Source organism: Janthinobacterium sp. 35, from assembly GCF_002754575.1.
Taxonomy (GTDB): domain Bacteria; phylum Pseudomonadota; class Gammaproteobacteria; order Burkholderiales; family Burkholderiaceae_D; genus Janthinobacterium; species Janthinobacterium tructae.
The window spans coordinates 3,384,408-3,499,750 of record NZ_PEFN01000001.1; the positions used below are offsets into that span (position 1 = coordinate 3,384,408).

A 115,343-nucleotide genomic window follows, 5' to 3' on the forward strand; every position below is an offset into this window, starting at 1 on the left:
CTACACCTTCACTTTGGCCATCTACGTGGCCGCCACGGCCAAGCCGGAAACCCTGCACATGGCCTCGATCGCCATCGTCGACGAGGATGGTTCGCCGCTGTCCGGGCGCATCGCCTCGGCCTTCTTTGCGCCGCAGTTCACGCCGCCGGCCATGATCAACCAGAGCCAGGTCGATGCGGGCCTGGACGCGGGCCAGTACACCTTCGTGCTGACGATCCCGCCCAAGCTGCAGGCGGACGTGCTCGGTGGGCGCCAGGCGGAGCTGCAGCTGAACGTGGACGCCACGCGCATGAGCCAGGCCTTCAGCGGCAGCGGCTACATCCAGCAGATCGTCGCCGGCGAAATATCCGAATTCGCCAAGCGCTATCGCGGCGCGACGGTCTCGCCGGTGGAGCTGGTGATGCGTGCGCGCTTCAATCCTTCGCTGAGCCAGGCGTGGTTTGGCTCGCTGATGGAACTCATCAACCAGGTGACGATGCTGTCGATCATTTTGACGGGTGCGGCGCTGATCCGCGAGCGCGAACACGGCACCATCGAGCACTTGCTGGTGATGCCCGTGACGCCGGCCGAAATCATGCTGGGCAAGGTCTGGTCGATGGGCCTGGTGGTGCTGCTGGCCGCCGCCCTGTCGCTGAACCTGGTGGTGCGCGGCATGCTGCATGTGCCCATCGAAGGCTCGATCGCGCTGTTCCTGTGCGGCGCAGCCCTGCACTTGTTTGCCACCACCTCGATGGGCATTTTCCTGGCCACCGTGGCGCGCAGCATGCCGCAGTTCGGCATGCTGCTGATCCTCGTGCTGCTGCCGCTGCAGATGCTTTCGGGCGGCAGCACGCCGCGCGAAAGCATGCCCGAACTGGTGCAGAACATCATGCTGATCGCTCCGACCACGCATTTCGTCGAACTGAGCCAGGCGATCCTGTACCGGGGCGCCGGCATCGACGTAGTGTGGAAACCGTTCCTGGCCTTGCTGGCCATCGGCACGGCCTTGTTTACCTTCGCGCTGGCGCGCTTTCGCAAGACCATCAGCCAGATGGCGTAGCCCCCGCGCCGGAATGTTCCGGCGTTTGTTTGCATGAAAAGGATAGCCATGAAGATCGAAACTGCTCCATTTTTCTCCACCGGCGGCTTGCCGCCGCTGGGCGTGCTGGGCGACTATGCGCGCGACTCGTGGCAGCGCATCGTGCTGTACGCGGACGTGATGCGCCGGCGCGGCAACCAGTACCAGGAGCATCTGGCCGAGGAAGTGCCGAACGTACTGGACTTCCCCGCCGAACTGGTGATGTCCGGCCTGGAGCTGGCGCGTCCCGTCAACTACGGCCTGGCGCGCATATTGACGCCCGATGCACCGGAGCCAGATCCGGGCAAGCGGCCGTTCGTCGTCGTCGATCCGCGCGCCGGCCACGGTCCCGGCATCGGCGGCTTCAAGGCCGAGAGTGAAATCGGCGTGGCCCTGCGCGCCGGCCATCCGTGCTACTTCGTCGGCTTCCTGCCCGATCCCGTGCCGGGACAGACGGTGGAAGACGTGATGCACGCCGAGGCGGCCTTCCTGGAAAAAGTCATCGCCCTGCATCCGCTCAGCGAAGGCAAGCCCGTCGTCATCGGCAATTGCCAGGCGGGCTGGCAAATCCTCATGACGGCGGCCATGCGTCCGGAGCTGTTCGGCCCCATCATCGTGGCTGGCGCGCCCGTGTCGTACTGGGCCGGCTGGCATGGCCGCAATCCGATGCGCTATGCGGGTGGCCTGATGGGCGGCAGCTGGGCCACGGCCCTGGCGGGCGACCTGGGCAAGGGCCGTTTCGACGGCGCCAGCCTGGTGCAGAATTTCGAGAAGCTGAACCCGGCCAATACCCTGTGGGGCAAGCAGTACAACCTGTACGCGAACATCGATACGGAAGCGCCCCGTTATCTGGAATTTGAAAAATACTGGGGCGGCCACGTGTTCCTCAACGACGTCGAGATGCAGTACATCGTTGACAATCTGTTCATCGGCAACCGCCTGGCCACTGCCGAGCTGATCACCTCCGACGGCGTGCGCCTGGACTTGCGCAATATCCGTTCGCCCATCGTCGTGTTCTGCTCGAACGGCGACAACATCACGCCGCCGCCGCAGGCGCTGGGCTGGATCACGGACCTGTACCGCGACGACAATGATGTGCTGCTGCACGACCAGACCATCGTGTATGCCGTACATGACAGCATCGGCCACCTGGGCATTTTCGTCTCGGCCAAGGTAGGCCACAAGGAACACCAGAAATTCGCCAGCAATATCGACCTGATCAACCTGCTGCCGGCCGGCATTTACGAAGCGCGGATCGTCGACAAGACGCCCGATACGCCGAACGCGGACCTGGCCAGCGGCGACTACGTGCTGCAGGTCGAACACCGCGGCATCGAGGATGTGCGCGCCATCGTGCAGCCAAGCGTGGAAAATGACCGCAAATTCGCCGCCGCCGCGCGCGTGTCCGAAGTGAACCTGGCGTTGTACCGCACGTTTGCGCAGCCGTGGGTGCGCGCCATGGTCACGCCGCAGTCGGCGCGCTTCCTGCAGCTCACGCATCCGCTGCGCGTCTCGTACGAGCGCTGGACGGACCACAATCCGCTGGCCAAACTGGTGGCCAAGGAGGCGGAAAAAGTGCGTGCCCAGCGCCAACCGGTGGCGCCGGACAACCCGCTGCTGGCCATGCAGGAAGCCTTCTCCGACGCCATCACGGCCGGCTTGAACAGCTGGCGCGACTGGCGCGATACGGTGCAGGAAACGACCTTCGACCTGGTGTACGGTTCACCCCTGGTGCAGGCGCTGACGGGACAAGCCATCGGCGACACCTCGCCGCCGCGCCCGCATCCCGGTATCTCGCCCGAGCATTGCGAATACGTGCGTTGCGAAACGCTCAAGATGGACGCGGACATGCAGCATGGCGGCCTGGTGGAAGCGGCCGTGCGCGCGCTGTTCTACATCTACCGCTTCCGCATGATCGCCGACGAGCGCCGCGTCAACCTGGCGCTCAAATTGGTCAAGCCGCAGTACACGCAGGGCTTCAGCATGGAAGAATTCCGCGGCATCGTGCGCCAGCAGGCGCGTTTGATGCTGCATGATTTCGATGCCGCCATCGCCGCCTTGCCGACTTTGCTGGCACGCGCCGAACCGGATGCCATCGGCGCGCTGGGCGAATGGATGCAGCAAGTGCTGCAAGTGCCCGAAGCGCCGACGCCGGACGAGGAAGCGAGCCTGCAGCAAATGCTGGAGGTATTCGAGCGTGCGATCAAGGCGCACGCGAAGGCGCTGCCACCGGCCGCGCATGCATCTCAAACTGCGTCCCAGCCTGCTGTCCAGGCCAAACCTGCCAAAAACACTACCTCTGCCTAGAAGACCATGATGACTACCACCCAAGACGATGATTTGCATATCGTGCGTAACCGCACCTTCGACCAGATCGCCATCGGCGACACCGCCAGCATCACGCGCACCCTGAGCATGGACGATATCGCCCTGTTCGCGGTGATGTCGGGCGATGACAACCCGCAGCACCTGGATGCCGAATTTGCCGCTTCCAGCCGCTACCAGGGCGTCATCGCGCACGGCATGTGGGGCGCCGCCCTCATTTCGGCCGTGCTGGGCACGCGCCTGCCCGGCGCCGGCACCGTCTACACGGGCCAGACCCTGCGTTTCCTGCAGCCCGTGCGCGTCGGCGATACGCTGGCCATCAGCGTCACCGTCACCGCGCGCGAGCCGCGCAACCGCCACGTGACTCTGGCCTGCCGCTGCGTCAACCAGCATGGCGCCGTGGTGCTCGACGGCGAAGCGCAGGTGATCGCGCCCGCTGAACAGATTGAAAGAGTGCGCGCCACCTTGCCCGAAGTACGCCTGCATAACGGCGACGGCACGCGGCGCCTGCTGGAACACGCGCGCACGCTGGGCCCGATCCGGGTAGCCGTGATCCACCCGTGCGATGAACTGAGCCTGGCGGGCGCGCTCGATGCGCATGCGGCCGGCCTGATCACGCCCGTGCTGGTGGCGCCGCGCGCGCGCCTGGAAGCGGTGGCCCTGGAAGCGGGCCTGAGTCTGGCCGGTATCGCCATCGAGGATGTCGAGCATAGCCATGCTGCCGCCGCGCGCGGCGCCGAAATGGCGGGCAAGGGCGAAGTCGAGGCGCTGATGAAGGGCAGTCTGCACACGGATGAACTGATGTCGGCCGTGCTGGCCGCCAGCGCCGGCCTGCGCACCAAGCGCCGCATCAGCCACTGCTTCCTGATGCAGACGCCTGCCTATCCGCGTCCTTTCATCATCACCGATGCAGCCATCAATATCGCGCCGAACCTGGCCATGAAGGCCGACATCGTGCGCAACGCCATCGACCTGGCGCACGTGATCGGCGTGGCCTGCCCGCGCGTGGCCATCCTGGCCGCCGTGGAAACGGTGAACGCGGACATGCCGGCCACCTTGGACGCGGCCGCCCTGTGCAAGATGGCCGACCGTGGCCAGATCACCGGGGCGATCCTCGATGGCCCGCTGGCCTTCGACAACGCCGTGTCGATTGCCGCCGCCACCGTCAAGGGCATCGTCTCGGAAGTGGCGGGCCGCGCCGATATTTTGCTGGTGCCCGACCTGGAAAGCGGCAACATGCTGGCCAAGCAGCTTGAATACATGGGCGACGCGGACAGCGCCGGCATCGTGCTGGGCGCGAAAATCCCCATCATCCTCACCAGCCGCGCCGATTCGCGCGCCAGCCGCATCGCCTCGTGCGCCATCGCCGTGATGCTGGCCAATCATTACCGGAGCACGCCGCCATGAACGCACCCGTCCAACATGCCGACGGCGCCCTGATCCTGGTGCTCAATTGCGGCTCGTCGAGCATCAAGTTCGCCCTGTTCGAGCAGGCCGACGGCGTGCTGCCGCAGCAGGCGCAATGGAGCGGCAAGGTGGAAGGCATCGGCCGTGAAAACGCCACTTACCGCGCTGGCGGCCTGCCGGCAGTCGCCTTGCAGCTCGATGCGCAGCAGCCGCACCACGCGGCCCTTGAATACATCCGCGCGCAAGTCGTGGCCCAGCTGGCCGGGCGCCCGCTGCGCGCCGTGGCGCATCGCGTGGTGCATGGCGGCAGCAAGTATTTCGCCCCCGTGCGCATCGATGCCAAGGTGCTGGCGGACCTGAAAAGTTATGTGCCGCTCGCACCGCTGCACCAGCCGTTCGCGCTGGAGGCGATCGAGGTGCTGCTCGAATCGCGGCCCGATATCGCCCAGGTGGCGTGCTTCGACACGGCCTTCCACCACACGGTGCCGCAGGTCGAGCAGATGCTGGCCCTGCCTTACGATGCGTGGGAGCGGGGCTTGCGCCGCTACGGCTTCCACGGCCTGTCGTACGAATACCAGTCGCTGGTGCTGGAGCAGCGCTTTGGTGCTGTCGCGCGCGGCAAGGTCATCGTCGCCCACCTGGGCAGCGGCGCCAGCCTGTGCGCCATGGAGAATTTGCACAGCGTGGCCACCACCATGGGCTTTTCCGCGCTCGATGGCCTGATGATGGGCACGCGCTGCGGTTCGCTCGATCCTGGCGCCGTGATCTACCTGATGGAAATCGAAAAACTGTCGCTGGAAAAAGTGGCGCATGTGCTGTATCACGAGTCGGGCTTGCTGGGCGTGTCGGGCGTGTCGGCCGATCCGCCGGTGCTGCTGGCGCAGCAGGACCGGCAAGATGCCACGGGCGAGCGCATCCGCGCCGCGCTGGCCCTGTATATCCGCCGCATCGTGCGTGAAATCGGCGCCCTGACGGCCGTGCTGGGTGGGCTGGACATGCTGGTATTTACGGCCGGTATCGGCGAGCATAGCGCCGAACTGCGCCAGCGCATCTGCGCCGAACTCGGTTTCATCGGCCCTGTGCTCGATGCGCAGGCCAATGCGCGCAACGCCAGCCGTATTTCCAGCGATGCCAGCCGCATCGTGGTGGGCGTGGAGCCAGCCAACGAGGAGTGGGTAGCTGCCCGCCATGCGGCGCTGGCCGTGGGCGCCTGAGGATCTGAAGCGTCAGGCCGCGCTCAATGGGAAATTTGCCGAATTGCACATATTTTCCGTTGAGTGCGCTAACGCACTGTGTGGTTTGCCAGTTATCTTTACTATGAAGTCATGCCATTGCGCTCTATCCAGAAACAGCGCGATGCCTGGCAAATTTTGAACATTTTGCCCGCCTTTAGTAAGAATAAAATTAAACCATATTGAAAGGTCTCATCATGAACAAATTACTCGCCGCACTGATCGCCACCCTGTTTGCTACCGCTGCCTTCGCTCAAACCGCACCGGCTACCGAAGCTGTCGTGAAAGCCCAGGCTTCCGCGCAAAAAGACGTCAACAAGGCTGTCGCTTCGGAAGCCAAAGTCGATGCCAAGGCTGACGCCAACGTCGCCAAGGCTGAAATGAAGGCCGACGACAAGAAAGCCGACGCCCATCACAAGGCCAACAAAACCAAAGCCAAGGCCCACGACAAAGTCGTCAGCGCCGATGCGGAAGACAAGCTGAAAGCGGAAGCCAAGGCCGATAAAACCGATGCCAAAGCCGATGCGAAAGCCACCAAAACGGCCGTGAAAGCCAACGCCAAGGTCGCCAAGGAAAAAGTGGAAGCGAACGCCGATAAAGCTCTCGCCGCCACCAAGACGGCAGAAGTCAAGGCCAAGGCCGACGCTGAAGTCAAGGCCGCCGCCGCCAAGTAATTCCCCGTTTTCGGGCCACGGCCTGCAAGCCCCAAAGACAGCTTCGGCTGTCTTTTTTTTCGTCCTCCACTTTTCTTGGCCACCGCTTGCCAGTCTTGATCTGGCGCAAATGCTCCTCTTTTCGCCGTGCCATAGTGAACTGGCAAACAGACGAAGGGAGACATCATGAGCACCGTTAAAACGAAAAAATCACCGGCCACCGGTTCGGCGGAAGACATGCCTGCCATGTCTTCCATGCAGGCGATGCCGGTCGAGGGCGACGTACGGGCCGACGCTGGCGCGGCAGGCAGCGACGATGCCATGTCCGGGACCCGCCTGGGCATGTCGTATGCGGACCAGGCGGCGCTCACCCAGGGCACGGCCGCCGCAGATGCCAGCGCCATGCCGGGTGGCGGCATGCAGCAGGCATCGCAGGGCATGGCGGGCGCCAGTTGCATGCACGTGGGCGATGGCGGTGGCATGGGAAGTGGCGGCGCTGCGGGTGGCGGCGGCATGGGCGGCGGTAGTGGTGGCAGCGGCGGTGATGGGGGGCAGGGCGGCGGTACGCCGCAGACGCGCACCTGCGCCACGATGGACGTGCATCGCCGCCTGCTGAGCGAAGATCCCTCGTATGCGAACGTGCGCGCCGATATCGAAAACCTGGCCGGACTCTACGAGGGTGACAGCAGCATTGCCGGCCGTTCCGGCGTGACGCAGATACCGGTGGTGGTGCACGTGGTGTGGAATACGGCCGCGCAGAATATTTCGGATGCGCAGATCGCCAGCCAGATCGATGTGTTGAACCGCGATTTCCGGCGCGTCAACCCGGATGTGAGCAGCACGCCGGCGCCGTTCCTGCCGCTGACGGCCGATGCGCGCGTGGAGTTCGTGCTGGCCACGATCGATCCGCATGGCGCGGCCACCAGCGGCATCGAGCGGCGCCAGACGACGGTGGCCTCGTTTGGCGCCGACGATGCCGTCAAGTCGCAGGCGACGGGCGGCATGGACGCCTGGCCGGCCGACAGTTACCTCAATATCTGGGCGTGCCAGCTCGGCGGCGGCTTGCTGGGCTACGCGCAGTTCCCCGGTGGCCCGGCCGCCACCGACGGCGTGGTGATCCTGCAATCGGCCTTCGGCACGACCGGCACGGCGGCGCCACCGTTCCACCTGGGACGCACGGCCACGCATGAAATCGGCCACTGGCTGAACCTGAACCATATCTGGGGTGATGACGGCACGGGCTGCTCGGGCACGGACAACGTGTCCGACACGCCGAACCAGGGCGGGCCGAACACGGGCCAGCCTTCGTTCCCGCATGTTTCCTGCAGCAACGGACCGAATGGCGACATGTTCATGAATTACATGGATTATGTCGACGATCCCGCCATGTTCATGTTCACGGCGGGCCAGGTGGCGCGCATGCAGGCCTGCCTCGATGGTCCGCGCGCCAGCATCGGCACGGGGACGGGCGGCACGGGCGCCACGCCGCGCCAGAGCTCATCGCCCGTCGTGGCCTGGGGCGCGAATCGCCTCGACGTCTTCGTGCTGGGCACGGACCGCGCGCTGTATCACAAGGCCTGGAATGGCTCGGCCTGGGTGCCATCCGTCACCGGCTACGAAGGCCAGGGCGGCATTTGTACCAGTGCGCCGCAAGTGGTCTCGTGGGCGCCGAACCGACTCGATGTGTTCGTCACGGGGACCGACAGTGGCTTGTTCCACAAATGGTGGAACGGCACGGCGTGGGGGCCGTCCCTGACCGGCTATGAAGCGATGGGTGGCTTGTGCGTGGGCGACCCGCGCGCCGTGGCGTGGGGGCCGAACCGTCTCGACGTGTTTGTCGTCGGCACGGACCGTGGCCTGTATCACAAGTGGTGGAACGGGTCCGTCTGGGGGCCATCCCTGACGGGTTATGAAGCCATGGGCGGCATCTGCCTGGGCCAGCCGGAAGCGGTGGCGTGGGGACCGAACCGCCTGGACGTGTTCGTCATCGGTTCCGACCATGCGCTGTACCACAAGTGGTGGAACGGCACGGCCTGGGGACCGTCGCTGACGGGCTACGAGCGCCTGGGGGGCATCTGCACCTCGTCGCCGAAGGCCGTGGCGTGGGGACCGAACCGGCTCGATGTGTTTGTCACGGGCACCGATGGCGCGCTGTACCACAAGTGGTGGGATGGCGCGAAATGGGGGCCGTCCATCGACGGCTTCGAACGCCTGGGCGGCATCTGCGTGGGCGAGGTGGAAGCCGTGTCGTGGGCAGCCAACCGGCTCGACCTGTTCGTCATCGGCACCGACAGCGCCCTGTACCACAAGGCCTGGAACGGCACTGCCTGGTCGCCATCCCTGACGGGATTTGAAAGCCTGGGCGGTGTGTGTACCTCGCGTCCGCGCGCCACGGCCTGGGCAGCCAACCGCCTCGACGTGTTTGTCACGGGCACGAATGGCGCCCTGTTCCACAAGGCGTGGAACGGTACGGCCTGGTCGCCTTCCGTGAGCGGCTATGAAAGCCTGGGCGGCGTGGTATCGTGCTTCTGACGTCAAAGTGATCAAGGGGAGGCGGCATGCACGGCATGACAACGGCACTGCCCAGCGGTAGCTGGACGCATTCCTTCGAGGAGGATGCAGACGGTATCGAGGTGTACCGGCCCACGGCCACCTTCGTCTTTCCGCCCAGCCGCAAGGGGCGCAAGGTGCTGGAGTTTGGCGCTGGAACAGGGAGCATGGAAGGAGGAGAGGCGACGTTGACCTCCATGGCGCCCGGCCCCGATGACCGTCCCCGCGCCGGTCCCGTGACCCGGCTGGTGCCCCTGGGCATGGGCCGCTATGCCCTGGGGGATGCCAGCGGGGCGCAGGACGTGATCGATATCGTCGAGGCGACGCCCGGCGTGTTGCGCCTGGCGCGGCATCAGGGGTGACCGCGCAGCTTGTGCGCAAGCGCCGTACGGTTGCCCACGCCGAGTTTCTGGTAAATCGCATGCAGCTGGTTGCGCACGGTGGCCGGCGACTTGCCCAGTTCTCTGGCGATGCTTTTATACGGCAAGCCTTCGGCCGCCCTGGCCGCTACCAGCCGCTCGGCCGGGGTCAGGCGCTGCATGGCAACCTTCCTGTATCGTTGTTTGTCATCCTGGTTCTCCTGTCCGTGGGCGGCATGCCGGTGGCGTGCCTGCAGGAGTAACGGGAACGGGGGACGTATTTGCAAAACTATTTTTCCCGCTGCGATGGGCGAAAAAAAAGACAGGCGAACCTGTCTTTTCGTGTGAACCGATGGCGCTTAGCCGATGGCCGCCATCGAGACCGGTTTCAGCTTGGCCGCCAGCGCTTTGCCCTTCTTCGCGCGCTTGCCGAAGTGCTCGGCCAGGGCCGTGGCACCGAGCGACGCATCTTGCGGTTTCGCGGCCCGGCCGATACCCGAGACCACCACGCCGCGCTGGGTGATCGGCTGCACGGCCAGCAGCTTGTCCTTGGCATCGAGGTCGATCAGCTTGACACCGGTGCCGCCCTTGGTCAGGGTTTTCATTTCATCGAGGCCGAACACCAGCAGGCGTGCGCCTTCCGTCAGGCAGGCCAGGGCGCTGGCCGCCTCAGGGATGACTTTCGGGGCCAGAGGCACGTCGCCATCGTCCAGGGTGATGAAGGCCTTGCCGCCTTTCAGGCGGCTGCTCATGTCGCCGGCCTTGGCGATGAAGCCGTAGCCGGCGCTCGACGCCAGCAGCAAGTTGGTCGCGCCATTGCCCGCAAAGTAGTGCAGGATGCGCACGGCGTTGCCCGGTGTGCCGCCGCTCAGGTCGCACAAGGTCGTGATCGGTACGCCGTCGCCGCGCGCGTTGGGCAGCGCCGAGACGGGAACCGAGTAAATCTTGCCGTTGTTACCAAAGCCCAGCAGCGTATCGACCGTGCGGCATTCGAAGGCGCCATGCAGGGTGTCGCCCGCCTTGAAGGTGAATTGCGCCGCGTCGTGGCCGATGCCGGTGCGTGCGCGCACCCAGCCTTTTTCCGAAATGATGACGGTGACCGGTTCATCGACCACCTTCTGTTCGGCCACGGCTTTTTGCGCTTCCTCGATCAGGGTGCGGCGCGCGTCGCCGAACTGCTTGGCGTCCGCTTCGATTTCTCGGATAATGGCGCGCTTCATCGAGCCCGGGTTGTCGAGCAGGTCTTGCAGTGACTTTTCTTCCTTGCGCAGCTCGGCCAGCTCCTGCTGGATCTTGATCGTTTCCAGGCGCGCCAGTTGGCGCAAGCGGATTTCCAGGATGTCGTCGGCCTGGCGTTCGGACAGTTTGAACGCTTCGATCAGGGCCGCCTTCGGTTCATCCGAATTGCGGATGATCTGGATCACCTTGTCGATATTGAGCAGGATCGCTTCGCGTCCTTCCAGGATATGGATGCGGTCCTTGACCTTGCCCAGTTTGTAGCCGGTGCGGCGCGTGACGGTCTCGAAGCGGAAATCGATCCACTCGCGCAGGATGTCGCCCAGTCCTTTCTGGCGCGGACGACCATCACCGCCGATCATCACCAGATTGATCGAGGTCGACGATTCCAGCGAGGTGTGCGCCAGCAGCATCAGCATGAATTCCGTCTGGTCCTGGTTCTTCGACTTCGGTTCGAACACCAGGCGCACGGGCGCGGCGCGGCCCGATTCGTCGCGGATGGTGTCGAGCGAATTGAGGATCAGCGCCTTCAGGGCCACCTGGTCCGGCGACAGCGCCTTCTTGCCCAGCTTGATCTTCGGATTGGTCAGTTCCTCGATTTCTTCCAGTACCTTTTGCGACGAGGTACCGGGCGGCAGTTCCGTCACCACGGCTTGCCATTGGCCGCGCGCCAGCTCTTCGATCTTCCAGCGCGCGCGCACCTTCATGCTGCCACGTCCGCTCGCATACATGTCGGCGATCTGCGATGGCGGCGTGATGATCTGGCCGCCGCCGGGGAAGTCCGGGCCGGGAATGAAGGCCATCAGCTCGGCGTGCGTCATCTTCGGATCGCGGATCATGGCGACGGCCGCTTTCGCCACTTCCGCCAGGTTGTGCGACGGGATTTCCGTCGCCAGGCCCACGGCGATGCCGGAGGCGCCGTTCAGCAGCACCATCGGCAGCCGTGCTGGCAGCAGCTTCGGTTCCTCCGTCGAACCGTCGTAGTTGGGCTGGAAGTCTACCGTGCCCATGCCGATTTCATCCATCAGCAGCTTGGCGATCGGCGTCAGGCGCGCTTCCGTGTAACGCATGGCCGCCGCGCCATCGCCATCGCGCGAGCCGAAGTTGCCCTGGCCATCGATCAGCGGGTAGCGCAGCGAGAAATCCTGCGCCATGCGCACCAGCGCGTCGTACACGGACTGGTCGCCGTGCGGATGCAATTTACCGAGCACGTCGCCGACCACGGCCGCCGATTTGCGTGGCTTCGCTGTGGAATTCAAACCCAGCTCATTCATCGCATACAGGATGCGGCGCTGCACGGGTTTCTGGCCGTCGCACACGTCGGGCAGGGCGCGGCCCTTGACGACGGAGATGGCGTAATCGAGATAGGCGCGCTCGGCAAAGGTGGACAGGGTCAGCGCTTCGCCGTCGAATACCGGTTCATCCGGCAGGGTCGGATCAGGCTGGGCATCGTCAAATAAATTGGTTTGTGTGGACATGGCGCTTGTTTCAGTATGAAGTAGTTGCGTTTGAATTCATGGGGCCGATTATGACAGCCCGGTTGCTTGTGCGGATCTGCGCTGCTGCAGATAAAGATGACGCACGGTGAAATACAGGACGGACAGCGCCAGTACGGCGCTCAGCTTGACGATGGCCTGGTCTGGCGGGCCACCGAGCTGACTGGCGAGCAAGAAGGTGGCGGCTGCGGGCGTGATGGCAATTGGCCAGGCTGCGCGCCAGTTCAGCTCGAAAGGAGCAAACAGCATGCCGATGCAGGACCAGACAAACAGCACGGCACCTAGCACATGCGCTGGCGCTGCATGCAGATGTATGGCCAGGAACGCGATGGTGCAACCGATCATCCAGACAGCGCGCAGGCGCGGCAGGAGATGCGCTGGTCCGCCGCTATCTACATACAGTCCCGTCATCGAGCGCAGTGCCAGTACCTGCACGCAGAAAAGCAGCATGATGCCGTCGCTCAGTGCCAGGCCGGTATCGGTCCTGTCCAGCGTGAAAACCATGGTTGCCGTAAAGGCGATCAGGATGCAAGCCAGCAGGCGTCCGCGCAGCAGTGCGTAGTTGGCTTTCGCGGCCAGCAGCGCCGTGATGCACAGTCCTAACGAGGTGGTAATGCGCAGTGGAGCAGCAGGCGCTGGTATGAATAGCAGCAGCGCCAGGCACAGGAACGGCACGATCCAGCCCAATTGCCCCAGGCCGGGGTGCCTGCGCAGCGCTGGCAGGCAGGCGTGCAGTTCCTCTCGCAAGGAGGCCATCCATGCATATGCCGGCGCCGGCTTTTGCCATGCGTTCATGGCCAACAGCAGGAATGCCAGCACCTGAAATCCGATCAGGCTGGCATAGCCGCCCGCGTTGCTCAGTTCCAAGCCTGCTACGCTGATCACGCCCGAAAGCATGAAATGCAGCACGAAACCCAGGCCGCACGAAGCCAGCGCCGTCTGCTTGAAGTAGCGCTTGGAAAAGACCGCCTGTTCCCATTGCTCGAACAGGTCGGCATCGAGTTTATAGGCCAGCATCTCGCCGTGCTGCCAGCGTATCGCCTGCAGCAGTTCGCGCAATTGCAGCGTGAATTTTTGGTCGAACAGCTGGCGCGCGTAGGCGCTTGGCGGCTGTTGCGACATGATGCAGTCCAGGCCGGGGTAGCTGTCCCGGTTGTCGCTGAAATGGGCGAACGAGCGGTCTGCCCGGTAGCGCTGCACGGCGCTGCGCACCAGATCCGCATGGCTGCGCGCCAGGTAGGAAAAGTCGTGGTCCCAGCCTAGCTGCTCGAACAGGGCCTGGCGCAGCGCCAGGTCATAGCCGGCGCCGGCGCAATAGCGCAGCGCGCACAGCTCGAATTCCTCGCGCACGTCGAGATTCAGCATGGCGTCGTCCTGCAGCATGCGGGCCAGCACGTCGCTGGCATTCGCTTGCCGCGTCAGCGCCAGGCAGCCTTGCCAAAGGCTGGCCGCTTCCTGCGCCGGGTCAATGGCAACCACGCCCCACAATTCGGGTGGCGGCATCTGTTCCTGTGCAATGACGCCCCACAGTTCTGCGGGCAGCTTCTGCGCTTCCTGCGCGGCGTCGTCGATGACACCCCACAGGTCGGCCGGTTCCATGGGCGGCGCTGCCATCGCTGCCGCTTCGGCCTCGGCCGCTTGCGCTTCCGGCCGCTCCTCGGCAAACAGGTGCGCATGGCGCAGCGCGTATTCATACGCTTCGCGCAGCTCCTGGAAGGCGGCAGGATCGTCTTCGGGACGCGTCACCTTCAGGCGCTTCGCATACGCGCGCTTGAGGGCGCGCTCGTCACCCGTCGGCTCCGTGCCCAGGATGGCCCACAGGCTGCGCTGTCCGTTGTGCATGCCGCCGTCCATTTACAGGAAGCTCTCGCTCTCGACCTGGCGCAACACTTCGTCGAGCGCCTGGCGCGCCTTGCGGATGGTGTTCGGGTCCTGCGTTTCCAGCGCGGCCTGGAAGTTCGCCGTGTGCGCCGCCAGGTACTGGCGCACGTCGCCCAGCGACTGTTCGTACAGACGGTCGGCGCGCGTGACCAGGGTGCGGTTTTCCATCTGCTCGCGCGGGTGGATCTTCAGGTCGGCCAGTTCCGCAAAGCGCTGCTCGATCTGTTCCGGCGTCATCACGCCCGCGTTGTCGCTGATGATCATCTTGTGGCGTTCCTGCGTGGCCAGCACCGTCACTTCCGCTTCCAGCACGCCGCTGACATCGTAGGTGAAGCGCACGTCGATGCCGATCTCGCCCGCTTTTTTGGCGGGGATCGGGAAGCTGATCTTGCCGAGGAAAACGTTGTCGGCTACCAGGCGCGACTCGCCCTGGAAGATCGCCACGTTGATTTCCTTCTGGTTGTCGTGGATGGTGGTGATGTTTTCCGTGCGCGAGACGGGCACCACGGAGTTGCGCTCGATGATGGGCAGGTAATGCCCGCCTTCATACTGGTTTGCGCCGACCTGGCGCGAAATCGAAATACCCAGCGAATACGGTGCCACGTCCGTCATGACCACTTCGTCGAGGGCCGCATCGCGCATCTTCAGGCCCGCCTGCACGGCGGCGCCCAGCGCCACGGCTTCGTCCGGGTCCAGGTGGATGGCGGGGAAGCGGCCGAACATGCGCGAGACCAGTTTGCGCACCAGCGGCATGCGCGTGGCGCCGCCGGCCAGTACCACTTCATTCAATTCCGCAGCGCGGATGGTGGCGTCGCGCAGCGCCCGTTCCACGGGCAGGCGCAGGCGCGCCAGCAGCGGTTCGCACAACTGCGCCAGTCTGTCTTCGCTGATCTCCCAGCTGTATTCCTTGTCCTGGTAGCGCGTGGCCATGCGCACCGATGGCTGCTCCGACAGCAGGCGCTTGACGCGTTCGGCTTCATCGCGCAGCAACTGCTGCTGGCGCGGATCGAACAAACGGCTGCCGGCCGCGTCGCGCAAGCCGCTGCCTTCCAGGAAGGCGTCGACCAGCACCGTGACGAAGTCTTCGCCGCCCAAAAAATTGTCGCCGGCCGAGGCGCGCACTTCCATCACGCCTTCGAACAGCTCCAGGATCGACACGTCGAACGTGCCGCCGCCCAGGTCGAAGACGAGAAATTTGCTTTCCTGATCCTTGTCGCGGATGCCGTAGGCCAGCGCGGCGGCCGTTGGCTCGTTCAGCAGGCGCTCCACGCGCAAGCCCGCCAGCTGGCCGGCGATGCGCGTGGCCTTGCGCTGCGCATCGCTGAAATACGCGGGCACGGTGATGATGGCTTCCTCGACCTTGTGGCCCAAAAAGGCTTCGGCATCTTCCTTCAGCGCGCGCAGCACCATCGACGACAGCTCTTCCGGACGGAATTGCTGCGTGCCGAGGGTGATCTTCTTTTCGCTGCCCATGTAGCGCTTGAAAACGGCCGCCGTCAGTTGCGGGTGCGTCTGCAGGCGCTCGCGCGCGGCGCGGCCCACCAGCACGCTGCCGTCGTCGTCGATGCTGACGCACGACGGCGTCAGGTGCTCTCCCAGTGCATTCGGGATGATGGCAGCCTTGCCGTCGCGCCAGATGGCGACCAGGCTGTTGGTGGTGCCCAGGTCGATGCCGATGATCATCAGATATCCGCCTCCGCCTCATTGCCGTGTTCTTCGATCCAGGCGCGCCGTCCTGCCGCTTCGCCCTTGCCCATCAACATATTGAAGCGCGCGGCGGAAGTCATGTGGTCGATTTCGCCCAGAGTCACGGGCAGCAAACGGCGCGTGTCCGGGTTCATCGTGGTTTCCCACAGCTGCTCGGCGTTCATCTCGCCCAGGCCCTTGAAGCGCGAGATCGACCAGGCGCCCTGTTTCACGCCTTCCTTGCGCAGCTTGTCCTCGATGGCGACCAGTTCGCCGTCGTCGAGCGCATAGATTTTCTGCATCGGCTTCTTGCCGCGCGCCGGCGCGTCGACGCGGTACAGGGGCGGTCGGGCGATGCAGATGTGGCCCTTGTTGATCAGGGCCGGGAAGTGCTTGAAGAACAGGGTCAGCAGCAGTACCTGGATGTGCGAGCCGTCCACGTCCGCATCCGAGAGGATGCAGATCTTGCCGTAGCGCAGGCCGGACAGGTCGGGCGAGTCGCCCACGCCGTGCGGATCGACGCCGATGGCCACCGCGATGTCGTGGATCTCGTTATTCGCAAACAGGCGGTCGCGGTCCGTCTCCCACGAGTTCAGGACCTTGCCGCGCAGGGGCAAAATCGCCTGGAATTCCTTGTCGCGGCCCATCTTGGCCGAACCGCCCGCCGAATCGCCCTCGACTAGGAACAGTTCATTGCGCGTGATGTCCGACGATTCGCAGTCGGTCAGCTTGCCCGGCAGGACGGCCACGCCCGAGGATTTTTTCTTTTCCACTTTTTGCAGCGAGCGCTGACGCGACTGCGCCTGCTTGATCACCAGGTCGGCCAGCTTCTTGCCGTAGTCGACGTGCTGGTTCAGCCACAGTTCCAGCGGCGGCTTGGTGAAGGTCGAGACCAGGCGCACGGCGTCGCGCGAGTTCAGGCGTTCCTTGATCTGGCCCTGGAATTGCGGGTCCAGCACCTTGGCCGACAGCACGAAAGAGGCGCGCGCAAACACGTCTTCGGGCAGCAATTTGACGCCTTTCGGCAGCAGCGAGTGCATTTCGACGAAGTTTTTCACGGCGCCGAACAGGCCGTCGCGCAAGCCCGATTCGTGCGTGCCGCCATTCGAGGTGGGAATCAGGTTGACATACGATTCGCGCACGATGGCGCCTTCTTCCGTCCACGCCACCACCCAGGCCGCGCCTTCGCCTTCGGCAAAACCTTCCGAATCCGGGCCCGCGTACTGCGCGCCTTCGAACAGGGGAATCAGGGTTTCGCCATTCGATACCTGCGCCAGCGATTCGGTCAGGTAGCCGCGCAAGCCTTCCGCGTACTGCCAGGTTTGCGTATCGCCCGTCTTGGCGTTGGTCAAGGTGACGATCACGCCGGGCAGCAGCACGGCTTTCGAGCGCAGCAGGCGCTGCAGTTCGGTTTGCGAGATGTTCGGCGAATCAAAATACTTCACATCGGGCCAGGCGGTGACGCGCGTGCCCGACTTCTTGCCGTCGCGCGGGGCGGGGCGGGAACTCAGGGGCTCGATCACGTCGCCATTCGCAAACACCATGTGATGCAAGCCATTGCCGTCGCTTTCCTTGCGCCAGACGGTGATTTCCAGGCGCGTCGACAGCGCATTGGTGACGGACACGCCGACGCCGTGCAAGCCGCCCGAGAACGCGTAGGCGCCGCCCGAACCCTTGTCGAACTTGCCGCCCGCGTGCAGCCGTGTAAACACGATTTCCACCGTCGGCACGCCTTCTTCAGGGTGGATACCGACGGGAATACCGCGGCCATTGTCTTCGACGGTGATGCTGCCATCCGTATTTTGCGTGACGGCGATATGCGTGCAATGACCGCCCAGCGCCTCGTCGGAGGCATTGTCGATCACTTCCTGAATGATGTGCAGCGGATTTTCAGTGCGGGTGTACATCCCCGGGCGCTGCTTGACGGGTTCCAGTCCTTTCAGGACACGGATGGATGATTCGCTGTAGTCGGATGCTGGTTTTTTAGTGGCCATACGTGTTCAAGCTAAGTAAAGACAGTGGTTGGAACGCCAGGCCGGGGCACTGCAGGGCGCAGTGACAACGGCGGCGATAACTGTATGAATATACAGTATATTCCGTCCAGCGTCACTGGCAGAGGGCAGCGCGGCAGGCTTGGCGTCCTTGTGCGGACGCTCGCGCATTCTATCTTGTCCAGCGAGCAATAGCGCTACTCCAGAGCAACAACAGTGCACCGTGCGCGTGGTTTGGCGCCCATTGTGAAGGATTTTATGCGGCAAAGCCGCCGTTTTTACATCTTGTTTACAAGCACCTCTCCAGTCTTTACGAAATTTTTAGACCCTTTTGGCTAATCTGCTCACTATCAAAACAAACCTGAATGAGGGTGGGAATGGATATCGTGTATCTCGGCTTGATTGCCGTTTTTTTCGTCGTGGTGGCCGGCTTTGCCGTCGCCTGCGACAAACTAGGGAGCGTCAAATGAACGCGTTTTATGTGCTGGGCGCCGTGGTCTCGGCTGGCCTGCTCGTGTACCTGCTGGTGGCGCTGCTGAAAGCGGAGGAACTGTGATGACGACGCAATCGATATTGCTGCTGGTGGCCTTCCTGGCCGTACTGCTGGCCGCCGGCTATCCGCTGGGCCTGTACATGTCCAAGGTGGCCGGCGATGGCCCCGTGCGCGGCCTGGGCTGGCTGCAAAAGCTGGAAAACCTGCTGTACCGCTGGTCCGGCCTGCCCGCCGACAAGGCCATGGGCTGGAAAAGCTATGCCATCGCCCTGATCGTATTCAACGCGCTCGGCGCCGTCTTCGTGTACGGCCTGCAGCGCCTGCAAGGCGTCTTGCCTTTGAATCCACAGGGCATGGGCGCCGTCAGCCCTGATTCTTCGTTCAATACCACCGTCAGCTTTGTCACCAATACCAACTGGCAGGGCTACGGCGGCGAACAGACCATGAGTTACCTGACCCAGATGCTGGGCATGACGTGCCAGAACTTCTTTTCGGCGGCCACCGGCATTACCGTGATCTTCGCGCTGGTGCGCGGCTTCGCCTCGCGCTCGGGCAAATCGATCGGCAATTTCTGGGTCGACCTGGTGCGCTCCACGCTGTACATCCTGCTGCCGCTGTCGCTGGCCCTGTCCGTCGCTTTCATGGGCGAAGGCATGATCCAGAATTTTTCCGCCTACAAGGAAGTGACCCTGCTCGACCACGTGGCGTATGAAACGCCGAAAGTGACGGCCGACGGCCAGCCCGTGCTCGATACGGCCGGTAAGCCCGTAATGGAAGCGCAAGTGGCAACCACGCAGACGATCGCCATGGGCCCCGTCGCTTCGCAGGAATCGATCAAGCTGCTGGGCACGAATGGCGGCGGTTTCTTCAATGCCAATTCCTCGCATCCGTACGAAAACCCGACCGTGCTGTCGAACTTCCTGCAGATGCTGGCTATTTTCATCATTCCCGCCGGCCTGTGCTTCACCTTTGGCCGCATGGTGGGCGACCTGCGCCAGGGCTGGGCAGTGCTGGCCGCGATGACCATGATCTTCGTCGTCATGACGGTCGGCGTGATGAGCGCCGAGCAGCAAGCCAATCCCGCCTTGCAAGCCTTGGGCGTGGACCAGCAGGCCAGCAGCCTGCAATCGGGCGGCAATATGGAAGGCAAGGAAACGCGCTTCGGCATCAGCTCCTCGACCCTGTTCGCGGCGGTGACGACGGGGGCATCGTGCGGTGCAGTCAATTCCATGCACGACTCCTACATGCCCCTGGGCGGCATGGTGCCGCTGCTGCTGATGCAATTCGGCGAAGTGATTTTCGGCGGCGTGGGCACGGGCCTGTACGGCATGCTGATGTTTGCCATCCTGGCTGTCTTCATCGCCGGCCTGATGATAGGCCGCACGCCTGAATACCTGGGCAAGAAAATTCAGGCCTATGAAATGAAGATGGTGTCGCTGGCCATCCTGGTCACGCCAGCCCTGGTATTGACGGGTACGGCGATCGCCGTAATGGTCGAACCAGGCAAGATCGGCGTCGCCAATCCGGGCGCACACGGTTTCTCGGAGATCCTGTACGCCTTCACGTCGGCGGCCAACAACAACGGCAGCGCGTTTGCCGGCCTGTCCGCCAACACGCCGTTCTACAACGTGATGCTGGCGATCGCCATGTGGTTCGGCCGCTTCGGCGTGATTGTGCCCGTGCTGGCAGTGGCCGGTTCGCTGGCGGCCAAGCAGCGCCTGTCGGCCAATGCCGGCACCATGCCCACGCACGGCCCCATGTTCATCGGCCTGCTGATCGGCGTGGTGGTGCTGGTCGGTGTGCTCAATTACGTTCCCGCGCTGGCCCTGGGCCCGATCGTCGAACACCTGCAACTTTTTACAAAATAAGAGGCTACCATGTCACGCACAAGCCTGACCTTGTTCGATTCCGCATTGATTGGCCCTGCCATCGTCGATGCGTTCAAAAAGCTTGACCCCCGCACGCAGTGGCGCAGCCCCGTGATGTTCGTCGTGTATGTCGGCAGCATCATCACGACCCTGCTGGCCATCCAGGCCCTGAATGGCCAGGGTGAAGCGCCGTTCGGCTTCATTGCCGCCGTCGCCGTGTGGCTGTGGTTTACCGTGCTGTTTGCGAACTTCGCCGAAGCGCTGGCCGAAGGCCGCAGCAAGGCCCAGGCGGCCTCGCTGCGCGCCCTGAAGCAGACGGTGATGGCAAAGAAAATGCAAACGCCGAAATACGGCACCTCCTGGCTGCCTACGCCGGCGACCGACCTGCGCAAGGGCATGACGGTGCTGGTCGAGGCGGGTGACGTGATTCCCGCCGACGGCGAAGTGACGGCCGGCGTGGCCTCCGTCGACGAGAGCGCCATCACGGGCGAATCGGCGCCCGTCATCCGCGAATCGGGCGGCGACTTTTCGGCCGTGACGGGCGGCACCCGCGTGCTGTCGGACTGGCTGCTGGTGCGCGTTTCCGTCAATCCCGGCGAAGCCTTCATCGACCGCATGATCGCCATGGTTGAGGGCGCCAAGCGCCAGAAGACGCCGAATGAAATCGCCCTGACGATTTTATTGGTGGCCCTGTCGATCGTGTTCCTGATCGTCACCGTGACCTTGCTGCCGTATTCGCTGTTTTCCGTGGCGGCGGCCGGCACTGGCACGCCCGTCACCATCACCGTGCTGATCGCACTGCTGGTGTGTTTGATTCCGACCACCATCGGCGGTTTGTTGTCCGCCATCGGCGTGGCCGGCATGAGCCGCATGATGCGGGCTAATGTGATCGCCACCTCGGGCCGCGCCGTGGAAGCGGCCGGCGACGTGGACGTGCTGCTGCTCGATAAAACGGGCACCATCACCCTGGGCAATCGCCAGGCCTCGACCTTTGTGCCGGCCCCCGGCGTGACGGAGCAGCAGCTGGCCGACGCGGCGCAACTGGCCTCGCTGGCCGATGAAACGCCGGAAGGTCGCAGCATCGTCGTGCTAGCCAAGCAGAAGTTCAACATCCGCGAACGCGAGATGGCCAGCCTGCACGCTACCTTCGTGCCCTTCACGGCGCAAACGCGCATGAGCGGCGTGGATATTCCGGGCGAGCAGCAGTTGCGCCAGTTGCGCAAGGGCGCGGCCGATTCCATGAAAAAGTACGTGGAAGCGCTGGGCCAGCCGTATCCGCTCGAGGTGTCGCGCGCCGTCGACGATATCGCGCGCCGTGGCAGCACGCCGCTGGTAGTGGTCGACGACGGCCGCGTCATGGGGGTCGTGGAACTGAAGGATATCGTCAAGGGCGGCATCAAGGAGCGTTTTGCGGAACTGCGCCGCATGGGCATCAAGACCGTCATGATCACGGGCGACAACAAGCTGACGGCGGCGGCGATTGCCGCCGAGGCGGGCGTGGATGATTTTCTTGCCGAAGCGACGCCGGAAGACAAGCTCAAGCTGATTCGCAGCTACCAGTCCGAAGGCCGCCTGGTGGCGATGACGGGCGACGGCACCAACGATGCCCCGGCGCTGGCGCAGGCCGACGTGGCCGTGGCCATGAACTCGGGCACGCAGGCGGCAAAAGAGGCGGGCAATATGGTCGACCTCGATTCGAATCCGACCAAGCTGCTGGAAATCGTTGAAATCGGAAAGCAGATGCTGATGACGCGCGGTTCGCTGACGACGTTCTCGATTTCGAACGATATCGCCAAGTACTTCGCCATCATCCCGGCGGCGTTCGTGGGTACCTATCCGCAGTTGAAGGCGCTCGACATCATGCACTTGTCCAGTCCGGCGTCGGCCATCATGTCGGCCGTGATCTTCAATGCCTTGATCATCGTCGTGCTGATTCCCCTGGCGCTGAAAGGCGTGCAATACCGGGCCATCGGCGCGGCCAGCCTGTTGCGCCGCAATCTGCTGATCTACGGCCTGGGCGGCATCATCCTGCCCTTCATCGGGATCAAGCTGATCGACATGCTGCTGTCCGCACTCAATTTAGTCTAAAGGAACCATCATGAGCACTATCGTACGTCCCGCCCTGGTCCTGTTTGCCGCGCTGACCGTGATCTGCGGCGTGGTCTATCCGTTTGCCACGGCCGGCATCGGGCAGCTGGCTTTCAACGATGAAGTCAACGGCAGCATCGTCGAGCGTGGTGGCAAGCCCATCGGCTCGATGCTGATCGGCCAGTCCTTCACCTCGCCCAAGTATTTCTGGGGCCGGCCATCGGCCACCGCGCCGATGGCCAATAACGGCGCCGGTTCGAGCGGCTCGAACCAGGGACCGAGCAATCCGGCGCTGGTGGACGCCGTCAAGGCGCGCATCGCCGCCCTGAAGGAAGCTGACCCCGGCAATACGCGCGCCATTCCCGTCGACCTGGTGACGGCGTCGAGCAGTGGCCTGGATCCGGAAATCAGCCTGGCGGCAGCCTTGTACCAGGCGCCGCGCGTGGCCCGCGTGCGCGCCGTGCCGCTGGCGCAGGTGGAAAACGCCATCGCCAAGGTGCAGAAAACCGCGTATATCGGCTTTTTCGGCGAACCACGCGTGAATGTGCTGGAACTGAATCTGGCGCTTGATGCCATGGCAAAGTAAGCTGGCAACGGTGCGTAGGTCGGCGTAGGTCGGCTTAGCGCAGCGTAAGCCGACACCACCACCAGCCAGGCCAACAATGTTGTCGGATTACGCGCGCCCTTCGGACGCGCTAATCCGACCTACAATGCCCAAGAAGATTAAAATACAACATGCTCCCCAACGACAGCCAACGCCCCGACCCTGATGCCCTGCTGGCGCAAGTGCAGGCGCAGGAAAAGAAAGCCGCGCGCGGCCGGCTGCGCATTTATTTCGGCGCCTCGGCCGGCGTCGGCAAGACCTATGCGATGCTGGCCGCCGCCCGCAAACTGCTGGCCGATGGCCAGGACTTGCTGGTGGGCGTGGTGGAGACGCATGGGCGCCTGGATACGGCGGCCCAGCTTGACGGCTTGCCTGTGCTTCCCCTGAAGGCCATCGAGTACCGGGGCAAGACCTTGTTCGAGTTCGACCTGGACGAGGCCCTGCGGCGCGCGCCGTCGCTGATACTGATGGATGAACTGGCCCATTCGAACGTGGCCGGATCGCGCCATCCGAAGCGCTGGCAGGACGTTGAGGAATTGCTGGCGGCCGGCATCGACGTGCTGTCGACCGTGAATGTGCAGCACCTGGAAAGCCTCAATGATGTGGTGGGGGGGATTACCGGCGTGCGCGTGGCAGAAACCCTGCCCGACACGGTGTTCGACCGCGCCGATGAAGTGGTGCTGGTCGATATCCCCGCCGACGAACTGCTGCGCCGCCTGAAGCAGGGCAAGGTATACCAGCCGCAGCAGGCCGAGCGGGCATCGCAGCATTTTTTCCGCAAGGGTAACCTGATCGCCTTGCGCGAACTGGCCTTGCGCCGCACGGCGGACCGGGTGCAGGACGACGTGCAGGCATACCGCGTCGAGAAATCCATCAATCCCGTGTGGAAGACGGGCGCTGCGCTGCTGGCCTGCGTGGGACCGCACGCGGGGGGCGAACACGTGATCCGCAGCACGGCGCGCCTGGCCAGCCAGCTGAATGCGGAATGGCACGCACTGTACGTGGAAACGCCACGCCTGCAGCGCCTGCCGGCAGGCGAGCGCGAACGCATCCTGAAAACGCTGAAACTGGCGCAGGACCTGGGCGCGCGCACGGCCATTGTGCCGTCCGCCGACATCGCCGGCGCCGTGGTCGAGTATGCGCGCAATGCGAATATCTCGAAAGTCATCGTGGGCCGTCGCCGCGCTGGCGAATTGGCTGGCGCATTGGCGCGCCTGTGGCATGCGCCGCCGGCCGTGCGCATGGCCAGCCTGGCGCCCGATATCGATTTGATCGAGGTCGGCTTGCCGCCTGCCGATGCGGCGCTGCGGCGCGCGGCGGGCGACGATGCGCCGGCGCCGCGCAGGCCATCGCGCCATTTGCGCTACCTGCTGGCCGCCGGTACCAGCCTGGGTACGGCCCTCGCCTCGGTGCCCCTGCAACCCTACCTGGACCTGGCCAATATCGCCATGCTGTCGTTGTTGACGGTGGTGCTGGTGGCCGTGCGGCTGGGGCGCGGACCGGCGGCGCTGGCCAGCCTGCTGGGCGTGGCCAGCTTCGATTTCATCTTCGTGCCGCCGCGTTTTTCGTTTGCCGTGGGTGATTTTCAGTACGTAATCACCTTTGGCGTGATGCTGGCCGTGGGCCTGATCACGGGCCACCTGACGGCCGGCCTGCGCTTCCAGGCGCGCGTGGCATCGCACCGTGAAGCGCGTGCCCGCGCCCTGTACGAGTTTTCGCGTGAATTGTCCGGGGTGCTGCAGACGGAGCAGATTTTCGATATCACGAAAAGCGCCATCGAGCGGGCTTTCCGCGCGCGTGCCACCTTGCTTTTACCTGATGACGAGGGCAGCTTGCAGACGCCGAACGGCGGCGAGCCGCTGGACATGGGCATTGCGCAGTGGGCCTTCGACCATGCGCAGGCGGCGGGGACGGGCACGGATACCTTGCCGGCTTCGCCCATTTTCTACCTGCCGCTGATTGCGCCGATGCGCACGCGGGGCGTGCTGGCGCTGTTGCCGCTGGAGGCTGCCCAGCACGGGCGCTGGCTGCTGGTGCCGGAACAGCGCCAGCACCTCGATACCTTTGCCGCCCTGGCGGCCATCGCCCTCGAACGCGTGCACTACATCGACGTGGCCCAGGGCGCGCTGCTGCAGATGGAGTCCGAGCGGCTGCGCAATTCGCTGCTGGCGGCCCTGTCGCACGATTTGCGCACGCCATTGACGTCACTGGTGGGCCTGGCCGAATCGCTGGCGCTGTCCAGGCCTGCGTTGTCACCCGCGCAGCTGGACATGGCGCGCTCGCTGCAGTCCGAAACCGTGCGCATGAGCGCCCTGGTGGCGAACTTGCTGGACATGGCGCGCATCGAAAGCGGGCAGGTGCGCCTGAACCTGCAATGGCAGGCGCTGGAAGAAGTGGTGGGCAGCGCGCTGCGCGCCAGCGGCCCGCAATTGCTGCAGCATGCCGTGCAGACGCAGCTGGCGCCGGATTTGCCGCTGGTGCGCTACGACGCCGTGCTGATCGAACGCGTGCTGTGTAACCTGCTGGAAAACGCGGCCAAGTACACGCCGCCCGGCAGCACCATCACGGTCGCGGCCGGGGTGCACGGCCAGTTCCTGCAGGTGAGGGTGTTTGACGATGGCCCGGGCCTGCCGCCCGGCCGCGAAGAGGCCATCTTTGAAAAATTCACGCGCGGCGAACGCGAATCGAACAAGCCGGGCGTCGGACTGGGGCTGGCCATTTGCCGCGCCATCGTCGAAGCCCACGGCGGCACCATCCACGCGCAGCCGCACACGCCGGGACAGGGCGCTGCCATCGTCTTCAGCCTGCCGCTGGGCACGCCGCCTGCGCCGCCAGAGATCGAACTCGATGACGCCAACGATTATGAAACAGGAAAACCATCATGAACGAACCTTCCGCCACCGCCTTGCTGGTCGAGGATGAACCGCAAATCCGCCGCTTCGTGCGCGCCGCGCTGGAAGACGAGGGCTGGCAGATTTTCGAGTCCGCCACCATGCAGCGGGGCCTGATCGATGCCGGCACGCGCCGGCCCGACCTGATCGTGCTGGACCTGGGCCTGCCTGACGGCGACGGCATCGACTTCATCGCCGACATCCGCAAATGGTCGGCCGTGCCCATCATCGTGCTGTCGGCGCGGGTCGACGAAGAGGACAAGATACGCGCGCTGGACGCGGGCGCCGACGATTACCTGACCAAGCCGTTTGGCGTGGGCGAGCTGCTGGCCCGCGTACGGGCCACCCTGCGCCGCCAGCGCCAGCCCGCCGCCAGCGACGATGGCGTGGTGCAGTTCGGCGACGTGCGGGTCGACCTGAAAGACCGCCTGGTGACGCGCAACAAGCAACTGGTGCACATGACGCCGACGGAATTTCGCTTGCTCTCGGTGCTGGTGAAGAACGCCGGCAGGGTGGTCACCAATCCGCAGCTGCTGCGCGAAGTGTGGGGGCCGTCGAATAGCGAAAACGGCCATTACCTGCGCATCTACATGGGGCATCTGCGCCAGAAGCTGGAAGCCGATCCGGCCCAGCCGCAGTATCTGCTGACGGAGACGGCCGTCGGCTACCGGCTGCTGCTGCCGCTCTAACACCTGTGAATCCCCTGTTTGAAAACGGGCGCCGCGCGCGCCGGGGGGACGCTTTACTTTAAATTTTTGCAGCGAATTTTTGCAGCGGCGGGCCAGCTGCGCCATGTTGGCAAAGGCCCATACCACCCATGAAGAAGAAGAAACCATGAATAAAATGATACTTGCACTTGCCGTCGCCACCGCCTTTACGGGCAGCCTGGCCCACGCGGAAGAGGCCAAGCCCGACAACGAAGTCAGCTTCAACGTGGCCGGCGTGTCCGACTACCGTTATCGCGGCATTTCGCAGACGCGCTTGAAACCTGCGCTGCAGGGCGGCGTCGACTACGTCAACAATCCGACCGGCCTGTATGCGGGCGCCTGGGCTTCCACCATCAAGTGGACCAAGGATGCGGGCGGCAGCGGCGACGTGGAATTGGATCTGTATGCAGGCAAGCGCGGCCAGCTGACCAGCGATATCGGCTACGACGTGGGCGTACTGGCGTATGTGTATGCGGACAACGGCTTGAACCATATCGACGGCCTGGCCAACGCGGACACCCAGGAAGTCTACGGCCAGCTGTCGTACGGACCTGCCTATATCAAGTATTCGCACGCCGTCTCCAATCTGTTCGGCATCGTCAACAGCAAGAACAGCGGCTACCTGGACATCGGCGCGAATATCGATCTGACGAACGGCTGGACCGGTAACCTGCACGCGGGCCACCAGAAGGTCAAAAACAATGATGCGGCTAGCTACACGGACTGGAAAGTGGGCGTCACGCGCGATTTCGGTATCGTGACGGGCGCGCTGGCCGTGATCGGCACGAACGCGGGCAAGTCGGCCTATGCCTCGCCAGTGAATGGCAAATTCATGGGCAAGACGGCGCTGCTGCTGACGGTCAGCAAAACGTTTTAATTAACGGAGATGAAAGAAGAGGCGGCGCATGCGCCGCCTTTTTTTGCGTGTCCAGCCAGGCTAGGCAGTCAGATTGAAAACGGCGCAATACAGCTGTCCCAGGCTGACCACGCGGGCGGCCGGAATCTGTGCGGCCAGTGCATGGGCGGGGGCCGCTTGTGTATCCGTTGCCAGCAGGACGCGCAGGTCCGGATTGACGCTGCGCGCGTGCGCGATGCGGCGCGCCAGGCCAGCCTGCGCGTCGCCGTCCACGACGCCGTCGAGCGGCACCACCAGTACGCGCGCGGCGATCAGGGCCGAACGGCTGCCCATGGAGTCGCGGCCTTCGCTGTCGATGACGATGTCGTGGTAGCAGTTCACCAGGTGTTCCAGCTCCGGCTGCAAGCCCTTGGCGCTGATGGCGCGCGCCATCAGGCGCGGCTGCGTCAGGCTACCATGCCTGGCCCCATCTTGCATATTCCTGGCCTGCTCCATGGCGCCCTGGCGCGGATCGGCATCGAGCAGCAATACCTTGCGTCCGGCCAGTGCACGCGAGGCGGCCAGGCGCCCGGCCAGGATGGATTTCTCCATCCCCCCGCGTTCATCCGTGATGGCGATGATCATCTTGGCGCACGGCTGGCATGATGTTGGAAGCGGAGACCAGCTGCAGCAAACAGCCTTCGCGCGGCGCGTCCCTGTCGCTGGCGGTCCATACGGGCAGTTCCATCAGGGGCTCGAGTGCTTCGGCCAGCTTGTGCTGGCCGGCGGACGACATCGGCGTCATCGGCAGGCGCAGCTCGTCGCGCACCTTGCCCTGCATGGCCAGTGCCGCCTTCACGGGGCCAGGATTGGGTTCGGCAAACAGCAGGCGGATGACGGGCAGCATGACCTTGAACAGGGCGCCGGCGGCGCCGTGGCGGCCTTGCCTGACCAGGTGGTACAGCTGCGCATACAGGTCGGGGCGTACCTGGGCGGCGGCCGACATGGCGCCGTGGCCGCCCATGGACAGGCTGGCCAGCAGCAGCGCATCGTCGCCGCACAGCACATCGAGGCGCGTGTCGAGCAGCAGTTCGCCCAGTTGTTGCAGTTTGCCGCCCGCTTCCTTGATGGCGACGAAGTGCGAGTCGCGCGCCAGCAGCGCCGCTGTCTGCGGTTCGAGATTGACGCCCGTGCGTGCCGGCACGTTGTACAGCACGATGGACTGGTCGGTGGCGGCGGCGATGGCCTCGAAGTGGCGCACGATGCCGTCCTGCGAAGGGCGTACATAGGACGGTGCCGAGATCAGCAGGCCGGCCAGCGGATGGTCGTGATAGCGCTGTACCGTGGCGACGACGCTGCGCGTATCGCTGCCGCCGATCCCCATCACGACGGGGAAGCGGGGACCGATGGCTTCGAGCACGCTATCGAGCAGCATGGTGTGTTCCGCGGCGCTCAGCATGGCCGCTTCGCCCGTGGTGCCGCACACCACCAGGCCATCGACGCCGCTGGTGGCCAGCTCGCTGGCCAGCTGCTGGGCGGCGTCGAAGTCGATCTCGCCGTCACGGAATGGCGTGACCATCGGCACCCAGATACCCTGGAAGTGCGCGGTGATGCGCGATGAAGACATCGCCTGCTCGCAGGCATACTGGTTCATAGCGATTTCCCCTGGCTGATGCGGCCAAATTCCGCCGCCGGCAGCAGGCGCATGACGGCATCCATGGTCAGGCGCAGGGCCGGCTCCGTCACGCACAGCCAGACCTTCATGCGTTCGGCGTGGTCGACCGCCTCGACGCGCATGAACGACAGCATGCCGCCGCACGTCCTGACGACCAGCTGGCGCAGCTCGGCCAGGCAGGACTTGTCGACCGTGATATGCATGAGGAAAGTGGGCAGGCGGGGATGGCGGTGGGGCAGTGCTTGATGCGCTTGATGCGTTTGCAGGCGTGAATGGGGTTCCATGGTGGCTTTGCAGCGGTGGTTGAGGTACGTTCAAGATTAGCAGCGGGAGCGTAAAGATTCTCTAAAAAGCGGGGCCGCCAGCGTAAACGGACTGTATGCAGTTTTATTGCCGGCGTGTTGCGTGGATGCGCCGCACATGTGCTTTTGTTACAAAATTGAATCGTGCTTTGGGAGGCAGGGGTTTATATTGAAAGTGTCCCCGCTTTCAGTCAGCCTTGCCATGTCAGACGAAAAAGATCCCCAGCATCCCCCTTCCACCGATCCCGCAGCACCAGCGCCGTCAAGGCCTGACCGCGTGGGCCGCCGGGCGCCCGATGATGAGCACCGCGCGCGCGATGCGGCCCCCCGCTACCTGAAGGATAACGATACGCCGCTGGCGCTGGCCTGGCGCGTGATCTCGTCGCGCTACCGCTCCATGCGCGACAAGGCCAGCCGCGATTTCATGCGGCGCACCCTGCGCATCGGCATCTCGGCGCGCATTTTCCACCCGGAGCCGGGCGCCACTGGCCTGCGCAGCAAGAATCTGCAATACCTGGAAGAGTCGATCGCGCAGTGGGTCATGTCGCGCGATGTGCTGGTGTTCATGATCCCGACCGTCAATACCAGCGGCCAGCTACACCCGAGCAATATCACCTTGCGCCACTATGCGCGCCACCTGGACGGCCTGGTGCTGCAGGGCGGCGCCGACGTCTCGCCGCAGACGTATTCCGAGGCGGCCACGCGGCCGGAATGGAACGGCGACCGGGCGCGCGATCTGTACGAACTGGAACTGCTGCACGAATTCGTCGATGCGGGCAAACCCGTGCTGGGCATATGCCGCGGCTGCCAACTGATCAATGTGGGCTTTGGCGGCACCCTGTACCAGGACATCGCTTCGGACGTGGAAGGTGCGACTTCCCACGTCAACGACCTGTATGACCGTCACCGCCACACCATCGTCTTCCCGAAAGGCTCGTCGCTGGCGGGCATGTTCCCGAAGGCAGGCGAGGCGCTCGTCAATTCCATCCACCACCAGTCGGTCAAGGACCTGGGGCGCGACGTCACCGTGGAAGCGTATTCGCAGGGCGACAATATCGTCGAAGCCATCCGCTACCAGCGGGCGCGCTTCGTCATGGGCTTGCAATGGCACCCGGAATTCCATTCGGCGGGCGGCGTCGAACTGCTCGATTGCACGCCCATCCTCGATAACTTTTTGCGCGCAGCGCGGGAGACGCGGTTTTGAACACGCATCTGATGCGCCGGCGCATTGTGCTGGCCGGCCTGCTGGCGCTGCCCCTGACAGGCTTGCGCGCCGCGCCGCGCCCGCATGAGGGGGCGCTGCCGTTTGCGCTGACGTCCGCCGCGCGCGCCCGCACGCTCAAGGCGCGGGTGGCGCCGGCCATTGCCGAGCAGGTGGTCAAGGCGGCGCGCAAGGATGCGGCGCGGCCCGTGCACCTGATGGCCGAAGTGCGCACGGGCGGCTTGCTGAAGGGAGAAGGCGGACGCGAGACCAGCCAGCAGGCGCAGGAAGACTGGCGCCAGGTGCGCCTGCAGGCGCTGGCCTGGCGGCTGTCGGGAGAGATGGCGCATTTCGAGGCGGCGCGCCAGTTGCTGCTGGCCTGGAGCGGTACTTATCAGCCATCGTTCAGTCCCGTCGACGAGACGGAGCTGGCCAGCCTGCTGATGGGCTTTGACCTGGTACAGGAGCGCTTGAACGGTGTTGAGCGCGAGCAGGTGCAGGCGTTTTGCCGCACCCTGGCGCAAGGGTATCTGAGTGATCCCATCAAGGTGGGCGGCCCGTCCACGGCGCGCAACAACTGGCATAGCCACCGCATCAAGATCGGCACGGCCGCCGCGTATGTCACGGGCGACGCCTTGCTGATCGCGCGCGCGAAGGAGCGCTTCCTGGCGCACGTGCCGCGCAATATCGGTGCCGGCGGCGTGCCCTTCGACTTCGAGCAGCGCGACGCCCTGCATTACACCACCTACAGCCTGGAGCCGCTGCTGACGACAGCGCTGATGGCGCAGGCGCATGGCGACGACTGGTATGGCGCGCCGGAAGCGCGGCGCCTGGCCGAGGCGCTGGCCTGGCTGGCGCCGTATGCGCAGGGCCGAAAGACGCACGAGGAGTTCGCGAAAAGCGCCGTGCCTTTCGACCGCAAGCGCGTGGCGGCCGGTGAAAAGGGTTTTACGGGGAATTGGGAGCCCAGGGGCGCCGCCAATGTGTACCTGCTGGCGGCGCGCTTCGACCCTGCTTACCTGTCGCTGGCGCTGGAACTGCGTCCGCCAGCCTGGGCGCTGGCGCTGTATGGAACTTAGTTAGAACTTCGCGTTAAAATTTCGTCCGTACGGTGAACATCACATTGCGCGGTTCGCCGTAGAAGCCCGTCTGGAACAGACCCAGTCCCGTGAAGTACTTCTTGTCGAGCAGGTTGTTCACGTTGAGGCTGGCCGTGACGTTCTTGCTGATCTCGTAGCGCGCCATCAGGTTGACCAGCGCATAGCCGCCCTGCTTGATGCGGGAATAGTCCACGATGGCGGGGTTCCAGATATTGCCGTCGTAGCTGCTTTGCCAGTTGATGCCGCCACCGACGGTCAGCTTGTCCAGGCTGGCTGGCAGGCGCCACGTGCCCTGTACGCGCACCAGGTGGGCAGGCTGCGTGGTTTGCATCATGGTGGAAAACACGTCCTTGCCATCCGCGTCGCGCACATGCGCATAGGTATAGCCGGCGCTCAGCTTCACGTCCTTCATCACTTCGCCCGTCACTTCCATTTCCACGCCGCGGCTGGTGACGCCATCGATGGCCTTGAACACGGCCTCACCGTTGACTTCGCCCGCAGGACCGGCCACGTTGCTTTGACGGATCTGGAACAGGGCGGCGCTGGCATTGACCTTGCCATCCAAATATCCTGCCTTCACGCCTGCTTCAAAACCCTTGCCGCGCACGGGCGACAGAAAATTACGGTTCACGTCGCGGTTGCTCTGCGGCGCAAAGATGCTGGTGTAGCTGCCGAACACGGAGTACGTTTTGTCGAGGTCATACACGACGCCCGCATACGGCGTGATGACGTTGTTTTCTTCGATGCGCGAGGTGATGCGCGCGGTCTTGGGGTCGAAGAAGTACGGTGAGCATCGCAGGCCGCCTATACCGACGCGCAGCAGGTTTGGCCAGGCATCCTCAGTAATTCATCGGTTCGCCACGGAAGCAGCGGATCGCCGAATCGACCATGCCCTCGGCGCTGCCCTGCAAGTTGTGCTGCTTGCGCAGGTATTGCGCATCGCTCCACTGCTTGGCCACGTCCGACAGGTGTTTCAGGGCTGGCGTGCTGCCCAGCGCTTCGGCGTGCGGTTCCATCTTGCGCAGGGTGGTCATGATGTCTTCGCGCAGCGACATCGTCTCGTAGGTTTTCGGATGCGTGATGGCGCCATCGAGGCCGAAGCGGCAAGCCTGGAAGCGGTTGTAGTTATACACGAGGTAATCGTCTTCCACCGGCGGCACCTCCTTGCGTTCGAGCAGGTAGCGGCACAGTGCCTGCAGGTAGGCGGCCAGCGCGGCGGCCCGTTCCACCGTCAGCGGCGTATCGCACACGCGCAGTTCGATGGTGCCGAATTCCGGCTTGGGACGGATGTCCCAGTAAAAATCCTTCATGCTCTTGATGATGCCCGTGTTCTCCATCTTGGCAAAATACTCGTTGGAGAACTGCTCCCAGCTCAGCGTAAACGGCGCGCGCCCGCTCATGGGAAAGGCGAACACGGAGTTCAGACGGGCCGAATCGAACAGGGTGTCGCGTCCCTGCACATAGGGCGAGGAAGCCGACAGGGCGATGAAGTGGGGGATGTAGCGGTTCAGCGAATGCAGCAGGAACATGGCGTCGTCGCCCGAGGCGCAGCCGATGTGCACGTGCTGGCCGAAGATGGTGAATTGCTTGGCCAGGTAGCCGTACAGTTCCGAAATCTCCTGGAAGCGGGGCTTGGAAAAGATCTTTTGCGACGACCATTGCTGGAACGGGTGCGTGCCGCCACCGGCGATGCCGATATTGAGCTTGTCGCCGGCCGTGATCAAGGTGTCGCGGATTTCCTGCAACTGTTCCAGCAGGGGGCCGTGATGCGTGTGCACGCTCGAGTTAATCTCGATCATGCTTTCGGTGATTTCCGGCGTGACGTTGCCGGGGAACGGTTTTTTGTTCAGCAGATGCAGCAGGTCTGGGCTGGCAGCCGTCAAGTCGTAGTCCGACAGGTTCACCAGTTGCAGTTCGAGTTCGACGCCGAAGGTCAGCGCGGCCGATTGGCCAAAGGGTTCCAGCGGCATTTAGCGCTCCTTGATTTCGTGGGTTTCTTTGGCCAGCATCAGCACGCGCTGCACCAGCACGGGGCCGACCAGTTCCAGGCCCAGGGTGATGGCGGCCAGGGCGTTCAATTCGTCGCCGAAGTTCACGCCATGCTGGCGCGCGTGCTCGAGCAGCAGGATGATGAAGACGGAGACGGGCGTCAGCGCCACGCCCGTCAGCACGCCCTTGCGCCAGGAAATGCCGCTGACATGCGAGAACGCGGCCACGCCGGCGACTTTCGTCAGCAATCGCCCGCCGACGACGGCCAGGGCCAGGCCCGCGCCGGCCGTCACGCTGGCCCATTCCAGGGTCGAGGCGGCATACACGAACAGCAGCACCGTCAGCAGCTCGCCCAACGCGCCGAAATTGCGCTGCGCCTGGCTGAAGGCCACGCGGCGGTGGCGTGCCACCAGGCCGAAGGTGAGCGTGGCCAGCAGCGGCGACAGGCTGGTGGTGTAGGTCAGGGCGACGAGCAGCATCACCGACAGCGCGAACGCCACGGTGGCGTCCTGCGCCATATTGCCCAGGCGGCGCAGCATGGCCGGCACGACGATGCCGAAGACGGTGCCGGCGGCCACCGAGGCGGCCAGCACGGCGGCGCTGCTGCTGCTCGCCTCGATCAAGTCGGTGGAGCTCTGGAACATCCAGAAGCCGACGATGATGTTGAACGTGAAGACGGCCAGCACGCAATTCAAGGCAGTGAGGTGGACGATGCGTTCCGTCACCTGGCCCGAGCTGCGTTCCTCGTTGATGACGCGCATGATGGTGGCCGGCGAGGTGGACATGGCCAAGGACGCCAGCAGCAGCGCCGTCATCGAGGTGCTGCCGAATTCGATGCCGATGAAGTAGACGACGGCAAAGGTCAGCAGGGATTCGACCAGGCCCGTGACGGCGATCCATGGGTTGTTCTTCAGCCAGCGCAGGTTGATGCGGTAGCCCACCTCGAACAGGATCAGGCCGAAGGCCACGTCGGCCAGCACCAGCATGGGGCCGGCGTCCGTCTGCGGCAGCACGCCTACCTGCGTCTGCGCGAGGACGAAACCGATCACGCCGTAAAAACTGATGCGCGGCAGGCCCGTCCAGCGGTGACCGAATTCGCCCACCACCCAGGCCAGGGTAATGGCGAATGGCCAGGACAGGTCGGCGGCGATCGAGATCAGACTTTGCATGCTCATTCCTTTGAAAATGGCGCTGGCACCGGCCGGCAGCACGGAGGCTGGCGCGGCAAGGTCGTGGTGCAGCGATGGTGCATGGTTTGCGCAGAGCGATACGCCGATTCTACCGGAGCAGAAGGCGCGCACGATGTGCGCAATCGAACAGTGTCGCGGCCATGGCGGCCGCGCACAGGATGCAGCAGGATGGGGCAGGGCTGGTGTCAGCGTATGGTACCCGCCCGCAGCGGAGATGCTCCGCACGGTAGTTTTGTACCGCAGTGTACGGCATGGCGGCGGCATGCCGCCATGGACTTTTTGTTGCGAGCTTTTATTTACTGAGCAGACGCATGCCCCGTTCCAGCCCGTCGATCGACAGGGGGAACATGCGGTTGTTCATCAATTGCCGCATCACGCCGATCGACTGGCGGTACTGCCACAATCCCTCCGCCTCGGGATTGAGCCAGATGAATTTCGGGAACGCCTGGGTAAAGCGCGCCAGCCACGTCGATCCCGCTTCCTCGTTGTTGTATTCGACGCTGCCGCCCGGCTGCAGGATTTCATAGGGACTCATGGTGGCGTCGCCGACGAAAATCAGCTTGGTGTCGGGCGGGTATTTGCGCAGCACGTCCCAGGTGGAAAAACGTTCGGCATTGCGGCGTCGGTTGTTCTTCCACAAGGTGTCGTAGACGCAGTTATGGAAGTAAAAGAACTCCATGTTCTTGAATTCCGTCTTCGCCGCCGAAAACAACTCCTCGGTGCGCTCGATATGGTCGTCCATGCTGCCGCCCACGTCGAACAGCATCAGCACCTTGATGCGGTTCTTGCGTTCGGGCCGCATCCGGATGTCCAGATAACCGGCGTTATTGGCCGTAGCGGCGATGGTGGCGTCGAGCGCCAGTTCGTCTTCCGCGCCTTCGCGCGCGAACTTGCGCAGGCGGCGCAGGGCCACCTTGATGTTGCGCGTGCCCAGTTCGCGCTCGGTGTCGTAATCCTTGTAGCTGCGCGCTTCCCAGACCTTGACGGCCGTGCGGTTGCCGCCCTTGCCGCCGATGCGGATGCCTTCCGGATTCGTGCCGCCATTGCCGAATGGCGAGGTGCCGCCCGTGCCGATCCACTTGCTGCCGCCCTCGTGGCGCTCCTTCTGCTCCTTCAGCAGCTCATTGAGGCGGTCCATCAGCTTGTCGTAGCCGAATTTTTCCAGCTGCGCCTTCTGCTCTTCGGACAGCTCGCGCTGCATGCGTTTCAGCAGCCAGTCGAGCGGAATCGCCGCGTTCGTCTCGAAGGCCGCATTGACCCCTTTGAAGTACTGCGCAAACGCGCGGTCGAACTTGTCGAAATGGGCTTCATCCTTGACCAGGGTCAGGCGCGCCAGATAGTAGAAATCGTCCATCGAGGCGCCGATGACGTTCTTTTGCAGCGCCTCAAGCAGCGTCAGAAATTCCTTGATCGAGACGGGAATCTTCGCATCCTTGAGCGTGAAGAAGAAATCGATCAGCATGGCACTTCCTGTCGCGCGGGAGGCAGTGCGGCGATGGGGCGCTGCGCCAGCTTGTAGCGCAGATGGGCGGCTATTTCCGGCCACTCGCCGCGCGTGATGCTGTACATGACCGTGTCGCGCACGGTGCCGTCGCGGCGCAGCGCATGGTGGCGCAGCACGCCATCCTTTTTCGCGCCCAGGCGTTCGATGGCCGCCTGCGAGGCGTGGTTGAAATTATCGGTGCGAAAACCCACCAGCGCGCAGCCGAGCGTGTCGAAGGCGTGCGCCAGCAGCAGCAATTTGCAGGTGGTGTTGACGTGGCTGCGCTGGCAGCGCTGCGCATACCAGGTGTAGCCGATTTCCAGGCGGCCAATGGCTGGCAGAACGTCGTGGTAGCTGGTGGTGCCGAGCACCTCGCCGCTGGCCACGTCGATGACGGCAAAGGCGAAGCGCGCCGGGCGCATTTCGATGCCCTTGAAAATATACTGGTCCACCTGCTCCGGCTCGGGCACGGAGGTGACGCGCAGATTCCATAGCTCGCCATCCGTGGCTGCCGCACGCAGGCCTTGCGCGTGGTGCGGCGCCAGCGCTTCGAGGCGGATGCCGTGCAGTTCCAGGGGCACGAAGACCTTGTCCGGGCTGATGTCGTTCACCGGCGCTCCTTAGCGGTTGGTGCGCGACATGAACATCAGGCGCTCGAACAGGTGCACGTCCTGCTCGTTTTTCAGCAGCGCGCCGTGCAGCGGCGGCACCACGGCTTTATTATCCTTGCTGCGCAGTGCCTCGGCCGGGATGTCTTCGGCCAGCAGGAGCTTGAGCCAGTCGAGAAATTCCGAGGTCGACGGTTTTTTCTTCAGTCCCGGCACGTCGCGCACTTCGTAGAAGGTTTGCAGCGCCTGGGCCAGCAATTCCTGTTTCAGGTGCGGGTAGTGGACGGCGACGATCTGCTCCATCGTGTCCTTGTCCGGGAATTTGATGTAATGGAAGAAGCAGCGGCGCAGGAAGGCGTCCGGCAATTCCTTCTCGTTGTTCGAGGTGATGATGACCAGCGGACGATGGCGCGCCGTGACCATTTCGCGCGTTTCGTACACATAGAATTCCATGCGATCGAGTTCGCGCAGCAGGTCGTTCGGGAATTCGATGTCGGCCTTGTCGATCTCGTCGATCAGCAGTACCACCGGTTCGGGCGCCGTGAACGCCTGCCACAGCACGCCCTTGACGATGTAGTTCTGGATGTCGCGCACGCGCTCGTCGCCCAGCTGCGAATCGCGCAAGCGCGACACGGCGTCGTACTCGTACAAGCCCTGCTGGGCTTTGGTGGTCGATTTGATATGCCATTGCATCAGCGGCATGTTCAGCGCGGCCGCCACTTCCTCGGCCAGCATGGTCTTGCCCGTGCCCGGTTCGCCCTTGATCAGCAGCGGGCGCTGCAGGGTCAGCGCCGCGTTCACGGCCAGTTTCAGGTCGGCGGTGGCGACATAGCTGTCGGAACCTTCGAAGCGTTGGCCTTGCTGGGAGTGCTGTGCTTGCATGAGCGGTCTGCCAAAGTAGGGAAATGGAGAGTATAAACAGAACTGTGGCGCACCGCCACGCGGACGGGCTGTGCCCGCCCGCCTACAATGCGGGTTTTATAGGTGGACTTGCAAGAATATCTTGGCTAGAATCGGCAAGCAGCAGATTAATTGTCAACCTTAATTGTCAACACATAAGATCAAAAAAAACCAGCTCTGGCGTTTCTCCGATTACCTTTGTTCACATTGCCACTATGAAAAAAATATTTGCACTTCTCGTGCTTGCCGGCATAGCAAATGCCGTCACAGCGGCTGACATTGTAGGAAACGCCAAGGCAGCGACTGCCAAGGTGGAAATGTGTATCGGTTGCCACGGCATCCCCGGTTACAAGGCGACCTTCCCCGAAGTGTTCCAGGTGCCGATGATCGGCGGCCAGCCGGCCAAATATATCGAAAATGCGCTGCAAGCCTACAAGAAGGGCGATCGCAAGCACCCCAGCATGAAGGGCATCGCCAGCAGCCTGTCGGACCAGGATATCGCCGATGTCGCCGCGTATTATGCGCAACAAGCCAAGCCGAACTGAGGATCAGCCAGATGAAAACACTACTCGCCGCCCTCGTTTGCGCCACCGTCTCGTTCGGCGCCAGCGCCGCCGGCAATATCAATACGGGCAAGGCCCTGGCCGAAAAATACAGCTGCGCCACCTGCCACGGCAAGGATTATGGTTCGCCCATCGACCCGTCGTACCCGAAACTGGCGGGCCAGCACAAGGATTACCTGGAACACGCCTTGACGGCGTATAAACGGGGCGACAAGGCCAATGGCCGCAACAACGCCATCATGACGGGCCAGGTGAAACCGCTGAGCAACCAGGACATCAAGGACCTGGCCGCCTACCTGCACAGCCTGCCGACCACCCTGGTCATTCGCCGCTGAGCGGCACCGCCGCGTCAGGCTTTCAGTCCGACGCGGCGCGCCAGTTTATGTAGATTGCTGGCGTCCAGTCCCAGCTGACGCGCCGCAGCGGCCCAGTTATCCTGATGCAGGACCAGCGCTTGCCGGATGGCCTGGCGCTGGCTCGCTTCGACGATCTGATGCATCGACAGCAGCGGCGCCGCCGGCGTGCCGCACGCGCCTGGCACTGGCGGCAGCGCATCCGTGCCGGCCGGCGCTTCCAGCGCATCGAGGTCGAGCATATCCGTTTCCAGGGTCACGATGTCCTTGCGGTTCACGCCGCGGATCACCGCTTTCAGCGCGGCCCGGCTGATCACATGTTCGAGTTCGCGCACGTTGCCCGGCCAGCGGTAGTGGCAGAGCGCGTTTTCCGCCGCGGCGGACAGGCGCAGGCTGCGCAGGCCCAGGCGCGCGCGGTTCAGTTCCAGGAAACCACCGGCCAGCAGCAGCACGTCATTGCCCCGTTCGCGCAGCGGCGGAATCGGCACGGGATACACGGATAAACGGTGATACAGGTCGGCGCGGAACGTGCCGTCGCGCACATGCTCGCGCAAGCTGCGGTTGGTGGCGGCGATCACGCGCACGTTGACCCGGCGCGGCCGGTCCGCGCCCAGGCGCTGGATTTCGCCATTTTGCAGGGTGCGCAGCAGCTTGGCCTGGATGGACAATGGCAATTCCCCCACTTCATCGAGAAACAAGGTGCCCCCTTCGGCCGCTTCGAAGCGGCCAGGCCGGTCGCTGACGGCGCCGGAAAACGCGCCGCGCACATGGCCGAACAATTCGCTTTCGGCCAGGGATTCGGGCAAGGCCGCGCAATTGACGTGAATCAGCGGCTTGCCCGCGCGGCGCGACAGCCGGTGCAGGCGGTGCGCGCACAGTTCCTTGCCCACGCCCGTCTCTCCCAGCAACAGCACGGGCAGGTCCGATTCGGCCACCACCTGCAGCTCGTGCAGCAGCTGCATGATGGCGCTGCTCTGGCCGACGAAGTCGTGTTCCTCGCGCGGCGCCTGCGCATCGGCCAGCATGGCGCCGCCCGACAGGCGCAGGGCGCGGATTTCCGTTTCCAGGCGGGTCACGCGCACGGCCGCCTCGATGGCGCAGGCCAGTTCGCCCAGGTCGCGCTGCGCGCGCGCGTCGAAGGTACCCACCTGCAGCGCATCGAGCGTGATCACGCCCCAGCGTTCGCCTTCCAGGTCCAGCGCCATGCCCATGCAGTCGTGCACGGGCAGCGGCTCGCCGGCACGCTCGGCGATCAGGCCATCGTAGGGATCGGGCAGGGAGCTGTCGTGATGGAAGCACAGCACACCGCGCCGCTGCAGGATGGCGGCCAGGCGCGGGTGGTCGGCGATGGCGAAGCGGCGTCCCAGCGCATCGCTGGCCAGGCCGGCCATCGCCACGGGGCGCAGGTGTTCGCCATCGATTTTCAGCAAGGCCACGGCCTCGCAGCCGAAGTGCGCGCGCAGGCTGCCCACCAGGCGCTGCAGGCGCACGGCCACGGGCAGGTCGGCGACCAGGTCGGTAAGTAACAGCAGGTGGATGGCGGTGGTGGTCATAAGTACCATGCAGGGTACAACGGACCACGCCTAAACAGGGTCATGCCGACCCTGCATTTTTCAAATCGTTGATTTAAAACAAGTTTTTCCTGGCACACGGTTTGCCTAGGTAAGGGTGCCGAACCGGCATACAAGACCAAGGAAAGCTTGATGAAAACGACTCCCTCCCTCCGCGCCATTGCCGCCGCCGTCTGTGTCCTGGCCATGCCCCTGTCCGTGCAAGCCCAGGCGAGCCTGCCGGCCAGCGCCGCCGCCACTGCCGTCAAACCCGCCGCTGCGACGCTCAAGCGCTATGAACTGCAAACCAATATCGTCGACGGCAAGATGGTGTTCATCGACGCCAAGGGCCAGGTCAACCCGGTGCTGGCGGCCAAGGTGGGCGATACGGTGGAACTGGTGCTGAAAAGCGGCGAAGGCGCCGAGCACGATCTGTTGATCCCGGAACTCAACGTCGCATCCGCCAAGTTCAGCGCCAACAGTGGCAGCACCAGCGTGCGCTTCAAGGTCACGCGCGCCGGCACGTTCACCTATTACTGCTCGATCCCCGGCCACCGCCAGATCGGCATGGAAGGCAAGCTGGAAGTGACCGGCACGTCGCTGGCCGAAGCCGGGGCACCGAAGGCTGCCGCCGCCGGCAGCGCAGCGGGCGAATCGAGCCAGGCCGCCGCGCTGGCCCTGTACACACCCGCGCCGTCGCCGATGCGCGGCCCCGATCCGTCCGCCGTCAGCGTGGCGGCCAACCCGGCGCAGGTGCCGGCCGCCATCGGCGCGCGCGCGCCGCAGTTGCTCAAGTACCGCATGGAGACGGTGGAATTGCCGGGCAAGCTCGATGACGGCACCACTTTTACCTACTGGACCTTCAACCGGCAAGTGCCCGGCCCGATGCTGCGCGCGAAGGTGGGCGACACGGTGGAACTGACCCTGTTCAATGCGAAAGACAGCAAGATGATCCACTCGATCGATTTGCACGCCGTGACGGGCGGCCATGGCGGCGGACAGCACACGCAGGTCGCGCCGGGGCAGGAAAAAACCGTCACCTTCAAGGCGCTCAATCCGGGCCTGTTCGTCTACCACTGTGCCACGCCGCTGGTGCCGCAGCATATCGCGGCCGGCATGTACGGCATGATCCTGGTCGAACCGGAAGGCGGCTTGTCGAAGGTGGACCGCGAGTATTACGTGATGCAGGGCGAGATGTATACGGGCCGTCCGCACGGCGCACCCGTGCACCAGGAACCGAACCTGGAAAAAATGGCCAATGAGCTGCCCGACTACTACGTCTTCAACGGCGAAGTGGGCGCCCTGAGCAAGACGCATAAATTGCAGGCGAAAGTCGGCGAGACGGTGCGCATCTATTTCGGCGTCGGTGGCCCGAACAAGATTTCGTCGTTCCACATCATCGGCGAGATCTTCGACAAGGTGTATAGCGAAGGCTCGATCAGCAGCCCGAAACACGACGTGCAAACCACCCTGGTGGCGCCGGGCGGCGCGACCATCGTCGAACTCAAGGTGCAGCACCCTGGCAGCTATCTGCTGGTCGACCATGCGCTGTCGCGCGCCGGCAAGGGCGCCGTGGGCGTGCTGGAAGTGACGGGCGAAGCCGTGCCCGGCGTCTACCACGCGGGCGCCGTGCATTAAATCTACCTATTCATCCTCAAGGAACTGTTATGGAAATGATCGAGTTATCCCTGGGCCAGCTGGCCCGCCGCATCCCTGGCGCCACGCGCCTGTTCGATGCGCACCGCCTGGATTTCTGCTGCGGCGGCAACAAGACCCTGCGCGCGGCGGCCGCAGCGGCCGGCGTGGACACGGCGCCCATCGTCGAGGAACTGCGGCTGCTGGCAGAGCGTGCGGATACCAGCGGCGAGCGTGACTGGCAGGACGCCCCGGCCACCGAGCTGGTGGAACACATCCTGGCGCGCTACCACGCCGTGCACCGCGAGCAGCTGCCCGAGCTGATACGCCTGGCGCGCAAGGTCGAGCAGGTACATGGCGACCGCGCCGACTGTCCGCACGGGCTGGCGGAACACCTGTCGGCCATGGCGCAGGAGCTGGAAAGCCATATGCGCAAGGAAGAAGACGTGCTGTTCCCGATGATCGTGCGCGGCCAGGGCCCCCGGGCCGGCGCACCCATCAACGTGATGCGCATGGAGCACGACGACCATGGCGTGGCCCTGCGCGCGATGGAGGCGATGACGAACGATATCACCGCGCCGGCCGGCGCCTGCACCACCTGGCGCGCGCTGTACACGGGCTTGCGCACCTTCCGTGCCGACCTGATGGCGCACATCCATACTGAAAACAATATCCTGTTCGAGCGCTTTGCGCCGGCCGTGGTGCACTGACAAAGGAAAGACCCATGGGTCCCTATAAAAAACTCTGGTTCACCCTGATCGGTGTGCTGATCGTGACGTTTTCGCTGCTCGGCTACTACGGCACGGAAGTCTACCGGCAGGCGCCGCCCATTCCCGCGCAAGTGCTGGCGCAAGATGGCCGGCAACTGTTCGACCGCGAGGGCATCCTTGACGGTCAGACGGCCTGGCAATCGGTGGGCGGCATGCAGCTGGGCTCCATCTGGGGCCACGGCGCCTACCAGGCGCCCGACTGGACGGCCGACTGGCTGCACCGCGAACTGACGGCCTGGCTGGAACTGGCCGCGCAAGAGCAGCATGGCAAGGCGTACGCAGCGCTCGACGGCCCCGCGCAGGCGGCGCTGCGCGAAGCGCTCAAGATGGAATACCGCGCCAACCGGGTCGATGAAGAACAAGTACTGCACCTGTCGGCGCGCCGCGTGCAAGCGATTGCCAACACGGCGCACTATTACGATCAGCTGTTCTCCGACGCGCCTGCGCTGCACGCCAGCCGCGAGCATTTCGCCATGAAGGAAAACACCCTGCCCAGTGCCGAGCGGCGCGCGCAGATGACGCAGTTCTTCTTCTGGACGGCGTGGGCCGCCGCCACCGAACGTCCGGGCCAGAAAGTGACCTATACGAACAACTGGCCGCATGAACCGCTGATCGGCAACCAGCCCAGCGGCGAAAACCTCGTCTGGTCGGTCGCCAGCGTGGTGGTGCTGCTGGCCGGCGTGGGCTTCCTCGTCTGGGGCTGGGCCTTTTTGCGCGACCACGATGAAGCGCTGCCGACGCCCGGCGCGCGCGATCCTTTGACGACGTTTGCGCTCACGCCTTCGCAGCGGGGACTGGGAAAATATCTGTTCCTGGTGGTGGCGCTGTTCATCTTCCAGGTCTTCATCGGCGGCTTCACGGCGCACTACACGGTGGAAGGGCAGCAGTTCTACGGCATCGACGTGTCGCGCTGGTTCCCGTATGCGCTCACGCGCACCTGGCATATCCAGGCCGCGCTGTTCTGGATCGCCACGGGCTTCCTGGCCGCAGGCCTGTTCCTGGCGCCCCTGATCAATGGCGGCAAGGATCCGAAGTGGCAGCGCCTGGGCGTCGACGTGCTGTTCTGGGCCCTGGTCGCTGTCGTCGTCGGCTCGTTTATCGGCAATTACCTGGCGATTGCGCAAGTGATGCCGCCCGAGTGGAATTTCTGGCTCGGCCACCAGGGCTATGAATATGTGGACCTGGGACGCTTGTGGCAGATCGGCAAGTTTGTCGGTATCTTGCTGTGGCTCGTGCTGATGCTGCGCGGCGTCGTACCAGCCCTGCGCCAGCCGGGCGGCGACAGGAACCTGCTGGCGCTGCTGACCGCGTCCGTGGGTGCCATCGGCCTGTTCTATGGCGCCGGCCTGTTCTACGGCGAACGCACGCACCTGTCGGTGATGGAATACTGGCGCTGGTGGGTGGTGCACCTGTGGGTGGAAGGCTTCTTTGAAGTGTTCGCCACCACGGCGCTGGCCTTCATCTTCTCGACCCTGGGCCTGGTGTCGGTGCGCATGGCCACGACGGCCAGCCTGGCGTCGGCCTCGCTGTTCATGCTGGGCGGCATACCCGGCACCTTCCACCATCTGTACTTTTCCGGCACCACCACGCCCGTGATGGCCATCGGCGCGAGCTTCAGCGCGCTGGAAGTGGTGCCGCTGATCGTGCTGGGCCACGAAGCCTGGGAGAACTGGCGCCTGAAAGCGCGCGCGCCGTGGATGGAGCAGTTGCGCTGGCCGATGATGTGCTTTGTCGCCGTCGCCTTCTGGAACATGCTGGGCGCCGGTGTCTTCGGCTTCATGATCAACCCGCCCGTGGCGCTGTATTACATCCAGGGACTCAACACCACCGCGACGCATGCGCATGCCGCGCTGTTCGGCGTGTACGGTTTCCTGGCGCTGGGCTTTACCTTGCTGGTGCTGCGCTACTTGCGGCCCGACTACCGTTTCAGCCCTGCCTTGATGAAGACGGCGTTCTGGGGCTTGAACGGGGGCCTGGTGCTGATGCTCTTTACCAGCCTGCTGCCGATTGGCATCATCCAGTTTCACGCCAGCGTGACGGAAGGCCTGTGGTATGCGCGCAGCGAGGCATTCATGCAGCAGCCGCTGTTGCAGAATCTGCGCTGGATACGCACCTTCGGCGACGTGGTGTTCATCGTCGGCGCGGTGGCCATGGCGCTGCAGGTGGTGCTGGGGTTGATGGGAAGAGGGCCTGCACAGGCCTTGCCTCAGCGCATGAAGGAGGCAGTAAAACCGATGTGAGGTAGTACTGGCACAACACCTGGCAAAACCGTAGCGAGCGGCAGCGATTTGTGGCTAAGAAGCGCAACCGTACTCTAGTACGGTGAGCATCGCAGGCCGCAAAGCGCGACGCGCAGTAGGTTTTGACAGGTGTTCCTACCGGCGCCGCACGCAGTCGATATACGCGTCCGTATCGGGCGGCAAGCCCGAGCGCTGCGAAGCCCAGATCATCTGGCCCAGGCATTCCATCACTTCGTGCTGGGCTGCATGGGCCGAATCGAGGCGCTGCGTGAGTTGCTGCACGGCCGGGCGGATGCCGCGCGGCTGGTCCACCTGCACCTGTTCCGTGATCGACAGATGCATGGACAGGTGCAGGAAAGGATTGGCTTGTCCCCCTTCGACGGAATAGTCGCGCGCCAGCGCCGCTTCGACGTCGGAGAGCTCGTTTTCATACTCGGGATGTTCGAGGATCCAGTCGAGCGCGATGGCTTCCATCGGCGTGAGGATCTCATGGGCGCGGTGCTTGCGCAAAGTGTCGCAAAAGAAGCGGCGCACATCGTCGGAAGAGGGGTTGAACATGGCTGAAGGACTATGGCTAAAGGGCAGCCGGCATTGTACCGCGTAGATACGCAAAGGGCATCGAGGATGCCCTTTTTTGCCGTCTGGCACCCGCTGGCATGACCCGATAGTCACCGCAATTTAATACCCTGCAGTAAGTATTATCCACTACCGCCGCAGGCTGGCGGTGCCAAATAACGGTGATAAAATCGCCGCTCTTGATATTTGCTCTGGACATGACGGCGATTTTGTTGCCACTCCGTGCTTCCATTGCCCGCACCTTTGCCACCAGATCTCGCTCCTGGCGTATCCCGGAGCGCGGCAGCATGCCTATCACCATCGACCTTGACCTGTCCGGCCGCCCTGGCGTTCCGGCTGGCTGGCTGTTTGCATTCCATGCAGCGATGGTGCCGCCACGGTGGCGCGCAAGAATCATCCTTCAGAATCCAAAAATGGAGTTACGAATGCGTAAATCGCTATTACTTTTGATGTCGTGCCTGATCCTGGCGGCATGTGACAAGACCCCTCCGGCCTCGTCCGAAAAACCGGTCGACGTGCTGTTGATCGGCGCCGGCACCATGAGCGCCACCCTGGGCAGCATGCTCAAGGAACTCGATCCCTCGCTGACGATGGAAATGGTCGAGCGCCTCGATTCCGTGGCCGCCGAAAGCTCGGATGCGATGAACAACGCAGGCACGGGCCACTCGGCGTTTGCCGAACTGAACTACACGCCGGAAGCGGCCGATGGCAGCATCGAGACCAAGAAAGCCGTTGCGATCAACGAGCAATTCGAAATTTCCAAGCAATTCTGGGCTTATCAGGTAGCTAACAAGCACCTGGGCGCGCCGCAAACCTTCATCAACAATGTGCCGCACATGGCCTTTGTCTGGGGTGACGACAATATTGCCTTTTTGAAGAAGCGCTACGCCGCGCTGCAAAAGGAAAACCTGTTCAAGGGCATGCTGTTCTCGGAAGACCCGGCGCAGATCGCGCAATGGGCGCCGCTGGTCATGCAAGGGCGCGACCAGGGCCAGAAAGTGGCGGCGACGCGCATGGACATCGGTACCGACGTCAATTTCGGCAACCTCACGCGCGGCCTCGTGAAATACCTGACGGATAGCCACGGCATGGTCCTGCACCTGCGCCACCAGGTGGAAGACATCCAGCGCGGCGCCGATGGCGTGTGGAACGTGACGGTGAAAGACTTGAACGCCGGCAAGGAAAAAATCGTGCGCGCCAAGTTTGTCTTCATCGGCGCCGGTGGTGGTTCGCTGCCGCTGCTGGAGAAATCGGGCATTCCTGAAGCCAAGGGCTATGGCGGCGTGCCGGTGGGCGGCCAATGGCTGGTCACGACCAACCAGGAACTGGTGGCGGCGCATGCGGCCAAGGTCTACGGTAAGGCATCCGTCGGTTCGCCGCCGATGTCCGTGCCGCATCTCGATACGCGCATCATCGATGGCAAGAAAGCCCTGCTGTTTGGCCCGTTTGCCACCTTCTCGACCAAGTTCCTGAAAAACGGTTCATGGATCGACTTGCCTGCCTCGATCGGCACGGGCAATGTGAAACCGATGCTGCAGGCCGGCTACGACAATATTCCGCTGACCAAATACCTGGTCGAGCAAGTCATGAACACGCCGGAAGACCGCTTGAAGACCCTGCGCGAATACTTGCCGAACGCCAAGATGGAAGACTGGACCTTGCAAAACGCGGGCCAGCGCGTGCAGATCGTCAAGGATGACCCGGTCAAGGGCGGCTTGCTGCAGTTCGGCACGGAAGTCGTCGGCGCCGCCGATGGCAGCATCGTTGCCCTGCTGGGCGCCTCGCCTGGCGCCTCGACCGCGCCGCCGATCATGATCAAGGTGCTGCAAACGGCATTCAAGAGCCGTCTGGCCACGCCGGAATGGCAAGCGAAAATGGTGGAAATGGTGCCGTCGTATGGTCAAAAGCTGAACAATGACCCGGCCCTGGCCAACAAGATTCGCCACTACAGCAGCAATATCCTCGGTCTCAAAGCGATTACCCTGGACGTTTCCGCCGCTGCGCCAGCGCCGGCAGCAAACTAAGTCAGCCTGACCGGCAGGGGAGTTTCCTGCCGGCATGAAAAAAGGGGCAGCCTGGTCAGGCTGCCCCTTTTGCGTGGGAAGTGCGTGCATTGCGGCGGACTACCCCTTGCCCGGCAAGATCAGCTCCGGTGTACACCCTTCGGCGGCAATGCCGTCGCAAGGCTTGCCCAGTACCGCACCGTCCTGCGGGCGTGGCGCATGCGGTTGGCGCAGGTAGCGCGAGGTGTGGCGCTGCGCTTGCTGTGCGTTGCCATGCACGGGCCAGGTCAGGAAGCGGGACAGCTCCTGCAAGGCACGCTGGTACACATCGCGTTTAAATTCAATGACGACATCGAGCGGGACCCAATATTCATGCCAGCGCCAGGCGTCGAACTCGGGATGGTCGGTCAGGCGCAGATTGACGTCGTTATCGCGCGCGCACATTCTCAGCAGAAACCAAATCTGCTTCTGGCCACGGTAATGGCCGCGAATCTCGCGCTTGATGAAGTGGTCTGGCACTTCATAGCGCAGCCAGTCGCGGGTGCGGCCGACAATTTTGACGTGTTCCTGTCTGAGTCCGATTTCCTCTTCAAGTTCGCGAAACATGGCTTGTTCCGGTGTTTCGCCATATTTGATACCGCCTTGTGGAAACTGCCATGAGTGCTCGCGCACCCGCTTGCCCCACCACACCTCGTTCTGGGCGTTTAGCAGGATGATGCCGACGTTGGGCCGAAACCCTTCACGGTCGAGCATAATGCACCTCAAACTTTCTGCGACCGAGCGTCCTTTTTTACATAATTACCCACAACTTCGCAAGCCGGTGACCTTTTCGGGGTGCGAAAAGCGCCGGAATCGCACCAATTGAGCGCATTTGTGTAAAGTATGGACGCATCAGCCAGCTAATCCTTTAAAATTAGGTTGATTATAACCCTCTCTTTTTAAAAAGAATTCACCGTTATGCGCGCCTCCCGTTTTTTTATTTCCACACTTAAAGATGCACCTTCTGACGCGGAAATCGTCAGCCACCAATTGATGATGCGTGCAGGCATGATCAAACGCCTCGGTTCCGGCATCTATACCTACATGCCGATGGGCTTGCGCGTGATCCGCAAGGTGGAAGCCATCATCCGTGACGAGATGAACAAAGCCGCCGGTATCGAACTGCTGATGCCGCTCGTGCAGCCGGCCGAACTGTGGCAGGAGACGGGCCGCTGGACCAAGATGGGCGATGAACTGATGCGCGTGAAAGACCGCCACGGCCGCGAATACGCGATCCAGCCGACATCGGAAGAAGTCATCACCGACGTCGTGCGCACGGAAATCAAGTCCTACCGCCAGTTGCCGCTGAACTTCTATCATATCCAGACCAAGTTCCGCGACGAGCGCCGTCCCCGCTTCGGCCTGATGCGCGGCCGCGAATTCACCATGAAGGACGCGTACTCGTTCGACCGCGACCTGGCCGGCATGCAAGCGTCGTACAAGGTCATGTTTGACGCCTACACGCGCATCTTTACCCGTTTCGGCCTGAAATTCCGCGCCGTGGCAGCCGACAACGGCGCCATCGGCGGTTCCGGTTCGCATGAATTCCACGTCATCGCCCACACGGGTGAAGATGCGCTCGTGTACTGCCCGACGTCCGACTACGCGGCCAACATGGAAGCGGCCGAAGCGCTGCCGCCAGCGGGCGAGCGCCCGGCCGCAGCCCAGGCGCTGACGAAAACGGCCACGCCGGACACCGTCAAGTGCGAAACCGTGGCCGCCTTGCTGGGCCTGGAGCTGTCGCAAACCGTGAAAACCATCGCCCTGACGGTCGATACGACGGGCAAGGATGACAAAGTCACGCAACAGCATTTCATGCTGCTGCTGCGCGGCGACCATGAATTGAACGAGATCAAGGTGGGCAAGGTTGCCGGCCTGGCCGGTCACCGTTTCTCGACGGAAGCGGAAATCCTGGAAGTCTACGGCACCATTCCTGGCTACCTGGGCCCGATCGGTACCAAAGCACCGGTCACCGTGGTGGCGGACCGCACGGTCGCCCACATGAGCGACTTCGTCTGCGGCGCGAATGACGCCGGTTTCCACTACACGGGCGCCAACTGGGGCCGTGACGTGGCCGAGCCAGCCATCGTGGCCGACTTGCGCAATGTCGTCGCCGGCGATGCTTCGCCGGATGGCCAGGGTGCGTTGGCGATTGAGCGCGGCATCGAAGTGGGCCACGTGTTCCAGTTGGGTACGGCGTACTCGGAAAGCATGAAAGCCACCTTCCTCGACGAAAACGGCAAGCCTGCGCCGCTGCAGATGGGGTGCTACGGTATCGGCGTGACGCGCATCCTGGGCGCCGCCATCGAACAGAACTTCGATGACAAGGGCATCATCTGGCCCGCCTCGATCGCGCCGTTTGAAGTCGTGCTGTGCCCGATGGGCATGGACCGCAGCGAACTGGTCAAGGAAGAGACTGAGAAGCTGTACGCGGCCCTGCAAGGCGCTGGCGTGGACGTCATCGTCGACGACCGTGGCTTGCGCCCTGGCGCCATGTTTGCTGACTGGGAACTGATTGGCGTGCCGCACCGCATCGTCATCGGCGAGCGTGGCCTGAAAGAAGGCAAGCTGGAATACCAGGGCCGCCGCGACGCGGAAGCCACTGGTGTGGCGCCGGACGAGATCGTCGCCTTCATCCAGGGCAAAATGGCGCAGTGAAGCGTCCATCCGTAAGCAAGGTGGCTGGCGCGCTCGCGCTGGCCGCCGGCCTGGCCTGCGCTTTCCCGGCGCAGGCCGGCAACCAGAAAGAGGAGGCGCTGGCCGACTCCGTCCGCCTGGCCCTGTCGCACGCGATCCGCGACGAACGCCCGCCGCAACCCAAATTTGCCACCCCCATCGAACTGCAGCGCTACCAGCAATGGCTGGCGCAGATGTCGCAACGCCTGCAACGCAAGCTGCCGGACGCGCAGCTGCGCACGGAATTTCTGGAGACGGTCTGGTACGAAGCGCGCCGCGCGGGCCTGGAGCCGGCCCTGGTGCTGGGCCTGATCCAGGTGGAGTCGGCCTACCGAAAATATGCCGTCTCGCTGGCCGGTGCACGCGGCTACATGCAGGTGATGCCGTTCTGGACGGGCGTCATCGGCGACCATGACCGCAGCAAGCTATTCCACATGCAAACGAATTTGCGCTATGGCTGCGCGATCTTGCGCATGTACCTGGATATGGAACGCGGGGATTTGTACCTGGCGCTGGGGCGGTATAACGGCAGCCGGGGGCGGGCCGAGTATCCGAATGCGGTAAGGGCGGCTTGGAAGCAGTGGGAGTTCAAGCCAGCAGGGTAGGTCGGACGTAGGTCGGATTAGGTCTGCAAGACCGTAATCCGATAACATTGTTGGCGCTTACAGCCAAAAAAATGCCCCGCTCGCTGAATCAGCTGCGGGGCACTCGCTCGGTGTTGGGCCGGCGCGTATCTGATTATTTCAAATGATCGGAGATCAGTTTCGTCATTTCAAACATGGAGACTTGGGCTTTGCCGCCGAAAACAGCTTTCAGCTTGTCGTCCGCATTGATCATGCGGCGGTTGGCCGGATCTTGCAGATCGAGTTTCTTGATGTAATCCCATACCTTCTTGGTCACTTCCGTGCGCGGCAGTGGTGCTGCGCCAACAACGGCAGCCAGATCTTTCGATGGCGTCATTGCTTTCATGAATGCTGCGTTTGGCTTGCGTGGTGTTGCCGGTGCTGCCGCTTTCTTCACCGCTGCTGGTTTAGCTGCTGCTTTGGCTGCGGGTGCTGCTTTTTTGGCGGCTGCAGGCTTGGCTGCTGCTGCTTTGGCTGGCGCTGCTACTGGGGTTTTTTTGGCTGTTGCCATCTTCGAGCCTCCTTAACAAACACATGGGAAATTGCGCAATTAATCGCACGGCTAATATTGGTGTGGATTTACCTTGTATGCAAGTGTTTTTCACGTTTTCACGAGGAAAAGGCAGGGAAATGGCGATGCTGTCGCCCGGGCGCACCGCTTGGGAGTGCGGAAGCGTGTTTTTGCCCGTAAATGGCATGCTTGCTGGCTATGCGGGGAGGAGCACTGCGGGGGGAGGGAAGAGTGATGCCGGACACATGAAAATGCAATCCAGCATTATTTGGAACGGTGTTTTTTGACTTTCAAACGGAAATCCCGCAGCGTCATGAAGGCCTTCAAAATCACAGCGAGCGGGGATGATTTGTGGCCGAGAAGCGCAACCGTACTTTAGTACGGTGAGCATCGCCGGCCGCAAAGCGCCCCGCGCAGCGGATTTTGAAGCCTTACCTCATTCCCGGCATCATGCCCTTCATGGAACGCATCATCTTCATCATGCCGCCGCCCGACAATTTCTTCATCATCGTCTGCATTTGCTCGAATTGCGTCAGCATGCGGTTCACTTCCTGCACCTGCACGCCGGCACCGGCGGCGATGCGGCGCTTGCGCGTGGCCTTGATCAGTTCAGGCTTGGCGCGCTCCTGCGGCGTCATCGAGTCGATGATGCCGCACATGCGGCGCACCTGTTTATCGGCTTGATCCATGTTCTTGCCGCCCGCCGCCTGCTGGAACTGGGCCGGCAGCTTGTCCATCAGGTTGGCCATGCCGCCCATTTTCTTCATTTGCCCCAGTTGCGCCTTGAAGTCGTTCATGTCGAACTTGCCGCCGACCTTGATCTTTTGCGCCAGGTCGGCCGCCGCCTTGCTGTCGACGCCCTTGCGCGCTTCTTCCACCAGCGCGAGGATGTCGCCCATGCCGAGGATGCGGTTGGCCATGCGGGTCGGGTCGAATGCTTCCAGGCCGTCGAGTTTTTCCGAGACACCGGCAAACTTGATCGGCTTGCCCGTGATGTGGCGCACCGACAGGGCTGCACCACCGCGCGCATCGCCATCGAGCTTGGTCAGCACGATACCGGTCAGCGGCAGCGCATCGTTGAAGGCTTTCGCCGTATTGATGGCGTCCTGGCCCAGCATGGCGTCGACGACAAACAGGGTTTCGATCGGTTTCACGGCGCCGTGGATGGCGGCGATTTCGCGCATCATCTCTTCGTCGATACCGAGGCGACCTGCCGTATCGATGATCAGCACGTCGTGGTAATGCTTTTTCGCCCAGTCCAGCGCGGCCAGCGCGATATCGACCGGCTTGTCGGTGCTGGCGGACGGGAAGAAGTCGGCGCCCACCTGGGCGGTGACCGATTGCAGCTGGGCGATCGCGGCAGGGCGGTACACGTCGGCCGAAACGGTCAGTACTTTCTTCTTCTTTTCTTCTTTCAGGTACTTTGCCAGCTTGCCGACGGTGGTGGTCTTGCCCACACCCTGCAGACCGGCCATCAGGATGATGGCGGGCGGTTGCTGCGCAAAGCTGATCTGCGACGCTTCCGGTCCCAGGTCGGCGCCCATCAGGGCGGCCAGCTCGCGCTGCACCACGCCGACCAGGGCCTGGCCTGGCGTGAGCGAGGAAATGACATCCTCGCCCATGGCTTTTTCTTTGACTTTGGCGATGAATTCGCGCACGGCGGGCAGGGCGACGTCGGCTTCGAGCAGCGCCAGGCGCACTTCGCGCAGCATGTCGGCGGTGTTCGCTTCGGTCAGGCGCGCCTCGCCGCGCATGGTCTTGACGACTTTGGCAAGCCGTTGGGTGAGATTATCTAGCATGATGAACCTGCAATGAAAAGCTTGGGAGTGGGCGGCGCAAGCCGGACGATGGGCGCCATTTTACCCCATCGCGGGTGGCGGGCGGTCCTGCGCTGCAGCGCCTGGCGGTTGGCCGGCTTTTGAATTAGTTGGTATTTCTGCCAACGCCACGATTGCATGAAAGCCAAAAACACGGTTAAAATGAGAATAATTCTTATTTACATTCTCGGGTGACGCACGCCTGAGCGGAAAGGGATGCCATGTCGGCCGCCGATTTTGCCCAGCAACAAGACCTGCACGCGCTCTACAGCAGCCATCACGGCTGGCTGCAGGGCTGGCTGCGGCATAAGCTGGGCAATGCGGGCGAAGCGGCGGACCTGGCGCAAGACACCTTTGTCAGCGTGCTGACCAATGGCACGGCGCCGCAGATCCGCGAAGCGCGACCTTTTCTCGCCACCATCGCGCGGCGCCTGGTGGCGCACCGCTACCGCCGGCAAGTGCTGGAAGACGCGTATCTGCAGGCGCTGGCTTGCCTGCCGCCCGAGGTGGCGCCCGCGCCGGAAGAACGGCTGCTGGCGCTGGAAGCCTTGCAGGAAATCGATGCCGCCCTCGATGGCTTGCCGGGTCCCGTACGCACGGCGTTTTTGCTGGCGCAGCTCGAAGGCCTCAGCTATGCCGAGATCGCCGTGCGCCTGAACGTGTCGGCCAGCTCGGTCAAGCAGTACCTGACGCGTGCCAACCGCCAGGTGTTTTTCTCCCTGCCGGGATGAGCGCGGTGGCAGAATCCGCGGCCCCGGCGGCCATAGCCGAGGAAGTGCAGCAGCAGGCGGCCGAGTGGCTGACCGTGCTGATGTCGGACGAGGCCAGCGAAGCGGAGTACGCCGCCTGGCAACGCTGGCGCGGGGCCGACCCGGAACATGAACGGGCCTGGCAGCATATCGACGCGGTGTCGCGGCGCTTCAATGGCTTGCACCGCAGTGCGGCCGCGCAGGCGCTGGCCGGCACGCAACAGCAAGCCGTCAATGGCAAGCGGCGCCAGCTGCTGGCATGGCTGGGCGTGGCCGCTGGCGGCGGCATGCTGGCTGCGCAGACGGGCGCCTGGGATGGCGTGCGTGCCCTGCGCGCCGACTACCGCACGGCCACGGGCGAGCGGCGCGAGGTGGTGCTGGACGATGGCAGTGTGCTCAGCCTGAATACGGGATCGGCCGTGAACGTGCGTTTCGATGGCAACCGCCGCCTGATCGAGCTGCTGGCCGGCGAGATCCTCGTCAGCAGCGGCCACGGTGCCGGCAGCGCCGCGCCGCTGGTGGTGGCCACGCGCGAAGGCCTGGTGCGTGCGCTGGGCACACGCTTCGTCGTGCGCCAGCAGGATGGCGTCAGCACCGTGGAGGTGTTTGAAAGCGCCGTTGAAATCCGCCCGCGCGACAGCGCTGGCGCGCCCCTGCTGCTGGCGGCCGGGCGCGGCGTGGCGTTTTCCCGCCATGCGCCGGACGCGCCGCACGCCATCGACGCGTATGCGGATGCCTGGTCGCGCGGGCAACTGATCGTCGACGATGTGACCCTGGGTGACTTCCTGGCCGACCTGGCCCGCTACCGCCCCGGCGTGATCGACTGCGCGCCGGCAGTGGCCCAGCTGCGCCTGTCGGGGGTATTCCCGCTGGCCGATACCCAGCGCATCCTGAACATGCTGCCCAACTCGCTGCCGGTGCAGGTGCGCAGCCGCACGCGTTACTGGGTGACGGTGGAGCCGGCCGCGTAGCCCGCCTCGATAAAAATATTTTTCAATCGGACTGCCCGTTTTCGATTCTCGCGGCACCTGTATTTGAGAGACGTAATTTCAAGTACCCATTCAAGGCGCCACGTTGCGCGGTTTCATGCCGCTGCGTGCCGCCGCCATAATCAATTTTGATGGAAGGACGCAGTGTGATGCATCTGATGTATATGGTCTGCCACCCGGCGCAACAGCCGTTGTCTGGGGTGCCGCAACGATGAAATCCGCCAATATGCTGTTGTTCTCGCGCGTGCTCGCCGCCGTCTTTGGCGGCTATGCCCTCACGTCCGGCGTGGCCGTGCTGTTGTCGGCCGTGCTGCCGCTGTCGCGCGCCGAAGCCGTGCTGACGGCCACTCTGAGCGCCTTCGTCGTCTACACCTGCGCCGTGGTCTGGGTCTTTGCCGTGCAAGACCTGCGCCGCGCCTGGCTCGGCATGCTGCTGCCGGCGATTCTGTGCGGCGGCCTTGGCCTGCTGCTGTCGCGAGGTGCCGCATGAACGCCGTCAAGGTAGACAAAGTGGTGAAAACGCCGCAACAGGGCGGCTTGCGCCAGGCCATGGCCTGGCTGCATACGTGGAGCGGGCTGTGGATTTCCTGGCTGCTGTTCGCCATTTTCCTGACCGGCACCCTGGCCGTCTTCGACGACCCGATCGGCCACTGGATGACGCCCGAACACGCTCTGGAAGAGGCGGCGCATGCGAACGATCCGCCGCTGCCGAAGGTCACGGACCGCGCGCACCGCCTGGAACTGGCGCTCGACTTCATGGCCAAAGAACACCCGAAGGCGGACATGTGGGAAATCTGGCCGGTGCAGCGTCCCGACCACGGCTTGTCCGCCTACTGGTTCCAGCCCAGCGGCGGCTACGGCTCGGCGGACCTCGATCCGCTGACGGGCGCCGTCATTGAGCATGCGCGCGAGGAAAATGCGCGCGAGACCATCGGCGGCCACCATTTCGTCGATTTCCATTACGAGCTGCACGCGGGACGCATCGGCGTCTGGATCGTCGCCATCACCACCATGATCATGCTGGTGGCGCTGGTGAGCGGCGTCATCACGCACAAGCGCATCTTCAAGGATTTCTTTACCTTCCGCCCGGCCAAGGGCCAGCGTTCGTGGCTCGACGCGCACAACGCGGTGGCCGTGCTGACCTTGCCGTTCCAGTTCATGATCGCCTACACGGGCCTGGCATTTTTCAGCGATGACTATGTGCAGGCCCCCGTGGTGGCGCAATACGGCATGGACAATCCCAAGAAAGCCTTCCTGGCCGACTGGAACGATGCGGGCAAGCCTGCGCGCTCGGGCCAGCCGCTGGCCATTCCCGCGCTGGAATCGTTTGCGCTGCGCGCTGAGCAGGCCATCGGCCAGGAAATCCGCGCCGTGGTGCTGGACAATCCGAACGACGCCTCCATGCGCGTGTGCATGTATGGCTGGAACGAGGATACGGAACTGCTCACGCGCATCAGCGCCAATACGGGCAGGGCCTGCTATGCGCTGGCCACGGGCGAGCAGGTTGCCGTGCGGCTGCCGGGCGAGTCGGACACGGGCGGCGCGGGCCTGACGCGCTCCGTCATGTCGAACCTGCACATGGTGGGTTTCGGCGGCACGCCGATGCGCTGGCTGTACTTCTTTTGCGGCCTGGCCGGCACGGCCATGATGGGCACGGGCGCGATCATGTTCATGGTCAAGCGGCGCCAGAAGTCGGGCGGCGAGTTCGGCGCCTATACGCAGCGCGTGTACCGCGTCATCGCCTGCCTGAACGTGGCGGCGATTGCCGGCCTGTCGATCGCTTGCGTGGGCTTCCTGTGGGCCAACCGTTTGATCCCCGTCGGCATCGAGCACCGGGCAGGTTGGGAAGTGCGTGCCTTCTTCGGCGTGTGGTTTTTGATGCTGGTGCACGCCTGCCTGCGCGCGGAAAAGCGCGCGTGGATCGAACAACTGGGCTTGCTGGCCGCCATGTGCCTGCTGCTGCCCGTCCTGAATGTCCTGAGCACGGGCGACAATCTGGTGGCGCAGGTGGCACGTGGCGACTGGGAAAGCGCGGGCGTGGAACTGTGCAGCATGGCCTTCGGCCTGCTGGCCGCCTGGGGCGCGTGGAAAGTCCGGAAGCGCAAGGAAAAGCCGCTTGAAAAAGCCGCCGCCAGAGAAAACGCTGCGCCCGCAGCCAGCCTGCAAGTTAATCCGGAAGGACAGTCATGATCAACACCATCCTGTGCGCGCTGGGCCTGTCGTATGCGGGCATGGCCAGCCTGTCGCTGGCGATGGACCGCCACCATGGCCAGGTCTGGGGCAGGGACGTGGCGCCGAACGTGCGGCGCGCGCTGCAACTGGCGGGCGCCATCCTGCTGGCGCTGGCCATCTGGCCTTGCGTGGCCGGCTGGAGCGCTACCGTCGGCGTGGTCGCCTGGCTGGGATTCATCGGCGCGGGAGCGCTGCTGGTGGCCCTGCTGCTGCCGTATGCCCCCCGCTTGCTGTTTCGTAGTTCCCTGCTGGCAGCCGTCGCCGCGCTGGCAGGGCTTGTGACGTTCCTGCGGTGATGACCACCGCCATTTTCAAGGATAGACCGATGTATTTTTCACGCCTGGCGACACCGATTGATGTTTTGAATGTACTGAAGGCGGCTTCCTGATGGCGGCCCGCCTGCCTTCCCGCCGCGCCCGCATCCTCGGTGGCGCGGTCTTGCTGGCGCTGTTTGGCGCCGGTGCCCTGTGGGCCACGCGTGGCCCGGCCACCGTGTTCGACACGGCGCCCGTCAAGCGCGGCAATATCGAGGCCAGCGTCACGGCCATCGGCACCTTGCAGCCGCAAACCTATGTCGACGTGGGCGCGCAGGTGTCGGGCCAGATCACGCGCCTGCACGTGCAGCCCGGCAGCGCCGTGGAAAAGGGCCAGTTGCTGGCCGAGATCGACCCCAGCGTGCAGCAAGCCACGGTCGACGCGGGCCGCGCCGCCCTGGCGGGCTTGCGCGCGCAGCTGGCCGACCAGCAGGCGCAGCACCGGCTGGCCGGCCAGCAGCATGGCCGCCAGAAGCAGATGGCCAAGTTCGACTCGACGCCTTTGGCCGACCTGGAAACGGCCGAAGCCACGCTGGCCTCGGCCGGCGCCAAGATCGACCACCTGAAGGCGCAGATAGCCCAGACCCAGGCCAGCCTGAAGGCGGACGAAGCGCGCCTCGGCTATACGCGCATCTACGCGCCCATGGCTGGCAAGGTGGTGGGCCTGGACGCCAAGGAAGGGCAGACCCTGAACGCCACGTACCAGACACCGAACATCCTGCGCATCGCCGACCTGTCGGCCATGACGGTATGGACGGAAGTGTCGGAAGCGGACGTGCGCCGCGTGCGCCCGGACATGCCCGTGTACTTCACCACCCTCGGCGGCGACCAGCGGCGCTGGAGCGGCAAGGTGCGCCAAGTGCTGCCGGCCCCGCCGGTGCCCGGTGGTTCCGCTGCCGGCACGGCCCTGGCGCCATCGACCAGCAAGGTGATTTTATATACCGTGCTGTTCGACGTGGATAACGCCGATGGTGAACTGATGCCGCAGATGACGGCGCAGGTGGTGTTTGTCACGGCAGCGGCAAACAATGTGCTGGCCGTGCCCTTGCCGGCCCTGAAACCGTCGACGGAAGAAGGCGCCAAGCCGGGGCAGTTCACGGCCCGCGTGATGGATGCGGACGGCAAGGTCGATACGCGCGCCGTCACCGTGGGCGTGCGCAACCGCCTCAGCGCGGAAGTGCTGCAAGGCTTGCGCGAAGGTGAATTGCTGGTCACGGGCGAGCAGCCGGCCAGCAGCGGCGCCAGCAGGTTCCAGTTATGAGTGCCATGAGCGAGGCCGCGTCACTGGGGCAACCTGGAGAACCTGGCCAGCCGGCGCCACTGATTGAACTTGCCGGCATCCGCAAGCGCTACGGCGGCCACGACGGCGCGCCGGCCGTGGAAGTGCTGCGCGGCCTGACCTTGTCCATTGGCGCCGGTGAATTCGTCGCCATCGTGGGCGCGTCCGGTTCCGGCAAATCGACTCTGATGCATTTGCTCGGCTGCCTTGACCGCCCCAGCGACGGCACCTACCGCTTCGCCGGCCAGGACGTGGCCAGCCTGAATCCCGATGAACTGGCGTGGCTGCGGCGCGAAGCGTTCGGCTTCGTCTTCCAGGGCTATCACCTGATCGCCACCGAATCGGCGCGCGAGAACGTGGAAGTTCCGGCCCTGTACGCGGGCATGCCGGCCGCGGCCCGCCACGCCCGCTCGGAAGCGCTGCTCAAGCGCCTGGGCCTGGGTGACCGGCTCGACCACCGGCCGAATCAATTATCGGGCGGGCAGCAGCAGCGCGTGTCGATCGCGCGCGCGCTGATGAATGGCGGGCGCATCATCCTTGCCGATGAACCGACGGGGGCGCTAGATAGCAGCAGCGGCGCCGAAGTCATGGCCCTGCTGGGCGAACTGGCCGACGCGGGCCACACCATCATCCTCATTACGCATGACCGCAAGGTGGCGGCCCAGGCGCGCCGCGTGATCGAGATCAGCGATGGCGAAATCATCGCAGATTCGGGCGCCATTGCCATCCCCGCTACGTCGACGGCCCTGCCGCCGCTGGACATGTCGCGCGCCGCCCACGATACAGGCGCGTCGCTGGGCACGGAATTGCTCGACGCGGCGCGCGCCGCCTGGCGCGTGCTGTGGATCAACCGCTTCCGCACGGGATTGACCCTGCTGGGCATCGTCATCGGCGTCGCTTCCGTGATCGTCATGCTGGCCATCGGCCTGGGCACGCGCCAGCAAGTGATGGCCCAATTGGGCGCGTTCGGCTCGAACCTGCTGTACATGGCGTCGCGCGGCGAAAGTTCGCGCATCCCCGGGCGCAGCATCACCCTGGCCGACCTCGATGCGCTCAAGGATGTACCGGGCATCACCCACGTGCTGCCGAATGTCACGGGCAACAAGGTGATACGCCACGGCAACCTCGACGTGCAGACGTATGTGCGCGGTACGGGCCCGGCCCTGCCGCAGATCCAGACCTGGCCGGTGGCCAAGGGCGGCTTCTTTACCGAAGAAGACGAGCGCGAGATGGCCACCGTGGCCGTGCTGGGCGCGCACCTGGCCGAAAAGCTGATGCCCGACGTGGCCAATCCCGTGGGGCAGAGCATCCTGATCGGCAATGTGCCTTTCCAGGTGATCGGCGTGATGAGCGCGAAGGGCGCGCTGACGGGCGAGAAGGATGAAGACGACGTGCTGCTGCTGCCGTTTTCCACGGCCGGCATCCGCGTCTTCGGCCAGCGCGAGCCGACCTACACCGTCATGGCGGTGGCCGACGTCAAGCGCGTGACGGAAGTGGAGGCGGCGGTCGACGCCACGATGTTCGAACGCCACCGCATCCGCGACTATGGCATCAGCAACGCGGCCGCGTCGATCGCCGCCGAAGCCAAGACGCAGGACAACATGACCATGATGCTCAGCCTGATCGCTGCCGTGTCGCTGGTGGTGGGCGGCATCGGCGTCATGAACGTGATGCTGATGACGGTGCGTGAGCGCACGCGCGAAATCGGCATCCGCATGGCGACGGGCGCGCGCCGGCGCGACATCCTGCGCCAGTTCCTCACCGAAGCCGTGCTGGTGTCGGTGGTGGGCGGCGTGGCCGGCATCGTGGTCGGCGTGACGGTGGCCGGCCTGCTGCTGGTATGGGACGTGCCGGTGATCTTTTCGCTGAGCGCCATCGCCGGCGCGTTTGCCTGCGCCGTGGTGACGGGGCTGGTGTTTGGCTTCATGCCGGCGCGCAAGGCGTCGGGACTCGATCCGGTGGTGGCGCTGGCCGGACAGTAGGTGTTGTAAAAACGGTTGTAAAAACGCCGGCGCCATGCCTGCCATCGCGGCCAGGCATTGCGCCGGCGTTGTTGTTTCGGCTAAAATGAGAATAATTCTTATTTGCATTGGTGCCAGGCGCCTGACAGGAAAGGATGCCCATGTCGGCCGCCGACTTCGCCCTACAGCAAGACCACTCTTCTCCCACGCATGCCGCCCAGGCGCTGTACCAGCAGCACCACGGCTGGCTGCATGGCTGGTTGCGCTACAAGCTGGGCAATGCCTTTGACGCGGCCGATCTGGCGCACGATACCTTCGTGCGCATCCTGGCCGGGCGCGACATCGTCGCTATCAGCCAGCCGCGCGCCTACCTGACGACGGTGGCGCGGGGCATCCTGATCAACTGGTATCAGCGCCAGGCGCTCGAACGCGCCTATCTCGACGCCATCGCCCTGTTGCCCGAACTGCAAGCGCCATCGTGTGAAGAGCAATTGCTGATCCTGGAAACCCTGCACCAGGTCGACGCCATGCTCGATTCCCTGCCGGCTGTCGTGCGGCGTGCCTTTTTGCTGTCGCAGCTGGAAGGGCTCACGTATGACGCCATCGCCGTGCGGCTGGACGTGTCGCTGGCCAGCGTTAAGCGCTATATGAAGCAGGCGTTCCTGGCATGCCTGCAGCTCGATGGCGACTAGCGTGGGCGCCCGTGTTCCGATTGATCCACGCGTGCTCGAGCAGGCGGCCGACTGGCTGATGCAGCTGCACTCGGGCGCGGCCAGCGCGCAGCAGCGGCTTGCCTGTGAGCGCTGGCGCGCCAGCGACCCGGAACATGCGCGTGCCTGGCAGCGTGCCGAAGCGTTGCTGGGAAAACTGGGCGGCCTGCCGCCGGAGCTGGCCATGCCGGCGCTGGACCGCTCGCGCGAATTGGACCGCAGCTCGGCGCGCCGCGCCGCGCTGCTGAAACTGGCCGCCTTGCTGGCGGTGGTGCCCGGCGCCTGGCTGCTGATGGAGCAGCAGGGCTGGCGCCACGATTACCGCACGGCCACCGGCGAGCGGCGCGACATCGTGCTGGCCGATGGCAGCCGCATCAGCCTCAATACGGCTACCACCCTGGACGTGCAATTCGATGGCGCGCAGCGCCTGCTGACCCTGCGGCGCGGCGAAATCGCCGTGCAGACTGCCGCCGATGCGCAGCGCCGTCCCTTCCTTGTCGTCACGGCCGAAGGCCGGCTCGAAGCGCTGGGCACGCAGTTTTCCGTGCGCCAGGATGATGGCCGGACGCGGCTGGCGGTGCGGGAAAGCCGAGTGCGCGTGCAGGCGCGCAGCGGTGCGCAGCACATCATTCCAGCGGGACGGCAGGTGGCCTTCACGGCGGCGGCCATCGGCGAACCGGCTGCGCTGGACGGCGGCGCGCTGGCGTGGCAGCGCGGCATGCTGCTGGCCGACGACATGCGCCTGCACGATTTTACGCTGGAACTGGGCCGCTACCGGCCCGGCATCGTGCGCTGCGATCCCCGCGTGGCCGGCGTGCGCGTCTCGGGCGCCTTTCCCATCACGGACACGGATGCGGCGCTGGTGATGCTGGTATCGACCTATCCTGTGGCGGCGCGCACGCGCCTTGGCGGCTATTGGGTGACCCTGGATGCGGCCGAATAAATAGGTGGAAAAACCTGACACTTTTTTCGCGCCGGGCTGGCAAGGGAAAGAAGATCCCATTGCCATGTAAAGGAAACGTCATGCCTGCAACTCCCCTCCGTTCCATCGTTTTTCTCGCCGTCCACCTGGCCGTGCTGGCCATGGCGGCGCCCGCCCATGCCGCATCGCCGGACGCGCCCGCCGCGCGCAGCATCGCGCTGCCGTCAGGACCCCTGGGCCGCAACCTGTCCACCCTGGCCGTCGAGACGGGCATCGCCCTGTCGTTCGATCCGGCCCTGACGGCGGGCCTGAGCAGCCCGGCCCTGAGCGGCAGCTATACGCCGCGCGAGGCGCTGGCGCGCCTGCTGGCCGGCAGCGGCCTGGAACTCGTCGGCCGCAGCGACGGCAGTTATACCTTGCAAAAAGCGGCGCCCGCAGCCGCCGCCGCTGCCAGCGCCGCTGATGAGCAAACCCTGGCCGCGATCCGCGTGCGCGCGCGCCGCGCCGCCGACGGCAGCACGGAAGGCACGGGTTCGTACACCAGCCGCGTCACCAGCATCGCGTCGAAGACGGACCAGTCGTTTCGCGAAATTCCCCAGTCAGTATCGGTGGTGACGCGCCAGCAGCTCGATGACCAGGACGTCAAGGATATCGGTGGCGCCATGGCGCTGACGCCGGGCATCACCTTGCAGCGCGTAAACGGCCATGCCTACAATTTCTATTCGCGGGGCTTCCAGATCGACAGCATGCAGATCGATGGCGGCGCGCCCTTCAATATCGGCAGCTACACCGCGACGGCGATCCAGGACATGGCGATGTACGACCGGGTCGAGGTGATGCGCGGCGCGTCCGGTCTGCTGTCCGGCGCCGGTGATCCGGGCGGCATCATCAATCTGGCGCGCAAGAAACCGCTGGAGCAGCGGCAACTGGCGGCCGCGCTGTCGGCGGGTAGCTGGAGCAATTATCGCGCCGATATCGACGCCACGGGCCCGCTCACTGACGATGGACGGCTGCGCGGGCGGGTGGTGGCCATGTATGAAAATGATGGCTCCTTCATGCGCCACTTCCGTACGGAAAAGGCACTCGTGTACGCGGTGCTGGAAGCGGACCTGCCCACGGGATCGCTGTTGACAGTGGGTGGTTCGCACAGCAAGCGCGATACGAATGGCAGTGGTTCCGGTCTGCCCCGTTATGCCGATGGCACGGATTTGCAGCTGCCGCGCTCGACCAATCTGAGCCAGCCCTGGGGGTATGTCGACAATGCGGTCACGGAACTGTTTGCCCAGCTTGAACACCGCTTTGCCACTGGCTGGAAACTGAAATTGAATGCCAGCCACGTCGAGCAGAGCGCCAAGGGACGCGGCACGTTTACCACCGGCGCCGTGCAGCCTGGCGGCAGCGATGGCGTGGTGTGGGCCGGTACGCGCAACAATGCCTGGAATCACCAGAATGTGCTGGACCTGAATCTGACGGGCAATTTCAAGTTGCTGGGACGCACGCACGAGTTGCTGCTGGGAGCCGACCGGCAGAAGGTCACGAGCTACTGGGATTCGGCCCGGCAGACGGGGGCCGGCAGTACGCCGGCCAATCCTTTCAATCCCGATGCCACGCCATGGGCCGGTGGCGACAATGGCCCTGTCTGGTACCGTTTTCATCCATGGGAGCAGGAACAGTATGGCGCGTATGGCACCGTGCGCCTGCATCCCAGCGACCAGCTGCACGTGGTGCTGGGCGCGCGCCTGGCCCGTTACAAATTCAAGCAATACGTGGCATCCCTCGATGGCGACACGGGCGTGTGGGCGCCCGACTCGGACAGCCGCTTCAGCGAGCCGACCAAGCTGACGCCGTATGGCGGCATCATTTACGACCTCAATGCACAGTGGTCGGCATATGCCAGCTATTCCGCCATCTTCAAGCCGCAGGCGCTGTACAAGGCGGGGCCGATGCCGGGCACCTCGCTCAAGCCAATCACGGGCAAGAGCTATGAAGGCGGCTTCAAGGGTGAACTGCTCGACGGGCGCTTGAATGCCACCTTCAGCCTGTTCCATGTCGAACGCAATGGCGAGGCTGTGCTCGACCCCAGTTATCCGGAAGAAACCGATCTGTATGCGGGCAATTGCTGCTATCTGCCGCAAGGCAAGGTGACCAGCCGTGGCGTGGATATGGAAGTGGGCGGCGAACTCTTGCCTGGCTTGCAGGCCGCCGCCGGCTATACTTTTAACCACAGCAAGAATGACAGCACGGGCTTGCCTTTCAGCAGCATCACGCCCAAGCATCTGTTCAAGCTGTCGACGGCGTATACCTTGCCTGGCGCCTGGTCTGCCTGGAAAGTGGGCGGCAACGTCGCCATCCAGAGCGCCAGCTACACGAGTGGCACGGTGCTCACGCGCGCCGGCGCCGTGCAGGACTTCCAGTTTACGCAGGGCGGCTATGCCGTCTGGAGCGCGCTGGCGCAATACCGCATCGATCCCCGCTGGTCGCTGGCCCTGAACGTCAATAATCTCTTTGACAAGCGCTACTATGAAAAGACGGGCTACTCAGGCGGCGGCAACTGGTATGGCGCGCCACGCAATGCGAGCGTGACCCTGCGCGCCACGTTTTAAACAGGGCGGGCTGGCCAGGGCAAAAAAATGTTGCCCTGCCCCCAACACGCGGTACTATCTCCCATAATAAAAAAAGCTGTGTTTAATGCCCTTGCGGGCACACACCAACCACCACAGGAGAACCCGATGCAGAAGAAATCAACCTTGAAGACCGGTATCGCCGCCGCCCTCATGCTGGCGTTCGGCATGGGCGCCGTGCAGGCCCAGGCACAGGAAGTCGTGCGCCTGGGTAATTTGAAATTCGCCCACTACGGCGCCGTGTCGTACATCAAGGAAATTGCGCCCAAGTGCGGCATCAAGGTCGAAGAGCATATCTTCGCCAAGGGCCTCGATGTGATGCAGGCGATTATCGCCGGCGAGCTGGACGTGGGTGCGACGGCGTCCGAAGCGGCCATTTCCGGCCGTGCCGGCGGCGCGCCCATCTATGTGGTGGCCGGCTTTGCCAAAGGCGGAGCGCGGCTGGTGGGGGGCGCCGGGCAAAAGATTGCCAGCGTCAAGGATTTGAAGGGCAAGCGCGTGGGCGTGACGCGCGGCGGCATCCAGGAAGTGCTGCTGCTGGCCGAGCTGGCGCAAGCGGGCCTGACGTATGCCGACACCAAGGGCAAGGATGTGCAACTGGTGTTCCTGGCCTACGCCGACTTGAACCAGGCGCTGATGGGCAAGAATATCGACGCCATGATGCAGTCGGAACCGCAATCGTCGCAGGCGATCAACAAAGGTTTTGGTACGGAAATCCTGAAACCGTACGACACGCCGATCGGCGAACCCGTGCGGACCATGGTGATGACGGAAAAGTTCTACAAAGAACGCCGTCCGGTGGCGGAAAAATTCATGCGCTGCTTCGTCGAAGCGACCAAGACCTTTATCGACAACAAGGCGACGGCGGAAAAGTATGTGCGCGAAGTCGTGTTCCGCGGCCAGATCACGAAGGATGACTTCGACGATGCGATCAGCAATTCGCCGTATTCGTACGACATCTCGCCCGAGCATATCCAGGTGACCACCGATGTGATGGTGAAAACGGGCGTGGGCCGCATGACGAAGCCGCCCGTGGCCAAGGAGTGGGTCAAGACGGACTTGCTGGAGCAGGCGAAAAAGAGCTTGAATGTAAAGTAAGCCGGAGATTGGCAGTGCCCGATGGCCCGCTTGAGCGGGCCATCATTTTTTGCGGCACACTGATATATAGGCAGGTGGTGCGAAAGATTGCCAAAATCTTGAGGGTGCGCTACCCCGTTGCGCCTCAGGCGCGATATCATGGCAGGCTTGCAGCATTGGCTGGCGGCGGAATGCCTGTCACCCTGGCTGTCGCTTGAATCGCGCTTGTCGGCTATGGTGTAAACTTAAACTATGCAGATCTATTTCTTTCTTATCGCCGCCCTGTTGTACGCGGCGTGCGCGGTGCTTCCCTCGTCCCGTGCCCGGCTCATTGCCGGCCTGACCGGCGTCGCCTGGCTGGCGCACGCCGCCACCCTGTGGTTCGACCTGATGGCGCCGGGCACCTTGCGCTTCGGCTTTTCCGCCATGCTGTCGGCCGCGCTGTGGGTATCGGTGGGCGCCTACTGGATAGAGAACCGCAATTTCAGTCTGGATGGACTGCGCCGCATGGTCATGCCCAGCGCCGTCATCGCCATCGGCCTGGCCTGGGCCTTTCCTGGCAGTCAGGTCAGCATGGAAGGCAAGTCGGCCGTCTTCGGCTGGCATATTGCCGTGGCCGTGCTCGCCTATAGCACCCTGACGATTGCCGCCTTTCACGCCGTGCTGATGGCGCTGCAGGAATCGCGTTTGCATACGCGCAGCGAAAGCCGCGGCTTCATCGGCAGCGCGCTGGACCAGTTGCCAGCCCTGCTGACGATGGAAAAGTTGCTGTTTCGCATGATCGGTCTGGGCTTCATTCTGCTGAGCCTGACCGTGCTGTCGGGCATCGTGTTTTCCGAACAATTATTTGGCAAGGCCTTGACCTGGGATCACAAGTCGGTGTTTACCATGTTGTCGTGGCTGTTGTTTGCCTCGCTGCTGGCAGGCCGGCGCTTCCGCGGTTGGCGCGGCAAGACGGCCCTGAGCTTTACCCTGGCCGGTTTCGCCACCTTGCTGCTGGCCTATGTCGGCAGCCGTTTTGTACTGGAAGTGGTTTTACACCGAGGATTCGCATGACACGTGTTTTATTCTGGCTGGCGCTGGTGTTCCTGGTGCTGTTTGCTATCCGCAGCAAGATCCGGGGCATGCAGCAACGCGCCCGCGCGCAGCAGCAGCAACAGCAGCCGAACCCGTTTGCGCCGCCTGGCCGGCCGCAGGAATTGCCTGATGCCGAACTGATGCTGTGCTGCGCCCACTGCGGCGTGTACTACCCGGCCTCGGAAAACGTGCAGGCCAAGGGCCACGATTACTGCAGCCACGCGCACGCCACCTTGTAAGGGCGGGCCCGCGCGCGTTGCTCATCCGTATCGTAACGTCCTCCGGCATCCATCCGGCGTAGCATCTGCAGCAGGCGCTTCGTTGCCGCCATTGCAGAAAGGCGCGTCCCATGTCCATTCCCCGCCCCAGCCCGCATAGCGTGACCGCCGCCGGCATGCCACCGGCGCCGCAACTGAGCGGCAATTCGCTGCCCATGCAGGCGCTGCGCGCGCAGATCGGCCGCATCGCCCGCTGTGGCGCGCCGGTGGCCATCCGCGGCGAATCGGGCACAGGCAAGGAATTGGCGGCGCGCGCCATCCATGCGCAGGGTGCGCGCGCCAGCTTCCCTTTTATTGCCGTCAACTGCGGCGCGATTCCCGAAGCGTTGATGGAGGCCGAATTCTTCGGCTGCCGCCAGGGCGCCTATACGGGGGCGCATGAGCGCCAGGGATTGTTCCAGGCGGCCCATGGCGGCAGTTTGCTGCTCGATGAAGTCGACGATCTGCCGCTGGCCATGCAGGTCAAGCTGTTGCGCGTGCTGCAGGAGCGGCGCGTGCGCAAGCTGGGCGGTAGTACTGACGAGGCCGTCGACGTGCGCATCCTGTGCGCCAGTCAGCATGGCCTGGCGCGCGGTGTGGCCGCCGGCACGTTTCGCCAGGATCTGTTTTACCGCCTCCATGTGATCGAGCTGGCGCTGCCGCCATTGCGCGAGCGGCGCGGCGATCTGCAGGTATTATGTGAGGTGATCCTGGCGCGTCTGGCACCACGCCAGGCCGTGAGCCTGGCGCCGCCGGTGCTGGCGGCTTTGGCCGCGTATGCGTTTCCCGGCAATGTGCGCGAACTGGAAAATATACTGGAGCGGGCGCTGGCCTTTGCCGACGGCGGCGTGATCGCGCTCGACGCGCTGGCCTTGCCGTCAGTGGCGGGCAGCATGCCGCTGCAGGCGCCGGCGGCATTGCCGGACTTGCCGGAGCGGCAACTGTGCCTGCCCGGCATGGCGGCATATGGCGTGCCGCCCGCCTTGCCGCTGGACATGTATTTACGCCAGGCCGAGCGCGACATGATCATGCAGGCGCTGGTGCAGGCGCGCTATCACCGCGCACGGGCGGCGCGCCAGCTGGGCCTGAGCGTGCGCCAGTTGCGGTACCGCATGCAGAAATTGACGATACAGGAAGCGTTATCTTGATGACAGCATGGACGATAGATGAAGACGGCTGGTGCGACGGCGCGCTGCGCTATGACTCCCAATACCACGATGCGCGCCCGGACGGTGCGCAAGTCGATTTGCTGGTGATCCATAACATCAGCTTGCCGGGCGGCCACTTTGGCGGACCGCATGTGTCGGACTTGTTTACCGGCCGGGTAGACTATAATGCCGATCCTTCTTTCGCCGACCTGCGTGGCTTGCAGGTGTCGGCGCACTTTTTTGTGCGGCGCGATGGTGCTCTGTTGCAATATGTTTCTACTGATCAACGTGCCTGGCATGCCGGTGCGTCCACGTTCGAAGGGCGCCCGCAGTGCAATGGCTATTCCATCGGTGTCGAAATGGAGGGCACGGACTTTGTCCCCTTCCAGCCGCAGCAATACCGCGTGCTGGCGGCGCTGACGGCGGCGCTGGTGGCGCGCTATGACTTGTCCCAGGTGCGCGGCCACGCGCATATTGCGCCGGGGCGGAAGACGGATCCGGGGCCGTTTTTTGACTGGCATTTTTATCAAGTATGCTGGCTGGAAACTATGCGCGGGCAGCCTGCGTTAGCGCTTACTACGCGGGGATTGGGCTTTCCATCCGTGCCCTGAAAAGTCAACCGAAATCGTATATGAAAATACAAAAAATTACGCTGGCGGATGCCGGAAAACTATTGCATCGCCTTTCGATGGGCACTACAATTAGTGCATAACTTGGATTTAAAGACTATATGTAGTGCCATCACAGACATTTTCAGAATTATTACCAAAGCTACCCTGTTTGTTGATATGGCAACGGGAACTGGCGTTTCATCACCCTTGATCGTGTTTCGCGCCAGCCGGGCTGTACAGGTTGGCCGTCTGATTTTCGGCTGTATATTATTTATTATCTAGCAACAAATACCTGAAGAAACCCTGACCATCGGGCGTTCTATTCAACAACACACGCGGCAGCAAAACTGCAGGCTGACTTTAGCTGACAACGGGAGCTTCAATGCAATCACCACAAGATATTTCCATCCATCCAACGCCAGTATCGCCAGCGCCAGGCGCGGCCAATAGTGTGGCGAGCACCGGCGCGGCATTGGGCGACTATCGCATCATCCGCCGCAACGGCGCGGTGGTGGCATTTGAGCCTTCGAAGATCGCCATCGCCATGACCAAGGCGTTTTTGGCCGTTAACGGCGGCCAGGGCGCCGCTTCGGCACGCGTCCGCGAACTGGTGGAGCAACTGACCGACGGCGTCGTCGCCGCGCTGGTGCGCCGCCATCCGGGTGGCGGCACCTTCCATATCGAAGACGTGCAAGACCAGGTGGAACTGTCGCTGATGCGTTCGGGCGAGCACGATGTGGCGCGTGCCTACGTGCTGTACCGCGCCAAGCACATGGAAGAGCGCCGCTTGCAGAAGGAGGCGCTGGGCGCTTCCGCGCAAGTGACCGCACCCCAGCTGAACGTCACTGACAACGGCGTGCGCCGCCTGCTGAACATGCAGGAAGTGCGCGACCTGATCAACGCCGCCTGCGCCGGCCTGGAAAAGCACGTCGATGCCGACGCCATCCTGGCGGAAACGGTGAAGAACCTGTACGACGGCGTGCCCGTCGAAGAGCTGCACAAGTCGGCCATCCTGGCGGCGCGCGCGCTGATGGAAAAAGATCCGGCATACAGCCAGGTCACGGCCCGCATCCTGCTGCACACGGTGCGCAAGGAAGTGTTCGGCAAGGAAGTGCCGCAAGCGGCCGCTGCCGCCGAGTACCTGACGTATTTCCCGCAATATATCGCCAAGGGCATCGCCAATGACCTGCTGAACCCGGTACTTGCCAGTTTCGACCTGGAACGCCTGGCCAAGGCCATCGTTGCCGACCGCGACTTGCAATTCGGCTACATCGGCCTGCAAACGCTGTATGACCGCTACTTCCTGCACATCCATGACGTGCGCATCGAAATGCCGCAGGCGTTCTACATGCGCGTGGCCATGGGCCTGTCGCTGAACGAAGCGGACCGCGAAGCGCGCACCATCGAGTTCTACAATCTGCTGTCCTCGTTCGACTTCATGAGCTCGACGCCGACCCTGTTCAACTCGGGCACCCTGCGCTCGCAGCTGTCGTCGTGCTACCTGAGCACCGTCTCGGACGACCTGGAAGGCATCTACGACGCCATCAAGGACAACGCGCTGCTGGCCAAGTACGCCGGCGGCCTGGGTAACGACTGGACGCCAGTGCGCGCCCTGGGCGCCCACATCAAGGGCACCAACGGCAAGTCGCAAGGCGTGGTGCCGTTCCTGAAAGTGGTCAACGACACGGCCGTGGCAGTCAACCAGGGCGGCAAGCGCAAGGGCGCCGTCTGCGCCTACCTGGAAACCTGGCACATGGACATCGAGGAATTCCTCGACCTGCGCAAGAACACGGGCGACGACCGCCGCCGCACGCACGACATGAACACGGCGAACTGGATTCCCGACATGTTCATGAAGCGCGTCATGGAAAAAGGCGAGTGGACCCTGTTCTCGCCATCCGAAACGCCAGATTTGCACGACCTGGTCGGCAAGGCCTTTGAAAAGGCTTACCTGGGCTACGAAGCCAAGGCAGCCGCCGGCGAAATCCGCTCGTTCAAGAAGATCGCCGCGCTGGACCTGTGGCGCAAGATGCTGTCGATGCTGTTTGAAACGGGCCACCCATGGATCACGTTCAAGGATCCTTGCAACATCCGCAGCCCGCAGTCGCACGTCGGCGTCGTCCACAGCTCGAACCTGTGCACGGAAATCACGCTGAATACGGGCCCTGACGAAATCGCCGTCTGCAACCTCGGTTCCGTGAACATGCCGGCGCACATGAAGGAAGGCAAGCTCGATCACGTCAAGCTGGCCAAGACCGTGCGCACCGCCATGCGCATGCTCGACAACGTCATCGACATCAATTACTACGCGGTCGAGAAGGCGCGCAATTCGAACATGCGCCACCGTCCGGTCGGCATGGGCGTGATGGGCTTCCAGGACTGCCTGCACATGATGCGCATCCCGTTCGCTTCGGACGCCGCCGTCAGCTTCGCCGACACCTCGATGGAAGCGGTGTGCTACTACGCCTACCTGGCGTCGACGGAACTGGCCGAAGAACGCGGCCGCTATGAATCGTATGCCGGTTCGCTGTGGGATCGTGGCATCTTGCCGCAGGACTCGGTCAAACTGTTGGCCGAAGAGCGCGGCGGCTACCTGGAAGTCGACTCCTCGTCGGCCATGGACTGGACCCCGGTGCGCGAACGCATCGCCAAGTTCGGCATGCGCAACTCGAACTGCGTGGCGATCGCCCCGACGGCGACGATTTCGAACATCATCGGCGTATCGGCCTGTATCGAGCCGACGTTCCAGAACCTGTATGTGAAATCGAACCTGTCGGGTGAATTCACCGAGATCAACGGCTACCTGGTACGCGACCTGAAGGCGCGCGACCTGTGGGATGAAGTCATGATCTCCGACCTGAAGTATTTCGACGGCTCGCTGGTGAAGATCGACCGCATCCCGCAAGACTTGCGCGACATCTACGCCACCGCCTTTGAAGTGTCGCCAAGCTGGCTGGTGGAAGCGGCTTCGCGTCGCCAGAAGTGGATCGACCAGGCCCAGTCGCTGAACATCTATATGGCTGGCGCATCGGGCAAGAAGCTCGACGAGACCTACAAGCTGGCATGGCTGCGTGGCCTGAAAACCACCTACTACCTGCGTACCATCGCCGCTACCCACATGGAGAAATCGACCTCCAAGACGGGTGCCCTGAACGCCGTGGCAGTCGATGGCGGCATGTCGGCCAGCGCCCAGAGCGCACAGGCAGCGATCGTGGCGGCAGCCGCTGCCGCCGTGGTGGTACCCGTGGTGGCAGCTGCAGCGGACGACGCCGATGGCGAAGCCTGCTACCTGCGTCCGGGGGATGACGGCTTTGAAGAATGCGAAGCCTGCCAGTAAAATTTTAGTTGTCAGCCCAGCGCTGCTGGGCTGATTCAATGTTGTTAATGTCCGCATTGTCCGATTCAACGGGCCTGTTGCGGATCGCCGGCTCGCCGGCATGGAAAGGAAGAAGATTATGTCGTTGTCCTGGGATGATGAAACCACGTCGGCAGCTGTGCCGCGTCCGGCGCAGCAAGCGCCATTGGGAAATACCGAATTGAACCTGCCGGCCGGTGCCGAACCGTCCGAAGCGAACGCCGAGCAAGTGGCGCGCCGCGTGAATGCCGACGACAAGCGCATCATCAACGGCAAGACGGACGTCAACCAGCTGGTGCCGTTCAAGTACAAGTGGGCGTGGGACAAATACCTGGCCGGCTGCGCCAACCACTGGATGCCGCAGGAAGTGAACATGCAGCGTGATATCGAGCTGTGGAAAAACCCGAACGGCCTGACGGACGACGAGCGCCGCCTGGTCAAGCGCAACCTGGGCTTCTTCGTGACGGCCGACTCGCTGGCCGCCAACAACATCGTGCTGGGCACCTACCGCCACATCACGGCGCCGGAATGCCGCCAGTACCTGCTGCGTCAGGCGTTCGAGGAAGCGATCCACACGCACGCCTACCAGTACATCGTGGAATCCCTGGGCCTGGACGAAGGCGAGATCTTCAACGCCTACAACGAAGTCAAGTCGATCCGCGACAAGGATGAATTCCTGATCCCGTTCATCAACACCCTGACCGACCCGGCATTTACCACCGGCACAGTGGAAAACGACCAGAAGCTGCTGAAATCCCTGATCGTGTTTGCCTGCCTGATGGAAGGCCTGTTCTTCTACGTCGGCTTCACGCAGATCCTGGCGCTGGGCCGCCAGAACAAGATGATGGGCGCTGCCGAGCAGTACCAGTACATCCTGCGCGATGAATCGATGCACTGCAACTTCGGCATCGACTTGATCAACACGATCAAGATGGAAAACCCGCAGCTGTGGACGGCCGAATTCCGCGAAGAGATCAAAGTGCTGTTCATGCAAGCCGTGGAGCTGGAATACGCGTACGCGGAAGACACCATGCCACGCGGCGTGCTGGGTCTGAACGCACCGATGTTCAAGGGCTATCTGCGCTTCATCGCCAACCGCCGCGCGCAGCAGATCGGCCTCGAGCCGCTGTTCGCGCAAGAGGAAAATCCATTCCCGTGGATGAGCGAAATGATCGACATGAAGAAGGAACGCAACTTCTTCGAGACGCGCGTGACGGAATACCAGACCGGCGGCGCGCTGAACTGGGAATAAGCCATAATTTAAATATATATTAACCCCGCAATTAGCGGGGTTTTTTTGTTGGTTAGATGAAAATTTAAATTTATCTGATAAAATAAAAATGCAAAATTAATCATAATTAATTTTATTTCAATAAAATTTAAGCTTTTTAATGTATTTATATTAGATTGCACAGAGAGTAAGTTAAATGGTTATTTATATTGGATTTTATATTTAAAATGGCGAATTCGACCCCATTACGGTACCCTGGTGGAAAAGCAAGGCTAAGACCTTATGTAGAGCAGTTGCTATTAAGTAATGATATTGCTGACGCTCACTATGTCGAACCTTTTTGCGGAGGTGCGGGACTTGCTTTGGAGTTATTGTTCAGATCCATTGTGAATACAATTCATTTAAATGATTTCGATCGTGCCATTTATGCATTTTGGAAAACGGCTGTATATGATACAGAGAATTTATGTCGATTGATCAGGGATACTGAGTGCAGTATGAAAACTTGGTATGCTATGAGAGAAATATGGCGTAATAAAAATAATGAAGATATTCTAAATCTTGGTTTTGCAACTTTTTTTCTGAACCGTACTAATCGATCTGGTATTCTTGCTGCTGGAGTTATTGGCGGGAAAGAACAAGACGGAAAATGGAAGATTGATGCTAGGTATAATCGAGAGGATCTCATCAAGCGTATCGAATTATTGGGTATGAACCGTGAAAAAATAAAGATATATAATTTGGATGCAAAAGATTTTCTATTGTATATGAAGCCGCTATTGCCAAATAATTCTCTTATTTATTTGGACCCGCCATATGTTGAAAAAGGGCCAGGTTTATATTTAAATCATTACAGTGAGAACGATCATCGAGATTTGGCAAATTTAGTTAAAAATAAGTTAAATTTCTCTTGGATGGTATCTTATGATGATCACCCACTAGTGCGAGAATGTTATGGGGAGAGTGCTGAGGTGGAAATGAATTTTCCATATAGTGCTTATGGAAATGCTCGTCGTGGAAATGAGTTGGTATATTTTTCGAAAAACTTAAAATCTCCCGAAATGATGCAGAAGAACAGAAGATATCAGCAACCGTGGGATGGAAATTAATAATATTGCGGAATTATTTTATAAATATCTGGAGACTATATGGCACGCAAGGCAGAGGTTGCAAATACTGAACTTAAGATAATAAAAATTAATAGTTTTCGTGGTTTGAAAAATATAAATATTGAATTTGGGAAAAGAATTTCTGTAATTTGTGGGAAAAACGGAACATCTAAATCTACTATACTTGGTGTGGTTGCACAAATGTTTAGTTTCCGTAAAGATTATACTAAAATTCCAAATGTTGATCTTCATTCAAAATATAGAACCCTATCAGGTGATAATTTCGAATCTGTTTTTTCAGATCACTTTCGCTTTTCCCCGGCTCATGATCATTCTGGATCAATGGACGTAGATATAAAAATATTTGATGCTGCTGAAAATAAAGATTTGTCCCTAAAGTTGGCGCTTTATAAATCCAAGGATCGCGTTAATCCTAGACCTATTGTCCGTGGTAATACTGAAACAAACGGTGCGAGTTCTAGCCGTAATGTCACGCATCCAGTCATTTATCTTAGTTTAAAAAGACTAATGCCGATTGCAGATCGTCTTGAATATAAACAGCACGATATTGATTTTTTGACGAAAAATTTAACCGAATTTAAAGGGATGAGTAATCAACTTTTGAATCGCGCAAACAGAGGTGAAGTAACAGCTACAAGAGGAACAATAAATTCTGTCGTGGTTCACGGATCAACATATGATCAAGACTCTGTTTCTGCCGGAGAGGATAATGTAGGGCAGATTTTGCAAGCTATATTTTCCTTCAGGAAATTAAAGTCTGAATATTCTCAATATCGTGGAGGAATTCTTCTCATTGATGAAGCGGATGCTGGTCTCTTCCCAGCTGCACAAACTGCATTTATTGAAATGTTGGCAAGGGAATGTAAGAATTTAAATTTGCAGGTTATCATGACGTCACATTCTCCGACTATGATAGAAAAAATATATTCTTTAAGTGAAAAAGATCCATCGTTATATAAAACTTTATATTTGACTGATACATATGGTGAAATTACTCTATGTGAAAATTATTCTTGGCCTGATATTTTTGCTGATTTGCATGTTCAAACTATTGCAATAGATGACGAAGTATCATTTCCAAAAATAAATGTATATTTTGAAGATCGTGAAGGTGTTGATTTTTATGACGCTTTAATAACTAATAGAAAATTAAAGAAAATAGTAAATTGCTTGCGGGATGTGACTTTGGGTTGTAAGAATTACGTTCAATTAGTTCAGAAGAAAATACCTGAATTTTCAAAAAAGAGTTTAATAATTTTGGACGCTGATGTGGAGGGTGTCGAGAATTATAGTAATATTGTATTGTTGCCTGGCGTGCTTCCTCCTGATCAATTGTTGTATGAATTTCTTTTTAATTTGCCTGCTAATCATTCATTTTGGAAGAACGATAAAAAATTCACTAAGCCAGTGTTTTCTAGAATATCTGCGGATTTAACTAATCGCCTTGAGATAGAGTTGGCGGATGGTGAAAGTTTAGATCTTTTGCCAATTATTATTGAGCTTCGAAAGACGCCGAATGAAGATGGTGCAATCCGTACTAAGTTTAAAGATTTTTATAAAACTAAAGAAATTCAAGCAATGATAAAAGGTAGTGTAAAAAATAATCCTTTTCGATTATGGATTGCGATGAATGAGGAAATTGCGAATGAGTTCCAAACGCTATATATATCAGCGATAAAAAATGTTGCAATATTTGGGCATGGGATTGAATCTGCATTAATACATTCGTATATTGAATCATGAAAAATATTCGGAATCTAATATGTTTTTTGAAATGCATGGCCGGGTAGAATTTATTGATTCAAAGAGAGCTTGAGAATTTCTTGAGAAATTTTTCCTATTCTGCTGTTTATTTTTTGTATTTGGAAAATTTAGTTGTTATGCGCCGTCATAGTCGCGGCGTATCTTTGTGCACTTTCCATTTTCTATAACTGGAAAATTGCTGGCCTTCAACAACATCGCGCTGGGCAGTCTCCCTTTACGACGCCACATCACGGCGCCGGAATGCCGCCAGTACCTGCTGCGCCAGGCGTTCGAGGAAGCGATCCACACGCACGCCTACCAGTACATCGTGGAATCCCTGGGCCTGGATGAAGGCGAGATCTTCAACGCCTACAACGAAGTCAAGTCGATCCGCGACAAGGATGAATTCCTGATCCCGTTCATCAACACCCTGACCGACCCGGCATTTACCACCGGCACAGTGGAAAACGACCAGAAGCTGCTGAAATCGCTGATCGTGTTTGCCTGCCTGATGGAAGGCCTGTTCTTCTACGTCGGCTTCACGCAGATCCTGGCGCTGGGCCGCCAGAACAAGATGATGGGCGCTGCCGAGCAGTACCAGTACATCCTGCGCGATGAATCGATGCACTGCAACTTCGGCATCGACTTGATCAACACGATCAAGATGGAAAATCCGCTGCTGTGGACGGCCGAATTCCGCGAAGAGATCAAAGTGCTGTTCATGCAAGCCGTGGAGCTGGAATACGCGTACGCGGAAGACACCATGCCACGCGGCGTGCTGGGTCTGAACGCACCGATGTTCAAGGGCTATCTGCGCTTCATCGCCAACCGCCGCGCGCAGCAGATCGGCCTCGAGCCGCTGTTCGCCCAGGAAGAAAATCCATTCCCGTGGATGAGCGAAATGATCGACATGAAGAAGGAACGCAACTTCTTCGAGACGCGCGTGACCGAGTACCAAACGGGTGGTGCGCTGAACTGGGAATAGTCCTTTTTCAGGCTACACCAAGAAGCGCCGTCCTCGTGACGGCGCTTTTTTTTTCGCGTGCATGGCGGTGGAAAAATGCATGCTTTATTCAGCGCTGCGACGAGGCTTGCGCGAGGAATTTCGCCTGCCGCGAAGGGGCGCATGGCGGGTCCCAAAAATCATTTCAGGAGACGCTGGCGGCGGCATTTGCCGCGCGATTGTGCGATAGCACGCGTAACGTGCAAAAAAGCGGGTGAAAACGTGTCGTGCCGGTTGCGCATTGACAAGGTTTTCGTGTACTTTATGAGATTGCAAATGCGAGCGTTAGAATGCGGGGTTTTTTAACCAGCGCGGTAGCAAAAAAAGCTCGCAAAACAGGGATACAGATTTACACGGATATGCACAAAACCACACCGTTTTCGTCTGCCGCCGTGCCCGAATTTTTTCAGGCATGGCGGTTTTTTATTTGACGCATGGGTGTTGTGGCGAGCGCGATGCGAGGAGCGAAAAAACGCACGGCATCGAAAACGAATGACCGAATTCAGACTTTGCCACCAGCTGCGAGATAAAGCAGGGTGGCACCGACGATGGCTGAAGTGCTGCAAACGTGAGGAGTTGCAGCAGTTCAGCTGGTGCCGAATTCATTAGCGCAAACGACCGTTTGTGCCGATGAATAATTCGCCTGGCCTATCCCTGTGGTGGGTCGGACGGGTTTAAATCTTGTAGCTTAAATTTCTCATCTCAGATGAAGGAGAGACAAATGGCAACAGCCGCTAAGAAATCAGAAGTAAAGAAACCAGCCGTCAAGGCTGCTCCTGCCGCGAAGAAGCCGGCAGCCGCAGCCAAGACGGTTGCCGCTAAACCAGCTGCCAAAGCCGCAGCGAAACCAGCCGCCAAACCAGTCGCCAAAGCCGCAGCCAAGCCTGCAGCAAAAGTGGCTGCCAAGCCGGTAGCAAAAGTGGCAGCCAAGCCAGTAGCAAAAGCCGCAGCGAAACCAGCGGCCAAGGCAGCAGCAAAGCCGGCAACCAAGCCGGCAGCCAAGCCAGCCGCGAAAGTGGCAGCGAAACCTGCCGCCAAGGCAGCAGCCAAGCCAGTGGCGAAAAAAGCCGTTGCCAAGCCAGCAGCAAAAGCTGCAGCAAAACCAGCAGCCAAGCCAGCAGTGAAAAAAGCCGCAGCGAAACCTGCCGCCAAACCGGTCGCCAAGGCAGCAGCCAAGCCTGCAGCGAAAAAAGTCGTCGCCAAGGCAGCAGCCAAGCCGGCCGCCAAAGCAGCAGCGAAGCCAGCAGCAAAAGCGGCAGCCAAGCCAGCGGCCAAGGTAGCAGCCAAGCCCGCAGCAAAAGCGGCAGCCAAGCCAGCTGCCAAGGCAGCAGCGAAAAAAGCCGTTGCCAAGCCGGTAGCCAAAGCAGCAGCTAAGCCAGCAGCTAAGCCAGCAGCGAAAGCCGCAGCGAAACCTGCCGCCAAAGCAGCAGCCAAGCCTGCAGCGAAAAAAGTCGTCGCCAAGGCGGCAGCCAAGCCAGCCGCCAAAGCAGCAGCGAAGCCGGCAGCCAAAGCGGCCGCCAAGCCAGCGGCCAAGGTAGCAGCCAAGCCGGTAGCGAAAGTTGCCGCCAAGCCAGCAGCTAAAGTAGCCGCCAAAGTAGCCGCCAAACCGGTCGCCAAAGCAGCAGCGAAACCTGCCGCCAAGGTCGCAGCGAAACCTGCAGCCAAGCCAGCGGCCAAGGTAGCAGCGAAGCCAGCAGCGAAAGCCGCAGCGAAACCTGCCGCCAAGCCAGCCGCAGCGCCAGTCGTGGCAGCAGCAGCTCCAGCGGCACCAGCCGCCGTGGTCGCCAAGCCAGCCGCCAAGAAGGCCGCGCCTAAAAAGGCCGCACCGAAGAAGGCAGCGCCTGTCGCCAAGCCATCGGCGCCTATCGCACCTGTAGCAAAAACCGTGTTGGCACCGGCTGCAGCCTGGCCATTCCCAACCAGCACCCGCCCATCGTAATTCTTGCGATACGGGTGCCTGGATGAGGCAACACGCCGCTGTGTGACTCAATCACACAGCGGTTTTTTTTTGGAGAATTAGTCGTGCTGATCGTTATCCTTACATTGATCGTTGATACCATTGCCACCTTGCTGGGCGGCGTATTGCTGCTGCGCTTCTGGATGCAGGCGGTACGCGTGCGGCCCCCTTCATCGGTGGCGCAATTCACGTTTCAATTGTCCGACTGGCTGGTGCGCCCCCTGCGCCGCGTGGTGCCGGGCGTGGGCGGGTATGACTGGGCCAGCCTGATCGGCGCCTTCCTGATCGTGCTGCTGGCCAGCTCGGTGCTGTTTATTGACCGCGCTCCCGTCGAGGTGGTGCTGCTCAAGTCGCTGCAACGCTTCCTGCAATGGATACTCTACGGTTTCATGGCCTTGCTGATCATCGAAGCCATCTTCAGCTGGGTCAACCCGCATGCGCCGCTGGCGCCGTTTATACGGGCCCTGAACGAGCCGCTGCTGCGTCCGCTCCGCAAGGTCGTGCCGCTGGTCGGCAGCCTGGACCTGTCGCTGCTGGTGGCGCTGATCCTGTTGCAGATCGCGCAAGTGCTGGTGGGGATGATTATTGTGCTGCGATGACGGTGATGGTGGTGTAGGTCGGGTTAGCCTGGCGTAACCCGACATCACCCGCGATGCCAATGATGTTGTCGGATTACGCGTGGCTGCGCCCCGCTAATCCGACCTACGACCTACATATTAATAGCGGTAACCAAATGCCGCTTCGAACTGCTCGGCGATGCTTTCTGGCGTAAACACATGGTTTTGCGCGCCCTGCGTGGCGATTTTAATCGCACCCAGCAGGCTGGCCAGGCGGCCGCTGGTTTCCCAGCCCAGGTCGTTGGTGATGCCGAACAGCAAGCCAGCACGGTAGGCGTCGCCGCAACCGGTCGGGTCCAGCACTTCCTTGGCGGCCACGACAGGAATGTCGATGCGCTTGCCGTCCGTATAGATCTCCGACCCTTTTTCGCCACGCGTGACGATCAGCGCGTCCAGGCGGCTGGCGATGTCCGGCAGGGTCAAGCCCGTACGTTCCATCAACATTTCCATTTCATAGTCGTTGGCCGACACATACGTGGCTTTGTTGATGAAGTCGATCAATTGTTCGCCATTGAAGCGTGGCAACTGTTGGCCCGGATCGAACATGAAGGGGATGCCCAGCTCGGCCAGGTCGGCGGCGTGCTTGAGCATGCCCTGGTCGCCGTCGGGCGAAATGATGGCAACCTTGGCCGGGCCCGCATTGGCGATCGGGTTTTCATGTGCAAACGACATGGCACCCGGGTGGAAGGCATTGATCTGGTTATTGTCCGCATCGGCCGTGACGAAGCACTGCGCGTTGTAGCTGTCGGCCTTGATCAGGATGTTGGCGGTGGAAATGTCCAGCTTTTGCAGGCGTTCCAGGTAGGCGGCGCTGTCCTGGCCCATGACGCCGACGATGCGCGGGTCGCCGCCCAGCATCTTCAGGCTGTAGGCGATGTTGCCCGAGCAACCGCCGAACTCCGTGCGCATGGTGGGCACGAGGAAGGACACGTTCACCTTGTGCAACTGGTCGGCCAGCAGCGATTCGCCGAAGCGGCCGGGGAATTGCATGATGGTGTCGGTGGCGAGCGAGCCGCAGATCAGCGATGTTTTGGTCATGATAGTGTCGGTTAAGGGTAAAAGATGGCGATATGGTAACCAGACGCCGTGAGCTGGTCTAATGCAAAGTACAGTTTGATGGTTTGTTCCGAGCGCGGCGCAAAGCCCTGGCTCACATCGATCGTGGCCGGCAGGTAGTCGCGCGGCGCGATGACACGGCGCAAGAGCGGCTTGTCGTTGGCATCGTTGAGTATCAGTTCGATGCTGGGCCAGGCTTGCACGCTGCGGCTCTGGTTGCGCAGCAGCGAGACGTAGGAAAAGGTTTGTTCCTTGATGGTTTGCAATTCACCCTGTTCGATCGACAGCGCCTCGATCTGCGCCGGCAAGTCGACCTGGCAGCCACTGAGCTTGCACAGCGCGACCAGGGTCGGCTTCCACTGCGGAAACTGCGCCGCCAGCGGATTGCGGAAGGTGGTCATTACTTGCAGCAATAACAAAAGCAACAGCACTACCGAGCCGATGGCCATGGCCGCGCGCAAGGCCTTGCCGCTCTGTTCGCGGCGCCGGCCCTGGATCACAAAGGCCGGCTCGTCGTCGGCTGGCGGCAGGACGGGTTCGTCCTGCTCTTCGGCTGGCTCCGGCGCAACGGTGGCGGCAGGCAGCGCTTCGAAAGAGTGGTCGGCCAGCGTCGGTTCCCGGCGCGCGGGGGTGGGCTTGTCCAGGCTGACTTTTTCGGCTGGGACTACTGGGGCTGCCACCGTTTCCAGGCTCGGTTCGCGGCGGCTGTCGCGCAAATACGTGGCGAAGGCGGGCGCGTCATCGACCTGGCGGCGCTTGAAGGGCGCCATTGGGCGGGGTAGCGGTGGTTCAGGCAGCTCTGCCGGTGTTTCTACTGGTAGTTCGAGCGGCGCGTCATCCAGCGCCTCGTCGGGCAGGCTGACGTCGAGGTCCAGCTCGATGTGCTCGCCATCGTCTTCATCGTCCTTGAGCTGCGCCGTTGGCGGCAAGATGCCGAACGGGTCGAACGAGGTGTCGAAGTCGAGAGAATAGATGGGTTCGTCGTCCGTGGCGGACGGCAGGCTGTGGTTCGCAGGATCGGTGGTCGACAGCGGGACGGCAGCGCCGGGGCCGGATGTTAAAAACGGCGATGCCGCGGCTGGATCGACCAGCGCGGCATTGCCGTCAAACACTTCCCTGCACGTGCCACAGCGTACGATGCCCCCACGTAACTTCAACTGGTCAGCAGCGACCCGAAATATCGTGTTGCAATGGGGGCATTTGGTGGCGAGGGCCATTGCTGTGCTTATGCACCTTCCGCGCGGGGCGCAGGCGCTTGCGTGCTGCCCAGGCGGCCATGCAGGGCCACCCAGCCGTCTTGCTCGGCCCAGACACCCAGTTCGATGAACGGTGCGTAGGCGGCAGCCACTTCTTCGGCCTGGTGTGCCAGCACGCCGGACAGGATCAGCGCGCCGCCGTCGGCGACTCTGCCCGACAGCATCGGCGCCATCAGTTTCAATGGGCTCGACAGGATGTTGGCGACGACGATGTCAAACTTGGCCGTGGCGTGTGCCGACGTGGCAAACGTGTCTGGCAAGAAATATTCGATCTCGCACTGGTTGCGTTCGGCATTCAAGCCAGCCGATTCGATCGCTTGCGGGTCGATATCGACGCCGACCACGGTTTGCGCACCGAGTTTCTTGGCCACCATGGCCAGGATGCCGGAACCGCAACCGTAGTCGAGCACGCTCTTGCCAGGGGCGGGATTGGCTTCCAGCCACTCCATGCACAAACGCGTGGTCGGATGGCTGCCCGTGCCGAAGGCCAGGCCCGGGTCCAGTTCCAGGATCAGGCCGTCAGGATCCGGTGCCTCGTGCCAGCTGGGCACGACCCAGATATTCTTGCCGATGTGAATCGGGGCGAATTGCGACTGGGTCAGGCGCACCCAGTCCTGCTCTTCCACGGGGCGCATGGTAAACGCCGGTACCGTTGCCATGCTGACAGCGGCGGCGGCGGTCGCCACGATGGCGGCCTGGTCGGCGTCGACGTCGGTCAGCGCCACCACGCGGCTGCGTTCCCACGCCGCTTCCTTCGGTTCCATGCCGGGCTCGCCAAACAGGGGCTGCTCGGCATCCGTGCCTTCATCGGCGTCTTCCACCGAGACCGACAGGGCACCCGCTTCCATCAACGCGTCGGACATGGCCTCGGCGTTGTCGCGGGCGATTTCGATGACGATTTCTGTCCAGCTCATGCGTCCGCCTTGATTTCGGATTTCTTGGCGATGCTGGGGCTGCCGCCATTCAGGTTCTTGCCCAGGTCCGGCATGTCGGCCAGTTTCTGTTCCAGATAGTGAATGTTGGTGCCGCCTTCGATGAAGCGCGCGTCGATCATCAGTTCGCGGTGCAGGGCGATATTCGTGTTGATGCCTTCGACCACCATTTCGGACAGCGCGATCTGCATGCGGCGGATCGCTTGCTCGCGCGTGGCGCCGTAAGCGATCACTTTGCCGATCATCGAGTCGTAGTGCGGCGGCACGTAGTAACCGGCGTAGGCGTGCGAGTCGACGCGGATGCCCGGGCCACCCGGCGCATGCCACGACACGATCTTGCCTGGCGATGGCGTGAACTTGAACGGATCTTCGGCATTGATGCGGCACTCGATGGCGTGGCCCGACAGCAAGACGTCGCGCTGGCGGAAACGCAGTTTTTCGCCGGCGGCGATGCGGATCTGCTCTTGCACGATGTCGATGCCGGTGATCATCTCGGTGACGGGATGTTCCACTTGCACGCGGGTATTCATTTCAATGAAATAGAACTCGCCGTTTTCGTACAGGAATTCAAACGTGCCGGCGCCGCGGTAGCCGATCTTGCGGCAGGCTTCGGCGCAACGGTCGCCGATTTTCTCGATGAGTTTGCGCGGGATGCCCGGCGCTGGTGCTTCTTCGATGACTTTCTGGTGGCGGCGCTGCATGGAGCAGTCGCGCTCGCCCAGCCAGACGGCGTTCTTGTGTTCGTCGGCGAGGATCTGGATTTCCACGTGGCGCGGATTTTCCAGGTACTTCTCCATATACACTTCAGGGTTGCCGAACGCCGTGCCGGCTTCCGTCTTGGTCATCGACACGGCGTTGATCAGGGCAGCTTCCGTGTGCACCACGCGCATGCCGCGTCCGCCACCGCCGCCAGCGGCCTTGATGATGACCGGATAGCCGACCTTGCGGGCAATTTGCACGATCGCTTTCGGATCGTCCGGCAATGCACCTTCCGAGCCGGGCACGCAAGGCACGCCGGCCTTGATCATGGTTTGCTTGGCCGACACTTTGTCGCCCATCAAACGGATCGATTCGGAGCGCGGGCCGATGAAGACGAAGCCCGATTTCTCGACGCGTTCGGCAAAGTCGGCGTTTTCCGACAGGAAGCCATAGCCTGGGTGAATCGCTTGTGCATCCGTCACTTCAGCGGCGCTGATAATGGCGGGCATGTTCAGGTAGCTCAGGGCCGACTGTGCCGGGCCGATACAAACGGATTCGTCGGCCAGCTTGACGTATTTTGCGTCCTTGTCGGCTTCGGAGTGGACTACAACCGTTTTGATGCCCATTTCGCGGCAGGCGCGCTGAATACGGAGGGCAATTTCACCACGGTTGGCAATCAGGATTTTTTCAAACATGGTAGGTTCGCGTATGTCTGTGAGAGCCGGCGAGCCGGCGAAACAACAAGTGTGAGGGGCTAAAACTGCAAACGGCCGTTGCCGGCCGTGTGGACTGGGTTTTAGCCGATCACAAACAAGGGTTGACCGAATTCGACCGGCTGGCCGTTTTCGACCAGGATCTGGGTCACGACACCGGCTTTATCGGAGTCGATTTCATTGAGCAGCTTCATCGCTTCGATGATGCACAGGGTATCACCTTCCTTGACGGTCGAGCCCACCTCAACATAGGCGGCGCTGCCAGGAGCGGAGGAGCGGTAGAAGGTGCCAACCATCGGCGACTTGACCACATAGCCCGTAGGCTCGGCGGCGACGACTGCGGCCGCTGGCGCAGGCGCGGCTGGCGCGCCTGGCTGGTAGTGGGCTTGCATGCCTTGCGGCTGCATCATGACCATCTGGTTTTGCGGCATGGCCGACGATTTGACGATGCGAACCTTGCTTTCGCCTTCGGTCACTTCCAGCTCTGCGATGTCCGATTCGGCGACCAGGTCGATCAAGGTCTTGAGTTTTCGTAGATCCATGTAAAACCCCTAGGAATGTAGTTTGTTTTATGAGTGATGCGGTGATGTCCAGAACCTATCGCCGCGCTAAATACGTGCAGATCGCGTAGATTAACGTTTTTTAAGCGCAAAGTCGATGGCAAGCCGATATCCATCGATACCTAGCCCGCAGATCGTCCCCTGCGCGATCGCGCTGAGAAATGAGTGATGTCGAAACGTTTCGCGTTGATAAATATTCGAGATATGGACTTCCACGAACGGGATGGCGACCCCGGCCAGCGCATCGCGCAAGGCAACGCTGGTATGGGTCAGGCCGCCCGGATTGATGACGATGGCATCGATCCCTTCCGCTCGCGCGGCATGGATACGGTCGATCAGTGCGCCTTCATGGTTGCTTTGAAAGCAGATCAGGTCGGCACCGGCCGCCATGGCTTGCGCCATTGCTGCCTGCTCGATATCGGCCAAGGTGCTGGCGCCGTAGACCTCTGGCTCGCGCGTTCCCAGCAAATTCAGGTTGGGACCGTTGAGCAGAAGGAGGTTTTTTGCCATGTATGGAAGACCGTTTTAGCGAAAGTTCCGCATTTTGCCGCCAAAGATACGCATTGGCAAGAGAAAAAAGCACGCTCCGAATTTACAATTTATCCAGATCGGCGCGCAACTGATCAAATTTCAAGCGGCCCAGATAGGTCTTTTTGACTTCGCCATCGGCGCCGATCAGCACCGTAAAGGGCAAACCGCCGGTGGCATTGCCAAAATGACGCGACAGGTCGGTGCCGCTCAAACCGGACACATACACAGGATAGGCGATCTTGACCTTGCTGGCAAAAGTGGCAATATTGCTGGCCGAATCGATACCGATACCGATCACTTGCAGGTTTTTCGCCGAATAGTGGCCTTGTACTTCGGATAACTCCGGCATTTCTTCCACGCAAGGAGGACACCACGGCGCCCAGAAATTCACCAGCAGGTTTTTTCCTTTCCATTGCGACAAGGCTTGCGTGGCGCCCGCCGCGTCCGGCAGGGACAGCGCATACAGTTCGTTGACGGGACCGGTCGCGCCGGGCGCGATGGTGGTCGTCAGCGGTCCCGCTGCTTTCGCTTTTTCCTTGCTCAAGCCCACGTAGGCGCCCATGGCGCCGAACATCAGCGCCACGATGGCGCAGCCGATCCAATTCTTTTTTGTCATAACTTTATCTATATCAATGTTAGTCGGCAGCCGGCACGCCATCGGCGAGGCTGGTTGCCAGCAGGCTGCGCAGCCCGGCGATGTCGGTGCGCAGCACTTTGCCGTCCGCCTTGGCTTTCAGTGCGCCGCGCATATCGTCGAGCTCATACATGGCTGCGTGCACGCCTTCGTTTTTCCACAAGAAACTGGCTGTCTCGACCGCATCATAACGCGCCCCCTTGAAATGCGGGCTTTCCGACATGTCGAGCACGACATTTTTATTCAGCAGAAAGATGTGGATATCCTTGGCGCTCTCGGCAAACAGCTGCAAATAGATCTCGTCGTGGGGGCCGGCCGTGCCATTGAGCACGGGGCCGCTGAGCAGGGGATGAAACTGTTGCAACGCTTCCATGACCTGCAGCGTGATCGTGCGCAGCTGGAACAGGCGCGCCGGCTGGCTGTCGGCCAGGAACAGGGCATTGTATTGCCGCACCTGTTCCTCGATCATGTCGTTATCGGGCAGTACGTTGGGCGGGCTGGGCGCGTCGCCCAGGACCTGCCGCGCCGCCTTGCGCTTGGCGCTGCCATAGTCGGCGCCATCCTGCGCCACGAGGCGCGCGGCAGCGGCGGCGATTTCCTGGCGCAACTGCGCGCTATCGTCAAATGCATCGTTCGTCATGAGCGAGATGATACTCCGAAGCGGAAAAAGTCATGGCGTCAGGTAAAATCCCACACTTGCTCTTTTTTATCTCACCGTCTTACTTACTTAAGCGTGCACCTTTCGCACTGATCACATGCATATTCATATTCTCGGCATTTGCGGTACCTTCATGGGCGGCCTGGCCGTGCTGGCCAAGGAAGCCGGCCATAAAGTCACCGGTTGCGATGCCAACGTGTATCCGCCGATGAGCACCCAGCTGGAATCGCAGGGAATCGAACTGATCCAGGGCTTTGATCCCGAACAAACCAAGCTGAACCCGGATTTGTATGTGATTGGCAATGTCGTCTCGCGCGGCAACCCGCTGGTGGAAGAAATCCTCAACCGCAGCCTGCCGTATGTGTCCGGCCCGCAGTGGATCGGCGAACATATCTTGCACAACAAGTGGGTACTGGCCGTGGCCGGCACGCATGGCAAGACGACCACCTCGGCCATGCTGGCCTGGATACTCGAAGACGCGGGCTATGCGCCGGGCTTCCTGATCGGTGGCGTGCCGATGAACTTTGGCATTTCTGCCCGTCTCAGCGGCAAGATCGACGGCAAGAGCGCCGATTCGGACTTCTTCGTCATCGAAGCCGATGAATACGACACGGCCTTCTTCGACAAGCGCAGCAAGTTCGTGCATTACCACGCGAAGACGGCCATCATGAATAACCTGGAATATGATCACGCCGACATCTTCCCCGATCTGCACGCGATCGAGACGCAATTCCACCACCTGGTGCGCACGGTGCCCGGCATCGGCCGCCTGGTGTTCAACGGCGACGAAGCGTCGCTGCAGCGCGTGCTGGCGCGTGGTTGCTGGAGTGAAAAGGAAAGTTTTGGCCAAGATGCCAACTGGCAACTGCAAGAGCAGGCCGATGGCAGCTTCGACGTGTATTTCAATGGCCAGCAGGAAGGCCATGTGGCGTGGGCGCTGACGGGCAAGCACAACCGCAGCAATGCGCTGGCGGCCATCGCCGCCGCGCGCCATGTGGGCGTGCCCATTGCCCAGGCATGCGCGTCGCTGGCCACGTTCGAGAGCGTCAAGCGCCGCATGGAAGTGCGTGGCGTGGTCAACGCCATCACCGTGTACGACGATTTCGCGCATCACCCGACGGCCATTGCCACCACCGTGGGCGGCCTGCGCCAGAAGATAGGCAGCAGTGCCCGCATCCTGGCCGTGCTGGAGCCGCGTTCGAACACCATGAAGCTGGGCGCCATGAAAGATGCGCTGCCGGGCAGCCTGAAGGATGCCGACCTGGTCTTCGGTTACGGCAGCCATGCCGCACTGGGCTGGAGCCTGGGCGACGCGCTGGCGCCGCTGGGCAAGATTGCCAGCGCGTATGAAGACATCGATACCCTGGTGGCCGCCGTGGCCGCGGCCGCCCGTCCCGGCGACCAGATCGTGGTCATGAGCAATGGCGGCTTTGGCGGCGTGCACCAGAAGTTGCTGGAGGCGCTAGGCCGATGATTCTGTACCTGCATGGATTTCGCTCGTCGCCCCTGTCGATGAAGTCGCGCCTGCTGGCCGCGCAGATGCAGGCGCTGGGCCGCGAGGCAGAGTGGCTGTGTCCGCAATTGCCGGCTTCGCCCAAGCTGGCCATCGCATTGGCCCTGTCGCTGCTCAAGGACGTGGCGCCCGCCGAACTGACCATCATCGGCTCGTCCTTGGGCGGCTATTACGCCACCTGGCTGGCCGAGCAGCTCGGTTGCCGCGCCGTGTTGTTGAACCCCGCGATTGTTCCCCTGATCGACCTGGAACAGCATGTGGGCGTGACGACCGAGTTCCATTCGGACCAGCCATTCGAGTTCAAGCGCGAATACATCGATGAACTGCGCGCGTTTGCCGTAGAGAAAATTACTGAGCCGCAACGTTACTTCCTGATTGCCGCCACCGGCGATGAAGTGCTCGACTACCGTGACATGCTGGCGCATTATCAGGGGGCGCAACAGTGCGTCATCGACGGCAGCGACCATGGCATCAGCGAATTTGCCGATTACCTGGCGCCCGTGCTGGCCTTTTGCGGCATCGATGCGGACGCCGCCCGGTGAGGCCGGGTTCGCTGCGCCAGGCGCAATGGCATGCGCACGTGAATGCCGTCAATGCGCCACCCACCCTGCGCCACTGGCTCACGGGCGGCGGCTCGCTGACGGCCAAGCTGAAAGCGCATAGCCAGGCATTTCGCGTGCAATGTTTGCATCAGGAAACGGCGCGCTGTTTGAGCGACGAGGCGGCCATCATTGGTTTGCACCGCGCGGGCCGGGTATGGGAACGCGAAGTGCTGTTGCGCTGTGATGACAAACCGGCCGTGTTTGGCCATACCGTCGTGCCCATGCAGGCGACGGCCACGGACTGGCCCTTGTTTTCCGCGCTGGGCGAGCGTTCGCTGGGCACGACCCTGTTTGGCGACCGCATGGTACGGCGCGGTGCACTGGAATTTGCCCGTTTGCGCGCCGGCCACCCGCTGGTGCAGCGGGTGCAGGCGGCGCTGGCACGGGAAGGGCAGCGCGTCGACGATACGGCGCTGTTTTTTGCCCGCCGCTGCCTGTATCAGCGTCACCAGGGCTTGCTGCTGGTAACCGAAGTATTTTTGCCGGCGGTGCTGGAGTTGACGTCCCTCACTCGCACCGTTACAACCGACACATTAATAAACAAAGCATAACAATGAATCTATTTTTTGAAGAATCCGGCGATTTCAAGGTCGGCACGGTCCTGTCGCAAGCGGGTGAAGCGTATCAAGTGGAAATGGCCAGCGGCAAGCGCACCAAGGTCAAGGTCAAGGATGTGCTGCTGCAGTATGAAAAGCCGGCCCCGGCCGAGCTGCTGGAACAGGCCAAGAGCATTGCCGCCGAGATCGACCTCGATTTCCTGTGGGAAGTGGCGGGCGAAGACGAGTTCGGCTTTGCCGAGCTGGGCGCCGAGTATTTCGGCCACGCCCCGTTGCCGCCAGAAGCGGCCGGCCTGATCCTGGCCCTGCATTCGGCGCCCGTGTATTTCTACAAGAAGGGCCGTGGCCGCTACAAGGCGGCGCCGGAAGCATCGCTGAAGGCGGCTCTGGCCGGCATCGAAAAGAAAAAGCAGCAGGCGCTGGTGCAGGCAGGCTATGTGGAAGAGCTGAAACAGAACCGCTTGCCTGCCTCGATGCAGCCCATGGTGCTGCAACTGCTGTTCAAGCCGGACAAGAACACCATCGAATACAAGGCGCTCGAAGCGGCGTGCACGCAATTGCATACGACGCCGCCGCGCCTGATGCTGGCCGTCGGCGGTATTGCTTCGCCGAAAGACTTGCACCTGTCGAAATTCCTGTTTGAAAATTTCCCGAAAGGCGCCGGCTTCCCGAGCGTGCCCGTTCCCGCCGTGACGGCCAAGCTGCCGCTGGCCGAGGTGGCCGCCTTCTCGATCGACGACGTGACCACCACCGAGATCGACGATGCCTTCTCGGTGCAGCCGCTGCCCGATGGCACCGTGAAAGTGGGTATACACATCGCCGCGCCGGGCCTGGGCATCCGCCCGGAAGACGTGATCGACAAGATGGCGCGCCAGCGCATGTCGACCGTCTACATGCCGGGTGACAAGATCACCATGCTGCCGGACGAAATCGTCAACGCGTTTACCCTGGCGGAAGGCACGACGTGCCCGGCCCTGTCGCTGTACGCCACGCTGGACCCGAAAGCCGACTGGGCCGTGGTCAGCACGCAGACGCGCGCCGAGCTGGTGCCGATTGCCAGCAATTTGCGGCATAACCAGTTGGACGATCTGGTCAACGAGGAAACCCTGGCCAGTGGGGAAGGTGAGTATCCGCACAAGGCCGATTTTGCCGTGCTGTGGCAATGGGCGCAGCAGCTGGAGCAGGGCCGCATGAAGAAGCGCGAAGCGTTCGGCCTGAAGCCGGAACAGAATAACCGCGTCGATTTCAACTTTTATGTGGAAAACGATATCGTCACCGTGGCGCGCCGCAAGCGTGGCGCGCCGCTCGACAAGATCGTCGCTGAACTGATGATCTTTGCCAACAGTACCTGGGGCAAGATGCTGCACGACCATGGCGTGCCGGGCATTTACCGCAGCCAGGGCGGCGGCAGCGGCAATAGCTGGGCGGCAAAGATGCAGGTGCGCATGGTGACCCATGCGGCGCCGCACCAGGGCCTGGGCGTGGATCAATATGCGTGGAGCACCTCGCCTTTGCGCCGCTATACGGATCTGGTGAACCAGTGGCAAATCATCGCCTGCGCCGAGCATGGCGTGACGGCCCCCTTGGTGGCCCCGTTCAAGCCCCGCGATGCGAATTTGTTCGCCATCGTTTCGGCGTTCGACGCCGCGTATGCCGCGTATGGCGATTTCCAGTCGAACATGGAACGCTACTGGTGCTTGCGCTGGCTGCACCAGGAAAACGCGCGCCAGGTCGATGCCGTCGTCTTGAAAGACGAGATTTTGCGCCTGGTCGACATTCCGCTGGTCATCAAGCTGCCGGGCATGCCATCGGTGGCGCGCGGTGCGCAGGTCAAGCTGGATCTCTTGCGCTGGGATGAAGTCGACCTGAGCATTGAGGCGCGCCTGCTGGAAATCGCCGCCGTGCCCGATGCGGCGGCCGATGCCGAGCTCGACTATGAAGAAGACGCGGGCGACGAAGACGCGCAGGAAGCAGCGCCGGAAGCGGCCAACCAGGTCAGCGATGCCGATGCGGAAGTGGCGGAACTGGCCAGCGAAGACGTGGTCAGCGAACCCGAGGTCAAGTAAGGTCCCAGGCAGACCACCAGGGCGGTGCTGAAAACTGTTGCCGGCATCGCCCTTTGACGTAGAATTCAGCCATCTTGTATCGTGTGTTGTAAGGAACTGGGTTGCGCGTGAAGTCTTTCCGAGAGTATCGTTTCCTGATGATAGCCGTGGCGGTATCGCTGCTGGCGCACGGCGCCTTGCTGGCGATGCATTTTGTCGCCCCGGCGCCGCAGCGCGCCGTCGCCACCGATCCCGGTCTGGAAGTGATCCTGGTCAACGCCAAGCATGCGAACAAACCGCTGAAGGCCGATGCCCTGGCGCAAGCCAACCTCGATGGCGGTGGCCAGGCCGACAAGGGCCGCGCCAAGTCGCCCTTGCCCGACATGCGCAAGGTGGAAGAGGGCGACAGCGTCAAGGCCAGCGCCCGGCGCATTGCCGAACTGGAACAAAAACAGCAGGAATTGCTGACGCAGGCGGCCAGGCCGACGCCCTACAGCGCCGCGCCCGTCACGGAACAGGACAAGCCCAATCCTTTGGCCTCCGGTTCGGACTTGATGGAAAGCAGCAAGGCCATCGCGCGCATGGCGGCCGAGATCAGCCAGACCGTGGAAGACCAGAATAAACGTCCGCGCAAGACGTTTATTACGCCCAGCACGCAGGAGGTCGGCTATGCCATGTATTACAAGACCCTGCAAAAGCGCATCGAGGAAATCGGCACCCTGAATTTCCCGCAAAAGAATGGCCGCAAGATATATGGCGAACTGGTCGTCTACATCCCCATCTTCCAGGACGGCACGATTTACCAGAAGGAGGGCGGCGCCCGCGTGGAGAAAAGCTCGGGCAACCCCGTGCTCGATGCGGCGGCCCTGGCCATCGTGCGCCGTGCGGCGCCGTTCGGCCGTTTTCCACCGAATATGTTGTCGAGTGACAAGGACGACCTGTGGGTGGTGATCACCCGCTTCAAATTTACGCGCGAAGAAAAAATGGAAGCTAACCTGACTGGCGGCAGCAATTGAACAAGCAAGCAATGAATCCTGATCAATATTGTGTCTTCGGCAATCCCATCGCCCATAGCAAGTCCCCCCTGATCCACGCCGCGTTTGCCCTGCAGACGGGCGAGCCCATCGTCTACGAACGCCGGCTGGCGCCGCTCGATGGCTTTGCCCTGGCGGCCCGCACGTTTGCCGCCGAGGGCGGCAAGGGCGCGAACGTGACGGTGCCCTTCAAACTCGATGCGTGTGCGCTGGCCACCATCCTGACGCCGCGGGCCAAGGCGGCCGGCGCCGTGAATACCCTGCGTTTCGATGGCGACACCATTCTTGGCGACAATACCGATGGCGCGGGCCTGGTGGCTGACATCGTGCGCAACGCGGGCGTGGCCATCGCCGGCAAGCGCGTCCTGCTGCTGGGCGCGGGCGGCGCGGCGCGCGGCGTGGTGCTGCCCTTGCTGGAACAAGGGCCGCAGGAAATCTTCATTGCCAACCGCACCGTGGCCACGGCCGAGGCGCTGATGGCGCAGTTTGCCGACGCGTTGGCGCACTCCGGTCAGCTGCGCGCTGGCGGCTTTGCGCAGCCCGAGGGCGTCTTCGATATCGTCATCAATGCCACTTCGGCCAGCCTGGCGGGCGACTTGCCGCCCGTGCCACCGGGTATCTTCGGCAGCCACACGCTGGCGCTGGACATGATGTACGGCGCCCAGCCCACCGTCTTCATGGACTTTGCCGCGCAGCATGGCGCGCAGGTGCGCGATGGCCTGGGCATGCTGGTGGAGCAGGCGGCCGAAGCGTTTGAGGTGTGGCGCGGCGTGCGGCCGCAGACGCAGGATTTGCTGGCGCAATTGCGGGGCAGCCTGTGAGCGGCGGCAAGAAGGGCGCGCGCCGGAACGGTAGTCGCTACGGCTGGATCAAGTGGCTGTTCATCGTGCCCATCCTGGCCTTTGTCGTCGTGCAACTGTATTTCTTCCTGCAAATCTGGTGGTGGATCGACCACAACCCGTCCAGCACGGCCTTCATGCGCGAACAGTTGTCTGTCTTGCAGGACAAGAATCCGAATGCCACGATCAAGCAGACGTGGGTGCCGTACAACCGCATCTCGAACAACCTGAAACGGGCCATCATCGCCTCGGAAGATGCGAATTTCTCCGAGCACGAAGGCGTGGACTGGGAAGCCTTGCAAAAGGCGTATGAAAAAAACAGCAAGAAGCAGAAAGTCGTGGCCGGTGGCTCCACCATCACGCAGCAGCTGGCGAAGAATCTGTTCCTCTCCGGTTCGCGCAGCTATGTGCGCAAGGGCCAGGAACTGATCATCACGTATATGCTGGAAAACCTGATGGAAAAAGAGCGTATTTTCGAGATTTATCTGAACGTGGTGGAGTTTGGCACGGGCACCTTCGGCGCCGAAGCGGCCGCGCGCCACTATTACAAGGTCAGCGCGGCGGGCCTGAGTACGGCGCAGGCGGCGAAACTGGCCGTGATGCTGCCGAATCCCCGCTTTTACGACCGTCACCGTGACACGGGCTACCTGAACCGGCGTACCAGTGTCATCCTGCGCCGCATGGGCGCGGCGGAATTGCCTTGATGGCAGCCGGCTTTATTTGCATAAAATCAAAGCTGCCTGATTGGCACTATTGCGACGCAGCATCTTAATCGTCACCCTTGGTGCAACGCCGCACTTTTTCCGTGAAAAAGCGCTGCCGGGGGTGGTCGTGAAAAGGCCTTTGCGGGTACACTTGCGCTGTTTTCATTTTTGGCGCCAGCGCCAGCACATCACGATAACCCAACATCCGGCTGAGAGCGCGCATGATCAATGTCTTTGTATTACAGAATGGCCGGCTCAACCAGGTGCCGATCGACAGCCGCGCAGACCTCGAAAATGCCGAACCGGTGTGGGTCGACCTGACCGACCCCACCGATGATGAACGGGCCTGGGTCAAGGCCATCTACAACGTCACCCTGCCGGGCGAAGACGAAGTCAAGGATATTGAAGCGTCGGCCCGCTATTACGAAGCGGAAAACGGCGACTTGCATCTGCGCACCGACTTCTTGCGTGAAGAAGACGACGGTCCCTCGCGCGTCATCACCGTGGCGTTCATTCTGGCGCGCAAGATTCTGTTTTCCATGCATACGGACGACCTGCCCGTGTTCCGCCTGGTGCGCATGCGCGCCCGTTCGCGGCCAGGCTCGATCGCCGACTACATGGACGTGCTGCTCGACCTGTACGCCACCGATGCCGAATATTCGGCCGATGTGCTCGAAGGCATCTACCAGAACCTGGAAGAAGTCAGCACGCGCGTGCTGCAAAAGGAATTTACCGATGCGCACGCGGCCGAAGCGCTGAACGCGATTGCGCACGAGGAAGATTTGAATGGCCGTATCCGCCGCAACATGATGGATACGCGCCGCGCCGTGAGCTTTCTGATGCGCGGCCGCTTATTGAATTCCGAGCAGTTCGAGGAAGCGCGGCAGATTTTGCGCGATATCGAATCGCTCGACGGCCATACCTCTTTCCTGTTCGATAAGATCAACTTCCTGATGGATGCCACCGTCGGTTTCATCAACATCAACCAGAACAAGATCATCAAGATCTTCTCGGTGGCCAGCGTGGCCTTCTTGCCGCCAACGCTGATCGCCAGCGTGTACGGCATGAACTTCAAGCTGATGCCGGAACTGGAATGGACCTTCGGCTATCCGTGGGCCTGGGGCTTGATGATCACCAGCGCCATCGCACCGTTCCTGTACTTCCGCCACCGTGGCTGGCTGAAATAACCGTCTCGCCGGGACGCTGCCGCGTCCCGGATTTCAAGGCGAGCGCAGCAATTTCAAAAATCAGCGATAATCATTGGTATTGCGTGGTATTGAATTGGTATTTGCGCGTAGCCGCTTGCCTGGCGCCCCATTCTTTCCCCCGTAGTCTGCTTTTTGCAGAAAAGTATCGTCATGCAGACGTTTTCTGCGTGGTAGCGTCCGCCTGTTCCACCTATGCTCGTTGCGATGCCAGCCTTGGCCGGCTGGCCGCCGCATTTCCCGTCACCGTTGTCTTCTGGAGAGTCCATGCCTGATACCGCCACCACCCCACTGCGCTATACCCATCTGATCAGCGACTGCGATGGCGTGCTGATCGACAGCGAAGCCGTGGCGCTGCAAGCGCTGCTGGAATTGCTGGCACCGCGCCTGCCGAACCTGCCCCAGGGCGTCACCCTGCAAGGCTTGATCGAGCCGCGCCTGGGCCAGCGCCTGGTGCCGCTGATGCAGGATATCTACAAGGAGCTGGGCTTGCCGCAATTGCCGGCCGACGAGATCATGGCCATCGGCAACGCCGTCGATGCGGCCTGCGATGCGCAATTGCGCGCCGTACCGGGCGTGGCCCAGGCGCTGGCCGCCATTGCGCTGCCCAAGGCCGTGGCTTCGAACAGCGTCAGCGCGCGCGTGCTGTCGGCGCTCGAGCGCACTGGCATGGCGCCGCTGTTCCATCAACGCGTGTTTACGCCCGACCTGGTGGGTCACGCCAAGCCGCATCCGGGCGTGTACCTGGCGGCAGCCGCCGCTTTCGGCGTGCCGCCAGGCCAGTGCCTGGTGCTGGAAGACAGCGTCACGGGTGTGACGGCCGCCGTGGCGGCGGGCATGACGGTATTGGGATTCATCGGCGGCGGGCATATCGCCGCAGGCCAGGAAGATAGGTTGAAAGCGGCCGGCGCGCATGTCGTGTTCAACGACATGGCCAAGCTGCCGGCGCTGGTGGCCGCGGTGCTGGACACCGCGACCGTCTGACTACGCTTAAGCTAACTTGGCAAACACCTTGCGCGCAGCGGCGATGGTGGCGTCGATGACGGCATCATCGTGCTGTGCCGAGACGAAGCCGGCTTCGAAGGCGGCGGGCGCAAAGTACACGCCTTCGTCCAGCATGGCGTGGAAGAAGGCGTTGAACTTGCTGCGGTCGCCCGCCATCATTTCCGCGTAGCTGGTCGGTGGCGTGGCGCTGAAATAGATGCCGAACATGCCGCCGATGTAGTCGGCGCAGAAGACCACGCCCGCTTCTTTGGCGGCGGCGGTCAGGCCTTCGGCCAGGCGCTTGGCGGTGGCGCCCAGCTGCTCGTAGAAGCCCGGCTGCTGGATCAGTTTCAAGGTGGCCATGCCGGCCGCCACGGCGACCGGGTTGCCGGACAACGTACCTGCCTGGTAGACGGCGCCCAGCGGCGCCATGTGGTGCATCAGCGCCGCGCTGCCGCCGAAGGCCGCCACCGGCATGCCGCCGCCGATCACCTTGCCCAGCGCCGTGAGGTCGGGCTTGATGCCGTACAGCGCCTGCGCGCCGCCCAGGGCCACGCGCAAGCCGCACATGACTTCATCGAAAATGAGCAGGGCGCCGTGCTGCGTGCACAGCTCGCGCATCGCCTGCAGGAATTCTGGCGTGGCTTTGACCAGGTTCATGTTGCCGGCCACCGGTTCGACGATCACGCAGGCGATCTCCGCGCCGAAGCTGTCGAAGGCATCCTTCAGCTGCTCCACGTTGTTATAGTCGAGCACCAGGGTGTGTTTCACGAAATCTTCCGGCACGCCGGCCGAGGTCGGGTTGCCGAAGGTGAGCAGGCCGCTGCCCGCTTTCACCAGCAGCGAATCGGCGTGGCCGTGGTAGCAGCCTTCGAACTTGACGATCTTGTCGCGTCCCGTGGCGCCGCGCGCCAGGCGCAGGGCGCTCATGGTCGCTTCCGTGCCCGACGACACCAGACGCACCTGCTCGATCGACGGCACCAGGCGCGTGATTTCCTCGGCCATCAGCACTTCGCCTTCGGTCGGCGCGCCGAACGACAGGCCCAGCGCGGCCGCATCCTGCACCGCTTTCACCACTTCCGGATGGGCGTGGCCGACGATGGCCGGGCCCCACGAGCCGATGTAGTCGATGTAGCGCTTGCCGTCCGCATCCCAGAAGTACGGGCCTTCGGCGCGCGTGATAAAGCGCGGCGTGCCGCCGACGGAGCGGAAGGCGCGCACGGGCGAATTGACGCCGCCTGGCGTGGTTTTTTGTGCGCGGGCAAACAGGATGTCGTTCTGTGAAGTCGTCGTCATGATAATCGTGCCTTGAAAGTGGATCGTTGTCTGTGTCGTCTGTCTGGTCTGCTACAGAATTATTGGGCGTCGCGCTGGCGCTGCTGCCGGAACAGCCGGTTCGGCACCAGCTTGCCCATGCCGTGGCGCTGCGCGTGGGCCAGCGCGCCGGTGGTAAATTCCTGCGCCGCCACGACCACCTGCGGCACATCGTCTTCGTTTTGCGCCAGGGCCAGCAGGGCGGTGGCGGCGGCCGACAGGGTGCTGCCGGCGCCGTTGAAGATGCCCGGCAGGTGCTGCCATACGTCGTGGCGCACCACGCCGTCTTCGCCGAACAGGGTATTGGCGCGCAACTTGCCTTCGCCCGTGCCGGACTTGCTGGCGTCGGCCGGCATGCCCGTGACGAGCACGTATTCGCAGCCCAGCGCCACCAGGTAATCGACATCGTTTTGCAAGGTGTCGTCCGGGTCGGCGTCGCGCCAGGTCTCGGCCAGGCGCTCCAGTTCCACCGGCGAGAGCACCAGCAGGGTCGTTTGCGGGATCAGCAACTGGCGCACGGCGGTGAGGATGTCTTCGTCGTCCATGCCCTGTTCCGGCAGCGCCGAAATGAAGGGATCGAGGATCAGCGGCACGTTCGGATAGTCGGAGACGATTTCGGCGATGGCCGTGACGTTTTCCACGCTGCCCAGGGCGCCGATCTTGATGGCAGAGACGGACATGTCTTCCAGCAGCACGCGCGCCTGGTCGGAAACCCAGTCCGGGTCGACCGCTTGCACGTCTTCCACGCGCGCCGTATCGCTGATCAAGAGGCCCGTGGTGACCGACAGGCCATGGCAGCCGAAGGCTGAAAATGTGGCCAGGTCGGCCTGGATGCCGATCGCGCCGACCGGATCGGACACGCCGAAGCTTAATATGAGGGGAGAAGTTTGGTTTTGCACGGCGGGTAGATTAAGATACCTAATTCAGCATTTTACTTGATTGAAGGGTGGCAGAACGTGAGTAGCAACGAAACAACGCAGCAATTCCAAACGTGGATGTGTCTTATTTGCGGCTGGGTTTATGATGAAGCGGCCGGCCTTCCCGACGAAGACATCGCTCCCGGCACGCGTTGGGCCGATGTTCCGATGAACTGGACCTGTCCTGAATGCGGTGCGCGCAAGGATGATTTCGAGATGGTGGCGCTTTAATTTATCCCGATCCCCGGGATGGTACTGCCGCACGCAGCTATCGCGGCAGCCTGTGCTATGGTATGAAAGATTGTCGAATAATCACATGACGCGTCCCTTTTTGCCCGAGGCGCCGTCCGATGCCGTGGGCGCCAGCGCCACAATACTGGTCATCGATGACAGCGCCACCAGCCGCAGCGCGGCCGAAAAGGTCTTGCGCGAGGCAGGGTATCGCGTGGTGGTGGCGGAAAACGGCTTCGAGGCCCTGGCCAAGATCGCCGATTGCCAGCCGGCGCTGATCGTGTGCGACATTCTGATGCCGCGCCTGGACGGCTACCGCACCTGTGCGCTGATCAAGGCCAGTGCGGCGCATCACGCCACGCCGGTGCTGATGCTGTCGTCGAAGGAGGGCTTGTTCGACCGCGCGCGCGGCGCCATGGCAGGCGCCAGCGCCTGCCTGGCCAAGCCGCTGGCGCGCGAGGCGCTGCTGGAGGCCGTGCGGCTGCACCTGGCCAGGCATTTTGAGTAGTGATTTATTGATTGACAACGCAGCAAGGAAGCAGATGGCCATACACACAATTCTGATCGTCGATGACTCGGCGACAGAACGCTATTACCTGAGCGAGATGCTGGTGCGTGCCGGTTATGCCGTCTTTACGGCGCAGGACGGCGCCGACGCGCTGGCGCAACTGAAGCAGGCCAGGCCCGACCTGATCCTGATGGACGTGGTGATGCCCGGTGCGAATGGCTTCCAGATCACGCGCGCGATTGCGCGCGATCCCGAACTGCAGGACGTGCCGGTGATTATCTGCTCCAGCAAGAGCCAGGAAACGGACCGCATCTGGGGCTTGCGCCAGGGCGCGCGCGATTACCTGGTCAAGCCGGTAGTCGAAGCCGAGCTGCTGGCCAAGATCGCTGCGCTTTCCTGAGCATGCAGACGATGCCAGGTAACGGCGTGTCCACCGCAGCCTTTTCGCCTGCCGCTGCCGCCATGCCATCGTTCGAGACGGGCGCGCGGCAGGGGCGCCTGCGCCAGTATCAGCTGCAATTGATCGAGCGGATACAGGCCGCGCGCAGCGGCGCGCTGGCCGCGCGCAAGGAATTGGGCGTGATGCTCGGTGGCCGGCCGTGCCTGCTCGACCTGACGCAGCTCGGTGAAATCGTCATCGCTGCCGGGGTGCAGATCCAGGGCGTGCCGCTGGCGCAGGATTGGTATCTGGGCCTGGCGGCCATGCGCGGACGCCTGACGGGGGTCGTCGACCTGGCCCGCTACATGGGCGAACCGGCTTGCGCGGCAGGCAGTCACTGCCGCATCATCACCTTTTCTCCGCGGCTGGGCCTCAATTGCGCCGTGCTGGTTGAACGCGTGCTGGGCTTGCGCCAGCTGCGCACGCTGCAGTCCGTGCGCGTGCACGATGCGGCGCAGGGTGTGCTCCCATCGTGGGCGGCGCAAACGCTGCGCGACAGCGAAGGGCAGCAGTGGCTGCGCCTGGACCTGGCGCAGCTGGCGCAAGCGGAGCGCTTCCTCGATGCCGGTTTTGGCGCCTTCCCCGCACTCCACAAGGATATTTGCTGATGGGCGCTCATTCCCCCATTCTGGCGGCCGGCATGTCCGAGGCGGAGCACGCCGCTGGCGAGCCGGCAGCGGCGGCCGACCTGCCGCTGCGCCTGCGCGACGCGCTGGGACGGCGCAAGTCGCTGGCCAGCGCGCCGGCCGGGGACTGGAAGCTGCCGCTGATCGGCCATTTGCCGCTGCAAAAACAGCTGAGCATCCTCTCGACGGTGATGGCCCTGAGCCTGGCCGCCAGCCTGCTGTTCGTTGGCCTCAACACGCGCAGCGGCAATATCGCCTCGGCGCAGACGCAGCTGGCCAGCGATGCGCTGATGCATTCGCAGCGCCTCGGCAAGGCCGCGCCGAACGCCGTGCAAGGCAATCCGGAAGCCTTCCGCCAGCTCGAGGAAAGCCGCAATGAACTGAACCAGGATTTCCGCCTGATGCTGCGCGGCGGGACGTATCACGGCCGCGATATCGGCGAGTCGCGTTCCGCCCTGCTGGCGGCGGTGGCCGACGCGCGCAAGAAGTGGGCCAGCAGCGACCGCGCGGCCAGCACCATCCTGCGCCTGAAAACGGAGCTCGGTGAATTCGACAAGACCTTGCAGCAATTGAACGCGCTGTCGCCGGCGCTGCTGGCGCAGACCGAGGAAATCGCGGCGCTCAAGGTGCAGCGCGGCGGCAACGCGCGCGACCTGGCCGTCATCGGCCGTCTGATGATGCTGAGCCAGCGCATGAGCCGCAGTGCCAGCGAGTTCCTGTCGTCGGGCAGCATCAGCTCGGAAACGGCATTTTCGCTGGGGCGCGACACGACGTATTTCCGCACTGCCGTCGAAGGTTTGCTCAATGGCAGCGTGGCGCTGCAATTGGCGCCCACGCGCGACGCCGAACTGCGCGACCGGCTCGTCGCGCTGAAGGGCAGTTTCGACACTTACCAGAAGCTGGTCTCGTCGATACTCGACCGGCTGGATAAATTCAGTGCGGCGAAAAGCGCCGAACAGCTGATCTTCAACGAGAACGAAGACCTGCGCCAGCGTCTGACCCTGCTGCAGCAGATGTACCACGTGAACCAGGAAACGCTGGGCATGGCCTTCTGGATGATGGTCGGCGGCGTGTTGCTGACCCTGATCGCGGCGGCCGGTATCGGCCGCGTGCTGCTGCAGGACTCCGTCAACCGCACGCGCGACGCCGAGCGGCGGCGCCAGGAAGCGGAAATCCTGCGCCTGCAGTCGCAGGAAAAAGAGGAAGTGGCGAAGGCCCGGAATGAGCAGAACCAGGCGGCCATCCTGCGCCTGATGAACGAATTGCAGAAGGTCGCCGACGGCGACCTGACGGTGCAGGCCACCGTGTCGGAAGACATCACGGGCGCCATCGCCGATTCCGTCAACTACACGGTCGAGGAATTGCGCGGTCTGGTGGGCAGGGTGACGGCGACGGCCGAACAGGTCAACCGCGCCTCGACGCAGGCGCAAAGCATCTCCAGCAAGCTGCTGATCGCTTCGCAGCAGCAGTCGCGCGAAATCCAGGGCGTCAGCGCCACCGTGGTCAAGATGGCCAATGCGATTACCGACGTATCGAAGTCGGCCAGCGTCTCGGCCGACGTGGCGCGCCAGTCGGTGGCGGCGGCGCAGCAGGGGGCGACGGCGGTGGAAAACGCCATCAAGGGCATGCATGAAATCCGCGAGCAGATCCAGGATACCTCCAAGCGCATCAAGCGCCTGGGCGAATCGTCGCAGGAAATCGGCGAAATCACCGAGCTCATTTCCGACATCACCGAGCAGACCAACGTGCTGGCGCTGAACGCCGCCATCCAGGCTGCATCGGCCGGCGAAGCGGGGCGCGGCTTTTCCGTCGTCGCCGAGGAAGTGCAGCGCCTGGCCGAACGCTCGGCTGCCGCCGCCAAGCAGATCGGCGCGCTGGTGCGCACCATCCAGGCCGATACCCAGGACGCGACGCGCGCGATGGAAAAATCCACGCAGGGCGTGGTCGAGGGCGCACACCTGTCCGACGCGGCCGGTGCTGCCTTGAACGACATCAGCCAGGTGTCGAAGCACCTGGCTGAACTGATCCAGGGCATCTCGTTCGCCACCGGCACGCAGGCCGGTTCGGCCAGCGGCGTGGCCTTGAATATCCAGCATATCCTGAGCGTGACGGAGCAGACCCAGGATGGCACGCAGCAAACAGCGCAGTCGATCCACAAGTTGTCGATGCTGGCGCAGGAACTGAAAAATTCGGTGTCGCGCTTCCGCGTCGCCGCCTGAACGCCGCGCCAGTCCAGGCGATTTCCTTACCGAGGCATGCATGAGCACACCTGATAGTCCGCAGCAGTCCAAGCCGTTCGACAGCGAGCCCTTGTCGTGGGTGATGGTGGAAATCCGCGAAGCGCTGGGCCGCTCGAAAACGGCGCTGTTCGAAGCCGGTGGCCGTCAGCGCGAGGAGCGCGCCACGGCCCTGCAGCATGCGCGCTCGCACCTGCACCAGGCGCATGGCGCGCTGGTGATGGTGGACGTGGCCGGCGCCAGCCTGCTGACGGATGGCGCGGAACAGGCACTGGCGCGCTTTCGCGACGGCAGCCTGGAATATACGCTCGACCATGCGCAGGTCGTCGCCGGGCTGTATCAGGCCCTGACCGAATACCTGGAAGACCTGGTGGCCGGCACGCCGCCGCAGCCGACGCGTTTATTCCCCTACTACCGCGACCTGCAAACCATGCTGGGCGCCGAGCGCATCCACCCGGCCGACCTGTTTTTTCCGCCTGCATCGATGCTGGAAGGGCATGCCATCGCGCTGGCGCAATCGCCGCCGGTGGCCGATTATCCGGCCTGGCGCGGGCGCTTTGAAAAGTCTTTGCTGCCCTTTCTGAAAGCGCAGGATGAGGCGGCGCGGCGCCAGCACGCCAGCGACTTGCACGCCACCTTGACCCTGGTGGCCGACGCGCAGCAGGCAGCGCCGGCGCGTACCTTCTGGTTCGCCATGCAGGCGTTTGCGGGACTGGCGGCCAGCGGAGAGGGCATGGGCACGCTCAACGTCAAACAGTTGTTCGGCCTGATCAATCTGCAATTGCGCCGCCTGGCGCAGGGCACGGCCAGCCTGCCCGAAGCGATGCTGCGCGACGCCCTGTACTTCATTGCCGCCGCCGCCGAGCCCACATCTGAGGCACGCCAGCTGCGTGCCGCCTTCGCGCTGGAGGGCATGGTTCCCGCCGACGTGGAAGCGCGGCGTTACGGCCAGGTCGACCAGGAAGCCTTGCACGGTGCACGCGCGGCCCTGGCGCAGGCGCGCGCGAGCTGGAGCCGTCTGGCGCAAGCCGATCTCGATCCGGCACTGAGCACGGACTTTGACGAGTCGCTGCAAGAGGTGGCAGTGCATGTGGAGACCTTGAAGCAGCCAGCTCTGGCCAGCCTGCTGCGCGAATGCGCGGCCGTGGCGCGGCTCGCCGTGGCCAGCGGGCGCAGTGCGGCGCTGGAGAATGAAATCGGCATGGCGCTGCTGTTTGCCGACACGGGACTGGAGCAGGTGCGCCGCCTGCCCGACGATTTTGCCGGCAATGCGGAAACCATCGCCGCGCGCCTGCAGGCGCTGCTCGCTGGCGAAGCGCCGCCGCCCGTCACGGCGGGCGAGCTGTCGCGCCAGATCGAGCAGGGCCAGACCGTCGCCGCGCTGGCCGAGGACATGAAGACGGGCTTGCGCCAGGTGGAAAAGGTGCTCAACGCGTATTACGCGGATGCCTCGCGCGGCGCGGTGGGGGCCCTCGATGGCGTTGCCCACGTGCTGGAACAGTTGCAGCAGCAGCTGGCCGGGCTGGGACAGGAAGACGCGCGCGCCGCCGTGCTGCAGGTCGATGCGGCCGTGCGGCAGCTGGCCGCTGGCGACACCAACGCGGACGCCAAGGCAGACGCGCACGCCGGGGCGCTCGACGAGATCGCGCAAAATGTCAGCGCGCTGGGATTTTTTGCCGATATGCTGGGCCGCAACGCGCAAGCGGCCAGCGGACGTTTCCATTTCGATGCCGCCGCCGGCACCTTCCGCGCGCTGCCATTTGAAAAAGTCGCCGCCGCCGGCGCCGTGCCGGTGCCCTTGCTCGACCAGGCCCTGGCGCCCGCTGCGCCTGCCGGCATGGATGCCGCACCGGCAGTGACCGATGTCGACGCGGAGATGCTCGATATCTTCATTGCCGAAGCGCGCGAAGTGCTGGCCTTTATCGATGCCACGCTGGCCCTGCCGCGCGAGCAGGCCGCCAGCGGCGACCACCTGGCCATGCTGCGCCGCTGGTTCCATACCTTGAAAGGCAGCAGCCGCATGATCGGCCTGGCGCAGTTTGCCGAGGCGGCCGACGCCATCGAACGTGTCATGAATACCTGGCTGGCCGAAGCGCGCCCTGTCAGCGATGATCTGTTTACCCTGCTCAATTACGGCTGGTACCAGCTCAGCGAATGGGTAGCCGAACTGGAAGGCGGCGCAGGGCGCGAGCGCGAGGCTGGCATGCTGCTGGCGGCGGCCGAGCGCGTGCGCGAAGGCGGTCCGTTCGAATTGCGCAAGCCTCGCCCGGCATCGGCCGCACCGGTGGCTGGCAACGGCAATGTGATCGGCTTTCCGTCGGCCACGGCGCCCGCTGCCCACGAAGCGCCTGACGATAACCTCAAGCACGTCGGCGACCTGCGCGTCAGCCTGCCCTTGTACAATATCTACCTGGCCGAGACGGATGAATTGCTGCGCGTGCTGACGCGCGACTTCGGCGAATGGCGCCATGAACAGCGTGCGGTCAGCGCGGAGGCGCTGCAAGCCGTGCATACCCTGGCGGGAACGTCGGGCACGGTGGGTTTCCAGTCCCTGCGCGACCTGGCGCATGCGCTCGAAACGGTGATCGAAACGGTGGTGCCGCCGCTGGCCGGCCTGCGCGCCGAACAGCACGACGTGCTGGAGCAAGCCACGCAGCGCATCGGGCAAATGCTGCAGGCGTTTGCGCTGGGCGACCTGGCGCCAACGCAGCCGGACATGATCGAAGCGCTCAACACCCTGTGGCGCGCCCTGACGGCGCCGCCCGGAGCGAGTCAGGAAGAGCGGCTCGACGCCCTGTTTGCGGCCGCCTACGCCAGCATCGTCGGCGCGCCGGCGCAAGCTGACGAGCCACTCGCCGAAGTCCCGCTGCCGCAGCTCGAGACCTTGTTCGAGGCGGCGTATGCGAGCATCGTCGCCGATGCGCTGCAGCCCGCTGCGGCTGAAGTGCCGGCGCCCATGCAGGACAGCGGTGCCAGCGACGACCTGTTCGACGCCGGTTTCGAGCACGCACCGCCGCTGGAACACGCGGCGCCGGAAGCGCCGGTGTCCGCCATCATGCCGGCCGATGCGGCTGCGCTGCTGGCGGCCAGCGCCGGCATCAGCGATGAACTCGACCTCGATTTATTGTCCGTCTTCCTGGAAGAGGGCGCCGACCTGCTGCCGCAGATCGGCGAGGCGCTGCGCAGCTGGCAGCAACAGCCGCACGACAGCGGCCAGGCGCAGATGCTGCTGCGCACCCTGCATACGGTCAAGGGCAGCGCACGCATGGCCGGCGCCATGCGCCTGGGCCAGCATGCGCATGAAATCGAGACGCATATCGAAAACATGCTGCACGCTGGCACCGCCACGCCGCAAGCCTTCGAGGAATTGCTGGCCCATTACGACCATGCGCTGCACCTGTTCGAACAGCTGCAGCAACCGTTGCTGCCCTTGCCGGGCATGGAAGATACGCCGGCCGCCGAACCGAAGGCGGCGCTGGTGCGCGTGCGCGCCGACATCCTCGACCGCCTGGTGAACCAGGCCGGCGAAGTGTCGATCACGCGCTCCAAAATGGAAAATGAAGTCGGCGTGCTGGGCGCTTCGCTATCCGAGTTTTCCGACAACCTGGCGCGCTTGCGGCGCCAGCTGCGCGAAGTGGAAATGCAGGCTGAATCGCAGATCGCCTCGCGCATGGCCGTCGGCAGCGAGCGCGAATTCGACCCGCTCGAATTCGATCGCTTTACGCGCCTGCAGGAACTCACGCGCATGATGGCCGAAAGCGTCAACGACGTGGCCTCGTTCCATGAAAACCTCAGCCTCAGTGTCGACGCGGTGACGGACGACCTGATACTGCAGGCGCGCCTGACGCGCGAGCTGCAGCGCGACCTGATGCAGATCCGCATGGTGCCGTTTGCCAGCATCGCCGAACGGCTGTTCCGCGTGGCGCGGCAAAGCGCCAAGGAAGTCGACAAGCGCGTCAACCTCGATATCCGCGGCGGCGGCGTGGAAATCGACCGCAGCGTGCTCGAACGCATGGCGGCACCGTTTGAGCACCTGCTGCGCAACGCCATCGTGCACGGCGTCGAGCCGCGCGAGGCGCGCCTGGCAGCAGGCAAGAGCGAGACGGGCGAGCTGCTGGTACAGGTCAGCCAGCAGGGCAATGAAGTGGCAATCGCCTTTTCCGACGACGGCGCGGGGCTGGATCTGGAACGCATCCGCGCCAAGGCGCACGGCGCAGGCCTGGTGGCGACGTATGCGCCTTTGACCGACGCGCAGGCCGCCGAACTGATTTTCACGCCCGGTTTTTCTACCGCCGACAGCCTGACGGAACTGGCAGGACGCGGTTTTGGCATGGACATCGTGCGCTCCGAAGCGCTGGCCCTGGGCGGACGTGTGGAAACGCTGACGCAGGCGGGCCTGGGCATGCGCTTCACCATCCACTTGCCGCTGACCCTGGCCGTCACGCAAGTAGTGCTGCTGGCGGCCAACGGCAAGACGTATGCCTTGCCATCGGTGCTGGTGGAGCAGGTGCTGCACCTGAAAGGCGAGCAGCTGCAGCAGGTGCGGGCGGCCGGGCGCATCGAGTCGCACGGGCAGTCGCTGGCGCTGCACCACCTGTCGGCCATGCTGGGCGAGACGCCGGCGGCGCAGGCCACGCAGCGCCATGCGCCCGTGCTGCTGCTGAGGAATGGCAATGACAGGCTGGCGCTGCAGGTCGATGACGTGGTGGGCAACCGCGAAGTCGTGGTCAAGCATGTGGGCCCGCAACTGGCGCGCATGCCGGGCATCGCTGGCGCCACGGTGCTGGGCACGGGCGACATCGTGCTGATCCTCAATCCGGTGGCGCTGGCGCAGCACCTCGAGCATCACCCGGAGCTGCTGTCGCAATACGCGCTGGCCAGCAGCGAACAGCATGCCGCTTCCAGCGCACTGGCCGTGCCAGCCGTGCGCGTGATGGTGGTCGACGATTCGCTGACGGTGCGCCGCGTGATGCAGCGTTTGTTCGAGCGCGAAGGCTATCAGGTGCTGCTGGCCAAGGATGGTCTCGATGCGCTGGAGCAGCTGCATGCGCTGGAACCGGCCGCCATGCCGGCCCTGCTGCTGGTCGACGTGGAAATGCCGCGCATGGACGGTTTCGACCTGACGCGCAATGTGCGCAGCGACGACAAGACACGTGCCATCCCCGTCATCATGGTCACCTCGCGCAGCGCCGACAAGCACCGCGCGCACGCGTTCGAGCTGGGCGTGAATGCGTATTTTGGCAAGCCGTTCCAGGAAGAGGAATTGCTGGCGGAGGTGGGGCGCTTGCTTGCCGACGGCGTGGCGTAACCCGGCGCCACCACCGGCCAAAACAACAATATCGTCGGATTACGCGAGGCCTTGCCCCGCTAATCCGACCTACGCCACCACTTTCACCACCGCATAGCGCTCCAGGGTTTCCTTGCGCGCCGCTATTGCTGGCGGAAGTGGGGCGTTTGCTGGGCGGTGACGTGGCGTAGGTCGGGTTAGCGCACAGCGCGTAACCCGACACCACCACCGGCCAAAGCAACAATATCGTCGGATTACGCGAGGCCTTGCCCCGCTAATCCGACCTACGCCACCACCTTCACCACGGCATAGCGCTCCAGCGTCTCCTTGCGCGCCGCATCGTGCTGCACCAGCGGCTCCGGATAATCGCGTCCCAGCACGATGTTTTTTTGCTCGAGCAGCATGCGCGGCACCAGCCAGGGCGCGTGGATTTCCTTGTCGCCCAGCGCCTTCAGCTGCGGCAGGTAGCGGCGGATGAAGCGTCCGTTCGCATCGAATTTTTCCGACTGCGTGATGGGGTTGAAAATGCGGAAGTAGGGTTGCGCATCGCAGCCGGACGACGACGCCCATTGCCAGCCGCCGTTGTTCGACGCCAGGTCGAAGTCATTCAGGTGCAGCGCGAAATACGCTTCGCCGCGGCGCCAGTCGATGCCCAGATCCTTGATCAGAAAGCAGGCCGTGACCATGCGCAGCCGGTTGTGCATATAGCCCGTCTGGTTCAGCTGTGCCATGGCCGCGTCCACCAGCGGATAGCCGGTGCGTCCCTCGCACCAGGCGGCAAAGGCGGCATCGGCCTCGGGTCCTGTTTCCCAGGCGATGGCGTCGTAGGCCGGCTTGAAGGCGCCGCCTTCCACATGCGGGTTCTGGTACAAAATCATGGCGTAGAAATCGCGCCAGATCAGTTCGGCCAGCCATACGGGCGCGCCGTCGCCGCCACCGCCCCGGTCCATCAGGTCGACGATGGTGCGTACCAGGTAGCGCAGCGACACGGTACCGAAGCGCAGATGCATGGACAAATACGACGGCCCCTTCAGGGCAGGAAAATCGCGCGCCACGTCATAGCGGGCCAGGCGCGGCAGGAAATCCTCGAACAGCGTGCTGGCGCCCGACATGCCGGTGGGAATGGCAAGTTCGGCCAGGTTGCTGGCCTCGAAACCCAGCTCGCCCAAGGTCGGCAGCGGGGCCGGCGTGCTGGCGCGCGGCGGCGCCAGGCTGGCCGCATGCGGTTCGATATCGAGCGGCGCCAGGCAGCCCGGTTCGGCGCGCATTTTCTTCAGCCAGGCATTCTTGTACGGCGTGTAGACCGTGTACGGCCTGGCCGAAAGCGTCAGCACTTCGTCCTTTTCAAAGATCACCTGGTCCTTGAAACTGAACCACAGGCGCGTCGCGTGCGTGAGCGCGGCCGCTACCTTGCGGTCGCGGGCGGTCGCTTGCGGCTCGTAGTCGTGGTTGGCAAACACGGCGTCGGCGTTCAGCTCGGCGGCCAGGCGCGGGATGGCTTCGGCGGCGTCCGCGTGCAGCACGATCAGGTCGCCACCCAGCTGGCGCAGCTCGCCGGCCAGTTCGGCCACGCTGGCATGGATGAAATCGACCCGCCGGTCGCGGCGCGGCAGCGCGGCCAGGATGGCGGTGTCGTAGACGAAGACACAATGCACGGCCTGGCTCTGGCGCAGGGCGTGATGCAACGCAGCATGGTCAAATGCGCGCAGATCGCGCCGGAACCACACCAGGGAAGTCTTGATTGTCATTATTTTGCGTGTTCAGGGTCAAAGATAGGCCATTTTTTGCCGCCAACAGGGCTTTATGGCCGCGCGCGTCGTGCCTTTGGCGTCGCTGCGGCGGCAATTCAGTGTAAACTAGCAGGTATGTTCGTGGTGGTTTATATGCGACAGCGATTGTGCCAGTTGCAAAGCGTGCATGGCGCAGTCGCAAGGCCAGGCGAATTGATAATTAATTTACAATAAATTTACAACATAACAAGAATAGCGCCTGGCATCACGGTGCGTGCCGCCCAGCATTCGCGGCAGCTTGCGCCAGGCGTACGATAGCGGGGTAAGCGAGACTTGCCAGCAAGCCCACAGAGAGAGCATCGCGTATGAAAAAGAGTAAAATCGACCAGACTCTACCAGGACATCGTTTGATGCAGGGTGTGGGAGAGCCGGCCGCGACCGGTTCCTCCACCTTGAATCTGGCCAACCATTTCCTGATCGCGATGCCGGCCATGCAAGATCCGGTCTTCGGCGGCACGGTCGTGTACGTCTGCGAGCACAATGAGAACGGCGTGCTGGGCGTCGTCATCAACAAACCCACCGACATGACCATGGAAGTGCTGTTCGATCGCATCGACCTGAAACTGGCGGCCGGCAGCGACACGCCCATCATCAACGAACCGATCATGTTCGGCGGCCCCGTGCAGGACGACCGCGGCTTCGTGCTGCATACGCCGGGCGCGCACTATTCCTCGTCGCTGACGGTGACCGATGAAATCGCGTTTACCACCTCGATAGACGTGCTCGAAGCCGTCGCCAAGGGCGATGGTCCCGAGCGCATGCTGGTGTCGATCGGCTATTCGGGCTGGAGCCCGGGTCAGCTGGAAGACGAGATCGGCCGCAACGGCTGGCTGACGGTGGGTGCCTCGGCCGACATCCTGTTCGACTTCCCCATCGAGCAGCGTTACGTGGCGGCCATCAAATTGCTCGGTATCGACCCTCTCATGCTGGCGAGTGAGGCTGGCCACGCATGAGCGGTGACGCCATCGACACCATCCTCGCCTTCGATTTCGGCTTGAAACGCATCGGCGTGGCCATCGGCAATAGCATGATTTGCCAGGCCAAGCCGCTCAGCGTGATCACGGCCACGGCGAACGAGCCGAAGTTTGCCGCCATCGATAGCCTGATCAAGGAGTGGGGCGCGAGCCGCATCGTGGTGGGCTTGCCCAGCCATCCGGATGGCACCGAACACGAGATGAGCGCGCGTTGCCGCCGTTTCGCCAACCAGGTGCATGGCCGCTTCAACCTGCCGGTGGAACTGGTCGACGAACGTTATTCCTCGGCCGTCATCGCTGCCAAACGCGGCGAAGTCATCGATGACCGCGCCGCCGCCATCATCCTGCAACAGTATTTCGACGCGAATTATTAATCTGACCTTAGACTCCCTCCCTGAATGATTAAGAACTCTATGCCGCATCCTACGAATCCTTCCCAACTCGACGCCGAGGCCCTGTACGCGGTCTTGCTGCAGCAGGTGCAGAGCGGCCTGGCGGGCATCCCCAACGTGGCCATCGTCGGCATCCATTCGGGCGGCGCCTGGCTGGCCGAACGCCTGGCGCGCGACCTGAACCTGCTCGATCGCCTGGGCGTGCTCGACGTGTCGTTCTATCGCGACGACTTCGCCCAGAAAGGCCTGCATGCCGACGTCAAGCCGACGCAGATCGCCTTCGACGTGGCCGGCGCCACCATCCTGCTGGTCGACGACGTGCTGTACACGGGCCGCACCACGCGCGCGGCCATCAATGAATTGTTCGACTATGGCCGTCCGGCCAAGATCATGCTGGCCGCCCTGGTCGACCGCGGCGAGCGCCAGCTGCCGGTGGCCGCCGATTTCGTGGCGGCCTTCACTGCCGTGCCGGCGGGCCAGGCCCTGGTCCTGAAGCAAGCCGACGATGGAAAATTCACGCTCACCCTAGATACCCACCATGCTTAATCCGCAACTGAATAAACACGGCGAACTGCAACATCTGCTGACGATTGAAGGCCTGCCGAAGTCTATCGTCAACCACATCCTCGATACCGCTTCCTCGTTCGTCGGCATTTCTGACCGCGATGTGAAAAAGGTGCCGCTGATGCGCGGCAAGAGCGTTTTCAATCTGTTCTTTGAAAACTCCACGCGCACCCGCACCACCTTCGAGATCGCCTCGAAGCGCCTGTCGGCCGATGTCATCAACCTCAATATCCAGGCCTCGTCGGCCAGCAAGGGCGAGTCCCTGCTCGACACCATCGACAACCTGTCGGCCATGCATGCCGACATGTTCGTCGTGCGCCACGCGCAGTCGGGCGCGCCCTACCTGATCGCCAAGCACCTGATCGACACCAAGCAGCCGCACGTCCACGTCGTCAACGCGGGCGACGGACGCCACGCGCACCCGACCCAGGGCTTGCTCGACATGTACACGATCCGCCACTACAAGAAGGATTTCACCAACCTGACGGTGGCCATCGTGGGCGACATCCTGCACAGCCGCGTGGCGCGTTCCGACATCCACGCGCTGACCACCCTGGGCGTGCCGGAAGTGCGCGCCATCGGCCCGCACACTTTGCTGCCGGGCGGCCTGGAGCAAATGGGCGTGCGCACCTTCACCAACATGGATGAAGGCCTCAAGGGCGTGGACGTGATCATCATGCTGCGCCTGCAGAATGAACGCATGAGCGGCGCGTTGCTGCCCTCGGCGCAGGAATATTTCAAGAGCTACGGCCTGACGCCCGAGCGCCTGGCGCTGGCGAAACCGGACGCCATCGTCATGCATCCGGGCCCGATGAACCGTGGCGTGGAAATCGATTCGGCCGTGGCCGACGGTCCGCAGGCGGTGATCCTGCCGCAGGTGACGTTCGGTATCGCCGTGCGCATGGCGGTGATGAGTATTTTGGCTGGTAATCAGGGCTGATAGCCCAAGGACGAGTAAGCGAGCATGACGACACTACATATCAAGAACGGCCACCTGATCGACCCTGCCAACGGCATCGATGGCTTGCAAGACCTGTTTATCGCCGATGGCAAAGTGCTGGCCGTGGGCAGCGCCCCGGCCGGTTTCAAGGCCGATACCACCTTTGACGCGGCCGGCCTGGTGGTGTCCCCCGGCCTGGTCGACCTGTCCGCGCGCCTGCGCGAGCCGGGCTACGAATACAAGGCGACGCTGGAATCGGAATTGCAGGCGGCGCTGCAAGGTGGCGTCACGAGCCTGGTGTGCCCGCCCGACACCGATCCGGTGTTAGATGAGCCGGGCCTGGTGGAGATGCTGAAATACCGCGCCAAGACGCAGAACAAGGCCCACGTGCACCCGCTGGGTGCGCTGACCATGGGCTTGAAAGGTAAGTCGCTGACGGAAATGGCGGAACTGACGGAAGCGGGCTGCATCGGCTTCGCGCAGGCGGAGGAGCCGATCGAAGACACCACCGTGCTGCTGCGCGCGATGCAGTACGCGAATACCTTCGGCTACACGGTCTGGCTGCGCCCGCAGGATCCGCATATCGGTCGCGGCGGCATCGCCCACAGCGGTCCGCTGGCCTCGCGCCTGGGTCTGTCGGGCGTACCCGTGATGTCCGAAACCATCGCCCTGCACACGATCTTTGAATTGATGCGCGCCAGCCGCGCGCGCGTGCACCTGTGCCGTATCTCGTCGGCGGCGGGCCTGGAACTGATCCGCGCCGCCAAGGCCGAAGGCTTGCCCGTCACCTGCGACGTGGGCGTGCACCACGTGCATCTGACGGATGCCGACATCGGCTTTTTCGATTCGAACGCGCGCGTCACGCCGCCGTTCCGCAGCCAGCGCGACCGCGATGCGATCCGCGCCGGTCTGCTCGATGGCACGGTGGACGCAATGTGCTCGGACCACACGCCCGTCGACGACGATGAAAAGCTGCTGCCGTTCGGCGAAGCGTCGCCCGGTGCCACGGGCCTGGAACTGCTGCTGTCGCTGGCCCTGAAATGGGCCGACGACTATGCCTTGAACCAGCCGCAAGCGGGCGCGCGTCCGCTGGCGCGCGCCGTGGCCAAGGTCACGTCCGATGCGGCCCGTGTCGCCGGTATTCCGGCCGGCAGCCTGGCCGTGGGCGAAGCGGCCGACATCTGCGTCTTCGATCCCGCCGCGCGCTGGACCGTGTCGTCGGCGTCGCTGGCCAGCCAGGGCAAGCACACGCCTTTCCTCGGCTATGAGCTGAGCGGCATCGTCAAGGCGACCATCGTGGCCGGACGGGTGGCGTTTCAGCGTTAATTATTTGTATCGGAGCCGTAGGTCGGATTAGCGGTACGCGTAATCCGACAAGTCCATGGCGGCTCCTGTCGGCTTACGCAGCGCCTTACCGGCGCAGCTAAGCCGACCTACGCGGCTGCATGGATTTGCTTCCAACCTTGGTGTCATTTGAAACTTCTGCTTACCTACCGCCTCGCGCGTATCGCCATTCACCTGGGCTGCGGCATGGCCAAGAGCGCCGTGCTGTTCCCCTGGCTGGACCTGGAGGGGCGCAACCGGCGCATCCGCCGCTGGTCGACGCAGTTGCTCGACATCTGCGGCGTGCACGTGGCGCAGCCGGCCGACAGCGTGCCGGCACTCGAGCATGCGATGGTGGTGGCGAACCACGTTTCGTGGCTCGACATCTTCGTCATCAATGCCGTCCATCCCTGCCGTTTCGTCGCCAAGGCGGAAATCCGCGCCTGGCCTATCCTCGGCTGGCTGGCGGGTCGCGCCGGCACCATCTTCATTTCGCGCGGCAGCAAGCGTGACCTGCGCCTGATCTTCCAGGGCCTGGTGGATAAATTGACGGCGGGCGAGCGCATTGCGTTCTTCCCCGAGGGTACCACCGCTGCGCAAGGGCAGATTTTGCCGTTTCACGCCAACCTGTTCGAGGCGGCCATCGACGCGCAAGTGCCGGTGCAGCCGTTCGCGCTCGTGTATGTGGATGACAAGGGGGCCTTGCATCACGCCGTCGACTTCATCGGCGACATGAGCTTTGCGCAAAGCATGGTGGCGATCCTGAGCGGGCCGCCCATCACGGCGCGCCTGACCTGCCTGGCGCCGGAAGCCACGGCTGGCGCGCACCGGCGTGAACTGGCGGCGGCAACGCAGGCGGCGGTGGCCGCCGCGCTGCCGCTGGAACAGCTTAGTTCTTGACGTGCAGCCAGCGCGCATGCGCGGCGCGGGCCAGGTAGTCAAGCATAAACCCTAGAATCCCGATCAGCACGATGGCGGCCATCAGCTCCGAATACGCGAGGCGGTCGCGCGTGTCGAGGATGAAGTAGCCAAGGCCGGCCGACACGCCCAGCATTTCCGCTGGCACCAGCACGATCCAGATGATGCCGATGGCCAGGCGCACGCCCGTCAGAATATCGGCCGTAATGCCCGGC

The 115,343-nt window shown here is 62.7% G+C and carries 100 protein-coding genes (2 of these 100 cut by a window edge); 67 read left to right on the forward strand and 33 right to left on the reverse strand.

Going from position 1 to position 115,343, the window contains the following annotated elements; all coding sequences use genetic code 11:
- From CLU93_RS15065 to CLU93_RS15095, 7 genes are all read left to right on the forward strand, one after another.
- Positions 1-1,039, forward strand: the 3' portion of a protein-coding gene (locus tag CLU93_RS15065; protein ID WP_099762101.1) for an ABC transporter permease. The gene continues 86 nt to the left of window position 1, outside the view; only the last 1,039 of its 1,125 coding nucleotides appear in the window; the start codon falls outside the window, past its left edge; its stop codon occupies positions 1,037-1,039.
- Positions 1,040-1,087: 48 nt separating this feature from the next.
- Entirely contained in the window at positions 1,088-3,364 is a 2,277-nt protein-coding gene (locus CLU93_RS15070; protein ID WP_099762102.1) for a DUF3141 domain-containing protein, read from the forward strand.
- Between the two features lie 9 nt (positions 3,365-3,373).
- Complete coding sequence (locus CLU93_RS15075) at positions 3,374-4,789, forward strand: bifunctional enoyl-CoA hydratase/phosphate acetyltransferase (RefSeq protein ID WP_099762103.1); 1,416 nt, start codon at positions 3,374-3,376, stop codon at positions 4,787-4,789.
- Positions 4,786-6,003 carry an acetate/propionate family kinase gene (locus CLU93_RS15080; RefSeq protein ID WP_099762104.1) on the forward strand — a complete coding sequence of 406 codons (1,218 nt, stop codon included), beginning with the start codon at positions 4,786-4,788 and terminating at the stop codon, positions 6,001-6,003. The genes CLU93_RS15075 and CLU93_RS15080 overlap by 4 nt, the downstream gene beginning before the upstream one ends.
- A gap of 215 nt (positions 6,004-6,218) precedes the next feature.
- Positions 6,219-6,695 (forward strand): hypothetical protein, encoded by a 477-nt coding sequence (locus CLU93_RS15085; protein ID WP_099762105.1) that lies wholly within the window; start codon positions 6,219-6,221, stop codon positions 6,693-6,695.
- A 165-nt stretch (positions 6,696-6,860) separates the two neighbouring features.
- Positions 6,861-9,206 (forward strand): zinc metalloprotease, encoded by a 2,346-nt coding sequence (locus tag CLU93_RS15090; RefSeq protein ID WP_257224976.1) that lies wholly within the window; start codon positions 6,861-6,863, stop codon positions 9,204-9,206.
- A 26-nt stretch (positions 9,207-9,232) separates the two neighbouring features.
- A complete protein-coding gene (locus CLU93_RS15095) occupies positions 9,233-9,586 on the forward strand; it encodes a hypothetical protein (RefSeq protein WP_143451748.1) in 354 nt (117 codons plus the stop codon).
- Here CLU93_RS15095 and CLU93_RS15100 read toward each other — a convergent pair.
- From CLU93_RS15100 to CLU93_RS15120, 5 genes are all read right to left on the reverse strand, one after another.
- Positions 9,577-9,765, reverse strand: coding sequence for a helix-turn-helix domain-containing protein (locus CLU93_RS15100; protein WP_099762107.1), 189 nt, complete (start codon positions 9,763-9,765; stop codon positions 9,577-9,579). The two genes, CLU93_RS15095 and CLU93_RS15100, sit on opposite strands and share 10 nt — an antisense overlap.
- A 177-nt stretch (positions 9,766-9,942) precedes the next feature.
- Entirely contained in the window at positions 9,943-12,297 is a 2,355-nt protein-coding gene (gene parC, locus CLU93_RS15105; RefSeq protein WP_099762108.1) for a DNA topoisomerase IV subunit A, read from the reverse strand.
- 48 nt (positions 12,298-12,345) lie between these two features.
- Positions 12,346-14,157: a J domain-containing protein gene (locus CLU93_RS15110; protein WP_143451749.1), complete on the reverse strand. Its 1,812-nt coding sequence runs from the start codon at positions 14,155-14,157 to the stop codon at positions 12,346-12,348.
- A 12-nt stretch (positions 14,158-14,169) separates the two neighbouring features.
- Positions 14,170-15,879 (reverse strand): molecular chaperone HscC, encoded by a 1,710-nt coding sequence (locus tag CLU93_RS15115; RefSeq protein WP_099762110.1) that lies wholly within the window; start codon positions 15,877-15,879, stop codon positions 14,170-14,172.
- The gene (locus CLU93_RS15120; RefSeq protein ID WP_099762111.1) at positions 15,879-17,876 is read right to left on the reverse strand and encodes a DNA topoisomerase IV subunit B; all 1,998 of its coding nucleotides are present in this window, start codon (positions 17,874-17,876) and stop codon (positions 15,879-15,881) included. Before CLU93_RS15120 ends, CLU93_RS15115 begins: the two co-directional genes overlap by 1 nt.
- A 463-nt stretch (positions 17,877-18,339) precedes the next feature.
- Here CLU93_RS15120 and kdpF point away from each other — a divergent pair, with 463 nt between their 5' ends.
- From kdpF to CLU93_RS15155, 7 genes are all read left to right on the forward strand, one after another.
- Positions 18,340-18,429 (forward strand): K(+)-transporting ATPase subunit F, encoded by a 90-nt coding sequence (kdpF, locus tag CLU93_RS15125; RefSeq protein ID WP_034746483.1) that lies wholly within the window; start codon positions 18,340-18,342, stop codon positions 18,427-18,429.
- Positions 18,429-20,234 (forward strand): potassium-transporting ATPase subunit KdpA, encoded by a 1,806-nt coding sequence (gene kdpA / locus CLU93_RS15130; RefSeq protein WP_099762112.1) that lies wholly within the window; start codon positions 18,429-18,431, stop codon positions 20,232-20,234. Before kdpF ends, kdpA begins: the two co-directional genes overlap by 1 nt.
- A 9-nt stretch (positions 20,235-20,243) precedes the next feature.
- Positions 20,244-22,322, forward strand: a complete 2,079-nt coding sequence (gene kdpB, locus CLU93_RS15135) for a potassium-transporting ATPase subunit KdpB (protein ID WP_099762113.1) — start codon at positions 20,244-20,246, stop codon at positions 22,320-22,322.
- A 10-nt stretch (positions 22,323-22,332) separates the two neighbouring features.
- A complete protein-coding gene (gene kdpC / locus CLU93_RS15140) occupies positions 22,333-22,908 on the forward strand; it encodes a potassium-transporting ATPase subunit KdpC (protein WP_099762114.1) in 576 nt (191 codons plus the stop codon).
- Between the two features lie 149 nt (positions 22,909-23,057).
- A complete protein-coding gene (locus CLU93_RS15145) occupies positions 23,058-25,811 on the forward strand; it encodes a DUF4118 domain-containing protein (RefSeq protein WP_099762115.1) in 2,754 nt (917 codons plus the stop codon).
- A complete protein-coding gene (gene kdpE, locus CLU93_RS15150) occupies positions 25,808-26,506 on the forward strand; it encodes a two-component system response regulator KdpE (protein WP_071075474.1) in 699 nt (232 codons plus the stop codon). Before CLU93_RS15145 ends, kdpE begins: the two co-directional genes overlap by 4 nt.
- A 145-nt stretch (positions 26,507-26,651) precedes the next feature.
- Positions 26,652-27,401, forward strand: coding sequence for a TorF family putative porin (locus CLU93_RS15155; protein ID WP_099764407.1), 750 nt, complete (start codon positions 26,652-26,654; stop codon positions 27,399-27,401).
- 60 nt (positions 27,402-27,461) lie between these two features.
- Here the strand turns inward: CLU93_RS15155 and CLU93_RS15160 are convergent, their stop codons facing one another.
- Genes CLU93_RS15160 through CLU93_RS15170 form a run of 3 tightly spaced genes read right to left on the reverse strand, consistent with a single transcriptional unit; the run spans position 27,462 to position 29,318 of the window.
- On the reverse strand, positions 27,462-28,004 hold the full coding sequence (locus tag CLU93_RS15160; RefSeq protein ID WP_099762116.1) for a ParA family protein: 543 nt from the start codon (positions 28,002-28,004) through the stop codon (positions 27,462-27,464).
- A complete protein-coding gene (gene dapA / locus CLU93_RS15165; RefSeq protein ID WP_099762117.1) occupies positions 27,982-29,013 on the reverse strand; it encodes a 4-hydroxy-tetrahydrodipicolinate synthase in 1,032 nt (343 codons plus the stop codon). Before dapA ends, CLU93_RS15160 begins: the two co-directional genes overlap by 23 nt.
- Positions 29,010-29,318 carry a hypothetical protein gene (locus CLU93_RS15170; RefSeq protein WP_243136064.1) on the reverse strand — a complete coding sequence of 103 codons (309 nt, stop codon included), beginning with the start codon at positions 29,316-29,318 and terminating at the stop codon, positions 29,010-29,012. The genes dapA and CLU93_RS15170 overlap by 4 nt, the downstream gene beginning before the upstream one ends.
- Positions 29,319-29,538: 220 nt before the next feature.
- On the opposite strand from CLU93_RS15170, the gene CLU93_RS15175 reads away from it, so the two are divergent.
- Positions 29,539-30,540, forward strand: coding sequence for a gamma-glutamyl-gamma-aminobutyrate hydrolase family protein (locus tag CLU93_RS15175; protein WP_180287859.1), 1,002 nt, complete (start codon positions 29,539-29,541; stop codon positions 30,538-30,540).
- Entirely contained in the window at positions 30,537-31,616 is a 1,080-nt protein-coding gene (locus CLU93_RS15180; RefSeq protein WP_143451750.1) for an alginate lyase family protein, read from the forward strand. The genes CLU93_RS15175 and CLU93_RS15180 overlap by 4 nt, the downstream gene beginning before the upstream one ends.
- Before the next feature lie 13 nt (positions 31,617-31,629).
- Here CLU93_RS15180 and CLU93_RS15185 read toward each other — a convergent pair whose 3' ends face one another.
- The 6 genes from CLU93_RS15185 to CLU93_RS15210 all read right to left on the reverse strand — a co-directional run bounded on the left by CLU93_RS15185 (position 31,630) and on the right by CLU93_RS15210 (position 37,789).
- Positions 31,630-32,484: a TonB-dependent siderophore receptor gene (locus CLU93_RS15185; protein WP_099762119.1), complete on the reverse strand. Its 855-nt coding sequence runs from the start codon at positions 32,482-32,484 to the stop codon at positions 31,630-31,632.
- Entirely contained in the window at positions 32,477-33,607 is a 1,131-nt protein-coding gene (locus CLU93_RS15190) for a YbdK family carboxylate-amine ligase (protein ID WP_099762120.1), read from the reverse strand. Before CLU93_RS15190 ends, CLU93_RS15185 begins: the two co-directional genes overlap by 8 nt.
- Entirely contained in the window at positions 33,608-34,795 is a 1,188-nt protein-coding gene (locus CLU93_RS15195; protein ID WP_165829546.1) for a cation:proton antiporter, read from the reverse strand. It abuts the gene before it with no gap.
- A gap of 313 nt (positions 34,796-35,108) precedes the next feature.
- A complete protein-coding gene (locus tag CLU93_RS15200) occupies positions 35,109-36,278 on the reverse strand; it encodes a vWA domain-containing protein (protein ID WP_099762122.1) in 1,170 nt (389 codons plus the stop codon).
- Complete coding sequence (locus CLU93_RS15205) at positions 36,272-36,910, reverse strand: GNAT family N-acetyltransferase (protein WP_099762123.1); 639 nt, start codon at positions 36,908-36,910, stop codon at positions 36,272-36,274. The genes CLU93_RS15200 and CLU93_RS15205 overlap by 7 nt, the downstream gene beginning before the upstream one ends.
- Positions 36,911-36,919: 9 nt before the next feature.
- Entirely contained in the window at positions 36,920-37,789 is an 870-nt protein-coding gene (locus CLU93_RS15210; RefSeq protein WP_071075484.1) for an AAA family ATPase, read from the reverse strand.
- 233 nt (positions 37,790-38,022) lie between these two features.
- Here CLU93_RS15210 and CLU93_RS15215 point away from each other — a divergent pair, with 233 nt between their 5' ends.
- Together CLU93_RS15215 and CLU93_RS15220 are read left to right on the forward strand one after the other, a co-directional pair.
- Positions 38,023-38,352: a c-type cytochrome gene (locus CLU93_RS15215; RefSeq protein WP_092796428.1), complete on the forward strand. Its 330-nt coding sequence runs from the start codon at positions 38,023-38,025 to the stop codon at positions 38,350-38,352.
- Positions 38,353-38,363: 11 nt separating this feature from the next.
- The gene (locus tag CLU93_RS15220) at positions 38,364-38,705 is read left to right on the forward strand and encodes a c-type cytochrome (protein WP_099762124.1); all 342 of its coding nucleotides are present in this window, start codon (positions 38,364-38,366) and stop codon (positions 38,703-38,705) included.
- Positions 38,706-38,719: 14 nt separating this feature from the next.
- Here the strand turns inward: CLU93_RS15220 and norR are convergent, their stop codons facing one another.
- On the reverse strand, positions 38,720-40,276 hold the full coding sequence (gene norR / locus CLU93_RS15225) for a nitric oxide reductase transcriptional regulator NorR (RefSeq protein ID WP_099762125.1): 1,557 nt from the start codon (positions 40,274-40,276) through the stop codon (positions 38,720-38,722).
- 150 nt (positions 40,277-40,426) lie between these two features.
- Here norR and nirK point away from each other — a divergent pair, with 150 nt between their 5' ends.
- Genes nirK through CLU93_RS15240 form a run of 3 tightly spaced genes read left to right on the forward strand, consistent with a single transcriptional unit; the run spans position 40,427 to position 44,918 of the window.
- Positions 40,427-41,911: a copper-containing nitrite reductase gene (gene nirK, locus CLU93_RS15230; RefSeq protein WP_099762126.1), complete on the forward strand. Its 1,485-nt coding sequence runs from the start codon at positions 40,427-40,429 to the stop codon at positions 41,909-41,911.
- 29 nt (positions 41,912-41,940) lie between these two features.
- Complete coding sequence (ytfE, locus tag CLU93_RS15235; protein WP_099762127.1) at positions 41,941-42,618, forward strand: iron-sulfur cluster repair protein YtfE; 678 nt, start codon at positions 41,941-41,943, stop codon at positions 42,616-42,618.
- 14 nt (positions 42,619-42,632) lie between these two features.
- Positions 42,633-44,918 carry a nitric-oxide reductase large subunit gene (locus CLU93_RS15240; protein WP_099762128.1) on the forward strand — a complete coding sequence of 762 codons (2,286 nt, stop codon included), beginning with the start codon at positions 42,633-42,635 and terminating at the stop codon, positions 44,916-44,918.
- A 135-nt stretch (positions 44,919-45,053) separates the two neighbouring features.
- On the opposite strand, the gene CLU93_RS15245 is transcribed toward CLU93_RS15240, so the two are convergent.
- Positions 45,054-45,476 carry a DUF1841 family protein gene (locus CLU93_RS15245; protein ID WP_070218599.1) on the reverse strand — a complete coding sequence of 141 codons (423 nt, stop codon included), beginning with the start codon at positions 45,474-45,476 and terminating at the stop codon, positions 45,054-45,056.
- Positions 45,477-45,919: 443 nt separating this feature from the next.
- Between CLU93_RS15245 and mqo the strand changes: the two genes are divergently transcribed.
- On the forward strand, positions 45,920-47,518 hold the full coding sequence (gene mqo, locus CLU93_RS15250; RefSeq protein WP_218968341.1) for a malate dehydrogenase (quinone): 1,599 nt from the start codon (positions 45,920-45,922) through the stop codon (positions 47,516-47,518).
- 99 nt (positions 47,519-47,617) lie between these two features.
- Here the strand turns inward: mqo and CLU93_RS15255 are convergent, their stop codons facing one another.
- Positions 47,618-48,250, reverse strand: a complete 633-nt coding sequence (locus CLU93_RS15255) for an RNA pyrophosphohydrolase (protein ID WP_099762130.1) — start codon at positions 48,248-48,250, stop codon at positions 47,618-47,620.
- 204 nt (positions 48,251-48,454) lie between these two features.
- Between CLU93_RS15255 and CLU93_RS15260 the strand changes: the two genes are divergently transcribed.
- Together CLU93_RS15260 and CLU93_RS15265 are read left to right on the forward strand one after the other, a co-directional pair.
- Entirely contained in the window at positions 48,455-50,194 is a 1,740-nt protein-coding gene (locus tag CLU93_RS15260) for a proline--tRNA ligase (RefSeq protein ID WP_099762131.1), read from the forward strand.
- Positions 50,191-50,817 carry a lytic transglycosylase domain-containing protein gene (locus CLU93_RS15265; RefSeq protein ID WP_099762132.1) on the forward strand — a complete coding sequence of 209 codons (627 nt, stop codon included), beginning with the start codon at positions 50,191-50,193 and terminating at the stop codon, positions 50,815-50,817. Before CLU93_RS15260 ends, CLU93_RS15265 begins: the two co-directional genes overlap by 4 nt.
- Positions 50,818-50,950: 133 nt before the next feature.
- Here the strand turns inward: CLU93_RS15265 and CLU93_RS15270 are convergent, their stop codons facing one another.
- Entirely contained in the window at positions 50,951-51,346 is a 396-nt protein-coding gene (locus tag CLU93_RS15270) for an SWIB/MDM2 domain-containing protein (RefSeq protein ID WP_099762133.1), read from the reverse strand.
- A 431-nt stretch (positions 51,347-51,777) separates the two neighbouring features.
- Positions 51,778-53,145: a signal recognition particle protein gene (gene ffh / locus CLU93_RS15275; protein WP_096237853.1), complete on the reverse strand. Its 1,368-nt coding sequence runs from the start codon at positions 53,143-53,145 to the stop codon at positions 51,778-51,780.
- Between the two features lie 239 nt (positions 53,146-53,384).
- Here ffh and CLU93_RS15280 point away from each other — a divergent pair, with 239 nt between their 5' ends.
- The 22 genes from CLU93_RS15280 (at position 53,385) to CLU93_RS15385 (ending at position 80,128) form a co-directional block, all read left to right on the forward strand.
- Positions 53,385-53,894 carry a sigma-70 family RNA polymerase sigma factor gene (locus CLU93_RS15280; RefSeq protein WP_099762134.1) on the forward strand — a complete coding sequence of 170 codons (510 nt, stop codon included), beginning with the start codon at positions 53,385-53,387 and terminating at the stop codon, positions 53,892-53,894.
- Between the two features lie 5 nt (positions 53,895-53,899).
- Positions 53,900-54,883: a FecR domain-containing protein gene (locus tag CLU93_RS15285; RefSeq protein WP_257224977.1), complete on the forward strand. Its 984-nt coding sequence runs from the start codon at positions 53,900-53,902 to the stop codon at positions 54,881-54,883.
- 229 nt (positions 54,884-55,112) lie between these two features.
- Positions 55,113-55,391 carry a hypothetical protein gene (locus tag CLU93_RS15290; RefSeq protein WP_099762135.1) on the forward strand — a complete coding sequence of 93 codons (279 nt, stop codon included), beginning with the start codon at positions 55,113-55,115 and terminating at the stop codon, positions 55,389-55,391.
- On the forward strand, positions 55,388-57,091 hold the full coding sequence (locus CLU93_RS15295) for a PepSY-associated TM helix domain-containing protein (RefSeq protein WP_180287861.1): 1,704 nt from the start codon (positions 55,388-55,390) through the stop codon (positions 57,089-57,091). The genes CLU93_RS15290 and CLU93_RS15295 overlap by 4 nt, the downstream gene beginning before the upstream one ends.
- Complete coding sequence (locus tag CLU93_RS15300) at positions 57,088-57,429, forward strand: DUF3325 domain-containing protein (protein ID WP_099762136.1); 342 nt, start codon at positions 57,088-57,090, stop codon at positions 57,427-57,429. Before CLU93_RS15295 ends, CLU93_RS15300 begins: the two co-directional genes overlap by 4 nt.
- Positions 57,430-57,520: 91 nt before the next feature.
- Positions 57,521-58,708: an efflux RND transporter periplasmic adaptor subunit gene (locus tag CLU93_RS15305; protein ID WP_099762137.1), complete on the forward strand. Its 1,188-nt coding sequence runs from the start codon at positions 57,521-57,523 to the stop codon at positions 58,706-58,708.
- 5 nt (positions 58,709-58,713) lie between these two features.
- Entirely contained in the window at positions 58,714-60,708 is a 1,995-nt protein-coding gene (locus tag CLU93_RS15310; protein WP_099762138.1) for a MacB family efflux pump subunit, read from the forward strand.
- Positions 60,709-60,848: 140 nt separating this feature from the next.
- A complete protein-coding gene (locus tag CLU93_RS15315; protein ID WP_099762139.1) occupies positions 60,849-61,379 on the forward strand; it encodes a sigma-70 family RNA polymerase sigma factor in 531 nt (176 codons plus the stop codon).
- 1 nt (position 61,380) lies between these two features.
- Positions 61,381-62,340, forward strand: coding sequence for a FecR domain-containing protein (locus CLU93_RS15320; RefSeq protein ID WP_257224978.1), 960 nt, complete (start codon positions 61,381-61,383; stop codon positions 62,338-62,340).
- A gap of 80 nt (positions 62,341-62,420) precedes the next feature.
- Positions 62,421-64,922, forward strand: a complete 2,502-nt coding sequence (locus CLU93_RS15325; RefSeq protein WP_099762141.1) for a TonB-dependent siderophore receptor — start codon at positions 62,421-62,423, stop codon at positions 64,920-64,922.
- Between the two features lie 126 nt (positions 64,923-65,048).
- Positions 65,049-66,038: an ABC transporter substrate-binding protein gene (locus CLU93_RS15330; protein ID WP_373629850.1), complete on the forward strand. Its 990-nt coding sequence runs from the start codon at positions 65,049-65,051 to the stop codon at positions 66,036-66,038.
- A 231-nt stretch (positions 66,039-66,269) separates the two neighbouring features.
- Positions 66,270-67,073, forward strand: a complete 804-nt coding sequence (locus CLU93_RS15335; protein ID WP_096237841.1) for a cytochrome C assembly family protein — start codon at positions 66,270-66,272, stop codon at positions 67,071-67,073.
- A complete protein-coding gene (locus CLU93_RS15340; protein ID WP_099762142.1) occupies positions 67,070-67,333 on the forward strand; it encodes a PP0621 family protein in 264 nt (87 codons plus the stop codon). Before CLU93_RS15335 ends, CLU93_RS15340 begins: the two co-directional genes overlap by 4 nt.
- Positions 67,334-67,443: 110 nt before the next feature.
- Entirely contained in the window at positions 67,444-68,499 is a 1,056-nt protein-coding gene (locus CLU93_RS15345) for a sigma 54-interacting transcriptional regulator (RefSeq protein ID WP_099762143.1), read from the forward strand.
- The gene (gene ampD, locus CLU93_RS15350; RefSeq protein ID WP_099762144.1) at positions 68,499-69,110 is read left to right on the forward strand and encodes a 1,6-anhydro-N-acetylmuramyl-L-alanine amidase AmpD; all 612 of its coding nucleotides are present in this window, start codon (positions 68,499-68,501) and stop codon (positions 69,108-69,110) included. The genes CLU93_RS15345 and ampD overlap by 1 nt, the downstream gene beginning before the upstream one ends.
- 382 nt (positions 69,111-69,492) lie before the next feature.
- Positions 69,493-72,447, forward strand: a complete 2,955-nt coding sequence (locus CLU93_RS15355) for a ribonucleoside-diphosphate reductase subunit alpha (RefSeq protein WP_099762145.1) — start codon at positions 69,493-69,495, stop codon at positions 72,445-72,447.
- A gap of 118 nt (positions 72,448-72,565) precedes the next feature.
- A complete protein-coding gene (locus CLU93_RS15360; protein ID WP_099762146.1) occupies positions 72,566-73,717 on the forward strand; it encodes a ribonucleotide-diphosphate reductase subunit beta in 1,152 nt (383 codons plus the stop codon).
- A gap of 206 nt (positions 73,718-73,923) precedes the next feature.
- A complete protein-coding gene (locus CLU93_RS15365) occupies positions 73,924-74,805 on the forward strand; it encodes a DNA adenine methylase (protein WP_143451751.1) in 882 nt (293 codons plus the stop codon).
- Positions 74,806-74,844: 39 nt separating this feature from the next.
- On the forward strand, positions 74,845-76,569 hold the full coding sequence (locus CLU93_RS15370; protein WP_099762148.1) for an AAA family ATPase: 1,725 nt from the start codon (positions 74,845-74,847) through the stop codon (positions 76,567-76,569).
- 160 nt (positions 76,570-76,729) lie between these two features.
- Positions 76,730-77,554 carry a ribonucleotide-diphosphate reductase subunit beta gene (locus tag CLU93_RS15375; protein ID WP_257225132.1) on the forward strand — a complete coding sequence of 275 codons (825 nt, stop codon included), beginning with the start codon at positions 76,730-76,732 and terminating at the stop codon, positions 77,552-77,554.
- 739 nt (positions 77,555-78,293) lie between these two features.
- On the forward strand, positions 78,294-79,511 hold the full coding sequence (locus CLU93_RS15380) for a transcriptional regulator (RefSeq protein WP_099762149.1): 1,218 nt from the start codon (positions 78,294-78,296) through the stop codon (positions 79,509-79,511).
- Between the two features lie 83 nt (positions 79,512-79,594).
- On the forward strand, positions 79,595-80,128 hold the full coding sequence (locus tag CLU93_RS15385) for a YggT family protein (RefSeq protein ID WP_257224979.1): 534 nt from the start codon (positions 79,595-79,597) through the stop codon (positions 80,126-80,128).
- Between the two features lie 117 nt (positions 80,129-80,245).
- On the opposite strand, the gene CLU93_RS15390 is transcribed toward CLU93_RS15385, so the two are convergent.
- From CLU93_RS15390 to CLU93_RS15425, 8 genes are all read right to left on the reverse strand, one after another.
- Positions 80,246-81,184 carry a carbohydrate kinase family protein gene (locus CLU93_RS15390; RefSeq protein ID WP_099762151.1) on the reverse strand — a complete coding sequence of 313 codons (939 nt, stop codon included), beginning with the start codon at positions 81,182-81,184 and terminating at the stop codon, positions 80,246-80,248.
- Between the two features lie 11 nt (positions 81,185-81,195).
- Positions 81,196-82,419, reverse strand: coding sequence for a DUF3426 domain-containing protein (locus CLU93_RS15395; RefSeq protein WP_099762152.1), 1,224 nt, complete (start codon positions 82,417-82,419; stop codon positions 81,196-81,198).
- 8 nt (positions 82,420-82,427) lie between these two features.
- Positions 82,428-83,372, reverse strand: a complete 945-nt coding sequence (gene prmA / locus CLU93_RS15400; protein ID WP_099762153.1) for a 50S ribosomal protein L11 methyltransferase — start codon at positions 83,370-83,372, stop codon at positions 82,428-82,430.
- Positions 83,369-84,784 (reverse strand): acetyl-CoA carboxylase biotin carboxylase subunit, encoded by a 1,416-nt coding sequence (gene accC, locus CLU93_RS15405; protein ID WP_096237830.1) that lies wholly within the window; start codon positions 84,782-84,784, stop codon positions 83,369-83,371. The genes prmA and accC overlap by 4 nt, the downstream gene beginning before the upstream one ends.
- A 101-nt stretch (positions 84,785-84,885) precedes the next feature.
- Positions 84,886-85,344: an acetyl-CoA carboxylase biotin carboxyl carrier protein gene (gene accB, locus CLU93_RS15410; RefSeq protein ID WP_099762154.1), complete on the reverse strand. Its 459-nt coding sequence runs from the start codon at positions 85,342-85,344 to the stop codon at positions 84,886-84,888.
- Between the two features lie 90 nt (positions 85,345-85,434).
- Positions 85,435-85,872 (reverse strand): type II 3-dehydroquinate dehydratase, encoded by a 438-nt coding sequence (gene aroQ, locus CLU93_RS15415; RefSeq protein WP_071075522.1) that lies wholly within the window; start codon positions 85,870-85,872, stop codon positions 85,435-85,437.
- Positions 85,873-85,954: 82 nt separating this feature from the next.
- Positions 85,955-86,509 carry a TlpA family protein disulfide reductase gene (locus CLU93_RS15420; protein ID WP_099762155.1) on the reverse strand — a complete coding sequence of 185 codons (555 nt, stop codon included), beginning with the start codon at positions 86,507-86,509 and terminating at the stop codon, positions 85,955-85,957.
- 19 nt (positions 86,510-86,528) lie between these two features.
- A complete protein-coding gene (locus CLU93_RS15425; protein WP_099762156.1) occupies positions 86,529-87,167 on the reverse strand; it encodes a hypothetical protein in 639 nt (212 codons plus the stop codon).
- A 115-nt stretch (positions 87,168-87,282) separates the two neighbouring features.
- Here CLU93_RS15425 and mpl point away from each other — a divergent pair, with 115 nt between their 5' ends.
- The 7 genes from mpl to mtgA all read left to right on the forward strand — a co-directional run bounded on the left by mpl (position 87,283) and on the right by mtgA (position 94,479).
- Entirely contained in the window at positions 87,283-88,659 is a 1,377-nt protein-coding gene (gene mpl / locus CLU93_RS15430) for a UDP-N-acetylmuramate:L-alanyl-gamma-D-glutamyl-meso-diaminopimelate ligase (RefSeq protein WP_099762157.1), read from the forward strand.
- Complete coding sequence (locus tag CLU93_RS15435) at positions 88,656-89,240, forward strand: YqiA/YcfP family alpha/beta fold hydrolase (RefSeq protein ID WP_099762158.1); 585 nt, start codon at positions 88,656-88,658, stop codon at positions 89,238-89,240. Before mpl ends, CLU93_RS15435 begins: the two co-directional genes overlap by 4 nt.
- Positions 89,237-89,851 carry a chorismate--pyruvate lyase family protein gene (locus tag CLU93_RS15440; protein ID WP_099762159.1) on the forward strand — a complete coding sequence of 205 codons (615 nt, stop codon included), beginning with the start codon at positions 89,237-89,239 and terminating at the stop codon, positions 89,849-89,851. Before CLU93_RS15435 ends, CLU93_RS15440 begins: the two co-directional genes overlap by 4 nt.
- A 2-nt stretch (positions 89,852-89,853) precedes the next feature.
- Entirely contained in the window at positions 89,854-91,923 is a 2,070-nt protein-coding gene (locus tag CLU93_RS15445) for a ribonuclease catalytic domain-containing protein (protein WP_099762160.1), read from the forward strand.
- Positions 91,924-92,060: 137 nt separating this feature from the next.
- Positions 92,061-92,918, forward strand: coding sequence for an energy transducer TonB family protein (locus CLU93_RS15450; RefSeq protein ID WP_099762161.1), 858 nt, complete (start codon positions 92,061-92,063; stop codon positions 92,916-92,918).
- 11 nt (positions 92,919-92,929) lie between these two features.
- A complete protein-coding gene (gene aroE / locus CLU93_RS15455) occupies positions 92,930-93,757 on the forward strand; it encodes a shikimate dehydrogenase (RefSeq protein ID WP_099762162.1) in 828 nt (275 codons plus the stop codon).
- Positions 93,739-94,479, forward strand: a complete 741-nt coding sequence (mtgA, locus tag CLU93_RS15460; RefSeq protein ID WP_373629878.1) for a monofunctional biosynthetic peptidoglycan transglycosylase — start codon at positions 93,739-93,741, stop codon at positions 94,477-94,479. The genes aroE and mtgA overlap by 19 nt, the downstream gene beginning before the upstream one ends.
- Before the next feature lie 64 nt (positions 94,480-94,543).
- Here the strand turns inward: mtgA and CLU93_RS28225 are convergent, their stop codons facing one another.
- The gene (locus CLU93_RS28225; RefSeq protein ID WP_165829542.1) at positions 94,544-94,702 is read right to left on the reverse strand and encodes a hypothetical protein; all 159 of its coding nucleotides are present in this window, start codon (positions 94,700-94,702) and stop codon (positions 94,544-94,546) included.
- On the opposite strand from CLU93_RS28225, the gene corA reads away from it, so the two are divergent.
- Positions 94,701-95,666, forward strand: coding sequence for a magnesium/cobalt transporter CorA (gene corA, locus CLU93_RS15465; protein ID WP_099762164.1), 966 nt, complete (start codon positions 94,701-94,703; stop codon positions 95,664-95,666). The two genes, CLU93_RS28225 and corA, sit on opposite strands and share 2 nt — an antisense overlap.
- Positions 95,667-95,719: 53 nt before the next feature.
- Here the strand turns inward: corA and CLU93_RS28230 are convergent, their stop codons facing one another.
- Positions 95,720-95,953, reverse strand: a complete 234-nt coding sequence (locus tag CLU93_RS28230) for a hypothetical protein (protein WP_180287862.1) — start codon at positions 95,951-95,953, stop codon at positions 95,720-95,722.
- Between CLU93_RS28230 and CLU93_RS15470 the strand changes: the two genes are divergently transcribed.
- A complete protein-coding gene (locus CLU93_RS15470; RefSeq protein ID WP_099762165.1) occupies positions 95,952-96,668 on the forward strand; it encodes an HAD family hydrolase in 717 nt (238 codons plus the stop codon). The genes CLU93_RS28230 and CLU93_RS15470 overlap by 2 nt on opposite strands.
- A gap of 6 nt (positions 96,669-96,674) precedes the next feature.
- On the opposite strand, the gene hemL is transcribed toward CLU93_RS15470, so the two are convergent.
- Positions 96,675-97,964: a glutamate-1-semialdehyde 2,1-aminomutase gene (gene hemL / locus CLU93_RS15475; RefSeq protein WP_099762166.1), complete on the reverse strand. Its 1,290-nt coding sequence runs from the start codon at positions 97,962-97,964 to the stop codon at positions 96,675-96,677.
- Positions 97,965-98,023: 59 nt separating this feature from the next.
- Positions 98,024-98,881: a bifunctional hydroxymethylpyrimidine kinase/phosphomethylpyrimidine kinase gene (gene thiD, locus CLU93_RS15480; protein ID WP_099762167.1), complete on the reverse strand. Its 858-nt coding sequence runs from the start codon at positions 98,879-98,881 to the stop codon at positions 98,024-98,026.
- Positions 98,882-98,977: 96 nt separating this feature from the next.
- Between thiD and CLU93_RS15485 the strand changes: the two genes are divergently transcribed.
- From CLU93_RS15485 to CLU93_RS15510, 6 genes are all read left to right on the forward strand, one after another.
- Positions 98,978-99,130 (forward strand): rubredoxin, encoded by a 153-nt coding sequence (locus CLU93_RS15485; protein ID WP_010401308.1) that lies wholly within the window; start codon positions 98,978-98,980, stop codon positions 99,128-99,130.
- 85 nt (positions 99,131-99,215) lie between these two features.
- Positions 99,216-99,638: a response regulator gene (locus CLU93_RS15490; protein ID WP_099762168.1), complete on the forward strand. Its 423-nt coding sequence runs from the start codon at positions 99,216-99,218 to the stop codon at positions 99,636-99,638.
- Positions 99,639-99,672: 34 nt separating this feature from the next.
- Positions 99,673-100,038: a response regulator transcription factor gene (locus CLU93_RS15495; RefSeq protein WP_099762169.1), complete on the forward strand. Its 366-nt coding sequence runs from the start codon at positions 99,673-99,675 to the stop codon at positions 100,036-100,038.
- A 26-nt stretch (positions 100,039-100,064) separates the two neighbouring features.
- A complete protein-coding gene (locus CLU93_RS15500) occupies positions 100,065-100,685 on the forward strand; it encodes a chemotaxis protein CheW (RefSeq protein WP_306594741.1) in 621 nt (206 codons plus the stop codon).
- Positions 100,685-102,922: a methyl-accepting chemotaxis protein gene (locus tag CLU93_RS15505; RefSeq protein WP_099762171.1), complete on the forward strand. Its 2,238-nt coding sequence runs from the start codon at positions 100,685-100,687 to the stop codon at positions 102,920-102,922. The genes CLU93_RS15500 and CLU93_RS15505 overlap by 1 nt, the downstream gene beginning before the upstream one ends.
- Positions 102,923-102,962: 40 nt before the next feature.
- On the forward strand, positions 102,963-108,248 hold the full coding sequence (locus tag CLU93_RS15510; RefSeq protein WP_099762172.1) for a hybrid sensor histidine kinase/response regulator: 5,286 nt from the start codon (positions 102,963-102,965) through the stop codon (positions 108,246-108,248).
- A gap of 263 nt (positions 108,249-108,511) precedes the next feature.
- Here the strand turns inward: CLU93_RS15510 and CLU93_RS15515 are convergent, their stop codons facing one another.
- The gene (locus CLU93_RS15515) at positions 108,512-109,975 is read right to left on the reverse strand and encodes a cryptochrome/photolyase family protein (RefSeq protein WP_099762173.1); all 1,464 of its coding nucleotides are present in this window, start codon (positions 109,973-109,975) and stop codon (positions 108,512-108,514) included.
- 392 nt (positions 109,976-110,367) lie between these two features.
- Here CLU93_RS15515 and CLU93_RS15520 point away from each other — a divergent pair, with 392 nt between their 5' ends.
- The 6 genes from CLU93_RS15520 (at position 110,368) to CLU93_RS15545 (ending at position 115,110) form a co-directional block, all read left to right on the forward strand.
- Entirely contained in the window at positions 110,368-110,970 is a 603-nt protein-coding gene (locus CLU93_RS15520; RefSeq protein ID WP_099762174.1) for a YqgE/AlgH family protein, read from the forward strand.
- Positions 110,967-111,365: a Holliday junction resolvase RuvX gene (ruvX, locus tag CLU93_RS15525; RefSeq protein WP_232730726.1), complete on the forward strand. Its 399-nt coding sequence runs from the start codon at positions 110,967-110,969 to the stop codon at positions 111,363-111,365. Before CLU93_RS15520 ends, ruvX begins: the two co-directional genes overlap by 4 nt.
- Before the next feature lie 39 nt (positions 111,366-111,404).
- Positions 111,405-111,929 carry a bifunctional pyr operon transcriptional regulator/uracil phosphoribosyltransferase PyrR gene (pyrR, locus tag CLU93_RS15530; protein WP_071075539.1) on the forward strand — a complete coding sequence of 175 codons (525 nt, stop codon included), beginning with the start codon at positions 111,405-111,407 and terminating at the stop codon, positions 111,927-111,929.
- Positions 111,922-112,887, forward strand: a complete 966-nt coding sequence (locus CLU93_RS15535) for an aspartate carbamoyltransferase catalytic subunit (RefSeq protein ID WP_034746695.1) — start codon at positions 111,922-111,924, stop codon at positions 112,885-112,887. Before pyrR ends, CLU93_RS15535 begins: the two co-directional genes overlap by 8 nt.
- Before the next feature lie 24 nt (positions 112,888-112,911).
- The gene (locus tag CLU93_RS15540) at positions 112,912-114,213 is read left to right on the forward strand and encodes a dihydroorotase (RefSeq protein ID WP_099762175.1); all 1,302 of its coding nucleotides are present in this window, start codon (positions 112,912-112,914) and stop codon (positions 114,211-114,213) included.
- A gap of 147 nt (positions 114,214-114,360) precedes the next feature.
- Positions 114,361-115,110, forward strand: coding sequence for a lysophospholipid acyltransferase family protein (locus tag CLU93_RS15545; protein ID WP_099762176.1), 750 nt, complete (start codon positions 114,361-114,363; stop codon positions 115,108-115,110).
- Here CLU93_RS15545 and CLU93_RS15550 read toward each other — a convergent pair.
- Positions 115,100-115,343: the 3' portion of an ABC transporter permease gene (locus CLU93_RS15550; protein ID WP_180287863.1), read on the reverse strand. The gene runs 521 nt beyond the window's last position; 244 of the gene's 765 nt are visible here — the last part of the coding sequence; its start codon lies off the right edge, out of view; its stop codon occupies positions 115,100-115,102. The genes CLU93_RS15545 and CLU93_RS15550 overlap by 11 nt on opposite strands.

What these genes read in the sequence shown, in the direction of transcription:
- ytfE (WP_099762127.1), top strand. Translation starts at nt 41,941, where the DNA reads ATGGAAATGATCGAGTTATCCCTGGGCCAGCTGGCCCGCCGCATCCCT.
- aroQ (WP_071075522.1), bottom strand. Translation starts at nt 85,872, where the DNA reads ATGGCAAAAAACCTCCTTCTGCTCAACGGTCCCAACCTGAATTTGCTG.
- CLU93_RS28230 (WP_180287862.1), bottom strand. Translation starts at nt 95,953, where the DNA reads ATGGACTCTCCAGAAGACAACGGTGACGGGAAATGCGGCGGCCAGCCG.
- CLU93_RS15090 (WP_257224976.1), top strand. Translation starts at nt 6,861, where the DNA reads ATGAGCACCGTTAAAACGAAAAAATCACCGGCCACCGGTTCGGCGGAA.
- CLU93_RS15515 (WP_099762173.1), bottom strand. Translation starts at nt 109,975, where the DNA reads ATGACAATCAAGACTTCCCTGGTGTGGTTCCGGCGCGATCTGCGCGCA.
- CLU93_RS15505 (WP_099762171.1), top strand. Translation starts at nt 100,685, where the DNA reads ATGGGCGCTCATTCCCCCATTCTGGCGGCCGGCATGTCCGAGGCGGAG.
- mpl (WP_099762157.1), top strand. Translation starts at nt 87,283, where the DNA reads ATGCATATTCATATTCTCGGCATTTGCGGTACCTTCATGGGCGGCCTG.
- CLU93_RS15100 (WP_099762107.1), bottom strand. Translation starts at nt 9,765, where the DNA reads ATGCAGCGCCTGACCCCGGCCGAGCGGCTGGTAGCGGCCAGGGCGGCC.
- ruvX (WP_232730726.1), top strand. Translation starts at nt 110,967, where the DNA reads ATGAGCGGTGACGCCATCGACACCATCCTCGCCTTCGATTTCGGCTTG.
- CLU93_RS15080 (WP_099762104.1), top strand. Translation starts at nt 4,786, where the DNA reads ATGAACGCACCCGTCCAACATGCCGACGGCGCCCTGATCCTGGTGCTC.
- CLU93_RS15330 (WP_373629850.1), top strand. Translation starts at nt 65,049, where the DNA reads ATGCAGAAGAAATCAACCTTGAAGACCGGTATCGCCGCCGCCCTCATG.
- CLU93_RS15295 (WP_180287861.1), top strand. Translation starts at nt 55,388, where the DNA reads ATGAACGCCGTCAAGGTAGACAAAGTGGTGAAAACGCCGCAACAGGGC.
- CLU93_RS15445 (WP_099762160.1), top strand. Translation starts at nt 89,854, where the DNA reads ATGAATCTATTTTTTGAAGAATCCGGCGATTTCAAGGTCGGCACGGTC.
- CLU93_RS15190 (WP_099762120.1), bottom strand. Translation starts at nt 33,607, where the DNA reads ATGCCGCTGGAACCCTTTGGCCAATCGGCCGCGCTGACCTTCGGCGTC.
- CLU93_RS15365 (WP_143451751.1), top strand. Translation starts at nt 73,924, where the DNA reads ATGGCGAATTCGACCCCATTACGGTACCCTGGTGGAAAAGCAAGGCTA.
- CLU93_RS15520 (WP_099762174.1), top strand. Translation starts at nt 110,368, where the DNA reads ATGCAGGGTGTGGGAGAGCCGGCCGCGACCGGTTCCTCCACCTTGAAT.
- CLU93_RS15315 (WP_099762139.1), top strand. Translation starts at nt 60,849, where the DNA reads ATGTCGGCCGCCGACTTCGCCCTACAGCAAGACCACTCTTCTCCCACG.
- CLU93_RS15260 (WP_099762131.1), top strand. Translation starts at nt 48,455, where the DNA reads ATGCGCGCCTCCCGTTTTTTTATTTCCACACTTAAAGATGCACCTTCT.
- CLU93_RS15470 (WP_099762165.1), top strand. Translation starts at nt 95,952, where the DNA reads ATGCCTGATACCGCCACCACCCCACTGCGCTATACCCATCTGATCAGC.
- mqo (WP_218968341.1), top strand. Translation starts at nt 45,920, where the DNA reads ATGCGTAAATCGCTATTACTTTTGATGTCGTGCCTGATCCTGGCGGCA.
- CLU93_RS15510 (WP_099762172.1), top strand. Translation starts at nt 102,963, where the DNA reads ATGAGCACACCTGATAGTCCGCAGCAGTCCAAGCCGTTCGACAGCGAG.
- aroE (WP_099762162.1), top strand. Translation starts at nt 92,930, where the DNA reads ATGAATCCTGATCAATATTGTGTCTTCGGCAATCCCATCGCCCATAGC.
- CLU93_RS15380 (WP_099762149.1), top strand. Translation starts at nt 78,294, where the DNA reads ATGGCAACAGCCGCTAAGAAATCAGAAGTAAAGAAACCAGCCGTCAAG.
- CLU93_RS15490 (WP_099762168.1), top strand. Translation starts at nt 99,216, where the DNA reads ATGACGCGTCCCTTTTTGCCCGAGGCGCCGTCCGATGCCGTGGGCGCC.
- prmA (WP_099762153.1), bottom strand. Translation starts at nt 83,372, where the DNA reads ATGAGCTGGACAGAAATCGTCATCGAAATCGCCCGCGACAACGCCGAG.
- CLU93_RS15195 (WP_165829546.1), bottom strand. Translation starts at nt 34,795, where the DNA reads ATGCAAAGTCTGATCTCGATCGCCGCCGACCTGTCCTGGCCATTCGCC.
- CLU93_RS15540 (WP_099762175.1), top strand. Translation starts at nt 112,912, where the DNA reads ATGACGACACTACATATCAAGAACGGCCACCTGATCGACCCTGCCAAC.
- CLU93_RS15290 (WP_099762135.1), top strand. Translation starts at nt 55,113, where the DNA reads ATGAAATCCGCCAATATGCTGTTGTTCTCGCGCGTGCTCGCCGCCGTC.
- CLU93_RS15255 (WP_099762130.1), bottom strand. Translation starts at nt 48,250, where the DNA reads ATGCTCGACCGTGAAGGGTTTCGGCCCAACGTCGGCATCATCCTGCTA.
- kdpB (WP_099762113.1), top strand. Translation starts at nt 20,244, where the DNA reads ATGTCACGCACAAGCCTGACCTTGTTCGATTCCGCATTGATTGGCCCT.
- dapA (WP_099762117.1), bottom strand. Translation starts at nt 29,013, where the DNA reads ATGAACCAGTATGCCTGCGAGCAGGCGATGTCTTCATCGCGCATCACC.
- ffh (WP_096237853.1), bottom strand. Translation starts at nt 53,145, where the DNA reads ATGCTAGATAATCTCACCCAACGGCTTGCCAAAGTCGTCAAGACCATG.
- CLU93_RS15485 (WP_010401308.1), top strand. Translation starts at nt 98,978, where the DNA reads ATGTGTCTTATTTGCGGCTGGGTTTATGATGAAGCGGCCGGCCTTCCC.
- CLU93_RS15390 (WP_099762151.1), bottom strand. Translation starts at nt 81,184, where the DNA reads ATGACCAAAACATCGCTGATCTGCGGCTCGCTCGCCACCGACACCATC.
- CLU93_RS15120 (WP_099762111.1), bottom strand. Translation starts at nt 17,876, where the DNA reads ATGGCCACTAAAAAACCAGCATCCGACTACAGCGAATCATCCATCCGT.
- CLU93_RS15310 (WP_099762138.1), top strand. Translation starts at nt 58,714, where the DNA reads ATGAGCGAGGCCGCGTCACTGGGGCAACCTGGAGAACCTGGCCAGCCG.
- CLU93_RS15210 (WP_071075484.1), bottom strand. Translation starts at nt 37,789, where the DNA reads ATGCAAGCACAGCACTCCCAGCAAGGCCAACGCTTCGAAGGTTCCGAC.
- nirK (WP_099762126.1), top strand. Translation starts at nt 40,427, where the DNA reads ATGAAAACGACTCCCTCCCTCCGCGCCATTGCCGCCGCCGTCTGTGTC.
- CLU93_RS15155 (WP_099764407.1), top strand. Translation starts at nt 26,652, where the DNA reads ATGAATAAAATGATACTTGCACTTGCCGTCGCCACCGCCTTTACGGGC.
- CLU93_RS15110 (WP_143451749.1), bottom strand. Translation starts at nt 14,157, where the DNA reads ATGCACAACGGACAGCGCAGCCTGTGGGCCATCCTGGGCACGGAGCCG.
- kdpA (WP_099762112.1), top strand. Translation starts at nt 18,429, where the DNA reads ATGACGACGCAATCGATATTGCTGCTGGTGGCCTTCCTGGCCGTACTG.
- CLU93_RS15270 (WP_099762133.1), bottom strand. Translation starts at nt 51,346, where the DNA reads ATGGCAACAGCCAAAAAAACCCCAGTAGCAGCGCCAGCCAAAGCAGCA.
- CLU93_RS15175 (WP_180287859.1), top strand. Translation starts at nt 29,539, where the DNA reads ATGTCAGACGAAAAAGATCCCCAGCATCCCCCTTCCACCGATCCCGCA.
- CLU93_RS15075 (WP_099762103.1), top strand. Translation starts at nt 3,374, where the DNA reads ATGACTACCACCCAAGACGATGATTTGCATATCGTGCGTAACCGCACC.
- CLU93_RS15245 (WP_070218599.1), bottom strand. Translation starts at nt 45,476, where the DNA reads ATGTTCAACCCCTCTTCCGACGATGTGCGCCGCTTCTTTTGCGACACT.
- corA (WP_099762164.1), top strand. Translation starts at nt 94,701, where the DNA reads ATGATCAATGTCTTTGTATTACAGAATGGCCGGCTCAACCAGGTGCCG.
- accB (WP_099762154.1), bottom strand. Translation starts at nt 85,344, where the DNA reads ATGGATCTACGAAAACTCAAGACCTTGATCGACCTGGTCGCCGAATCG.
- CLU93_RS15450 (WP_099762161.1), top strand. Translation starts at nt 92,061, where the DNA reads ATGATAGCCGTGGCGGTATCGCTGCTGGCGCACGGCGCCTTGCTGGCG.
- CLU93_RS15335 (WP_096237841.1), top strand. Translation starts at nt 66,270, where the DNA reads ATGCAGATCTATTTCTTTCTTATCGCCGCCCTGTTGTACGCGGCGTGC.
- CLU93_RS15170 (WP_243136064.1), bottom strand. Translation starts at nt 29,318, where the DNA reads ATGGAACCCCATTCACGCCTGCAAACGCATCAAGCGCATCAAGCACTG.
- CLU93_RS15395 (WP_099762152.1), bottom strand. Translation starts at nt 82,419, where the DNA reads ATGGCCCTCGCCACCAAATGCCCCCATTGCAACACGATATTTCGGGTC.
- CLU93_RS15095 (WP_143451748.1), top strand. Translation starts at nt 9,233, where the DNA reads ATGCACGGCATGACAACGGCACTGCCCAGCGGTAGCTGGACGCATTCC.
- CLU93_RS15200 (WP_099762122.1), bottom strand. Translation starts at nt 36,278, where the DNA reads ATGCTGATCGATTTCTTCTTCACGCTCAAGGATGCGAAGATTCCCGTC.
- CLU93_RS15220 (WP_099762124.1), top strand. Translation starts at nt 38,364, where the DNA reads ATGAAAACACTACTCGCCGCCCTCGTTTGCGCCACCGTCTCGTTCGGC.
- CLU93_RS15370 (WP_099762148.1), top strand. Translation starts at nt 74,845, where the DNA reads ATGGCACGCAAGGCAGAGGTTGCAAATACTGAACTTAAGATAATAAAA.
- ampD (WP_099762144.1), top strand. Translation starts at nt 68,499, where the DNA reads ATGACAGCATGGACGATAGATGAAGACGGCTGGTGCGACGGCGCGCTG.
- CLU93_RS15535 (WP_034746695.1), top strand. Translation starts at nt 111,922, where the DNA reads ATGCTTAATCCGCAACTGAATAAACACGGCGAACTGCAACATCTGCTG.
- CLU93_RS15215 (WP_092796428.1), top strand. Translation starts at nt 38,023, where the DNA reads ATGAAAAAAATATTTGCACTTCTCGTGCTTGCCGGCATAGCAAATGCC.
- kdpC (WP_099762114.1), top strand. Translation starts at nt 22,333, where the DNA reads ATGAGCACTATCGTACGTCCCGCCCTGGTCCTGTTTGCCGCGCTGACC.
- CLU93_RS15145 (WP_099762115.1), top strand. Translation starts at nt 23,058, where the DNA reads ATGCTCCCCAACGACAGCCAACGCCCCGACCCTGATGCCCTGCTGGCG.
- CLU93_RS15280 (WP_099762134.1), top strand. Translation starts at nt 53,385, where the DNA reads ATGTCGGCCGCCGATTTTGCCCAGCAACAAGACCTGCACGCGCTCTAC.
- accC (WP_096237830.1), bottom strand. Translation starts at nt 84,784, where the DNA reads ATGTTTGAAAAAATCCTGATTGCCAACCGTGGTGAAATTGCCCTCCGT.
- CLU93_RS15115 (WP_099762110.1), bottom strand. Translation starts at nt 15,879, where the DNA reads ATGATCATCGGCATCGACCTGGGCACCACCAACAGCCTGGTCGCCATC.
- CLU93_RS15240 (WP_099762128.1), top strand. Translation starts at nt 42,633, where the DNA reads ATGGGTCCCTATAAAAAACTCTGGTTCACCCTGATCGGTGTGCTGATC.
- CLU93_RS15325 (WP_099762141.1), top strand. Translation starts at nt 62,421, where the DNA reads ATGCCTGCAACTCCCCTCCGTTCCATCGTTTTTCTCGCCGTCCACCTG.
- pyrR (WP_071075539.1), top strand. Translation starts at nt 111,405, where the DNA reads ATGCCGCATCCTACGAATCCTTCCCAACTCGACGCCGAGGCCCTGTAC.
- kdpF (WP_034746483.1), top strand. Translation starts at nt 18,340, where the DNA reads ATGAACGCGTTTTATGTGCTGGGCGCCGTGGTCTCGGCTGGCCTGCTC.
- CLU93_RS28225 (WP_165829542.1), bottom strand. Translation starts at nt 94,702, where the DNA reads ATGCGCGCTCTCAGCCGGATGTTGGGTTATCGTGATGTGCTGGCGCTG.
- CLU93_RS15435 (WP_099762158.1), top strand. Translation starts at nt 88,656, where the DNA reads ATGATTCTGTACCTGCATGGATTTCGCTCGTCGCCCCTGTCGATGAAG.
- CLU93_RS15305 (WP_099762137.1), top strand. Translation starts at nt 57,521, where the DNA reads ATGGCGGCCCGCCTGCCTTCCCGCCGCGCCCGCATCCTCGGTGGCGCG.
- norR (WP_099762125.1), bottom strand. Translation starts at nt 40,276, where the DNA reads ATGACCACCACCGCCATCCACCTGCTGTTACTTACCGACCTGGTCGCC.
- CLU93_RS15345 (WP_099762143.1), top strand. Translation starts at nt 67,444, where the DNA reads ATGTCCATTCCCCGCCCCAGCCCGCATAGCGTGACCGCCGCCGGCATG.
- CLU93_RS15355 (WP_099762145.1), top strand. Translation starts at nt 69,493, where the DNA reads ATGCAATCACCACAAGATATTTCCATCCATCCAACGCCAGTATCGCCA.
- CLU93_RS15085 (WP_099762105.1), top strand. Translation starts at nt 6,219, where the DNA reads ATGAACAAATTACTCGCCGCACTGATCGCCACCCTGTTTGCTACCGCT.
- hemL (WP_099762166.1), bottom strand. Translation starts at nt 97,964, where the DNA reads ATGACGACGACTTCACAGAACGACATCCTGTTTGCCCGCGCACAAAAA.
- CLU93_RS15425 (WP_099762156.1), bottom strand. Translation starts at nt 87,167, where the DNA reads ATGACGAACGATGCATTTGACGATAGCGCGCAGTTGCGCCAGGAAATC.
- CLU93_RS15495 (WP_099762169.1), top strand. Translation starts at nt 99,673, where the DNA reads ATGGCCATACACACAATTCTGATCGTCGATGACTCGGCGACAGAACGC.
- parC (WP_099762108.1), bottom strand. Translation starts at nt 12,297, where the DNA reads ATGTCCACACAAACCAATTTATTTGACGATGCCCAGCCTGATCCGACC.
- CLU93_RS15070 (WP_099762102.1), top strand. Translation starts at nt 1,088, where the DNA reads ATGAAGATCGAAACTGCTCCATTTTTCTCCACCGGCGGCTTGCCGCCG.
- CLU93_RS15160 (WP_099762116.1), bottom strand. Translation starts at nt 28,004, where the DNA reads ATGATCATCGCCATCACGGATGAACGCGGGGGGATGGAGAAATCCATC.
- CLU93_RS15300 (WP_099762136.1), top strand. Translation starts at nt 57,088, where the DNA reads ATGATCAACACCATCCTGTGCGCGCTGGGCCTGTCGTATGCGGGCATG.
- CLU93_RS15420 (WP_099762155.1), bottom strand. Translation starts at nt 86,509, where the DNA reads ATGACAAAAAAGAATTGGATCGGCTGCGCCATCGTGGCGCTGATGTTC.
- CLU93_RS15340 (WP_099762142.1), top strand. Translation starts at nt 67,070, where the DNA reads ATGACACGTGTTTTATTCTGGCTGGCGCTGGTGTTCCTGGTGCTGTTT.
- CLU93_RS15360 (WP_099762146.1), top strand. Translation starts at nt 72,566, where the DNA reads ATGTCGTTGTCCTGGGATGATGAAACCACGTCGGCAGCTGTGCCGCGT.
- kdpE (WP_071075474.1), top strand. Translation starts at nt 25,808, where the DNA reads ATGAACGAACCTTCCGCCACCGCCTTGCTGGTCGAGGATGAACCGCAA.